Origin of the sequence: Duganella qianjiadongensis (assembly GCF_009857915.1) — a bacterium.
Classification (GTDB): Bacteria; Pseudomonadota; Gammaproteobacteria; order Burkholderiales; family Burkholderiaceae_D; genus Rugamonas; species Rugamonas qianjiadongensis.
This window is the reverse complement of record NZ_WWCM01000006.1, coordinates 1-115,343: the sequence shown is the minus strand read 5'-3', so window position 1 is coordinate 115,343 and position 115,343 is coordinate 1. Positions and strand designations below refer to the sequence as shown.

96 protein-coding genes (1 of these 96 running past the window's edge) are annotated in these 115,343 nt (G+C 61.0%); 41 read left to right on the top strand and 55 right to left on the bottom strand.

Features of this window, described 5'->3' with window-relative positions; genetic code table 11:
- The 3 genes in view from GTP27_RS10575 to GTP27_RS10565 are tightly spaced (each overlapping or abutting the next) and all read right to left on the bottom strand, a layout consistent with a single transcriptional unit that may run on beyond the window.
- Positions 1–246 carry the 5' end (the start) of an SAM-dependent methyltransferase gene (locus GTP27_RS10575; RefSeq protein WP_161039149.1) on the bottom strand. The gene continues 960 nt to the left of window position 1, outside the view, so 246 of the gene's 1,206 nt are visible here — the first part of the coding sequence; the start codon lies at positions 244–246; the stop codon falls past the left edge of the window.
- On the bottom strand, positions 243–1,016 hold the full coding sequence (locus tag GTP27_RS10570; protein WP_161039148.1) for a DUF1365 domain-containing protein: 774 nt from the start codon (positions 1,014–1,016) through the stop codon (positions 243–245). Before GTP27_RS10570 ends, GTP27_RS10575 begins: the two co-directional genes overlap by 4 nt.
- Positions 1,013–2,290, bottom strand: coding sequence for an NAD(P)/FAD-dependent oxidoreductase (locus tag GTP27_RS10565; RefSeq protein ID WP_161039147.1), 1,278 nt, complete (start codon positions 2,288–2,290; stop codon positions 1,013–1,015). Before GTP27_RS10565 ends, GTP27_RS10570 begins: the two co-directional genes overlap by 4 nt.
- A gap of 96 nt (positions 2,291–2,386) precedes the next feature.
- On the opposite strand from GTP27_RS10565, the gene GTP27_RS10560 reads away from it, so the two are divergent.
- The gene (locus GTP27_RS10560) at positions 2,387–2,992 is read left to right on the top strand and encodes a TetR/AcrR family transcriptional regulator (protein ID WP_161039146.1); all 606 of its coding nucleotides are present in this window, start codon (positions 2,387–2,389) and stop codon (positions 2,990–2,992) included.
- A 27-nt stretch (positions 2,993–3,019) separates the two neighbouring features.
- Here the strand turns inward: GTP27_RS10560 and GTP27_RS10555 are convergent, their stop codons facing one another.
- The 3 genes from GTP27_RS10555 to GTP27_RS10545 form a co-directional block, all read right to left on the bottom strand.
- Positions 3,020–3,655, bottom strand: a complete 636-nt coding sequence (locus tag GTP27_RS10555; RefSeq protein WP_161039145.1) for a protein phosphatase CheZ — start codon at positions 3,653–3,655, stop codon at positions 3,020–3,022.
- Between the two features lie 153 nt (positions 3,656–3,808).
- Positions 3,809–5,182: a sensor histidine kinase gene (locus GTP27_RS10550; protein ID WP_161039144.1), complete on the bottom strand. Its 1,374-nt coding sequence runs from the start codon at positions 5,180–5,182 to the stop codon at positions 3,809–3,811.
- Positions 5,179–5,862, bottom strand: a complete 684-nt coding sequence (locus GTP27_RS10545; protein WP_161039143.1) for a response regulator transcription factor — start codon at positions 5,860–5,862, stop codon at positions 5,179–5,181. Before GTP27_RS10545 ends, GTP27_RS10550 begins: the two co-directional genes overlap by 4 nt.
- Positions 5,863–6,028: 166 nt before the next feature.
- On the opposite strand from GTP27_RS10545, the gene GTP27_RS10540 reads away from it, so the two are divergent.
- Genes GTP27_RS10540 through GTP27_RS10525 form a run of 4 tightly spaced genes read left to right on the top strand, consistent with a single transcriptional unit; the run spans position 6,029 to position 11,844 of the window.
- A complete protein-coding gene (locus GTP27_RS10540) occupies positions 6,029–7,183 on the top strand; it encodes an efflux RND transporter periplasmic adaptor subunit (RefSeq protein WP_229633660.1) in 1,155 nt (384 codons plus the stop codon).
- Entirely contained in the window at positions 7,183–10,272 is a 3,090-nt protein-coding gene (locus tag GTP27_RS10535) for an efflux RND transporter permease subunit (protein ID WP_161039141.1), read from the top strand. Before GTP27_RS10540 ends, GTP27_RS10535 begins: the two co-directional genes overlap by 1 nt.
- Positions 10,262–10,582, top strand: coding sequence for a DUF3240 family protein (locus GTP27_RS10530; RefSeq protein ID WP_161039140.1), 321 nt, complete (start codon positions 10,262–10,264; stop codon positions 10,580–10,582). Before GTP27_RS10535 ends, GTP27_RS10530 begins: the two co-directional genes overlap by 11 nt.
- Positions 10,579–11,844 carry a TolC family protein gene (locus tag GTP27_RS10525; RefSeq protein WP_161039139.1) on the top strand — a complete coding sequence of 422 codons (1,266 nt, stop codon included), beginning with the start codon at positions 10,579–10,581 and terminating at the stop codon, positions 11,842–11,844. Before GTP27_RS10530 ends, GTP27_RS10525 begins: the two co-directional genes overlap by 4 nt.
- A 19-nt stretch (positions 11,845–11,863) precedes the next feature.
- Here GTP27_RS10525 and GTP27_RS10520 read toward each other — a convergent pair whose 3' ends face one another.
- From GTP27_RS10520 to GTP27_RS10490, 7 genes are all read right to left on the bottom strand, one after another.
- On the bottom strand, positions 11,864–14,962 hold the full coding sequence (locus GTP27_RS10520) for a response regulator (protein ID WP_161039138.1): 3,099 nt from the start codon (positions 14,960–14,962) through the stop codon (positions 11,864–11,866).
- A gap of 44 nt (positions 14,963–15,006) precedes the next feature.
- The gene (locus GTP27_RS10515) at positions 15,007–16,164 is read right to left on the bottom strand and encodes an FIST signal transduction protein (protein ID WP_161039137.1); all 1,158 of its coding nucleotides are present in this window, start codon (positions 16,162–16,164) and stop codon (positions 15,007–15,009) included.
- 17 nt (positions 16,165–16,181) lie between these two features.
- Positions 16,182–17,261: an HD-GYP domain-containing protein gene (locus GTP27_RS10510; RefSeq protein WP_161039136.1), complete on the bottom strand. Its 1,080-nt coding sequence runs from the start codon at positions 17,259–17,261 to the stop codon at positions 16,182–16,184.
- A 185-nt stretch (positions 17,262–17,446) separates the two neighbouring features.
- Positions 17,447–18,349 carry an FAD:protein FMN transferase gene (locus tag GTP27_RS10505; RefSeq protein ID WP_161039135.1) on the bottom strand — a complete coding sequence of 301 codons (903 nt, stop codon included), beginning with the start codon at positions 18,347–18,349 and terminating at the stop codon, positions 17,447–17,449.
- A gap of 4 nt (positions 18,350–18,353) precedes the next feature.
- On the bottom strand, positions 18,354–19,460 hold the full coding sequence (locus GTP27_RS10500; protein WP_161039134.1) for a DUF3570 domain-containing protein: 1,107 nt from the start codon (positions 19,458–19,460) through the stop codon (positions 18,354–18,356).
- 14 nt (positions 19,461–19,474) lie between these two features.
- On the bottom strand, positions 19,475–19,702 hold the full coding sequence (locus tag GTP27_RS10495) for a DUF4266 domain-containing protein (protein ID WP_161039133.1): 228 nt from the start codon (positions 19,700–19,702) through the stop codon (positions 19,475–19,477).
- Positions 19,699–20,214, bottom strand: a complete 516-nt coding sequence (locus GTP27_RS10490; protein ID WP_308495238.1) for a TlpA family protein disulfide reductase — start codon at positions 20,212–20,214, stop codon at positions 19,699–19,701. The genes GTP27_RS10495 and GTP27_RS10490 overlap by 4 nt, the downstream gene beginning before the upstream one ends.
- Positions 20,215–20,497: 283 nt before the next feature.
- On the opposite strand from GTP27_RS10490, the gene GTP27_RS10485 reads away from it, so the two are divergent.
- The gene (locus GTP27_RS10485; RefSeq protein ID WP_161039132.1) at positions 20,498–21,985 is read left to right on the top strand and encodes a DUF4214 domain-containing protein; all 1,488 of its coding nucleotides are present in this window, start codon (positions 20,498–20,500) and stop codon (positions 21,983–21,985) included.
- A 41-nt stretch (positions 21,986–22,026) separates the two neighbouring features.
- On the opposite strand, the gene GTP27_RS10480 is transcribed toward GTP27_RS10485, so the two are convergent.
- From GTP27_RS10480 to GTP27_RS10465, 4 genes are all read right to left on the bottom strand, one after another.
- The gene (locus GTP27_RS10480; protein WP_161039131.1) at positions 22,027–22,386 is read right to left on the bottom strand and encodes a flagellar protein FlaG; all 360 of its coding nucleotides are present in this window, start codon (positions 22,384–22,386) and stop codon (positions 22,027–22,029) included.
- 188 nt (positions 22,387–22,574) lie between these two features.
- Positions 22,575–23,675, bottom strand: coding sequence for a pyridoxal phosphate-dependent decarboxylase family protein (locus GTP27_RS10475; RefSeq protein ID WP_161039130.1), 1,101 nt, complete (start codon positions 23,673–23,675; stop codon positions 22,575–22,577).
- Between the two features lie 153 nt (positions 23,676–23,828).
- Positions 23,829–24,284, bottom strand: a complete 456-nt coding sequence (locus tag GTP27_RS10470; protein ID WP_202416680.1) for a type 2 periplasmic-binding domain-containing protein — start codon at positions 24,282–24,284, stop codon at positions 23,829–23,831.
- A complete protein-coding gene (locus GTP27_RS10465; RefSeq protein ID WP_161039129.1) occupies positions 24,284–25,381 on the bottom strand; it encodes a putative porin in 1,098 nt (365 codons plus the stop codon). The genes GTP27_RS10470 and GTP27_RS10465 overlap by 1 nt, the downstream gene beginning before the upstream one ends.
- A 61-nt stretch (positions 25,382–25,442) precedes the next feature.
- On the opposite strand from GTP27_RS10465, the gene GTP27_RS10460 reads away from it, so the two are divergent.
- Both GTP27_RS10460 and GTP27_RS10455 read left to right on the top strand, forming a co-directional pair.
- Positions 25,443–27,176 carry a sensor histidine kinase gene (locus tag GTP27_RS10460; protein WP_202416679.1) on the top strand — a complete coding sequence of 578 codons (1,734 nt, stop codon included), beginning with the start codon at positions 25,443–25,445 and terminating at the stop codon, positions 27,174–27,176.
- 13 nt (positions 27,177–27,189) lie between these two features.
- Positions 27,190–28,554, top strand: a complete 1,365-nt coding sequence (locus tag GTP27_RS10455) for a sigma-54-dependent transcriptional regulator (RefSeq protein ID WP_161039127.1) — start codon at positions 27,190–27,192, stop codon at positions 28,552–28,554.
- A gap of 21 nt (positions 28,555–28,575) precedes the next feature.
- On the opposite strand, the gene GTP27_RS10450 is transcribed toward GTP27_RS10455, so the two are convergent.
- Both GTP27_RS10450 and bcaP read right to left on the bottom strand, forming a co-directional pair.
- Complete coding sequence (locus GTP27_RS10450) at positions 28,576–29,652, bottom strand: GNAT family N-acetyltransferase (protein ID WP_161039126.1); 1,077 nt, start codon at positions 29,650–29,652, stop codon at positions 28,576–28,578.
- A gap of 102 nt (positions 29,653–29,754) precedes the next feature.
- Complete coding sequence (gene bcaP / locus GTP27_RS10445; protein WP_161039125.1) at positions 29,755–31,146, bottom strand: branched-chain amino acid transporter BcaP; 1,392 nt, start codon at positions 31,144–31,146, stop codon at positions 29,755–29,757.
- Between the two features lie 268 nt (positions 31,147–31,414).
- Here bcaP and GTP27_RS10440 point away from each other — a divergent pair, with 268 nt between their 5' ends.
- Positions 31,415–32,554: a glycerate kinase gene (locus GTP27_RS10440; protein WP_161039124.1), complete on the top strand. Its 1,140-nt coding sequence runs from the start codon at positions 31,415–31,417 to the stop codon at positions 32,552–32,554.
- A 50-nt stretch (positions 32,555–32,604) separates the two neighbouring features.
- Complete coding sequence (locus tag GTP27_RS10435) at positions 32,605–35,667, top strand: PAS domain-containing hybrid sensor histidine kinase/response regulator family protein (protein WP_229633658.1); 3,063 nt, start codon at positions 32,605–32,607, stop codon at positions 35,665–35,667.
- 23 nt (positions 35,668–35,690) lie between these two features.
- On the opposite strand, the gene GTP27_RS10430 is transcribed toward GTP27_RS10435, so the two are convergent.
- From GTP27_RS10430 to GTP27_RS10410, 5 genes are all read right to left on the bottom strand, one after another.
- Positions 35,691–36,611, bottom strand: a complete 921-nt coding sequence (locus GTP27_RS10430) for a hypothetical protein (RefSeq protein WP_161039123.1) — start codon at positions 36,609–36,611, stop codon at positions 35,691–35,693.
- Between the two features lie 81 nt (positions 36,612–36,692).
- Entirely contained in the window at positions 36,693–38,420 is a 1,728-nt protein-coding gene (locus GTP27_RS24040) for a methyl-accepting chemotaxis protein (protein WP_161039122.1), read from the bottom strand.
- Positions 38,421–38,542: 122 nt separating this feature from the next.
- Positions 38,543–39,724: a hypothetical protein gene (locus GTP27_RS10420; RefSeq protein WP_161039121.1), complete on the bottom strand. Its 1,182-nt coding sequence runs from the start codon at positions 39,722–39,724 to the stop codon at positions 38,543–38,545.
- Positions 39,721–41,082, bottom strand: a complete 1,362-nt coding sequence (locus GTP27_RS10415; RefSeq protein ID WP_161039120.1) for an amino acid permease — start codon at positions 41,080–41,082, stop codon at positions 39,721–39,723. The genes GTP27_RS10420 and GTP27_RS10415 overlap by 4 nt, the downstream gene beginning before the upstream one ends.
- A gap of 66 nt (positions 41,083–41,148) precedes the next feature.
- Entirely contained in the window at positions 41,149–41,646 is a 498-nt protein-coding gene (locus tag GTP27_RS10410; RefSeq protein ID WP_229633646.1) for a RidA family protein, read from the bottom strand.
- Positions 41,647–41,844: 198 nt separating this feature from the next.
- On the opposite strand from GTP27_RS10410, the gene GTP27_RS10405 reads away from it, so the two are divergent.
- A complete protein-coding gene (locus tag GTP27_RS10405; protein ID WP_161039119.1) occupies positions 41,845–43,053 on the top strand; it encodes a cyanophycinase in 1,209 nt (402 codons plus the stop codon).
- Between the two features lie 45 nt (positions 43,054–43,098).
- Here the strand turns inward: GTP27_RS10405 and GTP27_RS10400 are convergent, their stop codons facing one another.
- From GTP27_RS10400 to GTP27_RS10385, 4 genes are all read right to left on the bottom strand, one after another.
- On the bottom strand, positions 43,099–44,466 hold the full coding sequence (locus tag GTP27_RS10400) for a wax ester/triacylglycerol synthase family O-acyltransferase (RefSeq protein ID WP_161039118.1): 1,368 nt from the start codon (positions 44,464–44,466) through the stop codon (positions 43,099–43,101).
- Positions 44,467–44,520: 54 nt separating this feature from the next.
- Positions 44,521–46,089 carry a fatty acyl-CoA reductase gene (locus GTP27_RS10395; protein ID WP_161039117.1) on the bottom strand — a complete coding sequence of 523 codons (1,569 nt, stop codon included), beginning with the start codon at positions 46,087–46,089 and terminating at the stop codon, positions 44,521–44,523.
- Between the two features lie 199 nt (positions 46,090–46,288).
- Entirely contained in the window at positions 46,289–47,272 is a 984-nt protein-coding gene (locus GTP27_RS10390) for a 2-dehydropantoate 2-reductase (RefSeq protein ID WP_161039116.1), read from the bottom strand.
- 108 nt (positions 47,273–47,380) lie between these two features.
- On the bottom strand, positions 47,381–48,733 hold the full coding sequence (locus tag GTP27_RS10385) for an MFS transporter (protein WP_161039115.1): 1,353 nt from the start codon (positions 48,731–48,733) through the stop codon (positions 47,381–47,383).
- Positions 48,734–48,885: 152 nt separating this feature from the next.
- On the opposite strand from GTP27_RS10385, the gene cyoA reads away from it, so the two are divergent.
- The 7 genes from cyoA (at position 48,886) to GTP27_RS10350 (ending at position 55,686) form a co-directional block, all read left to right on the top strand.
- Positions 48,886–49,899 (top strand): ubiquinol oxidase subunit II, encoded by a 1,014-nt coding sequence (gene cyoA / locus GTP27_RS10380; RefSeq protein ID WP_161039114.1) that lies wholly within the window; start codon positions 48,886–48,888, stop codon positions 49,897–49,899.
- 2 nt (positions 49,900–49,901) lie between these two features.
- Entirely contained in the window at positions 49,902–51,905 is a 2,004-nt protein-coding gene (gene cyoB, locus GTP27_RS10375) for a cytochrome o ubiquinol oxidase subunit I (RefSeq protein WP_161039113.1), read from the top strand.
- A complete protein-coding gene (gene cyoC, locus GTP27_RS10370; protein ID WP_161039112.1) occupies positions 51,898–52,512 on the top strand; it encodes a cytochrome o ubiquinol oxidase subunit III in 615 nt (204 codons plus the stop codon). The genes cyoB and cyoC overlap by 8 nt, the downstream gene beginning before the upstream one ends.
- Positions 52,509–52,910, top strand: coding sequence for a cytochrome o ubiquinol oxidase subunit IV (gene cyoD / locus GTP27_RS10365; RefSeq protein WP_161039111.1), 402 nt, complete (start codon positions 52,509–52,511; stop codon positions 52,908–52,910). Before cyoC ends, cyoD begins: the two co-directional genes overlap by 4 nt.
- A gap of 95 nt (positions 52,911–53,005) precedes the next feature.
- Positions 53,006–53,755 (top strand): SURF1 family protein, encoded by a 750-nt coding sequence (locus GTP27_RS10360; RefSeq protein ID WP_229633637.1) that lies wholly within the window; start codon positions 53,006–53,008, stop codon positions 53,753–53,755.
- Positions 53,756–53,771: 16 nt separating this feature from the next.
- Entirely contained in the window at positions 53,772–55,157 is a 1,386-nt protein-coding gene (locus GTP27_RS10355) for an ATP-binding protein (RefSeq protein WP_161039109.1), read from the top strand.
- Positions 55,147–55,686 carry a response regulator transcription factor gene (locus tag GTP27_RS10350; RefSeq protein WP_161039108.1) on the top strand — a complete coding sequence of 180 codons (540 nt, stop codon included), beginning with the start codon at positions 55,147–55,149 and terminating at the stop codon, positions 55,684–55,686. Before GTP27_RS10355 ends, GTP27_RS10350 begins: the two co-directional genes overlap by 11 nt.
- A gap of 20 nt (positions 55,687–55,706) precedes the next feature.
- Here the strand turns inward: GTP27_RS10350 and GTP27_RS10345 are convergent, their stop codons facing one another.
- Genes GTP27_RS10345 through GTP27_RS10330 form a run of 4 tightly spaced genes read right to left on the bottom strand, consistent with a single transcriptional unit; the run spans position 55,707 to position 58,643 of the window.
- A complete protein-coding gene (locus tag GTP27_RS10345; RefSeq protein WP_161039107.1) occupies positions 55,707–56,441 on the bottom strand; it encodes a GGDEF domain-containing protein in 735 nt (244 codons plus the stop codon).
- Positions 56,441–56,830, bottom strand: coding sequence for a DUF1987 domain-containing protein (locus GTP27_RS10340; RefSeq protein WP_161039106.1), 390 nt, complete (start codon positions 56,828–56,830; stop codon positions 56,441–56,443). The genes GTP27_RS10345 and GTP27_RS10340 overlap by 1 nt, the downstream gene beginning before the upstream one ends.
- 18 nt (positions 56,831–56,848) lie before the next feature.
- Positions 56,849–57,406, bottom strand: a complete 558-nt coding sequence (locus tag GTP27_RS10335) for a SiaB family protein kinase (RefSeq protein ID WP_161039105.1) — start codon at positions 57,404–57,406, stop codon at positions 56,849–56,851.
- Between the two features lie 10 nt (positions 57,407–57,416).
- Positions 57,417–58,643 carry a SpoIIE family protein phosphatase gene (locus GTP27_RS10330; protein WP_161039104.1) on the bottom strand — a complete coding sequence of 409 codons (1,227 nt, stop codon included), beginning with the start codon at positions 58,641–58,643 and terminating at the stop codon, positions 57,417–57,419.
- Positions 58,644–58,806: 163 nt separating this feature from the next.
- On the opposite strand from GTP27_RS10330, the gene GTP27_RS10325 reads away from it, so the two are divergent.
- Entirely contained in the window at positions 58,807–60,441 is a 1,635-nt protein-coding gene (locus GTP27_RS10325; protein WP_161039103.1) for a methyl-accepting chemotaxis protein, read from the top strand.
- 14 nt (positions 60,442–60,455) lie between these two features.
- Here the strand turns inward: GTP27_RS10325 and GTP27_RS10320 are convergent, their stop codons facing one another.
- Genes GTP27_RS10320 through GTP27_RS10310 form a run of 3 tightly spaced genes read right to left on the bottom strand, consistent with a single transcriptional unit; the run spans position 60,456 to position 67,702 of the window.
- Positions 60,456–62,609, bottom strand: coding sequence for a TonB-dependent receptor plug domain-containing protein (locus GTP27_RS10320; protein ID WP_161039102.1), 2,154 nt, complete (start codon positions 62,607–62,609; stop codon positions 60,456–60,458).
- 38 nt (positions 62,610–62,647) lie between these two features.
- Positions 62,648–66,745, bottom strand: coding sequence for an EAL domain-containing protein (locus GTP27_RS10315; protein ID WP_161039101.1), 4,098 nt, complete (start codon positions 66,743–66,745; stop codon positions 62,648–62,650).
- A gap of 57 nt (positions 66,746–66,802) precedes the next feature.
- Positions 66,803–67,702 (bottom strand): ABC transporter substrate-binding protein, encoded by a 900-nt coding sequence (locus tag GTP27_RS10310; RefSeq protein WP_229633635.1) that lies wholly within the window; start codon positions 67,700–67,702, stop codon positions 66,803–66,805.
- Positions 67,703–67,871: 169 nt separating this feature from the next.
- On the opposite strand from GTP27_RS10310, the gene GTP27_RS10305 reads away from it, so the two are divergent.
- On the top strand, positions 67,872–69,245 hold the full coding sequence (locus GTP27_RS10305; RefSeq protein WP_229633625.1) for an MATE family efflux transporter: 1,374 nt from the start codon (positions 67,872–67,874) through the stop codon (positions 69,243–69,245).
- A 51-nt stretch (positions 69,246–69,296) separates the two neighbouring features.
- Here GTP27_RS10305 and GTP27_RS10300 read toward each other — a convergent pair whose 3' ends face one another.
- From GTP27_RS10300 to GTP27_RS10265, 8 genes are all read right to left on the bottom strand, one after another.
- On the bottom strand, positions 69,297–69,707 hold the full coding sequence (locus GTP27_RS10300) for a type 2 periplasmic-binding domain-containing protein (RefSeq protein WP_161039099.1): 411 nt from the start codon (positions 69,705–69,707) through the stop codon (positions 69,297–69,299).
- Positions 69,708–69,718: 11 nt separating this feature from the next.
- Entirely contained in the window at positions 69,719–70,921 is a 1,203-nt protein-coding gene (locus GTP27_RS10295; protein WP_202416678.1) for a porin family protein, read from the bottom strand.
- 296 nt (positions 70,922–71,217) lie between these two features.
- Positions 71,218–74,805, bottom strand: a complete 3,588-nt coding sequence (locus GTP27_RS10290; RefSeq protein ID WP_161039098.1) for a CHASE domain-containing protein — start codon at positions 74,803–74,805, stop codon at positions 71,218–71,220.
- Positions 74,806–74,894: 89 nt separating this feature from the next.
- A complete protein-coding gene (gene purT, locus GTP27_RS10285; RefSeq protein WP_161039097.1) occupies positions 74,895–76,106 on the bottom strand; it encodes a formate-dependent phosphoribosylglycinamide formyltransferase in 1,212 nt (403 codons plus the stop codon).
- 23 nt (positions 76,107–76,129) lie between these two features.
- Positions 76,130–76,873, bottom strand: coding sequence for a DUF481 domain-containing protein (locus GTP27_RS10280; RefSeq protein ID WP_161039096.1), 744 nt, complete (start codon positions 76,871–76,873; stop codon positions 76,130–76,132).
- Between the two features lie 72 nt (positions 76,874–76,945).
- On the bottom strand, positions 76,946–77,356 hold the full coding sequence (locus GTP27_RS10275) for a type 2 periplasmic-binding domain-containing protein (RefSeq protein WP_161039095.1): 411 nt from the start codon (positions 77,354–77,356) through the stop codon (positions 76,946–76,948).
- A 46-nt stretch (positions 77,357–77,402) separates the two neighbouring features.
- Positions 77,403–78,557 carry a hypothetical protein gene (locus GTP27_RS10270; RefSeq protein ID WP_161039094.1) on the bottom strand — a complete coding sequence of 385 codons (1,155 nt, stop codon included), beginning with the start codon at positions 78,555–78,557 and terminating at the stop codon, positions 77,403–77,405.
- Between the two features lie 127 nt (positions 78,558–78,684).
- Positions 78,685–79,143: an Lrp/AsnC family transcriptional regulator gene (locus tag GTP27_RS10265; protein WP_161039093.1), complete on the bottom strand. Its 459-nt coding sequence runs from the start codon at positions 79,141–79,143 to the stop codon at positions 78,685–78,687.
- A 126-nt stretch (positions 79,144–79,269) separates the two neighbouring features.
- Between GTP27_RS10265 and GTP27_RS10260 the strand changes: the two genes are divergently transcribed.
- The 6 genes from GTP27_RS10260 (at position 79,270) to GTP27_RS10235 (ending at position 83,571) form a co-directional block, all read left to right on the top strand.
- Positions 79,270–79,608, top strand: a complete 339-nt coding sequence (locus GTP27_RS10260; RefSeq protein WP_202416677.1) for a hypothetical protein — start codon at positions 79,270–79,272, stop codon at positions 79,606–79,608.
- Positions 79,605–80,246, top strand: coding sequence for an FABP family protein (locus GTP27_RS10255; protein WP_161039092.1), 642 nt, complete (start codon positions 79,605–79,607; stop codon positions 80,244–80,246). Before GTP27_RS10260 ends, GTP27_RS10255 begins: the two co-directional genes overlap by 4 nt.
- Positions 80,247–80,316: 70 nt before the next feature.
- A complete protein-coding gene (locus tag GTP27_RS10250) occupies positions 80,317–81,099 on the top strand; it encodes a DNA/RNA non-specific endonuclease (protein ID WP_161039091.1) in 783 nt (260 codons plus the stop codon).
- Entirely contained in the window at positions 81,096–81,362 is a 267-nt protein-coding gene (locus GTP27_RS10245; protein ID WP_161039090.1) for a hypothetical protein, read from the top strand. The genes GTP27_RS10250 and GTP27_RS10245 overlap by 4 nt, the downstream gene beginning before the upstream one ends.
- Complete coding sequence (locus tag GTP27_RS10240) at positions 81,359–81,805, top strand: hypothetical protein (RefSeq protein WP_202416676.1); 447 nt, start codon at positions 81,359–81,361, stop codon at positions 81,803–81,805. The genes GTP27_RS10245 and GTP27_RS10240 overlap by 4 nt, the downstream gene beginning before the upstream one ends.
- Positions 81,806–81,846: 41 nt before the next feature.
- On the top strand, positions 81,847–83,571 hold the full coding sequence (locus GTP27_RS10235; RefSeq protein ID WP_161039089.1) for a DUF4214 domain-containing protein: 1,725 nt from the start codon (positions 81,847–81,849) through the stop codon (positions 83,569–83,571).
- On the opposite strand, the gene GTP27_RS10230 is transcribed toward GTP27_RS10235, so the two are convergent.
- Positions 83,568–84,563 carry a sensor domain-containing diguanylate cyclase gene (locus GTP27_RS10230; RefSeq protein WP_202416675.1) on the bottom strand — a complete coding sequence of 332 codons (996 nt, stop codon included), beginning with the start codon at positions 84,561–84,563 and terminating at the stop codon, positions 83,568–83,570. The genes GTP27_RS10235 and GTP27_RS10230 overlap by 4 nt on opposite strands.
- Positions 84,564–84,705: 142 nt before the next feature.
- On the opposite strand from GTP27_RS10230, the gene queE reads away from it, so the two are divergent.
- The 7 genes from queE to nadC all read left to right on the top strand — a co-directional run bounded on the left by queE (position 84,706) and on the right by nadC (position 91,050).
- Positions 84,706–85,341, top strand: coding sequence for a 7-carboxy-7-deazaguanine synthase (queE, locus tag GTP27_RS10225; RefSeq protein ID WP_161039088.1), 636 nt, complete (start codon positions 84,706–84,708; stop codon positions 85,339–85,341).
- Positions 85,342–85,343: 2 nt separating this feature from the next.
- Positions 85,344–85,790: a 6-carboxytetrahydropterin synthase QueD gene (gene queD, locus GTP27_RS10220; RefSeq protein WP_161039087.1), complete on the top strand. Its 447-nt coding sequence runs from the start codon at positions 85,344–85,346 to the stop codon at positions 85,788–85,790.
- A gap of 4 nt (positions 85,791–85,794) precedes the next feature.
- Positions 85,795–86,319: a tRNA adenosine(34) deaminase TadA gene (tadA, locus tag GTP27_RS10215; RefSeq protein ID WP_202416673.1), complete on the top strand. Its 525-nt coding sequence runs from the start codon at positions 85,795–85,797 to the stop codon at positions 86,317–86,319.
- A 101-nt stretch (positions 86,320–86,420) separates the two neighbouring features.
- Complete coding sequence (gene ldcA / locus GTP27_RS10210; RefSeq protein WP_161039086.1) at positions 86,421–87,347, top strand: muramoyltetrapeptide carboxypeptidase; 927 nt, start codon at positions 86,421–86,423, stop codon at positions 87,345–87,347.
- A 48-nt stretch (positions 87,348–87,395) separates the two neighbouring features.
- Positions 87,396–88,997 carry an ABC-F family ATPase gene (locus tag GTP27_RS10205; protein ID WP_161039085.1) on the top strand — a complete coding sequence of 534 codons (1,602 nt, stop codon included), beginning with the start codon at positions 87,396–87,398 and terminating at the stop codon, positions 88,995–88,997.
- A gap of 44 nt (positions 88,998–89,041) precedes the next feature.
- The gene (gene nadA / locus GTP27_RS10200) at positions 89,042–90,187 is read left to right on the top strand and encodes a quinolinate synthase NadA (RefSeq protein ID WP_161039084.1); all 1,146 of its coding nucleotides are present in this window, start codon (positions 89,042–89,044) and stop codon (positions 90,185–90,187) included.
- Complete coding sequence (gene nadC / locus GTP27_RS10195) at positions 90,184–91,050, top strand: carboxylating nicotinate-nucleotide diphosphorylase (protein WP_161039083.1); 867 nt, start codon at positions 90,184–90,186, stop codon at positions 91,048–91,050. Before nadA ends, nadC begins: the two co-directional genes overlap by 4 nt.
- 6 nt (positions 91,051–91,056) lie before the next feature.
- On the opposite strand, the gene GTP27_RS10190 is transcribed toward nadC, so the two are convergent.
- Both GTP27_RS10190 and nadB read right to left on the bottom strand, forming a co-directional pair.
- Positions 91,057–91,587 carry a GNAT family N-acetyltransferase gene (locus tag GTP27_RS10190; protein WP_161039082.1) on the bottom strand — a complete coding sequence of 177 codons (531 nt, stop codon included), beginning with the start codon at positions 91,585–91,587 and terminating at the stop codon, positions 91,057–91,059.
- A gap of 24 nt (positions 91,588–91,611) precedes the next feature.
- Entirely contained in the window at positions 91,612–93,222 is a 1,611-nt protein-coding gene (gene nadB / locus GTP27_RS10185; protein WP_161039081.1) for an L-aspartate oxidase, read from the bottom strand.
- A gap of 47 nt (positions 93,223–93,269) precedes the next feature.
- On the opposite strand from nadB, the gene GTP27_RS10180 reads away from it, so the two are divergent.
- Positions 93,270–95,375: a TIGR03013 family XrtA/PEP-CTERM system glycosyltransferase gene (locus tag GTP27_RS10180; protein WP_308495245.1), complete on the top strand. Its 2,106-nt coding sequence runs from the start codon at positions 93,270–93,272 to the stop codon at positions 95,373–95,375.
- Entirely contained in the window at positions 95,375–96,430 is a 1,056-nt protein-coding gene (locus GTP27_RS10175) for an SDR family oxidoreductase (protein ID WP_229633623.1), read from the top strand. Before GTP27_RS10180 ends, GTP27_RS10175 begins: the two co-directional genes overlap by 1 nt.
- Positions 96,431–96,448: 18 nt before the next feature.
- Here GTP27_RS10175 and GTP27_RS10170 read toward each other — a convergent pair whose 3' ends face one another.
- The 8 genes from GTP27_RS10170 to GTP27_RS10135 form a co-directional block, all read right to left on the bottom strand.
- On the bottom strand, positions 96,449–96,862 hold the full coding sequence (locus tag GTP27_RS10170) for an SEL1-like repeat protein (RefSeq protein ID WP_161039080.1): 414 nt from the start codon (positions 96,860–96,862) through the stop codon (positions 96,449–96,451).
- Between the two features lie 339 nt (positions 96,863–97,201).
- Complete coding sequence (locus GTP27_RS10165; protein WP_161039079.1) at positions 97,202–97,579, bottom strand: Hpt domain-containing protein; 378 nt, start codon at positions 97,577–97,579, stop codon at positions 97,202–97,204.
- A 64-nt stretch (positions 97,580–97,643) separates the two neighbouring features.
- Positions 97,644–98,519, bottom strand: a complete 876-nt coding sequence (locus tag GTP27_RS10160) for a proteasome-type protease (protein WP_161039078.1) — start codon at positions 98,517–98,519, stop codon at positions 97,644–97,646.
- 42 nt (positions 98,520–98,561) lie between these two features.
- A complete protein-coding gene (locus GTP27_RS10155; protein WP_161039077.1) occupies positions 98,562–99,365 on the bottom strand; it encodes a transglutaminase family protein in 804 nt (267 codons plus the stop codon).
- A gap of 14 nt (positions 99,366–99,379) precedes the next feature.
- Positions 99,380–100,330, bottom strand: coding sequence for an alpha-E domain-containing protein (locus GTP27_RS10150; protein WP_161039076.1), 951 nt, complete (start codon positions 100,328–100,330; stop codon positions 99,380–99,382).
- Positions 100,331–100,339: 9 nt separating this feature from the next.
- Positions 100,340–101,770: a circularly permuted type 2 ATP-grasp protein gene (locus GTP27_RS10145; protein WP_161039075.1), complete on the bottom strand. Its 1,431-nt coding sequence runs from the start codon at positions 101,768–101,770 to the stop codon at positions 100,340–100,342.
- Positions 101,771–101,964: 194 nt separating this feature from the next.
- Positions 101,965–102,486, bottom strand: coding sequence for a PRC-barrel domain-containing protein (locus GTP27_RS10140; protein WP_161039074.1), 522 nt, complete (start codon positions 102,484–102,486; stop codon positions 101,965–101,967).
- A 145-nt stretch (positions 102,487–102,631) separates the two neighbouring features.
- Complete coding sequence (locus tag GTP27_RS10135; RefSeq protein WP_161039073.1) at positions 102,632–103,915, bottom strand: serine hydrolase domain-containing protein; 1,284 nt, start codon at positions 103,913–103,915, stop codon at positions 102,632–102,634.
- 113 nt (positions 103,916–104,028) lie between these two features.
- On the opposite strand from GTP27_RS10135, the gene GTP27_RS10130 reads away from it, so the two are divergent.
- The 4 genes from GTP27_RS10130 (at position 104,029) to GTP27_RS10115 (ending at position 109,223) form a co-directional block, all read left to right on the top strand.
- Positions 104,029–104,871, top strand: a complete 843-nt coding sequence (locus GTP27_RS10130) for a ferritin-like domain-containing protein (protein WP_161039072.1) — start codon at positions 104,029–104,031, stop codon at positions 104,869–104,871.
- A 127-nt stretch (positions 104,872–104,998) separates the two neighbouring features.
- Positions 104,999–107,644, top strand: coding sequence for a PAS domain S-box protein (locus GTP27_RS10125; RefSeq protein WP_161039071.1), 2,646 nt, complete (start codon positions 104,999–105,001; stop codon positions 107,642–107,644).
- Positions 107,644–108,654 carry an HD-GYP domain-containing protein gene (locus GTP27_RS10120; protein ID WP_202416671.1) on the top strand — a complete coding sequence of 337 codons (1,011 nt, stop codon included), beginning with the start codon at positions 107,644–107,646 and terminating at the stop codon, positions 108,652–108,654. Before GTP27_RS10125 ends, GTP27_RS10120 begins: the two co-directional genes overlap by 1 nt.
- Positions 108,655–108,839: 185 nt before the next feature.
- Positions 108,840–109,223 (top strand): translational machinery protein, encoded by a 384-nt coding sequence (locus tag GTP27_RS10115; RefSeq protein WP_161039070.1) that lies wholly within the window; start codon positions 108,840–108,842, stop codon positions 109,221–109,223.
- A gap of 68 nt (positions 109,224–109,291) precedes the next feature.
- Here the strand turns inward: GTP27_RS10115 and GTP27_RS10110 are convergent, their stop codons facing one another.
- The gene (locus GTP27_RS10110) at positions 109,292–111,262 is read right to left on the bottom strand and encodes a peptidase U32 family protein (RefSeq protein WP_161039069.1); all 1,971 of its coding nucleotides are present in this window, start codon (positions 111,260–111,262) and stop codon (positions 109,292–109,294) included.
- Between the two features lie 220 nt (positions 111,263–111,482).
- On the opposite strand from GTP27_RS10110, the gene GTP27_RS10105 reads away from it, so the two are divergent.
- Positions 111,483–113,861, top strand: a complete 2,379-nt coding sequence (locus GTP27_RS10105; RefSeq protein ID WP_161039277.1) for a catalase — start codon at positions 111,483–111,485, stop codon at positions 113,859–113,861.
- Between the two features lie 453 nt (positions 113,862–114,314).
- Positions 114,315–114,974, top strand: a complete 660-nt coding sequence (locus tag GTP27_RS10100) for a hypothetical protein (RefSeq protein ID WP_161039068.1) — start codon at positions 114,315–114,317, stop codon at positions 114,972–114,974.
- Positions 114,975–115,343: the final 369 nt, after the last annotated feature.

Sequence of the window (115,343 nt, the reverse complement as noted above, 5' to 3'; positions counted from 1 at the left end):
GATCCAGCCGGCGCCATAGGCCTCGGCAAAACCGATATCGCCAGCCTGCAGCACCCGCTGGCAGGCACGCCAGTCGTGCACATGCAGTACAGCGTGGATGCCGCTATGCGCGTCGCCGTACAGCAAGCGGGTGCCATCGGGCGTGATCAGTTCCAGGTGGCCGTGGCGCAGTTTGCCTAACAGGCCGAGAAACAGCCGTGCGGAGGCGGGAACAGTGCTGGCGGGATTGGTCAGTATGTGGGTCATTGGGTGATCTCCTGATGCACGGTAGTCGAATGGAGCGGCGCTTGCGGCTGGCGGAAGAAGGGCACGCGCTTGAGCCACAGGCGCAAAGCCTGCCAGTGGATACGGGCGACGATGCCCACGCCCAGCAGGGGAAAGCGCAGCAGCGCTGCCAGCACGGCCCGATCGTCGAGCGGGCGAGGGCGCCCACTGACGGAGGTGCGCAGCAGCAGGCCCTGCGCATCGTAGTAATCGATGCTGGTACTGTGCGCCGGCTGCGCCAGCCGGAAGCGGAAGCGGTAGTGCCCCTCGACTGCGCAGAAAGGCGAAACGTGCATATGCTTGCTGGCCTGTACGCTATGGTGCCGGCCATCTGCCCCGCCCAGCGTGAGCAGGTAGCGGTGAGTCTCGCCGAACGTGCTATTGACTTCTGCCAGTACGGCACGTAGCTGGCCCTGCGCATCATGGCAGTGCCAGAAGCTGACGGGGTTGAACACATAGCCGAACACGCGGGGAAAGGTCTGCAGCCAGATCGCGCCATCGGCTGCCACGCCGTGGCTAGCCAGTAGCTGGCGCATCCACAGGGCGAGGCTGCTGCCGTCGCGCGGCCCGTAATCGCGCGTGCGCACTGACAGCGGGCGCCAGCGGTCGATGCCGAACCAGCGCGTGCCGGCCTGTTCCAGCTGGTCCAGATTGAGGCGCACGTAGCAGACCGGATAGACAAAACGGTGGGCTGTCGGGCGCAGGCGCGCATGCATGACCTGTCCCTGTAGCAGCTGGGCGGCGTGGTTCATGGCAGGCTGGCCCAGGCAGGGGCAAGGTTAAACGCGCGGGCAATGCGCAGGGCCGATTTCAGGCCGTCCTCATGGAAGCCATAACCGGTCCACGCACCGGCAAACCAGACGCGGTCCTTGCCCTGTATCTGTGCCAGTGCCTGTTGGGCGTCGATGGCTGGCTGGTCCATGATGGGATGCTCGTACTGGAAACTGGCCAGCGTGTGCTGAGCGGCGGGCGGCGTGTGCGGGTTGAGCGTGACCATCACCGGTGTGCTGAACGGCAGCTGCTGCAACTGGTTGAGCCAGTAGCTGACGCACACAGGGCGCTGGCCATCCTGCATCGGCGCGGACAGGTAGTTCCAGGCCGACCAGACTTTGCGCAGACGCGGCATCAGCGCCAGATCGGTGTGCAGATAGGCGGTGTTGGGCTGGTAGCGCACGCCGGCCAGCACGGCCCGCTCTGCGCCACTGGCATCGAGCAGGGCCAGCGTGGTGGGCGCGTGGGTGGCGAATATCACGGTGTCGTATTGCTCGCTGCCTTGCGCTGTCGTGACCGTTACGCCCGCGGCATGGCGGCGTACTTGCTGCACCGGGCTATTGAGGCGGCAATCAGGCAGGGTGGCGGCAATCTTGCGCACATAGTTGCGCGCGCCGCCCTGTACTGTGCGCCATTGAGGCCGGTTATTCACCTGCAGCAGCGCATGATTGAGGCAGAAGCGCAGGAAGGTCGTGGCCGGAAACTGCAGGATATCGCTGGGCGAACTGGACCAGATCGCTGCGGCCATAGGCAGCAGATAGGCGTCGCGGAAGCTGGCGCCGTAGCCGTTGTCGGCGAGCAGCTGGCCCAGCGTCATGGGCTGCTGCTGCGCCAGCGCGAGGAAGCGCGCGGCATGACGGTTGAAATGCAGGATGTCGCGCACCATGCGCAGGAACTGCGGCCGCAGCAGGTTGCGGCGCTGGGCAAACACTGTGTCGAGGCTGGTGCCGGCCCATTCCAGCGCACCGTCGGCCATCGAAACAGCGAACGACATATCGCTGGCCGTGCTGGCCACGCCGAGTTCGTCGAACAGGGCTATCAGATTGGGGTAGGTAAGCTCGTTGTACACCAGAAAGCCGGTATCGACCCCATGGGTGTGGCCTTCCAGCGTGACATCGACAGTATTGGTATGCCCGCCCAGATAGCTGCCCGCCTCGTAGAGCACCACCTGATGCTGGCGATGGAGGAAGTAGGCGCTGGCCAGGCCGCTGATGCCCGCGCCGATAATCGCGATGCGTTGTGGTGTCGAAGTCATAGTCTATGGGGATGGTGTAGGCCGTTGCTCTACCGGCGTGCTAATATTACTACTAGCCAAACCAAAATGCTACTGATTAGTAGCTAAATTTTACCAATGAGTATCTTCAATAAATTAAGCTTTAAAAATCAGGCATTTAAGCTGCGCGAGCACGCCATCCTCGATGCGACCACGTCTGTACTCAGTAGCAAAGGCTATGATCTGATGACGATGGACGACGTCGCCGGTGCAGTCGGTATCTCCAAGCCCAGCCTGTATAAGCACTTCAAATCGAAGGAAGAACTGGTGGGCGAGGCGCTGATCCGGCTGCTCGACGGCGCGCTGGACTTTATGGGGGAACTCGATGCGGGCCTGGGGCCGCTGGAGAAGCTGCAAGCTTTGCTGGAGTGGGCTTTACGCGTGCGGCTGGACGGCGGCCTGCCATTTCTGCCATCGACCAGCGCCCATGTGCGCGACATGTTGATGCGCAACGTCAAATACATGCTGAAAGTGCTGAAACTGAACCGCCAGCTGGAAACCCTGGTTAAGCAGGCCCAGCAACAAGGCCTGCTGAATGCGGAACTGCCCAGCGACGTGATTCTGTTCAGCTACTATGCCCGCACCTGCGATCCGGCAGTGGAATATCTGCAGAAGTTCAGCAAGATGTCCACCGATGCTATCGTCAGCAATATGCTGAAAGTGTGCTTTGAAGGACTGAAGTAAGCCCGCGCCAGCGCGGCTGATGGCCGATCAGAAGCCCAGATCAGCCAGCAGGTCGTCCACGTCGTCCTGTTTGAGCGCAATCCCGCCTGCTGCGCCCGGGCCGGCCAGCAGTTCCTCCTTGTTGAGGCGCGATAGCGCGCCGGGCGGCGCCGCATCGATCAGCAGCTTGAGCAGATCGTTTTCCGTGCGCTCCAGTACCGACACTACTTTCTTGATCAGCTGGCCGGTGAGGTCCTGGAAATCTTGCGACAGCATGATATCGGACAGGGCGCCGTGGGTCACGTCGTGCCCCGCGCGCGCCTGCGACAGATAGCTGAGCGTCTGCATCATCAGCTGCTGCATAGGCGGCGGGAGGTCGGCACCGCTAGCGGACAGTGCCAGCCATTGCTGCTGCAATTGCTCCGCATCGCTGGCCAGCGTCTCCTGTATCGGCTGCACCTGCTCGACCTTGTTCAGCACAGTATTGGCAGCCCGTTCCGTCAACTCGCCGATATGCAGCAGCCGCTCGCGCGCCGATGGCAATTCGCATACGGCGTCGGCCAGCGCTTCGTCGGCGCCCAGTTCGCACAGGGCATCGTGCAGATCGCGCACGATCAGACCAAGGCGGGCAAATACGGCGGTCTGGTTGGTCGTGGGTACTGCGGAGGTGGTAATCCCGGTCATGCCAGCATCCTTCTCATCGAGCTTGTTGACGTGGCTTGCACAGCTTGAGGAATTGTCATTGAATACATCAATGTTTTCCAGCAGCAACCACAATGGCTCAATAATGCCCCAATTCAACAAATTATTCAATAAATTTGTTGAATTTAATTTTTTTTATAATTTCAGATGAGGTGGCGGGAAGATAATCCGTATGCACAAGCCGTGGCCGCTTGCAGCATCGCCCAGCGTGATGCTGGCGCCATGCATTTCCACGATCTGGCGCACGATGGACAGGCCCAGGCCACTGCCGGGCTGGCTGGCGCCGGCTAGCCGCACAAAGCGTTCGAATACCCGTTCGCGCATGGCAGACGGAATGCCGGGGCCGGTGTCGCTGATTTCCAGCAGGGCCTGCTGCCCCTGCATGCCGCAGCTTAGCGTGATGCTGCCACCAGCAGGGGTGTAGCGCATGGCGTTCTCCACTAGATTGCGCAGCAGGATCAGCATGGCGTCGGCATTCAGCAGACAGGGCGCGGACGCCAGTTGCGCCTGCAGGCTCAGTTGCTGGCGCGCGGCAGCATCGTGCCAGCCGGGCAGGGCATCGCCGATCAGGCTGGCCAGATCGCGCTGCTCCAGACCGCTACTGCGCTGGTAGAGCGGATCCAGCCGTGACAGCGTCAGCAGCTGGTCCACCAGCCGGCTGGCACGATCGACGCTAACGCCCAGCGCAGCGACAAATTCCTCGCGCTCGCCATCGTTGCGGGCCCGCTGTATCACCTGCAGATTGGTCTTGATCGCGGCAAGCGGCGTGCGCAATTCGTGCGCAGCATCGGCGGTGAAGCGCTGCTCGCGCTCCATGGCGCGCCGTACCCGTTCGAACAGCCGGTTGATGGCCTGCAGCAGGGGCAGCGCTTCGCGCGGCACACCGTTCAGGCTGACATCGGCCAGATCGTTGGGCGTGCGGCTGGCAACTTCGCCCGTGCTCCGCTGCAGCCCGCGAAATAGCCGGCGCACGCTCCACCAGATCGCCAGCGCTGCCAGCGCCACCAGTGCCAGCGCGAAGCCGCTGAGTTTGTAGGCAAATCGGTGCGAAATATCCTTGCGGTGGGTCACCGGCTCGGCGACCTGTATCTGCAACTGGCCGCTATTGCTCCAGCTGGCATACACGCGCTGGCGGCCGTCCGCGCCATCGAGCCAGCGCATGCCGCTATCGGCCTGACGCCAGATCGGCTGGTCGGGCGCACCGGGATTCTTGTAGAGTAGATGGCCCTGCCGGTCCCAGATCTGGTACAGCAGATACTGGCGGTGGTCGCGTTCGGCAGGCATGGCAACAATGATAGGCGAAGCGCTGCCATGTTCGCGCACTTCGTATTCGGCCAGCGACAGCAGCAGGTGGGCGGTTTCCTCCAGCGACTGGTCGAACAGTTCCTGACTCTCGGCATCGGCTTCGACATAGACGATGATGGCGCTGAGCGCCCACAGGGCCAGCGTGAGCCCGATCAGCCAGCGGAACAGGGCGTTGCGTAGGGACCAGGCAGCGGCCCTGCTCATGTGGCGGCACCACTTTCGCTCAGCGGCTTATCGATGCAGTAGCCGATGGCATGCACGGTGCGGATCAGCGCGCGCCCCAGTTTCTTGCGCAGGTGGTGGATGTGCACCTGTATGGCATTGCTTTCCACTTCCTCGCCCCAGCCGTACAGGCTTTCTTCCAGCTGCAAACGGCTGAGGATGCGTCCGCGGTTTTCGATCAGCGTCAGCAGGATGCTGTATTCGCGCAGGGTGAGCGGCACGTCGATGCCGGCTTTGCGCACATGGCGGTCGGCTACGTCGATCACGATATCGCCATGGGTGACGGTAGTGCGGCTACGTCCGCTCGCGCGCCGTGCAGCGCTGCGGATGCGGGCCGTCAGCTCATCCAGATCAAAGGGCTTGATGATGAAGTCGTCCGCACCGCCATCGAGGCCGGCGATACGGCCCGGTATCTGGTCGCGCGCCGTCACGATCAGGATGGCGCCTTCATAAGCGCCGGCGCGCAGGGCGGCCAGTATGCTCATGCCGTCGCGGTCGGGCAGGCCCAGATCCAGCAGCACGCAGCCATACTGGTGCAGGCGGGCGGCAGTCAGCGCACTTTCGCCGCTGTTGACCCAGTCCACTGCATAGCCGCTCTGTTCCAGCCCGATCTGGGTGGCCCGGCCCAGTTGCGGATCGTCTTCTGCCAGCAAAATCCTCACGTTGCACTCCTGATCTGTTCATAGCGCCGATGCTAGTTCCCGCTTGTTAAGAACTTCTTAACAACTGGATTCCACTATGCCGACTATTGTTAAACAGCACTACACTCCCATGAAATCCACTCTATTCTGCCTGTCTTTCCGGCGTAGCAGTATCTCAGCGGCAATTTTGCTCTCTACCGTGCTAGGGGTGCAACTGCCGCTATGCGCTGCACCGCTGGCAGCGCAGCAGATATCCATCAGCGCGGCGGAGCGTAGCCGTAGCGGCATCCAGACAGCCGTCGCAGTGGCCGCCAGTAGCGAGGTCCCGGGCCATGGCGGCGCCAATGATCTGGCACTGGCCGGCACCGTGGTGGCGCCGCCGGCCTTGCTGGCCGTAGCCAGCACACCCTATGCGGGGGTAGTGCAGCAGGTGCATGCCAGCAGCCTGCAGGCGGTGCGTCAGGGGACGGCCCTGCTGACCATGCATAGCCAGGCGTGGCTGGAAGTGCAGCGCGACTATATTCAGGCGGCAACGCAGGCAGCGCTAGCGGAAGCGCGGGCAAAGCGCGATGCTGCGTTGCATGCCGAGGGCATCATTGCCGAAGTAAGGCTGGAGGAAAGCCGCAGCGCCGCCATGCTGGCCCGGCTGAATGCGGACGAACGGGCACAGGCCCTGCGCGCCGGTGGCTGGGACAGCAAAGCTATCCAGAACCTGCTGCGTAGCCGCGCGCTGACGCCCGAGCTGGTGCTGCGGGCACCGCGCGCCGGTACCCTGCTGGAACTGAGTGCCGATGCCGGCGCCCGGCTCGATGCCGGCATGCCGGTAGCGCGCATCAGCCGTAGCGGCCCATTGTGGATAGAGCTGCAGGCCAGCCGCGCTCAGGCCGAACGCCTGCGGGTGGGGGAAGTGCTGCAGGTGCAGGGCTGCGGTAGTGCCCGCGTTATCGCGCTTGGCAGTGCCGTCAGCACGGCCAACCAGAGCGTGGCCGTGCGTGCCGAACAGCTAGCTACGGATGATTGTCTGAAGCTGAACGCTTATGTGGAGGCGCGCATGGCACCGGCCAGCAAGGTCGCTGCCGCACAGGCGCAGGGGGTGCTGGTGCCGGCATCGGCACTGGTGCGGCGCGGTGCCGAAAGCTATGTATTCGTGCAGAATGCGGCGGGTTTCATGGCCACTCCCGTACAGGCGGTGCAGGCCGGCGCAGATCTGGTACGGGTGACGGGCAAGGTCGCTGCCGGCGATGCCGTGGCCGTCAAAGGGCTGGTGGTGCTCAAGGGCAGCTGGGCCGGGCTGGGCAAGGAAGAAGCAGCCAGTGCGCCGGCTAGCGCAGGAGGCAAATAATGCTGGCCCGCCTGATCGCCATGTCGCTGGCGCAGCGGCTGCTGGTACTGGTCCTGACGGTGCTGCTGATGGCGGCCGGTGTGCGCGCCTTCCAGGGTTTGCCCATCGACGCCTTTCCTGATGTGTCTAGCACACAGGTAAAGATCATCATGAAGGCGCCCGGCATGACGCCGGGCGAGGTGGAATCCCGTATCGTCGCGCCTATCGAGCAGGAGCTGCTGGGCATACCGCGCCAGGTGATGCTGCGCTCCCAGTCCAAGTATGCGATCGCCGACATCACGCTGGATTTCGAAGAAGGCACGGACGTGTTCTGGGCCCGCCAGCAGGTGAGCGAACGCCTGTCCGGAGTGATGAAGGATCTGCCGGCAGCCGCCAGTGGCGGGCTGGCACCGATTACCACGCCGCTCGGCGAAATCTATATGTTCACCATCGAAGGGCCGTTAAGCCAGATGGAAAAACGCAGCCTGCTGGACTGGGGGATCCGGCCGCAGTTGCGCAATATTCCCGGCGTGGCCGACGTGAATGCGCTCGGCGGTCTGGCCCGCAGTTTCGAGGTGGTGCCCGATCTGGCAGCGCTGGCGGCACGGCGCATTTCGCTGACGCAGTTGCAGCAGGCGCTGGAAATGAACAACCGCAGCGATGGCGCCGGACGGCTGAGCGACGGCGAAGAAGCGCTGCTGATCCGCAGCGATGGCAGCGTGCGTACGGTGGACGATGTGCGCGCCATCGTCGTGCGCGCCAGCGACGGACAGGTGGTGACGCTGGGGCAGGTGGCCAGTGTGCGGGAAGGCGCGCTGACACGCTATGGCGCCGTCACCCAGAATGGTGCGGGCGAAGCGGTGGAAGGTCTGGTGCTGGCCATGCGCGGCGCCAATGCCCAGCAGGTACTGGCACAGGTGCGCAGCCGGCTGGCCGAACTGGCGCCTACGCTACCGAAAGGCACTACCATCAGCCCGTTCTATGACCGCGGCAATCTGGTGGCACGTGCCGTCAATACCGTGGTCAAGGCACTGGCCGAAGCGACCGTGCTGGTGGTGGTGCTGCTCTACGTTTTCCTCGGCAATGTACGCTCGGCGCTGGTGGTGGCCTGCATACTGCCGCTGGCGGCGCTGGGGACGTTTGTGCTGATGCAGAGTTTCGGCCTGAGTGCCAATCTGATGTCGCTGGGCGGGCTGGCCATTGCGATCGGCATGCTGGTCGATGCGGCCGTGGTAGTGGTCGAGAATATCGAAGCGCATGGTGATGGCAGTGCAAGGGGCATGGCACGCCTGCACGTCATCTACCGCGCCGTGCGCGAAGTGGCGCTGCCGGTGACGGCCGGTATGCTGGTGATCATGATCGTGTTTCTGCCACTGCTGTCGCTGCAAGGGCTGGAAGGCAAGCTGTTTGCACCGGTAGCGCTGACCATCATCTTTGCGCTCGGTGCTTCGCTGCTGTGCTCATTGACCGTGATCCCCGTGCTGGCCTCGCTGCTGATGGGCAGTCATCAGCATCCCACGCCCAGACTGGTGCAGTATCTGGAACAGGTGTACACGCGCTGGCTGCAGCGTGCCATGGCGGCCGAGAAGAAAGTGCTGGCGGGGGCGGGCGCGGCGCTGCTGGTGGCTATCGGGCTGTTCATGGTAGTGGGCAAATCCTTCATGCCGACGCTCGATGAAGGCGACATCATCATGCAGATCGAGAAGCTGCCGTCGGTCAGTCTGGCCGAGTCGGCGCGGCTCGATGGCGAAATCCAGCGCGCCATTCTGGCCGAAGTGCCGGATGTGCTGCGCATCGTAGCGCGCGCGGGCTCGGACGAACTGGGGCTGGACCCCATGGGCTTGAACGAGACCGATACCTTCATGGTGCTCAAGCCGCGCGACCAGTGGCAAAGCCGCAGCAAGGAAGATCTGATGGACGCCTTGCGCAAGGCCACCGCCAGCTTCCCCGGCATTAATCTGAGCTTCACCCAGCCGATCGAGATGCGGACTTCCGAAATGCTGTCCGGCGTGCGTGGCGATGTGGCCATCAAGGTGTATGGCCCCGATACCGCGCAGCTGGACGCGCTCGGTGCCCAGATTGTGCGGCAGGTACAGGCAATTAGCGGTAGCGAAGACGTGCTGACGGTGAAGAACGAAGGCGTGCAGTATCTGCAGGTTGAAGTGGACCGGCTGGCCGCTGGCCGTATGGGTTTGAGCGTGGAGCAGATCCAGTCCGATCTGCGTACCCTGATCGAAGGCCGCATTGCCGGGGTGGTGGTGGAGGGCGGGCGGCGCCTGCCGCTGCAGCTGCGCGGGCAGGAAGGTCTGCGCATGTCGCCGGAGCGTTTCGCCCAGTTGCAGCTGCCGCTGGCCGATGGCAGTGCCATTGCGCTGTCTCAGCTTGCGCAGCTCAAGCAGGTCGATGGACCGGTCAAGGTAGAACGCGAGAATGGCAGCCGCATGGTGGTGGTGCGCGCCAATGTGCACGGCCGCGATCTGGTGGGTTTTGTGGAAGAGGCCAAAGCGCGTATTGCCAACACGGTCAAGCTGCCGTCAGGCTATCGCATGGCCTGGGGCGGTCAGTTCGAGAACCAGCAGCGCGCCGCCGCCCGTCTGGCCGTGGTGGTGCCGGTGGCGCTGGCGCTGATCTTCCTGCTGCTGTTCAGCACTCTGCACAGCGTACGGCAGGCGGCACTGGTGTTCGTGAATATTCCGTTCGCGCTGATCGGCGGCGTAGTTGCGCTGGCTGTCTGCGGCGAGTTCCTGTCGGTGCCGGCATCGGTAGGCTTTATCGCGCTGATGGGCATCGCGGTGCTCAACGGGCTGGTGATGATTACCTGCTTTAACCAGCTGGTGGCGCGTGGCATGGCGCTGGGGCAGGTAGTGCTGCAGGGCGCGCAGCGGCGCTTGCGGCCGGTGCTGATGACGGCAACGATTACTGCACTCGGTCTGGTGCCGCTGCTGCTGGCCACGGGCCCCGGCTCGGAGATCCAGAAGCCGCTGGCGATCGTGGTGATCGGCGGGCTGCTCAGCGCCACGCTGCTCACCCTGATCCTGTTACCGATACTTTACCGGCGTTTTGGCGTTGCGCCCGCTGCCGGTGCTGCTGGAGTTGCTGATGAAGCCTGAACCACGATTTGACGCGCTGCTGACACTGACGCTGCCGGTTGCGCTGGAAGATGATGTGCTGGATTTTCTGCTAGACCATCCGCAATGGGCGGGGGGCTATACCGTCACCGATGCACACGGCATGGGCCGCGGCATGCGCCTAAGCACCACGATGGAACAGGTGCAGGGCCGGCGCCGCAGCAAACAGGTCATGATTGCCGGCGAGCAGGCTATTTTGCGCCAGCTGCTGGCGGCACTGGCGGCACAGATACCGAGTAGCGAAGTGAGTTACTGGATCGTGCCGCTGACAGAATTCGGGAGACTGGCATGACAGTAAAAATGAAACTCACGGCGGCGCTGCTTGCGGCGCTCGGACTGGCTGCAGGTGGCGCGCAGGCAGGTGCCCTGAGCCTGCTGCCCGCCGACGCCGTAGTGCGCCAGACGCTGGCGGAATTGCCGCAGCTGCGCGGCAGTGCGCTGGAAAGCGATCTGGCCCGCGCCGAGCAGAAAAAACTGGCCGCCGGCCAGTACGAATGGACGCTGCGGGCTGGTCACAGCCAGCGCAATATCGTCGGCGGCGAGCGTTATCAGGAACAGGAACTGGGGCTCGAACGTACGCTGCGCTGGTTTGGCAAGCGCAGTAAGGATGAGGTCATCGGGGCGCAGACGGTGGCGCTGGCGGCCACCCAGCGCGCCGATACCTGGCACGAAGCCGGTCGTACTTTGCTGGCCGACTGGTTCGAAGCATTGCGCGAGCAGGTAGCGGTGGCGCGCTGGCAGGAACAGCTGGTGGTGGCGCAGGAACTGCAGCAGATGGTAGCCAAGCGGGTCAAGGCAGGCGATGCTGCGCGGCTCGATCTGCTGCAGGCCGAAGCGGAGCTGGGGCGGGTCCGGGCCCAGTTGCAGCAGGCGCAGCTGCGGCTGGAACAGGTACTCGGCCAGTTGCAGCTGAATTACCGTGCACTGCCCGTGCCTCAGCCGGCACAGGCAGTGCAGCTGCCGCAGCCCGAGTTCGGCGATGCCGCAATCGAAACGCTGCAGGCCCGCATACTCGACGACAATCACGAGGTCGAGCTGGCCGAGGCCGGTGCAGCGCTGGCGCGCCTGAAGGCCCAGCGTCAGGAAAGCGAGCGCATGCCCGATCCGACGCTGGCCATGCGTGCGGTACGCGAGCGCGACGGCCAGGAGCGCCTGTTCGGCGTCACCCTGTCGATACCGCTCGGTGGGGCAGCCCGTTCGGCCGAGCGCGATGCGGCTGTGGCGCGAGCGGGCATGGCTCAGGAAAGGCTGGCACTGGTACAGCGCAAGGTGGCCGCCGATGCGCGCCGCGCGGCGACGGACGGGGTGCGCAGTGTCGCCGTGTGGCGCACGCTGGAACAGGTAGCGCAGCAAACGCAGGAACAGGCGCGCCTGATGCTGCGTGCCTATCAGGCTGGCGAACTGGCACTGGCGGAGGCATTGACGGGGCGCCGGCTGGCACTCGATGCGCTGCTGGCTGCCCAGAGCGCGCAGGTCGATGCCTTACAGGCGGAGGCCCGGGTGCGGCTGGACGCCCACGAAATCTGGTCTATCGACGAGCCCAAACACCGCTGACCTGGGCTGCGTGGCAGCGCTAGTCCAGTGCCAGAGCGCCGCGCAGTGCCTGGGCCAGCAGCATGAACTCTTTTTCCATGGCGGCAATGCGCGGCTCCAGCTGGCTGCCGGCCAGCCCCTGTTCGATCTGGTTGGCCATGTCGGCCAGTGGCTGGGCATAGAAGATGGCTGCATTGCCCTTGATCGAGTGGGCCATGCGCGTGACCGTGGCATGATCGCCTGCGGCCACGGCGGCGCGCAGCGCGGCGAAATCCTGCGGGAAGATCTGCAAGGCCTGTTCGCCCACTATCTCCAGCACTTCCTGTTCGGTCTCGCGCAGAGCGCGGGCGTAGTCGAAACTGGCCGCTTGGTTCGGCCGCGGGTGGTAGAGCTCCAGCACGGCGCGCAACTGATCGCGTTTGAACGGCTTGGTCAGATAGCCGTCCATGCCGGCTGCGAGACAGCGCTCCTTGTCGCCCTGCATGGCGTTGGCCGTCATGGCGATGATAGGCGTACGCGGCCCCTGTTCCTTGGCGCGGAACAGGCGGGTGGCTTCCAGCCCGTCGATCACCGGCATCTGCATGTCCATCAGCACCAGATCGAAGCGCTGGCTGGATAGGCGGTCCAGCGCTTCGCGGCCATCCTGCGCCAGCGTGATGCGATTGCCCCAGCGCTCCAGCAGTGTAATGGCCAGACGCTGGTTGGAGGGATGGTCTTCCACCAGCAGGATGTCGAGCGGCGCCAGCTGGCGTGCTTCGGCGTCGCGCTCGGTCGGCGTGGCAGCCTGCTGCGGCTGCAGGGGCTGGGCACCCACGGCCAGCAGCAGCGCGTTGGCCAGATCGCCCTGCAGTACCGGCTTGGTGATAATGTGGCTGACGCTGACTTCGCGCCAGCGTTCGCTACTCAGGCTGGCGGTGGGCGCCATCACTACCAGCGGCACGCGCTGCTGCGCTGGTAGGGCATTGATGGCGGCCGCCGTTTCGGCACTATGCTGGTCGTGCAGCAGGGCGTCCAGCAGTACACAGGCATAGTGGCCGCCCGGGTGACGCAGCAGCTCCAGCGCAGCGGCGCCACTGCTCACGGAGGTGACGCGCACCTGCCATTGCACCAGCGTGTCGGCCAGTATCTGGCGGCAGCTATCGTTACCCGCTACCAGCAGAATGTGTTGCTCTGCCAGTGCGCCCAGCTGGCTGGACAGGCGTGGCGGCGTATCGCTGCCGGGGCAGCGGAACTGGGCGGTGAAATGGAAGGTGCTACCCACGCCTTCGATGCTCTCGACCCAGATCCGGCCGCCCATCAGCGACACCAGATAGCTGGAGATCGTCAGGCCCAGCCCTGTGCCGCCGTAGTGGCGCGTGGTGGATGTATCGGCCTGCTCGAAGGCTTCGAAGATGGCGGCCTGCTTGGCCGCCGGAATGCCGATGCCGCTATCCTGTACCGAGAAATGCAGCGTGCCGTGATCGTCGTAGCGCTCGGCCAGTTCCACCCTTACGATGACTTCGCCCTGGCGGGTGAACTTGATGGCATTGCCGACCAGATTCATCAGAATCTGGCGCAGGCGGCCGCCGTCCCCCACCACGTAGGCTGGCACTTCGGGTGCGATATAGCAGCCGAATTCCAGCCGCTTGCTGTTCTCCTGCTCGGCCAGTACCTTGAGCGTACTGCCCACCATGTCCTGCAGGTCGAAGCGGGTTTCGTCGATTTTGAGTTTGCCGGCCTCGATCTTGGAAAAGTCGAGGATGTCGTTAATGATGGTCAGCAGCGCTTCCGTCGAGGATTTACTGATGGTCAGGTATTCGCGCTGTTCCGGCGTGAGGCTGGTATCGAGCGCCAGTTCCGTCATGCCGAGGATGCTGTTCATCGGCGTGCGGATTTCATGGCTCATATTGGCCAGGAAGTCGCTTTTGGCGCGCGTGGCCGCTTCCGCTGCTTCCTTGGCCAGCAAGGCTTCGCGCTCCAGATTCTTGCGTTCGGTGATGTCGGCAATGGTGCCCACCAGCCCGGCCACTTCACCGTCAGGCCGCGTCAGCAAGGCTTTCTGGTAGATGCCTTCGCGCTGGCGGCCGTCCGTGGTAGGAATCAGTGCTTCGAAGGTCTGCAGTTCTTCGCCGGCGAACAGGCGGCTGTCGTAGCCATCGTGCATGGCCGCGCCTTCCGGCGTCAGCAGGTCATACACGGTCTTGCCCAGAATGTCGGCGCGCTTGACGTTGAAGAACTGCTCGAAAGCGGGATTGACCTGCTGGTAGCGCCGCTGGGCGTCTTTGACGTAGACCGGCAGCGGTATGGCCTCGAACAGCTCTTCGACGAAGTGCAGCTGTTCCTGCAGGCGTTCCATCAGGGCATGGTGGGCTGTGATATCCGTACGGATCGCCACGTACTGATACGGTTCGCCGTTATCGTCGAGGAAAGGCACGAGGGTAGCGTGCACCCAGTACAGACTGCCATCCTTGGCGCGGTTGCAGACCTGGTTGTCCCACACCCGCCCGGAACGGATAGTTTCCCACATGTTGGTGAAAAACTCCCTGGGGTGGTGGGTCGAATTGATCAGGCGGTGATTGGCGCCTATCAGCTCCTCGCGGCTGTAGCCGGAGACGCTGCAGAAGCGCTCGTTGGCATAGGTGATGTTGCCATCGGGGTCGGTGATACTGATGATGGCATGCTGGTCCATCGCGAACTTCTGGTTCTCCAGTGCGCGCTGGGCCTGGCGCAAAGCCTGTTCGCCGGCGCGGCGCTGCTGTACCAGTTCGTTGATCAGTTCCACCACGTCGTACAGGTCGCCGCTGCGGCCATCGGCGCCATCCGGATCGTCCTGCAAGGCCTGCGCCGTTTCGCGCAGCAGGGCGATGGCGCTTTCGCGCCGCGCCAGCTCCTGCCGCTGGCGGGTATTCGCTTCGGTCAGTTCGCGCGAGCTCAGTTCCAGACTGCGGGTGCGCAGATCGAGATCGCGGTCATACTGCTCGTAGGTGCGCACCACACGTTCGAATAGCTCGCCCATTCCCTGCAGTCCCTGCCGCACACTGGCCGGCAGTCCGGGGTTATCGCCCAGCACCTGCAGCGCGTCCAGAAACGCCTGTAGCTGCTGGCTATCTTCGATGCCGGTAGTGCGCTTTAACTGACGCAGGAATGTCTTATGCTGCAATGTGTGGCTCCCCTTGTGACCGGATCAGCGGATCCGGTCCCGCTTTACTCGGTCTCGCTGATGGTAGTGATGGTCATGGTCTGGTTGTGTACTTCGCAGGCCACGCCCGGCGCAAACGGGGTAATTTCGCCATACGAGTAGAAGCCGGTAGCGCTGGCATGTTTGCCCAGCACGGCGCTCACGGCTTCGATTTCTTCCTCTACCCGGTCGCCCATCACCAGCTTGCGGCCTACGCAGGACACCAGCAGGGCAAGATGATCCGATGCGGGCTGCTGCATGCTGACGGTTTTTTCCGCTGCCACTTCTGCGCCGTCGATCAGCGCGTCGGTTGATGCCTGCATCAGGCGCAGGAAGCCGCCCTGATGGATGGCGCCGGCCAGCAGCAGCGAACCATTGGCTTCGTCCACCCCGAGGATGGTGCGGATCAGACCCACTTCGGACAGATCGTCGCCCAGCATCTCGAACGGGAACAGCAGACCCGACGCGGGCAGGTCGCGCGCATAGTCGCCCAGATAGCGCTTGTACACCTCCAGCGCCGGTTCGTTATCGAGTTCATACAGCAGATTGCCTTCGCAGCGCGTCACGCAGCGGGCCGGGCCGAAAGCGCGCCAGCCGCCGAAGAAGCCGTGACCGATCTTCAGCTGATCGCCCGCCAGCCCCACGGCCACCACGCCGCGCGGCGAAATGCCCTTGCTGCCTATGGTCCAGGTCTGCTGGAAAGCGCCATTGTCGCCCGCCAGTCCGCCCATGATAGGCAAGGAGGAGCCTAGCGCAGCCGTCATGCCGGCCACCAGTGCGCTGCCATTGACGGCCACGCCGGGGGCAAACACCAGCACGCCACGCAGATCGGGACTGGCCAGTGCCTTGCCCACTTTCTGACCCGCTGCATAGGACGCTTCCATGCCGGTCAGTTCGGTCGCAGCAGAAAGCACGCGGGCATGCTTGAAGTGCAGCGCCGTCACCACCGCGGTATCTTCCTGCACGCAGGCGCCGGCAATTTCACCTGCGGTGGAACAGCCCAGCAGCTGCGCGGCGGGGAAGGCTGTCGACAGCTGCGCCGCCAGGCGTTCGGGGCCGCCTTCGGCGCTGAAGAATTGCGGCGCTGCGAACACCAGCACCAGCTGCGGTGCAATGGCGCTCAGAGGGGCGAGGGCGGCGGCAATGTCGTCGCCCGGTTTGAAGCTGGCTTGCTTGATCTGCATGGCGGAGGCTCGCTGGATTAGGTAGGGCTGGTTGCACCCGATTCACTGGTTTCGCAGTGGTCGATGCCGATATGTTCACGGACTTTCAGCACCTCGTCCCATACCTTGAGGAAGGCTGCCACGCAGTCCGGGTCGAAGTGGTTGCCGCTGTTCTCGATCAGGAAGTTGCGCGCGCGGTCGAGTTCCCACGCCCGCTTGTAAGGCCGGGCCGAGGTCAGCGCGTCGAATACATCGGACACGGCGACGATGCGGCTGAACAGCGGTATCTCCTTGCCGCGCAGGCCGCGCGGGTAGCCGCTGCCGTCGAATTTCTCGTGGTGGCATAGCGCGATCTCGGCCGCTGCATCGAGGATGGGCGAAGGGCTGTTGCTGAGGATAGCGTAGCCGATCTCGGCGTGCTGCTTCATGATGAAGAATTCGTCCGGATCGAGCCGGCCCGGTTTCAGCAGAATATTGTCGGGAATGCCGACCTTGCCGATGTCGTGCATGGGCGCCGCTTCCAGCAGCAAAGTCTGATCCGCTACGCTCAGGCCCATTTCTGCGCCTACCAGTTTGGCGATATGGGCCATGCGCAGGATGTGGTTGCCCGTCTCGGGATCACGGTATTCGGCCGCCCGGCTCAGACGCACGATGGTGTCGCGTTCGCGTTCGATGATGGCGCGGGTGGCTTGCGCCACTTCCTCGGACAGCAGCGCGGCGCGGTCGGCCAGCAGGCGCTGGCTGCGCCGCATGGTGGCCATGTTGCGGATGCGGGCGATGAATTCGCTCTTGTCCACGGGTTTGTTGAGGAAGTCGGTCGCGCCCGATTCCAGCGCGGCCACGCGCACCTGCTTCTGGTCGTTCGCGGTAATCATAATCACCGGCACATCGCGCATATGCGGCATGCGGCTGATGCGTTTGACCACTTCGATACCGTCTGGCGCGGGCATCATGTAATCGACGATAACGATATCGGCGCCGTGCTGCTCGCACCAGTTCAACGCCTCGGCCGAGACATTGAAACATAGCGGATCCAGTCCGTCGATGCGCGCAACGAAATTCTTGAACAGGGAGAGATTAATCTCCGAATCATCGACAATGACAACGGAAAGCTTCATAGGTCCAGACAAAAGTGAAAAGACGGCCAAACTACCTTGTTTCACCCCGAATATAGATGGTGGCTTCTAAATAAGCAATGGCTGTAGGAAATATACAGCGGGACTGCGCACCAGTGTTGCGCCCTGGCGTTGCCGGGCAGTGCAGGGCGGCGCGTTGGCTGCCGTGAAGGTGGCCAAATCTTGATCTATGCCGTCTGGTGGCGCACTGCCTGATGCGGCTGTCCAGACTGGTCTATGGCCAGATAGCTGTAGCCCGCGTCAGCCAGATAGGCCAGACCTTCTTGCTGTTTTAGCATGGCGATGGTGCTGACGCCGCCAGCCACTATCGCCAGTGGCGCCAGTACCGTGACCGACCGCCAGTGCCGCACGGGCTGGCCGTCGCGCGGATCGAGGATGTGGCAGTAGCGCTGTCCGTCCAGTTCGAAATAGCGTTCGTAGTCGCCGCTGGTGGTGAGCGCACCCTGGGTGACGGGTATGCTGGCCACTAGCCGGTCGCGCTGGCGCGGGTCCTGTATGCCGATCTGCCACGGCGCGCCGCTGGGCCGCGGGCCGAGGATGCGGAAGTCGCCCGCCAGATTGACGTAACCGTGCGCCACGCCGTGCTGGCGCAGCACATCGGCGGCACGGTCGGCCGCGTATTCCTTGCCGTAGCCGCCAAAGTCCAGCTGCATGCCGGCCTGCGGCAGATACACCTGCGTGCCGCTGCGTTCCACCCGCTGCCAGCCTATCAGTTGCACACACGCTGCCAGCAGCTCGGGATCGGGCAGGCGCGGCTGGCGGAAATCCCATGCCTGCCGCAATACACCCGAGGTGATATCGAATAGTCCCTCGCTGGTCTGGTAAAGCTCGTCGGCAAATTGCAGAAGTGCCAAAGTTTCGTCGTCACAGGCGACGGCGCAAACGCCGGCGGCCTGATTGATCCGCCCCACGATGCTGTCGGCACGGTAGCGTGAATACTTGTGTTCGATGCGGGCCACTTCAGCCATGGCAGCGCCCGCCAGCGCCTGGGCCTGCGCGAGATCAGGTGCAGCCAGCACGATTTCGCACTGGCTGGCCATGGCCGCGAAGGGCAGGCGGAAGATCTCCATGCGCTCAGAACTGGCGGGTCAGCGCGAACTGCAGGATGCGGGCGCGGAATGGTGCCAGATTGCGGCTAGCCGTCGACGACCAGGCCCAGCTGCTGCGCTGTTCGTAGTGCTGGGCGCGCAGATCGATGCTCCATAGCCCCAGTTTCTTGCCCACTGTCAGGCCCAAAGTACGGGCGCCATAGGCCGCCAGCCTCTGCTCTTCCGTGTAATAGGTGGCCGTTGCCGGCGGATTGGTGGGGAAAGGATCGAAACTGCTGTCATGTTCGACATAGAAGTCGGCAGCGCTCTGGCTGTACAGGCGCAGCAGCGGCGTCACGGTCCAGCCGCCGGCCAGCGGCTGCACATATTCGGCCGTCAGCGTATGGGCGTGGATGGCAAAGCTATCCTGATAGTAGCGGTAGCTGAGGCGGCTGGTGCCGCCGCTGGCCTCCAGATGGTGGTTCCAGCGCAGCAGCACGGTGTGATGGTTGCGCGTGCGCGGGCGCTGGTCGAAGATCTTGTAGGGATCACTGAAGTAGCCCTTGCCGCGCGAATGGCCCACCAGCAACTGGGCCAGATCGTGGGTGCCCAGCACCTGCGTCCAGCCCAGCGACAGGTCGAGTACGTTCTTGCGCTCGTTCGTCACGATCTGGTTGCTCGGGTCTATGCTGTCATGCAGGACGTTCAGGCCAGCGTTCCATGTGGTGTTCTTGTCCTCGGTGGACAGGGTACCGGCCAGACTCAGGCCGCGCGAGACATAATCCGATTCGGCCGAATAGCTGGCGCCTACGGTGGCCGTGGTGAGGTCGGTGTAATGGGTGACGCTGAGATCGCTTGCGCGGCGCTGGTCGTGCAGGCGCGTCAGGGCTTCCGTGTGGTTGGCCGGCGAAGCGCCCGTGATGCTGTCGACGATGTGGTTGGCGCTGACCGACCATGCATTGCCGAGCGGCGTCATCAGGCTGACTTCAGGCGCCGTCACGCGCACCCGGTTGGCGCCCGGCTGACTGTCTTGGTAGTCGAGGTATTTAAAGGCCAGCGTGCCGTTTTCAGGCGGTGCTTCGGCCTGTGCCGACAGCAGGGGCAGGCTCAGGGCTGCGGCCATCAGGCCATGGCGGGACATACTCTGGGTCATGGTATGGCTCCCCGTCAGTAGCAGCCGCAGCCGCCGCCGTTGGCACCGCTACCGCCGGAAGCGCCTTCGCGGCTGGAGTAGATGTGCTCGTTAAATTCGTTGCCGATATTGTCGCCGGCAAAAGTCATTTCCGGCTTGGCCAGTAGGCCTTTCTGCCACGGCTGGACCGGGCTGATGCTGCTGCAGGCGTTCAGCAGCAGGCAGGCGGCCAGCATGGCGCCGCTGGTAAAAAGAGCTTTCATGGCGTAACTCCCAGTGCGGTAGTAATCTGGCGCTCCAGTTCGGCGCGGGCGCCCGGATTGAAGCCTGCGTGCACGCTGATGACTTTGCCGTCCGGCCCGATCAGCACACTGCTGGGCATGCCCTTGATACGATACTGCTGGGCTGAAGCGCCGGCCGGATCATAGGCGATGGTAAATTGTGCCGGCACGCTGGCGAGGAAGGTACGGGCGTCTTCGGCCTTGGCATCGAGATTGACGGCGATGACCTGTAAGCCGCGCGCACCGTATTTGGCCTGCATATCATTCATCCACGGGAAGGACTGTTTGCAGGGGCCGCACCATGAAGCCCAGAAATCCAGATAGACGGTCTTGCCCCTGTAGTCGCCGAGCTTGATGTTGCCCTGCGCACCAGGCAGATCGAAAGCGGGCGCCATGCTGCCGGCGTCGATAGACGCGGCACGGGCCAGGGGGAACAGGCTGACGAGCATCAGCAGTCCGAGAGTGCGGCGCAGGCGGTGAGTGTGTTGTGGCATGGCATCAGCTTGGCGTAGTGAAAATGCATCTTTTCAAGCAATTTTGATGCCATAAGGGAAGAAAGGCAAGCGGTGTGTTCTCGTTCACGCAATCTGCTGATAGTCGCGCTAGCGTTAAAGTGAATTACTGCAATAATTACTGACAGAATTTGCAGTGTGCAAAAGTTTGCAGAGGTGGTTACGCAGGAGGAGACCGCATAGTACAGTGCGGGCACGTCACTTGCTTTGTACTGGGACAAGTGATTAAACCGGACGCATGCGTCGTGACTAGCGGAGGTAGTAAATGGCAACAATAACGGGCACAGCCAATAACGATTCCTGGACTGTAGTACAGGCTGGAACGTTCACACTCGATGGTCTGGGTGGGGTGGACACCCTGTATCTGGGCACGTCCAAGCTCACTGACTATGTGCTGGCACAGCAAAGCGATGGCTCGGTGACGGTCGACAGCGTGTCCGGCGCATCGTCGGCGCTGCACGCAAAGCTGTACAACATCGAGAAGCTGGTCTTCAGCAGTGGCCGCACGACCATTGATCTGACAACGTATTTCGGCGATACCATCGCGCCTGCGCTAGTCAGCAGCAGCCCCGCCAACGGCGCCAGCAAGGTGGCGGTCGATGCCAATCTGGTCTTCACTTTCAGCGAAGCTGTCAAGTTCGCCACCGGCAGCATACAGTTGCAGACGGCTGCTGGCGATGTGGTGGAGACCTATGCGGCGGGCAGCAGTGCGGTCACCATCAGCGGCAGCACGCTGACCATCAATCCGACTGCCAATCTGCAGGCAGGCAGCGGCTACAAGCTGGTGATAGGCGCCACGGCGCTCAGCGATAGCGCGGGCAATGCCTACGCCGGGCTGAGCGAAAGCTTTACTACGCTGGCTCCCGACCATGCACCTACCGGCGGCGTCAGCATCAGCGGTACGGCGCAAGCGGGTCAGCAACTGACCGGCAGCAACAACGTGGCCGATGCCGACGGACTGGGTGCCTTCAGCTATCAGTGGCTGGCCAATGGTGTTGCCATCAGCGGCGCAACCGGCAGCACGCTGACGCTAGCAAATGCGCAGGCCGGTACGGCGGTGAGCGTACAGCTTTCCTACACGGATGGCGCCGGCTATCTGGAGAAGCTGAGCAGCACTACTACCGGCCTGGTGGGTGGCGTGTACACGGGCACGGCTGGCAACGATGTGCTGACCAGCAGCGCCGGCAATGACCAGATCGACGGCGGCGCGGGCATAGATAAAGTTGTGGTGCACGGTAACCGTGCCAGCTACACCCTGGCTGCCAGCGCTAGCGGCTATACGCTGAGCGACAAGGCAGGGCTGGACGGCAGTGATACGCTGACGGGTGTGGAACGTATCCAGTTTGCCGATGCCACGCTGGCGCTCGATGTCGGCGGCGTAGGCGGCCAAGCTTATCGTCTGTATCAGGCTGCGTTCAACCGCACGCCCGATAGCGGCGGCCTGGGTTTCTGGATCTACCAGATGGACAAGGGCATGGCGCTCAATGAAGTGGCGGGCTATTTTGTCACCAGTAAGGAATTCACCGATATGTATGGCAGTAATCTGAGCAACGCTGCCTTTATCGACAAGCTGTACCAGAATGTGCTGCACCGCTCGGGCGATGCAGGCGGCGTAGCCTTCTGGCTTAACTATATGGATAACGGCGGCGGCACGCAGGCGCAGGTGCTGGCCTACTTTGGCGAGAGCGCGGAAAACGTCAGCACGCTGGCCACCACCATAGGACAGGGCTTTACCTATACCCCTTACGGCTGAGCATGGGGAAAACTGCCGGTGCCCCCCTGTGCCGGCAGGACTCAGGCCTCGCCCTTGAGCAGCAGGCCGGTCTTGCTCTGTAAATCCTTGCCGATGTCGAGCGCCTGTTGCGACGGGAACTGGCGCAGCACTTTCTTGGTTTCCGTGTCGACCACTTTGATGACGGATGCGCCGCTGCTGTCGTCGATGCTGAACTGCACTTCGCTGTTATCTTTGAGGTAACGGTTAATGGCATCAACCGAATTTTTCAGCTGATTCTTGTCCAGCGTCACGGGCGCGGCACTGGCTGGTGGCGTATTGCCGGCAGAAGCGGCCTGAGTTGCAGCGTGAGATGGCTCGGCTACCTTGACATCGCTCGTCCAGGTCTGACCGTTCGGGCTAGTAATCGGAGTGAGTTTCATCGCTTGCTCTTTCAAAAAATGTGGCCGTGCGGTCTGCTGATGCCGGGTAGGGCTGGCAGCGCTATTTTTTTTACCGCTTCTGTCAGTCATATCGGCGGCAGCCACAGAAATTGAAGGGGCAGACAGGCATACTGCACAGTTTTTTTTTGCGATGCGCAGAGTGGCGAGAAAGAAATATTTAATTAAAATCAAGCTGTTAGCGTGCGGGGGCTGGCGGCCACCCGCTGGCGCCGCTGCTGCTGGCCAGCCGCAAGCAGGGCTGCTACCAGGTGCTCGATCTGTTCCGGCGTCTGGCTGGCATCCTGTACCACCACCCGGATAGCCTGCTGACGCCGCACGCGGCAACTGCTGATGCCGAAACGGCTATTCTGCAGGAGCGCGACGATGGCCTGATTGATGGCATCGGGCTGATCGCCCAGATAGCGCAGGCATACCACGTTGAGCGTCACTGGCAGCAGCAGTTCCAGTGCCGGCTGCTGCTGTACTGCCATGCCCAGTCGGCGTGCCAGCGCGCAGCAGCGCGAGATGTCGCGACCCAGACGGGCGGGGGCGGGGGCCTGCTGCTGCCATTGCACTAGTGCCCGTAGCCCTATAGCGAGCTGTGCGCCAGCGTCGACGCTAGACGGCGCTGCGGCAGATGGCGCGGTGATCTCGCGGCCCAGCAGAATGGCGGTGGCATAGGGCTGCAAACCCCAGCGATACAGGTCGAAGGCCAGCGTGTCGGCCAGTTCCATGCCGGCCAGCAGCGGCGCCAGATCGCCTGCCAGCCGGGCCAGGGCGCCGTAGCTGGCGTCCAGATGCAGCCATAGCCCCTCGTCGCGGGCGATGGCGGCGAGACGGCCCAGAGCATCGATGGTGCCGTTTTCACTATTGCCCGCGGCGGCGCAGATAAGGAAGGGCTCAAGGCCGGCCTCGCGGTCGGCCCGTATGGCCGTCTGCAGCAGGTCGCAGCGCAGCCGTCCGGCACCATCGGTGGCTATCTGGCGCAAGGCGGCACTGTCATAGCCGGCCAGTTCGAATGCCACGGCAACGCTGCCATGCGCCATGTCCGAAGTGTAGGCCACCAGCCGCTGACGGTTGATGGCAGCGCAGCGTGCAATGCGCGCCTGCGCCAGCCCGATGGCGTGCAGGTGGGCTTGCGAGATGGAGGGAAAGTAGTCGGTGCTGCCATGATGGTCAAAGCCGGTCAGCCGGCGCAGGCTCCCGCCTAGCGCCGTCAGGTCGGGCAGGGCGGTGACGACGGCAGCTGGCCAGCGGGGCGTTTCGGCAGACAGGGTTTGGGCAAGCATGACAGGTTCCGGAGAGCGCGGCGCATGCCCGTGCATACGCCTTTCGGAACTAAGTAACGCAAAATCGGTGCCAGCTTTTCAGGTAGAGAATCCGGCAAGCTGGCCACCATGGCTTGCAGCGTACTGCAAATTCTGTCGCCAGAGTTTGCAGTGCTAGTGGCTACAGTTGCTGCTGCCGTCGAGGCGGAACAGCACGCTGACGCGGTGGTCGACGCTGCAGACTGAAATATAGCCTATCGCCCCCGGGGTGCTGGCAACTAGCCGGATCACGGCTTCCTCCGAGCCCAGCACAAAGGGCGGCAGCACACCATGGAAATACTGGTCGCGCCAGTAGTCTTCCAGTTCTTCCGGATTGCGGCCATAGATCTGCTGGGTAAAGCTGCGCCGCAGCGGATGGCTGGCGGGCAGATTGACGGCCTGTATCCGGCTGCCGTCGTCCCAGTAGCGCTTCCTGTGCTTGAAAATCTGGGCGATTTGCTCGCGTCCCAGGCGTGGCGGAGCACTGCCGCTGGCCATGACGACGGCGAGCGCTGGTTCATCCGCTGCCGCCCACGTGGCAGGCGGGCTCAGACAGGCGAGGCCGAGCAGGAGTAGTACAAGCCGCCGCATCAGAACAGCACGCTCGCCGAAGCCAATAGTCCGCTACGCGCGCCGACCGGGCCGCTATCGTGGATGTTTTCCAGCTTGATGGATACTGCACGGCTGTAACGGTAATTCAGTCCGATCACGCTGCGCTGCAGCGACTGTTTCATCATGGGCATGCTGATGTGCTCGAGGCGGCCCACCGCGCTCAGTGGCCCCCATACAGGTACTACGCCTTGTATAAAACTGCCGTGTTCGCTATGGGCGGCACCGGCACTGGACTGGCGCCGCAAGGCTTCGCCGCTGAATTCGTAACCGTGCTTGGCCCACATGAAATCCATGGCCAGCAGGCGTTTGTACTCGCCATGCTTCCAGAACGGGCCCGGCCGGCCCGGGTTCTGCTCGAAGCGGGCCACGGATATGCCCAGTTGCAGCGTATCGCCGAGCGGCATCACGAGGCGGCCGCCGTAAGCATGGTCGAACGGAGTCTGGGTGGGGTCCGGCTGCAGCTGGCTGCCAGCCGAGTGATACAGCATGTATTCGTAGCTGCGCCCGGCGATTTCGGTATTGCCCATGGCCATGACGCCGGTGACGTTATCGGGGAACAGATCGCGGGTGAGCAGGGGACGGGCGGTAGTCCAGACCAGCGGGTCGGCATGAAGCTGATTCCAGCGGCCTATCGGGGTGAGGAATTTTCCTGCCCGCAGCGTCAGATTGTCGCTGAAACTGTAATCGAGATAGAGCCGCTCGACGGACAGAAAGCGGCTGCCCTCGCGTTCGTATTCGTGGTCGTGGTCGGCCGTATGGTTTTCCTGATTATCCCATTCGGTAAAAAATTTCAGGCGCGGGCCGATGTCGGACCACAGAAACAGGCTGAAATGGCTGACCGAGGCAGGGGTCTGCTCGTAGTCCATCTGCTGCCACTGGGCCGAGCCATAGCCGCCTATGCGCACGCCCGTGCGGCCCAGTTCCAGCCCCTCGCCCAGTACATAGCCGGGGCTGGCCGTTTCCTGCTGGGCTAGCGCAGGCAGGGGCGGGATGGCCAGCGTCAGGCCCAGTAATGCCGTCCCCAGCACAGGCGCACCGGGTTTGCGGCAGAATATTTTAATTGCGTGGAACGCCATTTGCTTTCCTTGTTTCATTCAGTCATCGTACACTAGACCAGTGAATATCAGAACGACCTTGTTGCGTGCTTTCCTCCTGCTCGGGCTGGTACCGGCCATGGTGCTGGCTGCGCTGGCCTTTTTCAAAGCGCGCCAGTCCATGCAGGACGAAATCGAACGGGGACTGGTCAATCAGGCCCATGCCGTCGCCGCCGACGTCAACAAGATCCTGTTCGAACGCTTGCAGAACGGCGCAGCCTGGAGCACTTTCGAAGTCATGCAGGATGTGCAGGTGCAGGACGTCGATAAACGTCTAAGCAATTTTCTTGCCAAATTGCAGGTTGGCTATGGCGGCGTGTACCGCCGTCTGGATGTGTTAAATAATCAGCATCAGGTGGTGGCCAGCAGCGATATGTCTGCACTGGGACAGCAATTGCCGGCCGCGCCAGTGTGGAAGCAGGTGCAGCTGGCCGGTTCGCAGCTGGTGCTGGAGCGGCCGGTGGATGCTGGCGGCGCTGCCGTGTTGCGTATCCGCGTGGCCTTGTATAACCAGTATAGCGCCAGCCGGCAGGGCGAACTGGTGCTGGCAGTGGACTGGCAGCCGGTACAGGAGCTGCTCGCTCACGCGGCACAAGGTCACGCTGTGTTGCTGCTCGATAGCGATGGCAGTGCGCTGGCAGCGGCGGGCGCCGTGGGCGAGGCCAGTCTGCAGCCTGGCCTGCAGCTGGCTGACTGGCGGCTTGAGCAGCAGGCCGAAAGCGCATTTCTGCATGCTGGGCCCGGTCCTCAGGCCAGGCCTGTGCTGGCCGGACTGGGCCGCTCGCCTGCCTATGCGGGTTTTGCCGGCGTGGGCCTGAGCGTGCTGGTGCTGCAGGAGCGCGACATGGCGCTGGCGCCGGTGCGCAATATGGCGCTGATCTCGCTGGCGATTCTGGCCTTGCTGGTGCTGGCGACGGTTGCTGCTGCGCGCAAGATCAGCGCCACCATTGCCGGCCCTATCGTGGCGCTGACGGCGTTTACCCGTAGCTATCAGCTGGGGCAGGATGTGCAGATGCAGCCGCCTGCGGCTAAAGGCGAGCTGGGTGAACTGGGCCAGGCATATGCCCAGATGATGCGCGATATCGATCAGGCGCGCGGGCGGCTGGTGAAGACTGCCAAACTGGCCGTGATCGGCGAAATGGCTGCCGTCATCATTCATGAAGTGCGCACGCCGCTAGGCATACTGCGTTCCTCGGCCCAGATGCTGCGGCGTGAAAAAGGCATCAGTGAGCAGGGCAAGGAATTGCTGGGCTTTATAGAAAGCGAGACGGCGCGGCTGAATAATCTGGTGTCGGCCATGCTCGACAGTGCCCGCGCCCGTCCGCTGTACATGGCACGCTGCGATATGCACCAGCTGGTACGGCATGCCGCCAGCCTGCTGGCCAACCAGCTCGAACAGCGCGCCATCGTCATCGAAGAAGAGCTGCGGGCCGATGATCCGTGGCTGGACGGCGACAGCGAACAGCTGACGCAAGTGCTGCTGAATCTGCTGCACAATGCCATGCAGGTGATGGCACAGGGCGGCACCATACGCATCGCGACGCTGCTCGATGGCAGCAGCATGCAGATCGAGATCGAAGACGACGGGCCGGGCATCGCAGCGGCCGACCGTAGCCGCGTGTTCGAAGCATTTTTCTTCCGCCGCGAAGGCGGAGTGGGACTGGGGCTGGCCATAGTCCAGCAGATAGTCCAGGCCCATGCAGGCGAAATCAGCGTGGATGCGGGCCGCTCCGGCGGTGCCCGTTTTATCATCCGGCTGCCGCGTAAATTATCCTGATGAATGGAGTGTGATGCTGCATCAACGTTATGTCCTCGTCGTTGACGACGAACCGAATATGCGCCGTGTGCTGGAGATCATGCTGCGCAACGCCGGCCATGTGGTGTATGGCGCTGCCAACGGGCGCGAAGCGCTGGTGCAGCTGGCCGCCCATCCGGTCGATCTGGTCCTGACCGATATGCGCATGCCCGAGCTGGACGGCATGGGGCTGCTGCGTGCCTTGCGCGAAGAAGGTAATCAGGTACCCGTCATCGTCATCACCGCCCATGGCACGGTGCAGTCGGCGGTAGAAGCCATGCGTTACGGCGCCAGCGACTACATTCTGCGCCCCTTCGATCTGGAAGCACTGGAACTGGCGATCGAACGCACGCTGGGTGAAGCGGCGCTGCAGCGCCAGAACCGCTTCATGCGCGAGGAAATCAACCGTGGCTGGGACGAGTTTGTCGGCACCAGTGCGCCCATGCGCGAGGTGTATGGCCTGATCCAGCAGGTGGCGCCCACCAAGGCTTCGGTGATGATCGCCGGCGAAACCGGTACCGGCAAGGAACTGGCAGCACGTGCGATCCACAATGCTTCGCCGCGGCGCGACAAGCTGTTTGTACCGATTAATTGCGCCGCCATTCCGGCCGACATGCTGGAGGCGGAGCTGTTCGGCTACGATAAGGGCGCTTTCACGGGCGCGCTCAAGGACCGCATCGGTAAATTCGAACTGGCCAATGAAGGCACGGTGTTTCTGGACGAGCTGACGGAAATGCCGATGGCTTTGCAGACCAAACTGCTGCGCTTCCTGCAGGACAATATGATCGAGCGCTTGGGCAGCAACCGCCGCCAGGAGCTCGATCTGCGCATTATCGCGGCCACCAATCGCCGCCCGCTGGACGCTGTGCGTCAGGGTACGCTGCGTGAAGACCTGTACTACCGGCTGAATGTATTTCCGGTGGCGCTGCCGCCGCTGCGCCAGCGCAAGGAAGATATTGCCGCGCTGGCCCGCCATTTCGCCCGCAAGTTCGGCTACCGTGGCGCGCATGAAGAATTGCTTGAAGAGGCGGTACTGCAGGCGTTGCACGACTATGACTGGCCCGGCAATGTGCGCGAATTGCAGAACGTCATGGAGCGCGCGCTGGTGCTGAGCGGCGGGGCAGCACCGCGCGCCAGCCACTTCTCGCTGCAGGCCAGTCCGCCTGCGGCTGGCAGTATCAGTGCAGCGCCGGAGGTGGGACCGCTAGGCCCTGCGGTGGAACAGTTCGAAGCGCGCCTGATCGAGCAGGCCTTGCGCGAAGCTGGTGGCAGCAAGCCCCGTGCAGCCGCTGCGCTCGATATCAGCGAACGCACGCTGTGGTACAAACTGAAAAAATTGTGGCCGCGCGATAATCCCTGAACCGCTGCCTGCGCAGGCAGGCTAGCGCGCCTGCACCTGCCGCTTCAGGCACTGCTGTATGGCTGTCCGCAAGCGGTGCCATAGCCTGTACGCATGATGGGCTGGCGTGCGGCGCAGCAGCAACACATGACTGCGCTGGCAGATCTGGTTGGCCGACTGGTAGCCCTGGGCCGGCTCGCCATAGCCGAATTCCACTTTGCTGAGCTGGGTCTGATCGGCCAGGTAGGCCATTACCATTTGCAGGATGCTGGTGCCAGCCGATAGCGCATGCCATTGCGGCGCCGGCAGTATATTGAACAGGTGATACGAGGTAGTGGCCTGCAGTCCCAGTATCACGCCGCAGCAGCGCGTACCGGCGTCGACCCGAAAGCACAGCAGCAGGCCTTGCTGCGCCAGTGTCTGCATTTCCGTCTCGCTCCACAAATGCCGCAGCCGTTCAGGCGGGCAGCAAGCCTGCAGGCCTTGCTGCAGCACTGGCAGATCCTGTAGTTCGGCAATCACCTGCAAAGCCAGTTCGCTGCCTGCAGCTTGCGCCAGCTGGCGCTGCTGCCGTTTCAGGTTGTAGCGCCGCTTGCTGCCCAGTAGTGCCAGATAGTCGGCATAGCTGCGCGGCAGGATCAGACTATGACAGTTGCGCCAGCCGTGCAGGGGCAGGGCCAGCAATTGTCGGCTGCGCTGCAGATGCCGCCAGATGGCGTGGCTGGCTGGCAGGGCGGGGTAGACCAGCGCCTGTATCTGGGGGAACTCGGCGTAGAGAAAGGCATGCAGTGCGTCGAGCAGGACGGGTTCAGGTTCCAGCAATGGACTGCTGCCCAGCATGATCAGCTGCGCGCCCTTGTGCGGCCAGCGACTGCCAGTGCTGGTCAGCATAAGGGGAACCAGACCCAGACGCTGTCGCGTAGCCGCCTGATAGGCGCCGTACAGATAGAAGCTGTGGCCTTCACTGGCACCGGAGGCGAGAAAATTCGCGAAGGCGGGAGTCTGGTAAATGGCTTCGCTACTGCTGCTGGCAGCGGCCAGTTGGTGCCATTCATGGCGCAAGGCCGTGTCGCTGGCGTGGCCGTCAAGCCGTTGGAACAGGTAGGGAGAGGTGGGCATGGTGGCCAGACATTCGCATATCTGGCCGCTGTGCCGTTTGCGCTAGATCGAAGCGGCGCGCGCTTCGATCGGGCAGCTTGGCCGGAAGTCCGGCCGCGTGGCTTATTTGTTCAGCAGCGAGTGCCTGCGGGCATAGCCGAAATACACAGCCAGACCCAGCAGCAGCCAGATGCCGAAAGCCACCCAGGTGAAGGCGCTCAGGTAGACCATCAGCATGATGCAGAAGGCTACTGCCAGTGCCGGCACCACGGGTACGCCCGGGCAGCGGAAGGCGCGCTTCAGATCAGGACGCTTTTTGCGCATGATGATCACCGCCACCGAGACCAGACTGAAGGCCGCCAGCGTACCGATGTTGATCAGCTCGGTCAGCACGTTCAGCGGCACGACTGCAGCGATCAGGCCGAAGATGATGCCCACCAGCCAGGTAGCGAAGAATGGCGTTTTCAGGCGTGGGTGCACGTTCGACAGACGCTTGGGCAGCAGGCCGTCGCGCGACATGGCGAAGATGATACGGGTCTGGCCGTAAGCCATCACCAGAATCACGGTGGTCATGCCCAGTATGGCGCCCAGATCGACGAAGCCGGCGAACCAGTTTTCCCCGGCATGTTTGAGTGCCAGCGAGACAGGGTGGTCTATGCCGAGGAACTGCTGGTAAGGCACGATGCCGGTCATGATGGCCGACACGATTACATACAGCACGGTACAGGCAGCGAGCGAACCGATAATGCCGATAGGCAGATCGCGTTCAGGGCGTTTGACTTCTTCCGCAGCCGATGTCACCGCGTCGAAACCGATGAAAGCAAAGAATACCAGCGCGGAAGCGGTCAGCATGCCATGGTAGCCGAACGGCATGAATGGCTGCCAGTTAGCCGGTTCCACGTGGCGCGCACCCACCAGTATGAACAGCAGCACCACGCCTATCTTGATGGCCACCATGATATTGTTGAGGCGGGCCGATTCGCGTACGCCCCAGCCCAGCATGGCGGTCAGCACCAGCATGATGCACAGCGCGGGCAGGTTGATATAGGTGGTCACGCCCGGCAGCGCGCCCGGCGCAGCCGTCAGCTCCACCGGCAGGTGCAGGCCGAAACCGGCGATCAGCGACTGGAAGTAGCCGGACCAGCCTACCGATACGGCCGACGTTGCGAGACCGTATTCGAGCAGCAGGTCCCAGCCTATCATCCACGCGGCCAGTTCGCCCAGCGTGGCATAGGTGTAGGTGTAGATGGAGCCAGCCACCGGAACGGTGGAGGCGAATTCCGCATAGCACAATGCCGCAAAGCCACAGGCGATAGCGGCAACGATGAAGGACAGGGTGAGCGCGGGGCCAGCCGTGACAGCGCCGGTACCGGTCAGAACGAAGATGCCGGTGCCGACAATGGCGCCGATACCCATCAGTATCAGGTCGAACGGACCCAGAACTTTTGCCAGACCGCCAGGTTTGCGGCTGTGGGCGATCATCTCATCGAGATTCTTGGTGCGAAATAGGCTCATGTGACTCCAGTCTTATTGTAGTGGTTCCTTACCCGTATCAGCCTTGTGGGCACGGGCAACGGCAGATCATACAGCAGAAAAGCAGGCGTGCCGAGAAATGGCGGCTTTTACAACGATGATATATCGACCAGTGTTGTTGCCCGGCGTAGCAAGTACGCCACAGTCGAGCTCCTTTTGGTACGATAAGCGCTTTAACCGGCACGCACAGTCTGCCTGCGGCGGTTAGTAACACCAGCCCGACTGTCGTTCTTAAGCAACGCTAAAAAATATGAAAATAGTTATTGCGCCTGATTCGTTCAAGGAAAGCCTGTCCGCTCTGGAGGTGGCCAGTGCAATCGAAGCGGGTTTCCGCGAGATCTATCCGGCGGCCGACTACCATAAACTGCCCATGGCCGATGGTGGCGAAGGAACGGTGCAGGCGCTGATCGACGCCAGCGGCGGCCAGCGCATAGAACGCACAGTAGCCGGCCCGCTGGGCCAGCCGGTGCAGGGCTTCTATGGCCTGATGGGCGATGGGTGCACTGCCGTGATCGAAATGGCTGCCGCCAGCGGGCTGGAGCTGCTGGCGCCGCAGCAGCGCGATGCGCTGCACGCCAGCACTTATGGCACCGGCCAGTTGATCCGCGCTGCGCTGGACGCCGGTGCGCGCCACTTCATCCTCGGGGTGGGCGGCAGCGCCACCAATGACGGCGGTGCCGGCATGCTGCAGGCACTGGGTGCGCGGCTGCTGGCCGCGGACGGGCAGGAACTGCCCGGCGGTGGCGCCGCACTGGCGCAGCTGGATCAGATAGAGCTGAGCGGCTTCGATGCGCGGCTGGCGCAAAGCAGCTTCCAGATTGCCTGCGATGTGGATAATCCGCTGGTGGGACCGCATGGCGCTTCGGTCATCTTCGGCCCGCAGAAAGGCGCGACGCCTGAACAGGTGCTGCAGCTCGATAGCGCGCTCCGCCACTATGCAGCGGTGCTGGAGCGCCAGTTCGGCCAGCAGGTGGCCCATCTGCCCGGCGCCGGCGCCGGTGGCGGCATTGGGGCGGCAATGCTGGTGTTCCTGCGCGGTAGTTTGCGGCCCGGTAGCGACATTGTGGCGCAAGCCGTCGGGCTGGCGGAGGCTATCGCCGATGCCGATCTGGTACTGACCGGGGAAGGCCGGGTGGATGGCCAGACCGTGCACGGTAAAACGCCGATCGGGGTGGCGCGCCTGGCACAGCGCTACGGCAAGCCGGTGGTGGTGATAGGCGGCTGTCTGGGTAGCGGCGTCGAACTGGTCTACCAGCACGGCATTGCCGCCAGTGTTGCTGCGGTCAGCCGGCCGTGCACGGTGGCGCAGGCGCTGGCCGAGGCGCAACAGAATGTGCGTCTGGCGGCACGAAATGTTGCGGCGCTGCTCAAGCTGGGGCAGGGCCTGTAGTATGGCGCCGGAGCTTGTGCTAGATTTGTTTATATGAAAATATTTTTGTCATGATGAGCGATTCTGCCAAGCAGCCCCTGCCTACCATACGGGCGCAGATCTATGCGCTGGTGTGGGCCTGCGTGGTACCGGCCTTGATCGGGCTGGCACTACTGGCGAACAATTTCTATGAACGCGAACGCGACCAGATCCAGCTGGAGTCGCTGATCACGGCGCGCGCGCTGGCGCAGGCGGTGGACCGCGATCTGAATACCGGCATCACCATGGCGATGGCGCTGTCGCACGACGTCAGTCTCGACAACGGCGATCTGGCCAGCTTCTATCATCTTGCCAGCAAGGCGCTGCGGCCGGAATTCCCCGGCTTTAATTTTGTGCTCAGCGACAGCCAGTCGGTACAACTGCTCAATACGGCCCGGCCTTTCGGTACACGCCTGCCTGACCCCGGCAGTTTCGAACGTATCAATCAGGTATTCCAGACGGGACGCACGCTGATTTCCGATGTGTTTATCGGTGGCGCCCTGCAGCGGCCGCTGGTGGCGGTGCATGTGCCGGTGATCCGCGAGGGCAAGGTGCTATACGTGTTGTCCGTTGCTTTCCTGCCCGAACGGCTGGGCAAGATACTGAGCGAGCAACATCTGCCCGAAGGCCGCGTGGCCGGCATCTTCGACCGCCACGGGGTGATCGTGGCGCGTTCCCACCAGCCGGAAAAATTTATCGGCAAATACGGTTCGGCCTCGCTGCTGGCGGGCATGAGCGATAAAGGCGAAGCGGCCATCCGCACCACCACGCTGGAAGGCACGCCCGTGTATTCGATGTACAGCCATTCGCAGATGTCGGGCTGGGCGGTGGTCATCGGCGTGCCGCGCAGCACGGTGCTGGCGGAAATGCTCGCGTCGATACGCTGGATTAGTCTGGGAGTGATCGTGCTGCTGTCGCTGGGGATTACGGGCGCATGGTATTTTGCCCGTCGTATCGAGCATTCGGTGCGCGCCCTGTCCGTGGCGGCCAGCGCGCTGGGCAAGAATGGCCAGCTGCAGCAACTGGTGCTGAAACCGCAGTTCCGTGAAGCGGATGAAGCCATGCAGACGCTGCAGTCAGTCGAGGCCGAACTGCAGCATTACCGCCATCAGCTGGAAAGCGCGATCGAAGCACGCACTTCCGAATTGCAGCAGGCCCGGCGCGATGCCATCGACAAGGAAACCCGTACCCGTACCGTAATGGATAACGTGGGCGACGGCATTATTACCATGACGGCGGATGGCCGCATCGCTTCGTTTAACCGGGCCGCCAGCAGCATCTTCGGCTATAGCGCCGAGGAAGTGCTGGGGCAGGAACTCACCTGTCTGATGCCCGAGCCCATGCGCGCTGCGCATCAGGCCGGCGTGGCGCGCTATCTGGCCGGCTTTGTGCCGACGGTGGTGGGGCGTAACAACATCGAGCTGCAGGGTTTGCACAAGAATGGCCACACCTTTTTGCTGGAGCTCTCTATCCGTGCCCTGTTCGTCGAAGGCCAGCACCTGTTCGTCGGCATTCTGCGCGATATCACGGAGCGCAAACGGGCCGAGCGCGATCTGCGTCACGCCATGGAGCAGGCACAGATTGCCAGTGCGGCCAAAGATGTTTTCGTTGCCAATATGAGTCACGAGCTGCGCACGCCGATGAATGCCGTGCTCGGCATGGCGCATCTGCTGGCGACCACAGGCCTGACGCCGGAGCAGCGCCGCTATCTGGAGATGATACGGGCTTCCGGCCAGTCGCTGCTCGGCATCCTGAACGATATTCTGGACTTCTCCAAAATGAGTGCCGGTAAGATCGAGGTGTATCCGGCGCCGTTCGAGCTCGACGATGTGCTGCATGCGCTGGCCAGCATCATGAGCATCAATGTGGGCGAGCGTAATCTGGAACTTTGCCTGGGGGTGGCGCCCGATGTACCGCGCGAACTGATAGGCGATGCCCTGCGTCTGCAGCAGATACTGGTCAATCTCACCGGCAATGCCATCAAATTCACCGAACAGGGCGAAGTGGCCGTACTGGTCGAGCGTACCGAAGCGCTCGGCGGCTCGGTCCAGCTGCGTTTCACCGTACGCGATACCGGCATAGGCATGACGGAGGAGCAGATGGCCCGCTTGTTCTCGCCCTTCGTGCAGGGCGATCTATCGACCACGCGCCGTTATGGCGGTACGGGCCTGGGACTGACGATTTCCAAAGGACTGATCGAATTGCTCGGTGGTGGTGTGTCGGTGCAGAGCCAGCCGGGGCAGGGCAGTACTTTCCAGTTCACCTTGCCGTTCCAGCTGGCGCCCCAGTTAGGCCCGCTGCGTACGGCCCAGCCGCGCCATTTGCTGATCGTCGACGATAACGCCACCAGCCTGTCGTATCTGCAAATGACGCTGCAAGCCTGGGGCTGGACCAGTGTGAGCGTGAATAGCGGTGCCGATGCGCTGGCGCACCTGTGCAGCGGTGCGCGCTTCGACGTGGTGCTGGTCGACTGGCAATTGCCGGATATGACGGGGCCAGCATTGATCAGTGCGGTGCGGCAGGAGTTTGGCGTACCACTGGTCTGCATGGTCAATGCGTTCGGCCGCAGCAAGCTGACGCTGGAGATGAGTGCAGGCGCTGCGCCGGAATTCCTGACCAAGCCAGTTACCGCTTCCAGCCTGTACGATGCGGTGCAGACAGTGCTGGCGTCGCCATCCTTGTCTAGGGACGCAACGGCTACACCGGCGGCGCCGCAACTGCTGGCGGATGCCCGTCTGTTGCTGGCGGAAGACAATCTGATCAATCAGGCAGTGGCCAGAGGCATACTGGAGCAGGCTGGGGCGCAGGTGACCGTTGCTGCCAACGGCGAAGAAGCACTGGCGCTGTTACGCAGCGGCCAGCAGTACGACCTGATCCTGATGGATGTGCAGATGCCGGTGATGGATGGCTACTCGGCCACGCGTGCCATCCGCGCCGAATTGCGGCTAAGTCTGCCCGTGCTGGCCATGACGGCCGGCGTCATGGCGTCGGAACGGGAGCAATGTGTGGCGGCCGGCATGGACGACTTCATCGGCAAGCCGCTAGATGTCGAGCAGATGCTGGCAACCATCGTGCGCCATCTACCGCTGGCCTGAGCGTGCCCGGTTTGTGTACTGCCTTAGAACACGCTCATGGGAATGTCTAGGCCAGCAACGCCTAGTCCCACCACCATCGCGAAATTATCCTTAGTGCGGGCGGCATTGCAGAGGATATTGATATCGATCTGGTCCAGTTCAAGCCCGAATTTTTTCGGACCGCCGCGCGAGGGATGTACGCCGTATATGCCATCTGGCCCTTTGATTTCTAGCAGTTGGGGACCGCCGATTGCCGCAGGTTTGAGCGAACTGCATTTAGTCTTGAAGAATTGGGTAATCTGCGGATTATCCAAGTCGCGCTGTTTCTCGCGCTGTTTCTTGTACCACTTGCGGAACTTGCCAAAATCGTATTTGCTGATTGTGTAGCGTCCGGACTTTGGCGGCAGTATTTCTACCTCCGGGCCGTCTCTGTGCGCGAGGCGTATGCGGCCTTGCGCGAAATAGATGCTACCGATCTTGCCATCTGTTTCCGTTACGTATTGAATTTCTTCCGGTGTGAATTTACTGTCCACCGGCTTGATTAAGTCGAGCAATTGATAGACATTTCCGTAGGCGTTGGCGAGTAACTGGTCCAGCCGTTGCGGGCTCAGACCGGCTTTTGCAAACTGATCCAGATGCTGATCGCTCAGATTGGGATACTTTTCCTTAAGCTGGGTGTTGCTAAGTGCCAGTGTCGGTCTACGGTTCAGCATATTCTCAAAATATTGCGCCCGGCTAGTCAGGATGCTCTCCTGTTTGCGTTCGCAACGGTCCGCCAGAGCGGTCCAGGCCCGCTTGAATAGCGAGCTCGGCATGACCCGTCTCACGCGGAACACACCGGCGGCTTTTGCAACGGCATATTCGCGCCCGAAGATGGTGTGCAGGCTGCTGGAATTATCCGGAATTTTTTCCTGAAGTTTAAGGATGGCGTTATCGGCGTTGTTTCGTATTGAGATAATGGGCATAGTAGAAAATCGGTCAAAAGGTCCTGGGATTGGTAACCAGGCCCCTTCGATCGTTCGCTCAGCCCTGTGGCGCCATGCCGGTTAGAATTCTTCCCACTCGTCGGCCGCGGGTTTGGCCGCAGCGCGGAGCGGTTTGCTCTCTGCCTTTGCCGGAGCAGGCGCCGGAGTCGCCGTGCTGGCCTTGATTCTGGCAGGGCGGGACGGAGCTGCGGGCTGGGGTTCTCTGCGTGGCAGGGTGCGCGGTTTGCCGTGCTGCTGGGAATCGCCAGCGATCTGGAACACGGCTACCATCTGTGCCAGATTGGCCGCCTGTTCCTGCATGGCCTGCGAGGCTGCTGCGGCCTGTTCGACCAGCGCTGCATTCTGCTGGGTTACGTTATCCATTTCGGCCACAGCCTGATTAATCTGTTCGATGCCGATTTCCTGCTCACGCCCGGCTTCGCTGATCTCGCTGATGATGGAGTTCACCCGGCCCACGCTGCTGACGATTTCGTTCATGGTGCTGCCGGTTTCGTTGACCAGCGCGCTGCCGCTGCCCACTTTCTCGACCGAATCCGTGATCAGCGCCTTGATATCCTTGGCCGCAGCGGCCGAACGCTGGGCCAGATTGCGCACTTCGGTGGCGACAACGGCGAAGCCGCGCCCCTGTTCGCCGGCCCGTGCCGCCTCTACCGCCGCATTCAGTGCCAGAATATTGGTCTGGAAAGCGATGCCATCGATCACGCCGATAATGTCGGCAATCTTGTCGGACGACGCCGTAATCGAACCCATGGTATCGACCACGCGGCTCACCAGCGCGCCGCCCTTGATGGCGATTTCCGAGGCTGAACTGGCCAGCGCGCTGGCCTGGCGGGCATTCTCGGAATTCTGCCGCACGGTCGAGGTGAGCTCCTCCAGCGAGGAGGCGGTTTCTTCCAGACTGGCTGCCTGCTGTTCGGTACGGCGCGACAGATCCAGATTACCGGCGGCGATCTCGCTGCTGGCGGTGGCAATGGCATCACTGCCTTCGCGCACGCTGCGCACGGTGCCCGCCAATCTGTCCTGCATGTGCTTCAGGCCTACCATCATGGCACCCATTTCATCGTCCCGGCTGCGCTCGATCTGATTCGATAGATTGCCCTGAGCCATGGCCTCGAAATGGTTGCGGGTTTCTTCCAGCGGCAGCATCACTGCGCGCAACAACATCATGCCCGATATGCCGGCCAGAGCTATGCCTATCGCCACGGCTGCAATGGAGAACATCATGCTGCGCGAGTAGTCGGTCTGGCTTTCCTGATATTGCTGGCCCGTGTGTTCGAGCTGGTAGGCAGTCAGCTTTTCATTCGCTTCAAGGTAAAGGCGGAATAGCCGGGTGATTTCGCTAAGCATCAGGCGGCGGATTTCGGGCTCATTTTTTCCCTCCAGCGCTTTGATTGCTGGCAGCAGGCCGTCCTTGATCAAGGCTTGCCGCTTCGCATCAGCCTGCTCGGCCAGCGCCTTTTCTCCCGGGCCGAAGGGCAGGGACAGATAACGCTTCCAGTATTTGTCGCTGCCGTCGATAAAGCCCTGCGACCGCTTGAGCGGATCCTGCGAGATGGGGTTGTCGGGATCAAGCGCCACCCGGTCCAGTGACAGACGGGCCCGATCTATCTGGATCTGCGATTCGTAAATGGACTGCATCGATACCATGGCGTTGCCATATACATCTTTCAGAATATCGTTGCTTTTTCGCAACTCAAAGATGCCTAGCGCACCGAGAAACAGTATCAGCAGACCCAGTAGTGCAATGGTTCCTGTCAGGCGGGTGCGTATGGTGAGCCGGTCTAACATAGTGATCTCCGTGTTTTATGGGAACGGACGCAATAGACGCGACTACGGCTGGGACGCGACTTGCGTAACACTACTTAGGCTAATGGAGCGCTTACCAAAAGGCAAGAACTGCCCGGCACCATTTAATCGGCGGCGTTTAACATTTCGCCAAGCGCCTGCAGTCTGGCAGGGCGCAACAGGCCGTAGTTATAGAAGGATAGCTGCTGTATGCCCAGTTGAGAAAGATGCCTGATGGCGGTGGCGGTTTGTACACCGTCGCCCAGATCTGGTGACCCGGGGCGCAGAATGGCGCGCAACCTGGCACTGCCGCCGGCTCGGCGTATGCAATCCCATGCGTCGCTGGCGACGGCTTCGGCATCGGGCTCGTAGAACGGCACTTCGATCCAGTCCGCTACCCTGGCTAGGGCGGCCAGATCCATGCCTTCCAGCCAGTTGCTGGCGGTAGGCCGCTGTACCGTTGCAATGACGGCGAGTTCTACCTGCGCCGGTATGGCGGTGCGGATAGCTGCGACCAGATCGGTGACGCGCTGCTGGCGCAGGCGCAGCCATGGCGCAAGATCGGCCATGGCCAGCAGGTCGGCCTGCAGCCATGCTTGCGCCTGTGCCGGCGTGGCATCGACCGGTGCCTGCAGATAGCTCTCGACGGAAGCGGCGATTGTGCTGCGCAAACCGGCCATATCGAGTCCGGCCTGCTTACCGGCGGCCATGCAGGCATCGCAGCAGCATAGGGCCAGCATGCTATCGAGCCAGACATTGCTGCGCAGCTGGGCAAATTCGTGGTGATAGCCATGCGCATACGGTAGCCAGCCCGGAGTTTCCAGTACCAGCGAGCGCACGCCGCGGCTGGCGATGTCGGCGCAGAGCGCGACGGCATAGTCGAATACGGCTGCCTGCATGGGACAGAGACTGTAGATATAGCGGTCACCGAACACATTGCTTGCCGTGTATTCGGGATGCAGGCTGCCGAGGCGGCTGTTATGCAGCAGCACCGTCCAGGCATGAATATCGAGTCTGCCATCGGCCACCAGATCGGGCAGCACGCGGCGCATGGCCGGATCGGAATGGGCCAGCGGCTTCAGTTCGCCATAGCGTTGCAGGTCCGGTTCAAAATACACCACGCCATCTTCAGGGAAGATCACGCGCGGCGCGGCGCCAGCATGGGGGCGCAGGAACTTGCCGGCATGGTAGCTGACAGCCAGTGTGGCGCCGTTCATGCCCAGTTGCTGCAAGCGCTGCACGTGTTGCGCCGCATGGGCCACATCCCACGGATAGCAATACAGGCTGCGCCCCGCAGGCGTGCTCAAGCCCGGGTCTCCTGCTCCGATTTGCCGCGCAGACGGTAGCCGATAGCCAGCGCTGCCAGCCAGAGCGGAATCAGATACACCGAGAGCTGCAGGTCAGGGGTGAGGAACATCACTACCAGTATGCCCAGCAGGAAGGCCAGGCACAGATAATTGGTGTAGGGATGGGCCGGGCTGCGGAAGCCGGTGCTCTGACCTGCCGCCAGCTTGCTGGCACGGAAGCGCAGGTGTATCCAGCTGATCAAGGCCCAGTTGATGATCAGTGCCGACACCACCAGTCCCATCAGGAAGCCGAAGGCTTTGCCCGGCATCAGATAGTTAAGCACGATACAGATGCCGGTGGCCAGCGCCGAGACAGCCAGCGCCATGACAGGCACGCCGCGTCCGTTGACATCGAGCAGTGCGCGCGGGGCATTGCCCTGTTTAGCCAGACCGTACAGCATGCGGGTGTTGGAATACACGCCGCTGTTGTACACGGACAGTGCAGCGGTCAGCACCACCACATTCAGTACGTGCGCCACCAGATTGCTATTGAGCGCATGGAAGATCAGCACGAAGGGACTTCCGCCGCTCACCACTTTCTCCCAGGGATAGAGCGACAGCAGGATACCCAGTGCACCGATGTAGAAGATCAGAATGCGGTAGATGGCCTGATTGGTCGCCTTGGGAATGCTGTGCGCGGGATTGTCCGCTTCCGCTGCCGTGATGCCTATCAGCTCCAGACCACCGAACGAGAACATGATGACGGCCATCGCCATCAGCATGCCGCTCACGCCGTTGGGGAAGAAGCCGCCGTGCTGCCACAGATTGGCGATGCTGGCCTGCTCGCCTGCGCTGCCCGAGATCAGCAGGTAGGCGCCGAATGCGATCATGCCGACGATGGCAACCACCTTGATGATGGCGAACCAGAATTCCATCTCGCCAAACGCTTTCACGTTCGACAGGCTGATGGCATTGATAATCAGGAAGAAGGCCAGTGCCGAAACCCAGGTGGGAATAGCTGGCCACCAGTACTGCACGTAGATGCCGACGGCAGAGAGTTCCGCCATGCTGACCAGTACATACAGCACCCAGTAATTCCAGCCCGACATGAAGCCGGCCCAGTGACCGCAGTATTTATCGGCGAAATAGCTGAACGAGCCTGCCACCGGTTCATCCACCACCATTTCGCCCAGCTGGCGCATGATGAGAAAGGCGATGACACCGGCAATGGCATAGCCGAGCAGAACGGAGGGGCCGGCCATCTGTATGGTCTGGGCGATGCCGAGAAACAGGCCGGTACCGATGGCACCGCCAAGGGCGATAAGCTGGATATGGCGGCTTTTCAGTCCGCGCCGGAGTTGATTCTGCTGTGCTGCCATTGCTGCCCTCGGTTGTTGCGCAAAGTGACGATTCTATAGCAGAAATAGCAAAATCGAGATGGCGAATTACAGACGGCGTGGCAGGTAGGCAATGCATTCGATTTCGACTTCACCGCCCAGTGCGAGTGCGCTTACTCCCATGGCGCTGCGGGCGGGCAGCCGCTCGGGGCGGAAATAGCCGGTGTAGATGCGGTTGAAATCGCCCCACTTGCTCATATCCGTCAGCATCACCGTGCATTTGACCACATCATCCATGTTGAGGTTATGGCCTTTGAGGATGGCGGCGATATTCTCCATGGCCTGCTTGCTTTGCGCTTCGAAACCTTTGACCAGTCCGCCCGGTCCGGTGCCGAGCTGGCCGGAGATGAAAATATAGTCACCGGCCCGTACTGCCAGCGAAAATGGCAGACCCGCTTCGGCGCCTTTGTTATAGAACTGGGTAGCCTGTGCTGCCGGTGCTGCGTACAGGGCCGCCAGCAGAGCGACTGACAGGCAGGGCAGCAGCAGACGGCGCAGCGCCGGATGGCTGATAGGCTGGACTACATGGTGAGGCAATGGCTGCAAGACAGGCTCCTGTGAGAGGTCTTAACCGACAGTAAATTATAGGCAGCGCGGCACGCCGAAGTAAATCATTGCTCAGATTGGTGCAAAATAGCGCTGCCAGATTGTCGCAAATATCAGTATGCTGTAGCCCTTTTCAGGCGCAGGGACGGGTTTTGGCGGGTTTTTCTGTGCAAACAGCATATTTTCCGGAGAAGGTTTATGAAGCGGTGGCTGGGCTGGCTGGTAGCGGGGTTGATCTGGTGCACACAGAGTAGCGCAGCGGACGCAGTGCCGCCGCAGGGTGCGCTGGTGATTATCGGCGGTGCGCTGCGGGCGGATAACGCTGTGATCTGGCAGCGGATCGTCGCACTATCGGGCGGCGCCGGCGCCCGCATCGCCGTGCTGCCTACGGCAGCGGGCAATCCCGAGCGCTCGGGCAGGAATATCGCAGCGCAGCTGAACCGCCATGGCGCTGCGGCGTTTGTCGTGCCGCTGGCCCCGGCTTACAAGCAGCGTGATTACCGCCGCGACGCGGAAGATGAACAGCTGGCGCAGAACATACGGCAGGCGGGCGGCGTGTACTTTGCCGGTGGCGACCAGACCCGCATCACCCGCGCGCTGGTGCGGCCCGACGGCAGCCGGACGGCCGTGCTGCAGGCGATCTGGGAGATGTATGAGCGTGGCGGCGTGATTGCGGGTACCAGCGCCGGCGCCGCCATCATGAGCAGCACCATGTATGACGAGACGCGCAGCGTGATCGATACACTCACGAGCGGCGTCAGCGATGGCGCCGAACTGGCGCCCGGACTGGGCTTCATCGGCAACGACATCTTCGTCGACCAGCACCTGCTGGCGCGCGGGCGCTTTGCGCGCATGCTGCCAGCCATGCTGAAGAAGGGCTACAAACTAGGGCTGGGGATAGACGAAAACACTGCGCTGGTCATACGCGGCCAGCGCGACGTGGAGGTACTCGGCTATCAGGGCGCTTTGTTGCTCGACCTGCAGCAGGCCACGGTCGATGGCGCGCTGGCGCAGTTCAACCTGAGCAATGCCCGTATCAGCTATTACGACCGCGGCGACCGCTTCGAGCTGCCCAGCGGCCGTTACACCCCTTCTGCGGACAAAATCGATGGCAAGGTCGATCCTGCCCATCCGGCCAATCGGCAGCCCGTCTATTCGAGCGATATTCTGGGGCATAACGCTGTGCTGATCCTGATGGAACGTCTGATCGACAATGTGCATACGCAGGCGCTAGGCATCGCCACTGCGGCGCCGGGCGAGCCCCATCCGGAGCTGGGCTACGAGTTCAAATTCAGCCGTGTTGCGGAGAGCGAAGGCTATGAATCGGCCAGCTCGGAAGCCTATACCGTGCTGCGCCTGCGGCTGGATGTGCGGCCCCTGCAGATCAGCCAGCCCTGGTACCGCTAGCCGCCGTCCGGCAAATGATGGCGGCTAGCGGATGCTGGGCGGCATTCAGGAGCCAGTAGCTAGGGCAGTGCCGCCAGCCAGTTCGGCACTGCTCTGTGGCGCCACCGCGCCGGCGGTGGCCAGCTGCAGTTCTTCGAAGGCTTCGTAGGTGAGTGCCATCAGCCGGTCGGGATCAGGCACCAGATCGGTATCGACAAACAGGGCCAGCTGAATCTGGCCGGCGTAGGAAATGAAGGCCAGACCGACGCCCAGCTTGCCCGCCTGTGGTACCCAGCAGATCAGATCCGTCATGCGCGAGCCAGCCAGATAGCGGCGGCTCACCGGCCCTTCGATATTGGTCAGTACCACCGAGCCTTTCGAAGTGAACAGGTTCAGGGCAAAGTGCTGCAATGCCGTAGGCAGGCAGCCGGCGATAGACAGGAAGGCCATGGTGGCGCGCGGCTGGTGCGAGCGCTTGATGGCCGTCATGCGCGCGCTGGCCTGACGTAGGCGCAGGCGCGGGTCGTCCACATTGGTCGGCAGATCGACTGCCACCAGACCGAATTCATTGCCGAGCTGGAAGGCGTTGGCTTTCTCGCGCAGGTTGAAGGTGACCGCAGCGCGCAGGGCACGGCCGTCCGGACGCTGGCCATGTTCATCGAGATATTTGCGCAAGGCGCCCGAAACGGCAGCTACCCACACGTCGTTGAGCGTCACGCCCATGCGCTTGGACATGGCACGGACCCGCTCCATATCCAGCGGCGGCAGCCAGACCAGCTGCTTTTCACCTGTCATCGGCGCTTTGAAGCGGCTATGCGCATCGGGCCACAGTAGCGACAGACGGCTGACGTGGAAGGCGATCTTCAGCCACGAAATCCCGCGCGCCACGGCCGAACAGACGGCGTTATGCGCCACCGTAGCGCGGTGCGGGTGACCCACTGGCGACGGGGTGCGGCCATGCAGGCCGTTGTCGTCGGTCAGGTGGTTCAGCACATGGACCAGACCTAGTCCGTCGGTTATGCAGTGGTGCACGCGGAAGACGATGGCGTGGCCACCGTTGACGCGATCGAGCACCGTCATATGCCACATGGGACGGTCGCGTTCCAGCGGCAGGTGGGCCAGGCGCGTCATATGGCTCTGCAGGTCGGCGCGGCTGACATCCTGTGCCATCTGCTCCAGCTTGATATGACGATTGATGTCGAAGCTGTCGTCCTCCACCCAGTGGGGGCGGCCATGGCGCTGCACGACCTTCTGGGTAAAGCGCGGATAGTTGGGCAGGCGGAGAGCGATGGTCGATACCAGTCGTTCCATATCGACTGCACCCTCGAACAGCAGGATACTGTTGATGACCATCAGATTGCGCGCGGTGTCCATGCGGTGCCATGCATAGTCGCGCCGGGTCATGGCCGCTGGGGCTGCGTTTGCTTTGCTCATGTGCTGCTGTCTCCTCCTGTGGCGCCGCATCTGTGGCGGCGTCCATCTGTTTTTTTATAACGGCGTTGCCGGTGCCGCCTGTTCTACTGCATGCTGGGCAGTCTGCGCTGCCTCGGGTACTGCGGCTGCCGCGGCCTGCGCCTCGGCGGATTTCGGTGCCCGTGGCCGCAGGGCATAGCGGTTCAGCCCCGCCATGTGGATGTGGCACAGGTATTCCCGCCAGTCGATACGCGTACTATCGACATTGAAGCGGGCGCGCTCTTCGCTGCCGAAGCGGCGCGCCAGCGCCATCAGCGAACTATTGTGGAAGGTGTAGCGCGGCGCCGTGTAGAACGAGAACGTCAGCGCCAGTAGCTGGGTGGTGCGCAGGGCTTCCAGTCTGGGCGTATCGCCAGCTCCCAGCAGGCGGCGTATGCCGCTCCAGCCGGTGGCAGCCAGGCGCATGGCACGCAGCAGGAGCAGAAACACAGGGCGGCTGACGACGCGGAAATTATGCTTGGGCTGGCGGTAGAACAGACGTTCGTACTGCTGCCAGTTGCGCTGCGATTCGCCCTGTATCAGTTCGATGACGCCACCCACCGTGATGGGTTGGGAGGAGCCGGTACAAGCCTGATAGATGCGTGTGGCCGGCGCTTCCAGCATGGCTTCGGCAGCGGCCAGCAGCACGCTGTTGGCGACGATATCGGCGGGAACGATGTCGACGATTTCGTCGGCCTTGGCCGGGAAGAAGCTGGTCTTACCGCGCGCGTAGGCAAGAATGATGGCGTCGGCCACTTTGACGCCCTCGATCCAGCCTGGCACCGGTTCCTGCAGCGTGCTTTCGATGATGGAGGGGCGCACGATAGTCAGTGCACGGCCGCGCATGGCGCGCATGGCCAGCTGCTCGCCCATCCATTTGGTGAAGGTGTAGGTGTCGTTCCAGCCGTGGTAGTTAGCTTCGGCGATGCCCAGTTCGGTCAGGCGCCGTTCCAGTTCTGCCGCATCACTGGTGCTGGCGCGCACCTGTGCGATGCGGTGTTCGAGATGCTTCTGCAGCGCATACAGGTCGTAATAGCCGTCGCCATGACGGGGTATCGATGCGCGCGCCGGCGTCACGTTCTGCTCGCGCATATCGCCCCGGTTGTAGCCGTTGACATAGCAGGTCGATACCTGCACCAGCGGCGCATGGTTGGCATGGGTCAGCTCGGCAATATGCTCGACGCTTTGCGCATTGATCGCCAGCGCTTCATCGAGCGCCTCGCGGAAGTTCACGCTGGCCGCAGCATTGATCACCAGATCGACGCGCCGCGCCAGTGCGTGGAACTCTGCCGACGGCAGGCCGAACCACGGCGCCGTGACCTCGCCCGTCACGCACTCGATGCGCTCGGCAAAGAACCGGGCCAGATAGGCAGGCTGCTCGGCACGCAGGCGATCGAAGATGGACGAGGTGGCGATATCGCGTTCAAAGCGCTGGCGCGCGTCGCTGCCGTTGGCGCCAGCGCGGATCAGCAGGATGATGCGGCCGATGTCGGGCACGCTGCGCACCAGCTTTTCCAGCACGACTTTGGCGAGAAAGCCGGTACTTCCGGTAATCAGGACGCGTTTGCCGGACAGCGCCGCGTGCACATTCAAGGCTGGCTTCATAGTGTTCTCGGATACGGTATCAATACTGCAATGAACCGATCTTAGAGCGAAACCACTTTATTTCCGGATGCTATAGACTGGCTTGGGGAGCCAAACACATGGCTGGACGAGTCATGCGGCGCTAGTCACTGGAGAAACTGGTGTGGCCGGTATGGCAACATTGAGGCATTTGCGCAACGTTGCCGGGGCCGCTGTCCCGTCAAGCCTGCGGATACAGACCGTGCACGCGCCCAAACAGGCGGGTCAGACCCAGCACGGCATCGATGAAAGGCGTGGCCACGCCGACCCGCTGGCCGATTTCGCGTACCGCAGTCACCAGCGCATCGAGTTCCAGACTGCGTCCGCCTTCGGCGTCCTGCAACATCGAGCTTTTGAAGGCGCCCAGTTTGCGCGTCACAAGATGGCGCTGTTCCGGCGTTTCCGCGATAGGGCAGCCGATCAGTGCGCCGATCTGCTGCGCCTCGCGCATGGCGGCGCGGCAGAACTCGGCCACCAGCTGGTCATCGAGGATGCGGTCAGCCGTTGCGCCGGTGATGGCGGAAACGGGATTGAGCGTCATATTGCCCCACAGCTTGTACCAGATATCCTGGCGGATATTGGCCGTCACCTTGACCTCGAAACCGGCCGTCCGCAAGAGCTGGCCCAGTGCCTCGGCGCGAGGCGACAGGCTGCCATCCGGCTCGCCGATTATCAGCCCGTTGCCCATCTTATGGCTGACCAGACCTGCTTCCGGTGTGGAAGTGCTGGCATGGACCACGCAGCCCAATACCTGCGTAGCGGGCAGGGTGGCGGCAATCAGGCCGCCAGGATCGACGCTTTGCAGCGCTTCGCTGCCCATGCGGGTGCTGCCCTGACCGAACCACCACGGCACGCCATTCATGGCCGGTAGAATGACCGTTTGCGGGCCCATCATGGGGGTGATCTGCCGCGCCACAGCGGCCAGCGACTGGCCTTTGACCGCGATAATCAGCACATCCTGCACGCCGAGTTTGCTCGCGTCGTCGCTGGCGTGACAGGGGGCTTGCAGCAATTCGTCGCCCATCTGCAGGCGCCAGCCATGCTGGTGCAGCGCAGCCAGGGTTGCGCCACGCGCGTAAGCACTCAGCTGGCACTGGCCTGCGCGTGCCAGCCGTGTGCCGATAAAGCCGCCGATGGCGCCGGCGCCGACGATTGCTACTTTCATGGGACTCCCCTCGTATCAAAAGCTGGCTATTTTGCCATGTTTTCAATGTAAAAACGCCAGCGCCGGAAAATCCGTGCGCTGGCGTCGGGGTGGGGCAGGGTGGACTAATTAGTTACGGATGTCGAGTGCGCGGTTCAGGCTCAGGGCGGCCAGCGAGCAGACAGCACCGGACAGCAGGTACAGGCCGACGTAAGCCAGACCGAACTGCGAGGAGACGCCCAGTGCCACCAGCGGAGCAAAGCCTGCGCCCACCAGCCACGCCAGATCGGAGGTGAAGGCGGCGCCCGTGTAGCGATACTGCGACGGGAAGTTGGCCGTGACGGCACCGGCAGCCTGGCCGTAGGACAGGCCCAGCAGCGCGAAGCCCACCATGATGAAGGTGTTCTGGCCAGCTTCGCCACCATCGAGCATCATCGGCACGAACACGCTGAACACGGCGATCAGCGAAGCCAGCGTACCGAGCGTGCGGCGGCGGCCGATGCGGTCGGCAATGATGCCGGAAGCGACCACGCCGATCGCCATCAGCACCACGCCCAGCATCTGGGTGGCGAGGAAGTCCGTCATGTTACGGGGCGAATAGATGGTGATCCACGACAGCGGGAACACCGTCACCAGGTGGAACAGGGCATAGCTGGCCAGAGCGGCAAGGGCGCCGATGATCAGGTTGCGGCCTTGCGAACGGGCCATTTCGATCACGCTGGTAGGCTGCAGTTCGCGCTCTTCCAGCAAATGGGTGTATTCGTTGGTGGAAATCAGGCGCAGACGGGCAAACAGTGCCACCACGTTAATGGCAAAGGCCACGTAGAAGGGATAACGCCAGCCCCAGTCCATAAAGTCCAGATCCGTGAGGTTGCCAAGCAGGTACCAGAACAGGCCGGCGGCGAGGAAGAAGCCCACCGGTGCGCCCAGCTGGCCCAGCATGGCGTACCAGCCGCGCTTTTCTTCCGGCGCATTCAGCGCCAGCAAGGACGGCAGACCATCCCACGAACCGCCGAGCGCCAGACCTTGTCCTATCCGCAGGATGGACAGAATGATAATGGCATACACCCCGATTTCGGTGTAGGTGGGCAGGAAAGCGATGCCGGCCGTGGTCGAGCCGAGTAGGAATAATGCAACAGTGAGCTTGACTTCGCGCCCGTAGCGCCGCTGGATGGCCATCGAAATGACGGTGCCTATCGGCCTTGCAATGAAAGCAAAAGCAAATATAGTGAATGCGTACAACGTTCCTTCCAGCCGCCCGTCGAACGGGAATAGCATGGACGGGAATACCAGCACTGAGGCAATGGCATAGACAAAGAAGTCAAAGTACTCGGAGGCCCGGCCTATCACCACGCCGACGGCAATTTCACCCGGTGAAATTGCGTGATCGTCTGTGTTGATCCGCCGTGCGTCGTCCGCACTTTGGTGTGGAGGAAAATCGGCAGCGATGCTGCCCCCATGAGGTGTATTCATGTTGGCCATAATCTTTGTCTCACTAGTTGTTTATTTTATAAGTGCTGCGCAACATCAAATTCAGGATGGGCCACAGGGTAGGACAAAGTGTCCAATCCCAATAATTTGGTGTTGTGTGTACAGTGGCACGATCCTCCCACTCTGTACAGCACTTTTATCGCATGATACATAAACTCGCCCAACGCGGGCTGTTCGTTGCCGCACTTATTGCGCTTGCAGGATGCAATACAGTCGTCATGAATCCGTCCGGAGATATTGCCCAGCAACAAAGCCACCTGATCATGGTGTCTACTGCTCTGATGTTGCTGATTATCGTACCCGTCATCGTCCTGACGCTGCTGTTTGCGTGGCGTTACCGCAAAAACAACACTGCGGCCAAGTACGAGCCCGACTGGGATCACTCGACCCGTCTGGAACTGGTGATCTGGGGTGCGCCGCTGCTGATCATCATCGCGCTGGGTCTGCTGACCTGGATCAGCACCCACTTGCTGGACCCTTACCGTCCGCTGACGCGCCTCGATGCCAGCCGTCCCGTTTCGGCCGCCGTCAAGCCGCTGGAAGTGGAAGTGGTGGCGCTGGACTGGAAATGGCTGTTTATCTACCCTGAGCAGGGCGTGGCGACCATTAACGAGCTGTACGCTCCGGTGGATGTGCCCGTACGCTTCAAGATCACGGCGACCGAAGTGATGAACTCGTTCTACATTCCTGCACTGGCCGGCCAGATCTACGCCATGCCGGGCATGGAAACCCAGCTGAACGCTGTCATCAACAAGGCGGGCGTGTACGAAGGCTTCTCCGCCAACTACAGCGGCGCCGGCTTCTCGCACATGCGCTTCAAGTTCTACGGCACCACACAGGCCGATTTCGACAAGTGGGTAGACAGCACCCGCGCCAGCAGCGAAACGCTGGACCGCGCCACCTACACCGAAGTGGCCAAGCCTAGCGAACGCGGGCCGGTACGCCGCTTCGGCAAAGTCGATGCCGATCTGTACGAAGCTATCGTCAACCGCTGTGTCGACCGCAATGCCACCTGCATCCGCGAAATGGTTGCAGAAGATGAAGCCCGCGCTACCCGCGCTGCCACCAGTGTTTCGCTGGCCGCAGAACGCAGCGCCCGCCGCATCGCCCAGGCCAGCATCGATGAAGTTTGCATCACCCCAACCAAGAAGAACTGACCATGCACGAAGAAATGACTCTGACCAAGCTGATCTTGGGCCGGCTAAGCTGGGAAGCGATTCCGTACCATGAGCCTATCCTGATCGGCACCTTTGCTATGGTGGCGCTGGGCGCGCTGGCCGTGCTCGGTGCTATCACCAAATTCAAACTGTGGGGCCCGCTGTGGCGCGACTGGATCACCTCCATCGACCACAAGAAGATCGGTATCATGTACATGATCTTCGGCCTGATCATGCTGCTGCGCGGCTTTGCCGACGCCGTCATGATGCGCGCCCAGCAGGTACTGTCGTTCGGCGACAGCACCGGCTTTTTGCCACCGCACCACTACGATCAAGTGTTCACCGCCCACGGCGTGATCATGATTTTCTTCGTAGCGATGCCGCTGGTAACGGGCTTCATGAACTACGTGGTGCCGCTGCAGATCGGCGCGCGCGACGTGGCTTTCCCGTTCCTGAATAACTTCTCGTTCTGGATGTCCGTGTTCGGCGGCATGCTGACCATGGCTTCGCTGTTCGTCGGCGAATTCGCCCGTACCGGCTGGCTGGCCTATCCGCCCCTGTCCGGCATACTGGCCAGCCCTGACGTGGGGGTGGACTACTACATCTGGTCGCTGCAGATTGCCGGGGTGGGTACACTGCTGTCCGGTGTCAACCTGATCGTTACCATCGTCAAGATGCGCGCACCGGGCATGAGCCTGATGAAAATGCCGGTCTTCACCTGGACCGCACTGTGCACCAACGTGCTGATCGTGGCTGCCTTCCCGGTACTGACCGCCGTTCTGGGCATGCTGTCGATCGACCGCATGTTCGGCACCAACTTCTTCACCAACGACTTCGGCGGCAACGCCATGATGTATGTGAACCTGATCTGGATCTGGGGCCACCCTGAGGTCTACATCCTGGTACTGCCAGTGTTCGGCATCTTCTCGGAAGTGGTGTCCACCTTCTGCAGCAAGCGTCTGTTCGGCTACACCTCGATGGTGTACGCCACTGTCGTGATCACCATCCTGTCGTATCTGGTATGGCTGCACCACTTCTTCACCATGGGTTCCGGCGCCAGCGTCAACTCCTTCTTCGGCATCACCACCATGATCATCTCGATCCCGACCGGTGCCAAGATCTTCAACTGGCTGTTCACCATGTACCACGGCCGTATCCGTTACGAACTGCCGATGATGTGGACCGTGGCCTTCATGGTCACCTTCGTGATCGGCGGTATGACGGGCGTGCTGCTGGCTGTGCCACCGGCCGACTTCGTGCTGCACAACTCGCTGTTCCTGATCGCCCACTTCCACAACGTGATTATCGGTGGCGTGCTGTTCGGTCTGTTCGCCGGCATCAACTTCTGGTTCCCTAAAGCCTTCGGCTACAAGCTCGACGAGTTCTGGGGCAAAGTATCGTTCTGGTGCTGGGTACCGGGCTTCTATCTGGCCTTCATGCCGCTGTACGTGCTGGGCCTGATGGGCGTGACCCGCCGCATGAGCCACTTCGAAGATCCTTCGCTGCGCATCTGGTTCATCATCGCTGCACTGGGCGCTGCCCTGATCGCGGTCGGCGTTGCGGCCATGCTGATCCAGTTCTTCGTCTCCTTCCTGCGCCGCAAGGAACTGCGCGATGTAACGGGCGACCCATGGGGCGGCCGTACGCTGGAATGGTCGACGTCGTCGCCACCGCCAGACTACAACTTCGCCTTTACGCCGCGCGTGCATGACAACGACGCCTGGGCCGACATGAAGAAGGCCGGCTACACCCGTCCGCTGAAAGACTTCCTGGCCATCCACATGCCGAAGAACACTGGTGCCGGTTTCATCATCTCGGCCATCAGCTTCGTGGTCGGCTTCTGCCTGATCTGGCAGATGTGGCTGCCGGCCGTGCTGTCCTTCGTGGCACTGGTGGTGGCTGTCATCGTTCACACCTTTAACTACAAACGCGATTACTACATCCCTGCGGCCGACGTGACCCGCACGGAAGAAGCTCGCACTCGTCTGCTGGAGAGCCATGTCTAATACCACCGCTACCGACGTCAGCTCGCGCTTCTTCGTGCGCGAGCACCATCCAGAGAACGGCACGCTGCTGGGCTTCTGGCTGTACCTGATGAGCGACTGCCTGATCTTCGCCTGTCTGTTTGCGACCTATGCTGTACTGGGCCGTAACTATGCCGGCGGCCCATCGGGCGCCGAACTGTTCGACCTGCCACTGGTGGCGCTGAACACTTCGCTGCTGCTGCTGTCCTCGATTACCTATGGCTTTGCCATGCTGGAAATGCAGAAGAAAAATCTGCGTCTGGTGCTGATCTGGCTGGCCGTGACCGGTCTGCTGGGCTGCGGCTTTATCTACCTCGAACTGTACGAGTTCGTGCACCTGATCCACGAAGGTGCCGGCCCGCAGCGTAGCGGTTTCCTGACCTCGTTCTTCGCACTGGTCGGTACCCACGGTCTGCACGTCAGCTTCGGTATCGTCTGGCTGGTCACGCTGATGTTCCAGTTGAAAAAACACGGTCTGACGCCTGAAAACAAGCGCCGTCTGATGTGCCTGTCGATGTTCTGGCACTTCCTCGACGTGGTCTGGATCGGCGTGTTCACCTTTGTCTACCTGATGGGAGTTCTGCCATGAGCGATCGCAACCACGCACACGGCCACGGCCACGACGATCACCGCCACGGCCACGATCACCATGACGACCACGACCACGGCAGTCTGGGCAGCTACGCCACCGGTTTCATCCTGTCGGTGATCCTGACGGCGATTCCGTTCTGGCTGGTGATGGGCAAGGTCTTCGCCAGCTCCAGTACCGCGGCCTTCGTGCTGCTGGCGCTGGGGGCGGTGCAGATCGTGGTCCACATGGTCTACTTCCTGCACATGAACTCGAAGTCGGAAGGCGGCTGGAATATGCTGGCTCTGCTGTTCACGGTGATGATGGTAGTGATCGCCATGAGCGGTTCGATCTGGGTGATGTACCACCTCAACCACAACATGATGCCTGGCATGACCGAAGCCACGCACGCCATGTAATGATGACGACGCAAAGTCCGGCGCCCCAGCGCAACCGGGCTTTGCGTGTTGTCCTGCTAGCGATTGCAAGCCTGCTCTGTGCAGGCTTTTTCGCTTTGGGCACCTGGCAGGTCTACCGGCTGCAATGGAAGCTGGACCTGATCGAGAGGGTGAACCAGCGGGTCCACGCAGAGCCGGATTTTCCTCCGCCTCCCTCGCACTGGGCGCAGATCAGCGCAGCCAGTGACGAATACCGCCATGTGCTGCTCAATGGCGTGCTGCTGTATGAACTGACCAGCAAGGTGCAGGCTGTTACCTCGCTTGGTAGCGGCTACTGGCTGATGACGCCGCTCTGTCTGGTCGACGGCTCGGTGGTACTGGTCAACCGCGGTTACGTCACGACGGAAGCCGCGCGCGCGCTGCCGGCACCGGCTCATGCCACCGCCGCAGCCTGCAAAAGCGCTGGCGCCGCCGGCCCGGCCGTCGCCATCACCGGCCTGCTGCGTCTGAGCGAGGCGCGCGGCGGCTTCCTGCGCGCTAACGAAGCGGCAGCAGGGCGCTGGTATTCGCGCGATGTGACGGCCATGGCACAGGCGCTGGGCCTGAGCGCAGTTGCGCCGTATTTCGTCGACGCCGATGCTGCACCGGGCCAGCAGCTGCAGAGCGGCAGCGATGCGGAAGCCTTGCGGCCTTCCGACCGGCAGGGGGCGGGGAGTTCGCTAGCCCATCCGGTCGGCGGGCTGACAGTAATTTCCTTCCCCAACAACCATTTGGTTTATGCTGTCACATGGTACGGGCTGGCTCTGATGGTGGCCGGTATCACGTGGTGGATGTCGCGCGATGCGCGGCGCTGGAACAGAGCTTAATGATGAGAAGGCAGCAATGGCGAAACACAGCGGAGAGCACACTGGCGGCAAGCCCGCCAGCCCAGCGCCAGACGCACTAAGCACGCGTGCGACCGGCGCGACGCAGGAGGCCAGCACGATCACCCATGCTGCCGGCCACCAGAACATGCAGCAACTGATACAGCTGCGCTGGATCGCCGTGGTGGGCCAGATCACCACCATCGCGATGGCATCGCTGGTGTACGACGTGGCGCTGCCGATGGCGCTGATGCTCAACGTGCTGGCCTGCCTGATCGCCTTCAACATTGCCAGCACGCTGCGCTGGCAGGAAAATCAGGTGGTGTCGAACGGCGAGCTGCTGCTGGCCTTGCTGGTCGATGTGGCCAGTCTCACCGCCCAGCTCTACCTGAGCGGGGGCGCCACCAATCCGTTTGTGTTCCTGTATCTGTTACAGGTCATACTGGGCGCCGTGCTGCTGGAGCGCTGGTCTACCTGGGTCATCGTGGGCGTGACGGGCGCCTGTATTGCCGGGCTGGCGCTGTTTTCCCAGCCGCTCGCGCTGCCGCTTGATCATGCCAACGGCATCTCCAGCCTGTATGTGCAGGGCATGCTGCTGTGCTTCGTGCTCGACGCTGCACTGCTGGTGGTGTTCATCACCCGCATTACCGATAACGTCCGCGCCAGTTCCGCCAAGCTGGCCGATCTGCGCCAGCGCGCTGCCGAAGAAGAACACATCATCCGCATGGGACTGCTCGCTTCCGGTGCCGCCCACGAACTGGGCACGCCGCTGGCCACGCTGGCCGTGATACTCGGTGACTGGAAGCGTATGCCCGAGTTCAAGAACAATCCCGAGTTGCTGGGCGATGTGGCCGAAATGCAGACCCAGCTCAAACGCTGCAAGAGCATCGTCAGCGGCATCCTGCTGTCGGCCGGCGAAGCGCGCGGAGAATCTTCCGCCGCTACCACCATCAACACTTTCCTCGACGAGACGGTGGCCGAATGGCGCTATGGCCGTCCGGTGGTGCAGTTCATCTTCGATAAGCAGATTGCCGCTGATTTCCCCGTGGTGTCCGATTCCACCCTCAAGCAGATGATCTGCAATGTGCTCGATAATGCGCTGGAGGCGTCGCCCCACTGGCTGCGGCTGGAAGCAGCTTGCGAGCAGGGCATGCTGGTGCTGCAGGTGACCGATGCGGGCCCCGGTTTTCCGCCCAACATACTCGCCCAGTTCGGTAAGCCCTATAATTCCAGTAAGGGACGCCCCGGCGGCGGCCTTGGCCTGTTCCTGGTGGTGAATGTGGCGCGCACGCTGGGTGGCACTGTCACGGCGCACAATCTGCCGCAAGGCGGTGCGGTGGTGCGCTTGACGCTGCCCGTATCGGCGATAGAAATCAAATCGGAAACGCAACAACATGACTATTGAACAACGCGTACTGCTGCTGGTCGAAGACGACGCAGCGTTCGCCCGTACGCTGTGCCGTTCCTTCGAACGGCGCGGCTACAAAGTGCTGCTGGCCGAAAATGTGGACGAAGCCAGCGCGGTACTGGTCGAGCACCATCCCGGCTACGCCGTGGTGGACCTCAAGCTCAAGGGCAATTCGTCGGGACTGGCTTGCGTGCAGATGCTGCACCAGCACGATGCGGCCATGCTGATCGTGGTACTGACGGGTTTCGCCAGCATCAATACGGCAGTGGAAGCCATCAAGCTGGGGGCCTGCCAGTATCTGGCCAAGCCATCCAATACCGACGATATCGAAGCGGCGTTCGAGCACGTGGCCGGCGCTGCGGAGCTGGAACTGACCAATCGCGCCACGTCTGTCAAGACGCTGGAGTGGGAACATATCCATACCGTGCTGGCCGAGACGGATTTCAATATTTCGGAAGCAGCACGCCGGCTCGGCATGCACCGTCGCACGCTGGCGCGCAAGCTGGAAAAGCAGCGCGTCAAATAGCGCGCCGGCCTGGTCTGCCGCTAGGCTACTGCTGCCAGCAGCGGATTGCCTGCGTTATCGGTATGGCTGCGTACGCAGTTACGGCCGGCGCGCTTGGCTGCATACAGCGCTTCATCGGCGTGGCTGTAGATGGTTTCAAAGCTGCTGCCGCGCGGCGCCCAGCTGATGCCCACGCTGGCCGTGATCTGGCGGTCGATCGGGGCGGCGAATACCTGATCGGCAATCGCATCGCAGATGCGCACACCCACCGCCTGCGCTTCGCCCGGTTCGCTGGTAGGCCAGACGACAGAAAATTCTTCCCCGCCCACACGGCCGATGTGGACCTCGGGCCCCAGCAACTGCTGCAGACAGCTTACCACCGTCTGTATCACGGCATCGCCGGCCGGGTGGCCGAAATCGTCGTTAATCCATTTGAAGTGATCGATATCGAGCACGATCAGGGCCAGATCGCCCTGTTCCAGCGCCTGCGTGGCGCAATCGATGATGGCGCCGCGATTCAGCGCCCCCGTCAGCGTGTCGTGCGTTGCGCGGTATTCGAGCTGCTGGGCGAGCTCGCACAGCTGGCGGTTCATCAGATTCATATCGAGTTCGGCGCGGTCGCTGCGGCGGATCAGGCGGCGGCTCTCGCGCATCATGCGCTCGTAATGGGCGATCAGGGTGGCCAGTGCGGCGCGGGCATCGGCCTGCGGGTCTGCACAGGCGGCACGGGCCTGGGCCAGCGCAGCGCTTTCCTGGGCAAACAGATCGGCGTGCATCACTGGCCACTCACGGCATGGGCGCGGAACACCAGCGCGGTGAAATCGTCGCGCAGCTCTTCGCCGAATTCGAGGATGGTGTCGTCTTCCTCGTCGTGGTACCAGTTCAGCTGCACCTCGTTTCCGGCCAGGGCGGCCTGATTCAGCGCGTCGAAGAAGGCGAACAGCATCTTGGTGCTGGAACTGTTGAAGTAGGCCAGCGATACATTAACACTGATCTGCTGCTTATCGCAGGCGTCGAGATAGCTCTGGACCTGCGCGATCAGCGGGCTGTAGAAAGCAGCGGCATTTTCCGGATAGGATTCGCCCTTGATCGACAGGATATGCTGATCGAAGCGGAAGTCGACTTCCGGCGAAGTGGGCGTGGCGCTGAGATAGAGTGCTTGCATAACGGTTCCAGTACTGAATTAGATGATCGCCTTGATGCAGAACACCGTAGTGTCTGGCGCATGGGCTTCCTGCACGAACTCGAATTCCAGTGGTTCGCTGGCGTCGCGCGCCATGGTCAGAAAGCCCAGGCCGGCACCCTTGCTGTCGCTGGGCGCTTCGTCGCGCAAGGCTTTTTTATAGGCGGATTTGATTTCGTCCATGGTCATGCTGTGCAGCGGTTCGAGGCGCTGGCGGATGCGCTCCACGCTGGTGCTGTCGACCGGATTGGCGCACAGCAGAAAGAAGCTGTCGTCCTTCATGCCGATGCAGAACGAGCCGCGCCGCATCTGGCCCGTATGTTCCTGTCCCGGCGTAAGCGTGTCGGACGAGTAGTGCATGATGTTCTGCGACATTTCCACGAACGAGGAGAAGATACGCCGCCGCGTAGGACCGGCGGCGCCGGCGGTATCGAGTCTGGCCTTGATGGTTTCTGCAATGGCCGCCACGACGTGCTGCGAGAAATAGCCCACGTAAAAGAAGATGATGTGGCGCTTGCGTGCCACATCCCAGAAGTCATTGAATTCTTCGTACAGCAAAGCGGTGCTCCTAGGTGCGGAAACAGAAAAAGGTCAGATCGTCGCGGCGCGGCTGCTCGCCTTGCCACACGAGGAAGTCGGCCAGCAGGGCGGCGCCGGCCTGCGCTGCGCTGGCGTGGCGCTGCGCCAGCATGACGTCGCGCATGCGCCGCTTGCCGTAGGCGATTTCGCGGCTGCCGCCGATCTGATCGATGAGCCCGTCGGTGGTGAGCAGCAGCAGACTGCCGGGCGCCAGCGGTATGGCCAGATTGCGCCACTGATAATCGGCCGGGGTATCGGTATAGCCCACGCCCATGCGTTCGCCGTCGATGCTCTGCACTGCCGCCGCATCGGGCGCCAGCAGATACAGCGCCAGACGCGCGCCAGCGTAGTGCAGGGTGCTGCTGGCGCGGTCATACCAGATAAAGCCCGCATCCATGCCATCGTTGGAGCCGCTGGTGACGCCATTGCTATCCTGCTGGCCCAGCATGTTTTTCACGCCGCGGCTTACCTCGGCCAGCAGGGCAGCCGGATCGGCGGGGCCCAGTTGCGCCAGCGCCTGCGACAGTATGGACGAGGTAATCAGCGTCATGAATGCACCCGGTACACCATGTCCCGTGCAGTCGGCGATGGCGCCAAACCAGCCCTGCGGATACTGGGCAAAATGGTAGAAGTCGCCGCCCACCACATCGCGCGGCTGCCATTCCAGATGGGCGTCCGGCACGGCTGCTGCCAGCGCCAGCTCGGAAGGGCGCAGCAACGAGCGCTGGATCACGCTGGCGTAGGCGATCGAATGCATGATCTGGCGGTTTTTTTCCGCCTGCATGTTGGCCACCACGTTCATCAGCTGCAGGCCAAAGCCCACACCGGCCAGTCCGCCCGCGCGGCTGACGATGAAACCATCGGCCAGCGCTTTCTCGCCCGATTCCACCGCGCGGAAGGTGAGCTCTTCGATACTCATGGCGCCGTCAACGATGAGCGGGTCCTTGTCCATGAAAGCGATGCAGCTCTTCTTGCCATACAGCTCGTGGTAATAGGGCTTGGACATCTGCGACAGAAAGATGTTACGGCTGATCAGCCCGATAGGGCGCTGATTTTCCAGTACGGGCAAGCTCATTAGTTCGCGCCGCTCGGTAAACAGTTCCAGCACGCTCAGGTTGGTGGTGTCGGACGCGACCGACACGGTTTCCACGCACAGGTCGGCAGCGGTGGACAGGCGGAAGCGCGGCAAATGGTGACGGGAAGCGTTGAACTCCACGGTGGGGTGTCCGGTAATGGATAGTGGCCGCAATGCTAATAGGAAATTGTTACCAGTTCATTACATGGACATTGTGTACAAAAAGTTTCCACGTGGTAATGATGGCGTCACATTCGGGCGCTACACTGCGGACTGATTCAAACTCCATCACCTAGAAAACGCGATGAATATCCCCCGATTAAATACTGGTTTCCGAGTCACGGCTTCGTTCGGCCTGCTACTGATACTGATGGCATGCATGTCGGCGGTGGCCCTGTGGCGGCTGCATGCAGCCAACGCCACGACGTCCGATCTGGTCAATGACAAGCTGGCAAAACAGCAACTGGGCTCCGAACTGCTGGCCAGCGTGGAGTTGAACAGCCTGCGCACGGTATCGATCGCGCGTGCCGACAGTCTGGAAGTGGCCGATCTGTTCCAGGCCCAGCTCACTGCAGGCGAGAAACAGATGCAGGCGCTGGAACTGCGCCTTGCCAAGTTTGACAATGACGCGCAGGAGACCCGCTTGCTGCAGCAGGTGGCCCAGCGCAAGCAGGCGTATCTGGCGCTGCGTGGCGAGCTGTTCAAATTCAAGGATGGCGGGCGCATACAGGAAGTGGCGGATCTGCTCGACCAGCGCATGCCCGTCGTGGCGGGCGCTTACACGGGCGCGCTGGAACAGTTGCTGAGCTATCAGAAACAGGAAGCGCAACAGCTGGCGGCCAGCTCGGCCAGCCAGTTTGCGCTGAGCCGCGCACTGCTGCTGGGACTGGGTGCGGTAGCGCTGCTGAGCGGCAGCGTGCTGGCAGTGCTGCTGACCCGTAGCGTGGTGCGCCCGCTGGAACAGGCAGTACAGCTAGCCCAGCAGGTGGCCGCTGGCCAGCTGCACGGTAGCATCAACCATCAGCGCCACGACGAGATCGGCAAGCTGCTCGATGCACTGAGCCACATGACGGAGCGGCTAGCCCATACGGTGCGGCAGGTGCGTGATGGCGCCCAGCGCATCGATCATAGTTCGCGCGAAATCACCGCTGGCAATCTGGATCTGTCGCAGCGCACCGAACATCAGGCAGGCGCACTGGAAGAAACCGCATCGGCCATGGTGGAACTCACTCAGGCGGTGCGTGCCAATAGCGGCAACGCACAAGCTGCCAATGCACTGGCAGTCTCCGCTACCGCAGTGGCCGACAAAGGCGGCGCCGTGGTGGCGCAAGTGGTGGCAACCATGCATAACATCGACGAATTCGCCCGCCGCATCGTCGATATCACGGGCGTGATTGATGGTATCGCTTTCCAGACCAATATCCTGGCCCTGAATGCTGCCGTGGAGGCGGCCCGCGCAGGTGAGCAGGGGCGCGGCTTCGCTGTCGTGGCGACGGAAGTGCGCAATCTGGCGCAGCGCTCGGCGGTGGCGGCCAAGGAGATCAAGCAGCTGATTAACGAGTCGGCACAGCAGATTGCCGGCGGCAGTGCGCTGGCTAGCGAAGCGGGCGCCACCATGACCGAGATCGTCACGCAAGTAGGCAAGGTGGCCGATATCATTGCCGCCATCAGTAATGCCAGCACCATGCAGCAACAGGGCATAGAACAGGTAAACAGCGCGATCTGCGAGATGGATGGTGTGACCCAGCAGAATGCGGCACTGGTACAGCAAGCCGCCGCCGCAGCGCAGGCCATGCAGGAGCAGTGCGCCGATATGACCCGGCTGATGGGCGAATTCCGCCTCGAACACGAAACCGGACGCCAGGCGGAGGTACTGGCGCTTGCACCAGCTGGCAGAACGCCAGTGCGGCGCCCGCCGGCGCTGGCGCGCGCGGCCTGAAGCGAAAGACTAGCTTACATCTGGTAGCTGGCCTGTAGCGAAATGGTGCGGCCCGGCATAGGAATATCGCCGGGCAGCGACAGGCCCGGCGCGGGGCTGGGTTCGCGCACATTCGCATTGAAGGCATTGCGTAGCGCCAGCGTGTAGTTCCAGTGCTGGCGGCCATAGCGGGTGGCCAGAGTGAAATCGGTGCTGGTGTAATCGGCCAGCGCTGCACGTGCATCGCCAGCGGCGCGACGTCGGCCGGCGACATGGTTGATCTGGGCGCCTAGCTGGTAATCCTCGGCAAAACTCCAGTCGGCACGGCCCAGCAGATGCTGACGCGGTGCGCCACCAGCATCGGTGCCGGTGCGCTGATCGATCGAGCGCTGCCACGCGTAGTTGCCGCTGAACTGCAGGGCGGGGCTGAGCATCCATTTGCCTTCCAGTTCGGCGCCATCGCCATGCTGGTCGCCCGTGTTGGCATAGGTGGCGCCCGTGCCGGCGACAGGATTCGGCACGGTACGGATAATGTCGTGCATCATGTAGTGATACAGCGAGAGGTTGACGCTGGCATTGGTGCTGAGCTGCCATGCCAGGGCCAGTTCCGTCGTGGCGTTACGCTCGGGCTTGAGCAGAGGATTGCCCAGTGCAACAGGGTTGCTGATGCCGTAACTCTCCACAAAAGCCGGTGCACGGAAGGCGCGCCCATACAGCAGCTTGGCGGTCAAATCATAGCTGGCATCCCACACCAGCGCGAGGCGCGGATTGGTGGTGCTGCCAAAATCGGAATAGCGGTCATGGCGCAGACCTGCCGTCAGGTTCCAGTCGGCCGCCAGATTCCATTCATCCTGCAGGTACAGATAGTTGATATGGCGCCGCTGTGGCCGGATAAACGGCGTGCTGCTGCTGGTTTCTATCACCTGCGGCAGCGGAATCGGCATGCCGTTGCTGGCGTAATTGAAATTGCGGTACTCCCGCGTGCGGTACATATCGATATCGTCGTGACCCAGTCCCAGCCGGATGCGGTGCAGCTGCCAGCCGCTGTAATCGGCGTAGGCGCTGGCGCGCACGGTGCGCTCCCAGGTTTCCGGCGCGGCGATCATGCCGTTGGGGAAGGCGCCGGTAGGGTAGACCAGACCAGCCGGCATCAGGTGATACCAGGTCGGGATCTCCTGCGCATACTGCTGGCTGCTGAGGGTGGCGCCGGCACCCCAGTCGCGCGCCAGCTGGGCGTCGGCCCATGACAGGCTGCCTGTAAGCCGTTCGCTTTGCTGGCGGCTGTCAGGGTCTAGTGCCGAGGCGATGCCCAGGCCGCTACCCATGTCGTAGCGCCGCTTATAACCGAAGCGTGCGCGCCAGGCGCCGGCCTGGGCATCGAGATTGGCGTCGACCGCCTTGACCTGATTATTGGTATAGCCGGGTGCAAGACTGGCACTGGTATTGAACAGTTTGTCGTTGCGGGTCTGGGCATCGACTTCGACCAGACTATGGTTGCCGTCGGTCTGGCCATAGCGCAAATAGGTGGCCAGTGCGACGGGGCCGATCTTGCCGCCATGCTGGAACCACAGGTCGCCGCTGCTGTAGCCGGCAGCACGCAGACCGAGCTCGGTGCCGCCCACCTCGGCAGCGCTTTTGGTAATGATGTTGATCACGCCGGCGTAGGCGTCGGAACCGTACAGGGCAGAACCCGGGCCGCGCAGTATTTCGATACGGGCGATATGCTCGACCGGATAGCCGCCCCAGAGATTGCCCTTGTTGCCGATGTAGGCAGTCGTAATCGGTATGCCATTCTGCAGCATCAGCACCTGCGGATTAAAGGCGCTGACAATGCCGCGGATGACGTAGATGGGCGAATTACTGTTGGGCGTACGGTTGACGTGTATGCCCGGCACCGTCTCGAGTATCTGGTCGAGATCCGTTGCCCCCATGGCGACGATGTCGGCGGCGGTGATAACGCTGGCCACGGCGGGCGCACGACGCAGCGTCTGCGGGCTGCCTGTGGCGATGCTGACATTGAGTGCTTCGCTATAGGACATGGCCAGTTCGTCGTCATCGCCAACGGGGCTGGCATACGCGCCGGGTCCAATCAGGCACAATGGCAGCGCAGTGGCCAGAGCTAGCTGCAGACGGCGCAGGCGCGGCCGTGCGGTGGGGGCGACGCGGGGGGCAGTGTGATGGGGGGGCATGGTGTGCGTCATGATGTGAGCAATAATTTCGCAGGTGTTTAATTCTGTGCTGTCAGTACGACGCCGTTCTGGGGCCGGTGGGCGCGTATCAGATCGGCGCACTGCTGGGCAGGCAGCGCCGGACTGAGGAAATAGCCTTGCAGCAGATCGCAGTCGCGCGCGCGCAGGAAGGCTAGCTGGGCTTCCGTTTCTACGCCTTCGGCGACCACTTCCAGTCGCAGGCTGTGGGCCAGCGCGATGATGGCGCTGACGATCGCCATGTCGTCGCCATCCTGCGGCACATCGAGCACGAAGGAGCGGTCGATTTTCAGGATGTCGACAGGGAAGCGCTTGAGATAGGACAGCGAAGAATAGCCGGTACCGAAGTCGTCGATCGACAGGCGCACGCCCAGCGCATGCAGACTATGCAGCGTCGCCAGCGTATCCTGGGCGTTTTCCATCAGCGTGCTTTCAGTGATTTCAAGCTCCAGCAAGGCGGCCGGCAGGCCAGTTTCGTTGAGGATGCGGGCCACGGTGTTACTGAAATCCTTCTGCAGCAGCTGGCGTACCGACAGGTTGACAGCGACACGCAGGTCCGCCATGCCCTCGTCGCGCCAGCTTTGCAGCTGGCTGCAGGCACTGCGCAGCACCCATTCGCCGATAGGGATGATCAGTCCCGTTTCTTCAGCTAGGGGAATGAACTGGTCGGGAGCAATCAGGCCGCGCAGCGGATGGTGCCAGCGCAGCAGTGCTTCCATTCCCAGTATGCTGCCGTCGTCGAGGCGGGCCTGCGGCTGGTAATACACTTCCAGCTGGTGGCCCTGCAGCATGGCGTGGCGCAGATCGCTTTCCAGCCGCACGTGTTCGGAAATCGATAGCTCCATCGACGCTTCATAGAACTGGAAGCCGCTGTTGGTGCGCTTGGCGCGGTACATGGCGCTGTCGGCATGCTTGACCAGTGTGGCCACATCGCGTCCGTCGTGCGGGTACATGGCGATGCCCACGCTGGCGGTGACGAAGATATCGTTGCCGTCGATAGGGAAGGGCGCGCTCAGCGCCCGCACGATGTTCTGCGCCGCTGCGGCCGCCGCGGCCGGATTGTCAAGCTGGTCCAGCACCACGGTGAACTCGTCGCCGCCCAGCCGTGCCACGGTGTCGTCGTCGCGCACGGTCTGGCGCACCCGCTGGGCGACTGCTTGCAGCAGACGGTCGCCGATATGGTGGCCCAGATTGTCGTTGACGTATTTGAATCGGTCCAGATCCATGAACAGCACACCCAGTTGCTGCTGCTGATCCTCGGCACGGCTGATGCGCTGGGCCAGCAGGTCGAAGAACAGGGTACGGTTAGGCAGGTTGGTCAGGACGTCGTTGTAGGCCAGATGGCGGATGCGCTTTTCCGCCCGATTACCCTCGATGATGCGGCGCACCCGCTGCGACAGCACGGCGTAGTGGATAGGCTTGGGAATGTAGTCGCTGGCACCGGCGGCAAAAGCTTTTTCGACCGAGGCGTTATCCTGCAGGGCGGTGATCATCAGTACGGGAATCTCGGCACCCTGCGGCAGTTGCTGCATGCGGGCGCAGGCGGTGAAGCCGTCCATCACCGGCATCATCGCGTCCATCAGGATCACGTCCGGCTGGTACGTCGCCAGCATGGCCAGTGCCTGTGCGCCATCGCCAGCTTCTTCCACGTGGAAGCCGTCACGCTGCAGCGTATGGCGTAGCGTGCTGCGGGTACTGCGATCATCGTCGACGATCAGCACTTGCGCCAGACTGTCTTCGCGCTGTTCGGACATGGGTGTCATGACGCTGAGCTGGGCGCGCAGGAACTCGGCCAGTGCCGCATATTCGCTGCGCAGAGGCGCGAGGAGCGGCTGCAGCTGGTCGCCTTCGCCGCGCGCTGCATGGTCTTCCACCTGCATGGCCAGTTGCGCCAGTAACTCGGCGCCCAGATTGGCCGACGCGCCTTTGAGCGTGTGGGCGCGCTCGCGGGCCAGCGCGTAGTCGCCGCTGGCCACCGCCTGCTCGATCTCGTCGATACCGCGCGGGGCATCTTCCAGATAGGGTTCGATGGCTTGCGGCAGGCTCTCGCCCAGCACCTGACATAGCTGTTCGTAGACTGCGCGGTTGACCGGGCAGGGCGCAGCAGCGCTGATGGTGGCGTCATGTGTGGCCTCTACGCTAACCTGCAGAGGCAGCCATTTTTCCAGTTTGCGGCGCAGTTCCACCAGCGTGATCGGCTTGGCCAGATAGTCGTCCATGCCGGCGGCAAGACATTTTTCGGCATCGCCGGACTGGGTATTCGCCGTCATGGCCAGCAGCGGGGTGCGGCGGCCGCTGGCCAGTTCGGCCAGGCGGATATGGGCGGTCGCTTCGTAGCCATCCATTTCCGGCATGCTGCAATCCATCAGGATCAGATCGAACTGTTCGCGCGCGGCAGCCCGCACTGCTTCGGCACCATCGCCGGCAAATACGCAGCTGCAGTCATTCAGTGCCAGCATGCCTGCTGCCACCATCTGGTTGGTCCGGTTGTCCTCCGCCACCAGCACGCGGAAGCGGGGGGCGTCGCCGGCCAAAGGCGGCCGCGTCGCGCCGCCCGCCATGGCTGGCGCTGCCGCCGCTGCAAGGGCAGGGGCAGCGGGGGCAGCGGCTGTGGCAGGTGCGCTGGCGGGCTGGCAAGCGATGTCGAAACTGAAGCTGCTGCCCTGGCCGGGGGTGCTCTGGACGCTGATCTGGCCACCCAGCAGCTCTACCAGCTGCTTGCTGATGGCCAGCCCCAGCCCGGTGCCGCCGTAGCGGCGGGTGGTGCCGGTTTCCGGCTGTACGTAGGCGTGGAACAGACGCTGGCAGACCTCGGCGCTCATGCCGATCCCGGTATCGCGCACGCTGCAGTGCAGGCGCAGGGGCTGCGAGTCGCTGCTGACGCCCAGGCTGACGGCAACCTCGCCACGTTCGGTAAATTTGATGGCATTGCCGATCAGGTTGAGCAGAATCTGGCGCAGGCGCAGTGCGTCGCCGGTCAGATAGCGCGGCAGATCGGCAGCGCCTTGCCAGCCCAGTTGCAAGCCCTTCTGGCTGGCCTGAGGCTGCAACAGTTCGATTACCTGATCGAGCAGGGCGGGCAGGTCGAAGGTATTGGGTTCCAGCGTCAGCCTGCCTGCTTCCAGCTTGGAGAAATCGAGAATATTGTTGATCAGTTCGATCAGGGTATTGGATGAGTTCCACGCCACATCGAGCAGCTCCTGCTGGCGCATGGAGAGACGGGTTTCGCGCAGCATGTCCAGCATGCCGACTACGCCGTTGAGCGGGGTGCGCACTTCATGGCTGACGGTGGCGGCAAACTGGGCCTTGAGCTGGGCAAGATTGATGGCGGCGTCGCGCGATTCCATGAGCTCGCTCTCGCGCTGCTCCAGCACTGTCATCATCTGGTTGAAAGCATGGGCCATGTCGATCAGGTCGCGCGGGCCGGAAGGGCGCGCGCGCATGCCCGACTCGCCCGCTTCGGCGCGGCGCATCAGTTCCGACAGCGCATTCAGCGGACGGATCATGTGGCGCGTCAGCAGGCGTCCCACACCCAGCACTAGCACGGCAAATGATAGCGTCAGCACCAGATTGCCCAGCAGCAGAGAGGCGGTCAGGCTATTGAGCGTGCTCTTGGCGATCTGCACCTGCACATAGCCCTGTATCTGCGGGCGGATGTCCTGCGGGTCCAGCGGCGATGTCTCGGCCTGCCCGCCGAACACGGGAGCAGCAAACAGCCAGCTATGGCTATCTTCGCTCATCAGAGCAGCATGACTGGGGAGGTTTTTTCCCGGTGGGGCCAGCACCGCCTGGCCGGCGCTGGCCTGATTGAGCAGTACGCGCTGCTGCGCATCGATGATCTGGACTGCACTGACATCAGGGAAAGCCAGCGTGGTGCTGACGACCTCGCGGGCATTCTCCTGCGCATGGAACAACAGCGCAAGCGTACTCTGACGGGCAAGATTTTCGGCGATGCGCTGTCCTTGCCCGACGAAATAGTCGCGCATGCGTACATTGGCTTCGCGCGCATTCATCAGGGCCGAGAACACGGCGAGGCCAAGGATAGAGATCGAAGCGATCAGCATCAGCTGACGCTGGAAGCCGGTACGGCGCAGGAATTGGCGCAGCAGCGTGATCATGGTTTCTGCTCCCCTTGCAGCCCGGGGCAGAACTTAGCCGGAGCCACTGTGCGGGCCTTATAGTTCAGGGAAAATCGCATCGAATTGCCTTAGTTGTACAGTGCCCAGATGCAGCCCGAGGTGGCTGGCGGTACGGGAGTTGAGCGCGCTGCTCAGTGCGCGCAGGGGCATCAGCCCGCGTCTGACGTTTTCGCCATTCTGCAATGCGCTTGCCAGCTGGGCCAGATCGTGACCGAGCTGCACATGATTCGGATACATGCCGAACAACACGCCTTTTTTTACATGCAGCACACTGCTGGAGAACACCGGCAGGCTGCGGCTCCATGACTCTTTCAGGATCATGGGCAGTATCGTGGTTTCCTCGACTGTGGTGGGGTCCTGCAGCAGCCACAGCGCATCGCGCCGGCTATCGGATGTACTGAGCAATGCTTCATAGGCGCGTGCTGCGCCGGCCAGATCGCTGGCTTCCAGTGCCGAAAAATCCAGTCCCTGAGCGCGCGCTGCTTCGCGTGCCAGCCGGATCTGGGCTTCGCTGGTCTGGGGGTGGTACACCGCCATTACGCGGCGCACCGAAGGCAGCAGATTTCTCAGCAGGGTGAACAGCAAGGCCGGATCAGGCATCATGCTGATGCCGTTTAACTGCTCGCTGTCGGCACCGGGATTGACGCCGCCTATCACCACAGGAACGGCGGAATCGAGCGTGTTCGCCAGTTTCAGACTCTGGCGGCCCAGTGCGATGACGGCCTTGCTGTTTTTCAGATTGTTGCGCAGTTCGACCGCATCCGTAGCCGGGCCGAATACCACTATGCGCGGATGGCTGTGGATCTGCTCTTCCACCCCTTGCAGAATTTCGCTCACCACGCTGCGGTAGGGACCATTGAGTTCCGGATGCAGTACCGCCAGTCCTTGCGCGTACGCCTGCCGGAGCGGCAGCAACAGCAGCAGAAGGTAGAGCAAGCGGGAAACAGCGGCAGGCGTCAAGGCAGAATGCGCAACAGATAAGTGGGTGCAGCAAGAGTGTACACTTTGCCAATGACAAAGCGGCAATAGATATATTCTATGATATTTATGAAAGCGCTTCCAGTTGCGTTACACTAGCGTGCCTGCAACAAACTCATCGACGCTTATGTCCACCTCCCGCTTACCGCCGCGCATGCGCGGCCTGGTCTGGCCATTACTGGCGGAACTAGGCCTGGCCATGGCTATCGGCGTAGCCGGCACGGCACTCGCCGCACGCCATTCCGACGCCGCCGGGGCGGCTTTCGCCATCGCTAGCCAGGTGACGGCGATGCTGTTCCTGCTATTCCGGATTATCGGCGCGGGCGTTAGCGTGGTGGTGACACAGAAACTAGGCGCAACACAACTTGATGCAGCGCAACGTGTGGCGCGGGCGGTGGTCGGTGCCAGCAGCTGGCTCGGCGGCGTCACCGCGCTGGCGGGCTGGCTGGCCGCCGGCCCCTTGCTGACGCTATTGAATACGCCGCCCGAAGTCATGCCGCTGGCCTTGCCGCTGCTGAAAACACTGGCCCTCGCCACCCTGTTCGATGCCTGGAATGCTGCCATGGCCAGTGTGATGCGGGCGCACCTGCGCACCCGCGACACTTTGCTGGTGCTGCTAGCCATGCATGTATGCCATATGGCACTGGCGATACCGCTGATGTTCGGCTGGGGGCCGATCGCGCCGCTCGGTTTGCCCGGCTATGCGCTGGCGCTGATGCTGAGCCGCATGCTGGGGCTAGGCCTGCATCTGACGCTGTGGCGCTATCAGCTGGGCATCCGGCTGGCGCCGGCCGACTGGTGGCGCCTGCCGCGGCCGGAACTGTCGGCCGTGCTGCATATCGGTTTGCCCGGCGCTGCCGAAAACATCGCGTGGCGGCTGGCCTTCATGGTCAGTGTGGCTGCTGCGGCCCAGTTGGGCGCGACGGCGCTGGCCACCCAGGCCTATGTGCTGCAGGTCATGACGGGGGTGATGATGTTCAGCATCGCCAGTGGCCTGACCGTTGAAATCATCGTCGGCTATCTGATCGGCGCCGGCCATTTGCGCGCCGCGCACCAGATCGTGCGGCGTACCCTGCTGCGCGGCGTGCTGGTGGCGCTGCTGATTGCGGCGCTAGCAGCGCTGGCCGGCAGAGCTTTGCTGGGCTGGTTTAGCAACGATCCGCAGATTATCGTGGGCGGTTCGCTGCTGCTCTGGCTGACCGTGTTGCTGGAACCGGGCCGCACGTTCAATCTGGTGGTGATCAATGCGCTGAGGGCAGCCGGCGATGCCCGTTTTCCCGTCATGGCCGGCGCCTTGTCCATGCTGCTGGTACTGGCGGGCGGCAGCTGGCTGCTTGGTGTCGTACTGGGCTGGGGCTTGCCCGGCGTATGGCTGGCGTATGCTGCGGACGAATGGATACGCGGACTGATCATGTGGCGCCGCTGGCAGGCGCTGGCCTGGGTGCCGCATGCACGCCGGGCCCGCAAACAACTGGTGCCACTGGTGGTGGTGGAAGGCTGAGAAGAGCAACGCCCGGCAGGACCGGGCGTCGGGTGTGCGGCAGGGCACTGCTTACTGTACCGTCAGAATGACTTTAACCGTGTCATCGACTTGCGATTTTTCGATGTAGCCGATGGCGCTGACATCGGCTGCGACGGCTTTCTTCACCTCGGCACTGGAACCGTATTCTTTCGGGGCGGTGGCCTTACCGGTAAATACCAGCTTGGACCAGATCGCTTTCACCTGCGTGGCGTCCTTGTCCAGCACCTTTTTGTAGAACTCGTTGCGCAGCGCGCCATCCGTGTGTTCGACCGGCGTGAACAGGGTGGACTTGCCGAGGAAGAACTGGCCTGCCTGTTCGCTGAACATGCGGGTAGCCGGATTCTTGGGATTCACGATGACGACGATCTCCGCCGCAAACAGCGGCGCTGCCGCCATGCCGAGACCTGCTGCGAGCATCAGTTTTGCAATGGCCGTTTTCATAGAGGCTCTCCTTAGAAGACGAAATCGATGCCGGCGGCATACACGTTTACGCTCTTGCCTGCCAGCGCAGGTTTGGCATTGACGAAGTAGCCGGTGCCATCACGGGTGCTGATGTGATCGATCTGGAACTTGAACGCTGCCGATTTGTAGAAGTCCCAGCGCACGCCGATCGCCGTGGTCGATTGCAGGCCAGCCTGGATAGCGCCGTTGGCAGCGGCCGTAAGGCCGGCCAGCGGACCGCTGGTAGGCAGGCTGGCAAAGCTGCGGATGCTGTCCTGCTTGACGTCGCCGTACATCAGGTAGGGCAGGAATTTGCCCATGCGATAGCCACCCATCAGGTAATAGGAGCTGGTGTCCTGAATGGCGCGGGTATCGGTCTTGCGCTTGGCGTACTCGCCCTGCAGCACAATGTTGTTGTAGTCCATGGAGATACCGGCAGACGTGAAAGTGCCGTCGATATCGGACAGCGGCAGCTGTGCGCTCACGGACGTCAGGCCGTATTTGTTCAGCGCGCCCAGCAGCGCATTCAGATTGGCGTTGTCGTATAAATTGACTTTGGCCTTGGCATGGCCCAGCCGGTAGGTGAAGGGGCCGTTTTCCAGCACCACCTGTGCCGAGACGGCCGGTTTGAATTCCACGTCGTAGTTGCCGGCGGCGTGGAAGCGCGTGCGGCCTACGGCCAGCTGGCCGGTAAGCGTGGTGTCGCCGAAGTTGTGCTGATACAGAATATCGGCGCCATCGATGTTGTCGGCGGTCACCTGGCGATACACTTCGTTCGGTGCGCGCAGCATGATGTTGGCATAGCCTACATTGCGCACATCGGAAATCATGTAGACGGGCAGACCGATGCGGCCGACGCGGATGGCGATTTCATCGCTCACCTTGTATTTGGCGAAAGCCCAAGCCATTTCGCCAGCGTACTGGTCGCTAGGGCCGTTCTTGCGTACCAGCCCCTGCGCCGTCAGCGACAGGTTCTCGCTCAGCTTGGCCGTCATCTGCAGACCCAGATTCGAATCCACGCCGGTACGCGCGCTCTTGCCCGCGCCGCCTACCTGATTGGTGCGGTTGAACAGGCCATCATTGGTGTCTGTCATGGTCAGCGCGCCGGTGCCGAAGCCGCTAATGGTAATCGGCAAAGCGTCGTCTGCATGGGCCTGCGTAGCCAGAGCGCCAAGTACGGCAAGCACTGTCAGGGCCAGTTTCGGTTGTTTCATCGTGTATTCCTCCCGTTGATCTCGTAATGTTGTTATGTTTTGTCTAGGACGCTGATCTAGTTTGGACTTGGTTGGTGAGTTTGTGTGAGATTTGCCCAAAAAATGTGACATTTTTGTTGTTTTAAGGCAACAATAGCCAGTGGTTTAAGGGGCAATCTGTGGCTAAGTTCGCGGTTCACGAAGATAAACAGCAGCCTATGCATGCAATTCTTGATCTTGCGCACATTTCGCTGATATAGCGAAGATGTAACAATTGATCATTTCATAATGCAAGCTGCAAAATAAGCCGCTACAACTCAGGCAGGACGGCGGGAGGGCAGGTTACGCCGTATGGTGCGCAGCATCTGGTCGATATCGACCGGTTTGGCGATGAAATCATTCATGCCGGAGGCGATACATTGCTGCCGCTCCGATTGCATCACGCCTGCAGTCATGGCAAGCACAGGGAGTGACAGCTTGAGCTCGGAACGGATGCGCATGGTGGCTTCGAAACCATCCATTTCCGGCATCTGTACATCCATCAGCACCAGATCGAAACGCTGGCTATCGGTACGCAGCAGATCGAGGGCGGCGCGGCCGTTGTCGACCGTTTCCAGGCTGGCACCGGCATAACTGAGCATGCTCTGGGCCACCAGCTGGTTGAGCGGATTGTCCTCCACCAGCAGCAGCCGCACGCCGTCGATGCGCAGGGCCGCAACGGCGCCCAGATCGGCACTGGCGGCGGTGGTCGGGGTGTGGCGCAGGGTGCTGCGCAATGCGTCGTACAGCCGGGCCGGCGTGACCGGCTTGAGCAGGGTAGCATTGGCCAGTTCCGCTTCACGATGCTGCAGCAGCTGGCCCTGGCCATAGGCGCTGGTCAGCAGCACGATGGCAGGACAGTCGACCGGACGTGCAGCGCGTATGGCCTGCATGGTTGCCAGCCCGTCCATGCCGGGCAGATTCCACGCCAGCAGAATGGCGTCTATGCGGGCCTGCCCGCTGCCCAGTATCTGCAGCGCCTGTTCGCCGCTGCTGGCATGGCTGCACTGCCAGTTCAGGCTGGTGATATTGCGCTGCAGGTAGTTGGCCGCCTGCGCATCCGCCTCGATCAGCAGCAAGTGCTGGACCGGCAGTGGCGCCTCGTCGCCCGCCGGCGGAATACCGTAGCGTAGCGGAATACAGACAGTGAACACGCTGCCGACGCCCGGCGTACTGTCGACTTCGATTTCACCGCCCATCAGTGCGGCGATCCGGCGCGAGATGGCGAGACCGAGGCCGGTACCGCCGAAGCGCCGCGTCATCGAGGCGTCAGCCTGCGAAAACGGCGCAAACAGCAGACTGCGCTGCTCCTGCGGAATGCCGATGCCGCTGTCGCTGACACTGAAGCGCAGGGTCACGGCTTCGCTGCTGGCACCGGCCCGTTCCACCAGCAGGGCAACATAGCCTTTCTCGGTGAATTTGATGGCATTGCCGACCAGATTGACCAGAATCTGCTGCAGGCGGTGGCTGTCGCCGCACAGGGCCTGCGGCACACCGGGATCGACGCCTATCGATAGTTCCAGATTTTTCTCGCTGGCGTTGACCGTCATGATGGTGGCCACTGCATCGAGCACGCTTTGCAGGCTGAACTGCACCGGCGCCAGCTCCATCCGTCCCGCCTCGATCTTGGACAGGTCGAGCACATCGTTCAGGATATTCAGCAGGGCGGTGCCGGAGCTGCCTATCATATCCAGATATTTCTGCTGTTCGGCCGACAGCGTGGTGTTGTTAAGTAGCTGGGTCATGCCCAGCACAGCATTGAGCGGCGTCCGGATTTCATGGCTCATATTGGCCACGAATTCGGACTTGGCGCGGCTGGCCGCCTCGGCCAGATCGCGCGCCACGATCAGCGAAGCTTCCGATTCGCGCAGGGCGGCGGTTTTTTCTTCCGCCAGTGCGCTGGCATAGGCCTGCCGTGCGGTCAGTGCGCGTACCACGCCGAAGAACAGCAGGCTGATAATGGCGCCGGCCAGCAGCACGATGTGCGACTTCTGCCGGTCGATATTATTCTCGAAAGCCGGCAGGGCAGTCAGGCGCAGCGTCCAGCGGTGACGCAGCAGATCGAGCGGCAACAGGCGCTGGTAGGGGTTGGGGTATTGCTCCAGCTCGGCCTGCTGGCGCCCTTCGCTGGCGTAGAGCAGATTGGCGCTAGCCGTACTATCGCCATCGTACACTTCCAGTTGCAGGCCATTGTCGGCGGGCCCCAGCAGGCCGGTCAGCATTTCCTCGGCGCGGATAGGGCTGTAGGAAAAGCCGTTCAGCGCGGCCATGCGCAGGGCGGCGGCAGAACGCCCGCGGGGGAACTGGGCCTGCTGGTGGTAGATGGGAAAATACATCAGAAAACCGGGCTGACCCTGACCGGGGCCTTCCTGCACCAGTACCACGCGCCCCGTCAGCACCGGTTCGCCCAGCCGTGCCGCTTCCAGCATGGCTTGCCGCCGTATCGGTTCCGACATCATGTCGTAGCCGAAGGCACGCAGGTTGGCGCCGCTGGCCGGTTCCAGATACAGCACGACCCCGGCGGCCGGGCCGGGAGTGGCACCGGGCAGACTCCAGATGTGGAAGTCGCTACGGTCATGCTGGCGGATCTGGGCTTCGACCAGATCGCGCTGGGCGTGAGGAATCAGGGCAGCATAGCCCAGTCCCAGCATGCCGGGCATGCTGTTGCGGATATCCAGTGCTTGCGTGAAGGCATGCCATTGCTCGCGGGTAGGCTCGGCTTCCACCCGGAACAGGGCGCGCGCACCGCGCAGGCCCGATGCATAGAGATCCATGCGCCGGCTGATGCGTTCGGCAATATCGGTGGCGCGGGCATCGAACTGGTCGCGTGCACGCCGTTCGGTGCTCAGTGCCACCAGCTGCCATACCACGACCGTCAGCGCGATGCCTGCCAGCAGGGTGGCCCAGTGCGCCGCATTCTGGCTGCGCATCGGGCCTTGCAGGCGGTGGCGCTCGTAATCATCGGCGCTGAGCACCATGCCGATCACGCTGCACAGCACAACATAGCTGGCCAGCGCGATCAGGGCATCATTCAGGGTGCCGACGGCAAACGGGCCCAGTCCGCGCACGGTCGCCAGCACCGCACCGATGGCGATCAGCACGCAGCACAGGCTGGCGCCACGCTGGGCATAGCGCTGGGCCGACCACGCCACGCAGAGGATCAGCAGATAGGGCAGCCAGCCATCGCCGTCGCCGGCGTTGTACTGGCGCGCAAAGATGGCGGCGATCATGCCCAGCAGAACCAGCACGGACAATACGCCACGCCAGCCCGGCTGGTAGCCGCCCTGCGCCGGACGCCAGACCAGCAGGGCGGGCGTCACCAGCAGCACGCCTGCCACGTCGCCTACCCACCACGTCAGGGTGACGGTGGGCAGGGCGGACCAACTGACCAGACCACCCAGATACAACACGCCGCTGCCCAGTACGGCGGCAAGCACGCACATGATCAGGCCGATCAGGGCAAATTTGTAGACGTCCTGTAACTGGGAAAATGGCTGATGGGCGCAGCCGTAGTGGCGCGCTAGCCAGACGCCGGCCGCCGCCTCCAGCGTATTGCCGCTGCCTATCAGCACGGAAATGAGATTGGTGCCCAGATCAGGCGCCAGCCCGTTGCCGACGAAAGTGGCCAGATTGGCAAAGGTGGCGCCGATCAGGATGGCCGGCCAGATGCGGTAACCGTAGAGCAGCATGGCCGCAAAAGCGATGCCCGAGGGGGGCCAGACGGGTGTGGCGTTGCTATGGGCAAAGGCCAGCAGCAGGCTGGCGCGGGCAAACAGGAAATAGCATGCTGTCAGCGCCATCACCAGCGCCAGATTGGGTAATCTGTAGCTCGCGGAGGAATGCGGTGCGTCGGGCATGGGAGTCATTGCGCTATCTCGTTAGCAAGCACTATAACCTGTTCGGGGGTAACCGTCAGTGGTCAGCAGGCGGCAGCCTGCCGCCCCTGAGCCGGGCGCTAGCTGGCGCGGCGCGGTGTAACCGTCGCCGCTGCCTGCTTGGCGTGCTGGCGTGCAGTGTCGATATCGGCCGCGCTGGCCAGCGCCACCCCCATGCGGCGGCGTGCAAACGACTCCGGCTTGCCGAACAGGCGGATATCCGTGCCGGGCACCGCGAGCGCTGCGGCCACGCCTTCGAAGACGATGCCGGCTGCTTCATGCTGGCCATAGATCACCGCCGAAGCGCCCGGCGTGCGCAATGCCACATTGACCGGCAGGCCCAGTATGGCCTTGGCATGCAGTTCGAATTCGCTCTGCACCTGGGTGGCCATGGTGACCATGCCGGTGTCGTGCGGGCGCGGGCTGACTTCGGAGAACCAGACCATATCGCCTTTGACGAACAGTTCCACGCCAAACAGGCCGAGACCGCCCAGATCGCCTGTGACTTTGGCGGCGATTTCGCGCGCGCGTTCCAGTGCCAGTGGCTGCATGGCGCAGGGCTGCCATGATTCGACGTAATCGCCCTGTACCTGTACGTGGCCGATCGGCTCGCAGAACTGGGTCTCGATCTGGCCATCGGCACCGACCGAGCGCACGGTGAGCAGCGTGATTTCGTAATCGAAATCGATAAAGCCTTCGACGATGACGCGGCCCGCATCGACGCGGCTACCGGCGGCGGCATAGTCCCAAGCCGCGCCAACTTCAGCGGCGCTATCGACTTTCGACTGGCCTTTGCCGGACGAGGACATGACGGGCTTGATGACGCAGGGGAAGCCGATTTCTGCAGTCGCCGCCTGCAGTTCGGCCAGACTGCTGGCAAACCGGTAGGGCGATGTGGCCAGGCCCAGCGTTTCGGCCGCCAGCCGGCGTATGCCTTCGCGGTTCATGGTCAGCTGGGCGGCGCGGGCGGTGGGAATGCAGGTGATCTTGCCGGCCTGTTCCAGCGCTGCCAGCGTAGCGGTGGCGATGGCTTCGATTTCCGGCACCACCAGATCGGGCTGCTCCTGTTCGATCAGCGCCGCCAGTGCAGCGCCATCGGCCATGTTGATGACATGCGCGCGGTGGGCCACCTGATGGCCCGGTGCGTTCGGGTAGCGGTCGACGGCGATCACCTCGACGCCCAGTCGCTGCAGGGCGATGATGACTTCTTTGCCCAGTTCACCTGAACCTAGCAGCATGACTTTGGTAGCGTTGGCCGAGAGTGGGGTGCCGAAAATGCGGGGAGTATTCATAGGGACGGACTGGAAGTAGGTAATCAGAACGAATAGACCAGCGTCACCGAAGTCTGGGTGTCGGTATTGCGCTTGTCTGCGGGCACGTTGGTGTCATTGCGGATGCTGTAGGCCGCTTTCATCTGCATGGTGCCGTTAATCTTGGTGCGCAGCGCCGTCTCGGCCTGCGAGTGGACATTCGATGTGCCGCGCTCGATGATGACGTTCTGCGAAAGCTGGGCCGTGTCGCTGACTTTCCACTTGAGATTGCCCGCGCCGCGGATGGTCATGCCCGTCTCGGTGATGCCGTTGGAGCGGGTGCCCTTGAAGTAGCCCGGACCGATTTCTACGTCCATATTGCTGCTATCGGTGGCATAGGCCTGCGTGCCATAACCGACGCCCAGCGTGGAGTAGCGGGTGTAGGCACCGAAGCGGTCGTCCACATAGGTGGCCAGTGCGAACAGCTTGTTATGGTCTTCTAGCAACTTGAAAGCGGCTTTGCCCGACAGCGAGTAGCGCTGCGCCGAGCGCTGGCGTATCCGTTCGCCACTGGCCTGCTTGACTTCTTCATCCTTGAAATAGCCGGCCAGGATGTATTCATTGCTCCAGTTACGCAGTTCCTGATGAGCGTCCAGCTTGCCCGTGACAGAATTACCGACCGTATTGCCGGAGGTAGAGATGGCGCCCAGTTCGGCCGAATTATTCCAGCCTAGAGGCGGCGCATTGTCTGCCTTAGCGGTGCAGGCAGCGCCAAGCAGCAGCAGGGGGAGAATATTTTTTGCGTTCATGCCACCATTGTAACCGAGACAAGCGGAGTGGCGTGGCGGCTGTTTGCACGCGGCAAGCAGCCGCCAGTTCGGTCAGGGCAGGGTGAGTATGACCTTGACGCTATCGTCGACTGCCGACTTTTCAATATAGCCGATAGCGTTGATGTCGTTGGCAATGGCTTTCTTGACTTCTGCCGTTGAATGTAACTCGGCCGGCATCACGCCTTTCCCCGTGAAGATGATCTTGGCCCAGGCGGCTTTAACCTGGGAAATGTCCTTGCCGGCCAGGCGCTGGTAGAAATCGGCGCGGATTTGCGATTTTTCCGCCTGATCCAGTGGTACGAACATGGTGGACTTGCCTAGGAAAAACTGCGAGGCCTGCTCGGAAAACATGCGGGTGGCCGGATTCTTCGGATTGACCACGACCACGATTTCAGCGGCAGAGGCAAAGCCTGCCAGCAGGCAAGTACTGGCGAGCGCCAGCCCGATGATGAATTTCTGCATAAATGCACTCCCTTATTGTCTGTTTATTTATTTTTATAGAACCGGATCAGAACACCATTTGCCACGATGCCGACAGCAGATTGGCGTCGCCCGTGAACTGGAATTTCGATTTGTCCCTGATTTTGTCGAACTGCACTTTCAGCGCTTGCGAAGTAGCGAAGTCCCAGCGATAAGTCAGCGAAGTGGTGTTGTGTTTTTCCGTGCCGTTAGGCCAGTAATCGGAATGTTCGGCAAATTGCGACCACGACAACATGATGGAATGCTGGTCGAATTTATAACCGCCGGAATAAGACTGGGCGGTAAAAGTATTTTTAACGGAAGGCCGGTCGATATAATTGATTTCGCTGCGCATCAGCCAGTTTTTATAATCGACATTGAAAGAAATGCCATAAAACGCCTGGCCGACGTTATTAATAAGCTGGTCGTTTGCACCGGTCATGATAGGGCTGCTGACCCCGTTGATAACCGAATAGCGTTCGACCACAGTGTGCATATACACGCCGCGCACACTGAATATATCGTTGCTGGCATCGATATAAGCGCCCAGCATCTTGTTCCAGGACTCGTCGATGCGGTTGGGATAATACAGATTGCCGAGCAGTTCGTTGTCCTTGCTCTTGCGCTTGCCAACCCAGATATTGCCGGTATAGGTCCAGTCACCGACATTGTTGGTGTAGAGTAGATTGGCGCCATCGTAGGAATAGATCTGCCAGGCGTACAGATCCTGTGAAGGGCGCAGCCAAGGGTAGGCGTAGCCGACGTACATATAGTCGGAGTAGTAGTACAGGGGCAGACGCTTGCGGCCTGCCTGCAGCGTCAGGTTCTCGTTGATGCGGTAGCTGCCGTAGGCCCAGTCCGCATTGACGGAACTGTCGGCGTCTCTGGCCACTACCTGCACGGTGGCGGACAGATCAGGGGTGAATTTGAAATTGCCCTGGAGTCCGGCCAGCGATTCTGGCTGTAGCTGGGTCTTATGGTATTCGTACACGCCGACATACTCGTAGTTGCCGGTGAAGCATGGGCACTTGTAGCTGTAGCCCGGTTGCGCACTGATCGGGTACGGGATGCTGCTATCCGATCCGCCGCTCAGTACCCGCCCCACAGTCAGCTGGGCGAATCCGCTGAAGCTGCTTTCTACCGCCATGGCGGCGGATGAAATAATCGATAAGGTTGTTAATGCCGCAATCTGATTAATTCGCATTGTATTCCCCTTTTGTTAAATATTCTGTTTTTCAATCTACTATTGAAAAAAAGCAGGGGCAAGCAGAATGGAAAAAGTGTGGCTTTTAGGTATTACGCAGATATCAATGTTTATTAAATTCACCGTTCTATGGTTCAACAGAAACACTGTGTTTTAAACAACGCAAAACAAATGTCGAACGGCTATGTTTTAAACCCGGCAGCTTATATAGTTTGCGCCGCAGGAATTCTTCGTAGCCTGCCGTGCCTGCCACTGCCACCTTGATCAGATAGTCATATTCTCCCGTCAGCAAATAGGCTTCTATCACTTCGGGTAACTCGGCCAGCGCCTGACCGAATTTCTCGAAGATGTCGTCGTCGTGCCGGTCCAGCGTCACTTCAATGATGACGGTATCCGGATAGCCGAGGGCTTTCTGGCTGAGCAGGGCGGTATAGCCTTCTATCAACCCGGCTTCCTCCAGCGCCCGCACGCGGTTCCAGCAGGGCGTAGTCGAGAGCCCCACTATGTCGGCCAGACGAGTGTTGCTCAGCCGGCCATCACGGCGTAATGCACGCAGTATCTTGCGGTCTATTTCGTCAATTTGCATGGCGATTCCCTGAAAAAGATAAATCTTCCAAATATTCTACATTAAATAGCGGTTTATTCTTTCGATAACGGCCTATTGGGTAAAATTCGGGAGCCTATTTCGTTGGGTTGCAGATATTCTGACTGCATGAAAAATACTCAGGCCAATTTCCGTTTCTGCATCGAGGATGATGCCCCTATCGCCACACTGGAAGCCGTACTGGCCATCGTGCGGCGGCTCGATCTGGAACTGCGCAGTCTGCGCACACATGCCATCAGTGCCGGACTGGAAGTGCAGTTGCGGCTCGCTGCTGCAGACCAGGATGGCCTGACGCTATGCCGTATGCGCCTGAATAACCTCGTCGGCATTCTGGCTGTGCGGGTATTGCCGGTTGCTGCGGCTGGAGCAGCCGCCACTGCGCCCAGTGCCTATATTTCAATTCCGCCATACAATAGCGCTCATCAGCACAGACAGGATGCCGTATGAGCGAATTTTCCAACGATATTTACACCGAACCCGATGGTTACGACCGCAATACTCTGAACAATCTGGGACCGCTGGCACGTATGGCCGGCGTCTGGACGGGCGAGCGCGGGCTGGACATCAAGCCCAAGGCCGACGGCCCGCGCAAACAGGCTTACGTTGAACGCATCGAGCTGCAGCCGATCGATCCCGTCACCAACGGGCCGCAACTGTTTTATGGCTTGCGCTACCTGATCATTGTCAATAAGCCGGATCAGCCCAAGACCTACCACGAGCAGGTGGGCTATTGGCTGTGGGAGCCCGCCACCAGCACGGTAATCCAGACGCTGGCCATCCCGCGCGGCCAGATCGCCATGGCGGCAGGCGTAGTGGCTGCCGACGCCAGCGAATTCGAACTGGTGGCGTTGCGCGAGTCGGAGACCTACGGCATACGCTCCAACCCTTTCCTCGAGCACGGCTTCAAGACGGTGGAATACCGCATCAAGGTCAGCTTCCATGATGACGGCAGCTGGTCCTATGAAGAGGATACGGTGATGCTGATCCGCGGTCAGGAACAGCCCTTCCATCACCTTGATCGAAATCACTTGCACAAAGTGGCCGAACCTACCCCCAACCCGCAGGTGACGGGGCGGGCTGCTTAAGTGTGTACCGCCCTGTGCTGGCGGCAATCTGTCCGTTAGAATGCCTGTTTAACATTTCTACGGATAAACGATGGGTTTGATTCAACGCAGTTTGCTGGCGGTGATGCTGGCAGCGGGCGTGTGTACCAGTGCGGCGGCGGGCAATTGCCCGCTGCATTATGTCGATGGGCGCATGCCGGAAATCCAGAATTCGCGCATGCAGGCGGCCACTACCGAGCTGTGCTATGACGTGTTCGGCGTTATGCACTCCGGCATTACCCGCACTCCGCTGTGGTCGGCAGAACACCTGACTGCCGATCATCTTGAATCGGCCAAAACACTGTCGCGCGAGAATTCCTTCCATCCCGAAACCCGGCTGCCGGCCAGTTCCCGCGCCGAGCTGTCCGATTATGCCCGCAGCGGCTACGACCGCGGCCACATGGCACCAAACGGCGATATGCCGGACCGCAATAGCCAGCACCAGAGCTTTACGCTGGCGAATATGGTGCCGCAGGACGGTGAGAATAACCGTCATCTGTGGGCCGGCATCGAAGCCGTGGTGCGCAAGCAGGCCAGCAAGGAGGGCGAACTGTATGTGCTGACCGGCCCCGCGTTTCTGGGCAGTGATCTGCGCAAAATCGGCAACGTGCTGGTGCCCAGCCACCTGTATAAAGTCGTGTACAGCCCGCGCCAGCGCGCTGGCGTCGCGTTCTTTGTGGAAAACCGCGCGACGAGCGACTATGCGCTGCTGAGTATTGCGCAACTGGAAGCGAAAATAGGGATTAATCTCATGCCTAGCCTGAGCGCTGCGCAAAAGGAGACAGTTCTGCGCTTACCGAACGTAAAGCTGCGTAAATCGAAAGGTGGAAAATGAAACAAAGCAAACCATTCCAGCCCTATGCCAACGAATCCGATGTGCGCAATATCGGCCGTCTGTGCATAGAAAACCGGCTAGACCGCATTACCCTCAGCGGGGATCTGGACCTGACTGCCGACCAGCAAGGTCTGGCCGACGCCCGCGCCCTGCAGCAGTTACTGAACGCGGTAGTGGTGGCGCTGGAAGGGCAGAACCTGCCTGAGCATCTGCCGCCTGCAGCGCGCACCACCGTTGCCAATCCCTTCGGAGATCCGGCATGAGCAGCTATCAGGGGGCGTTAATGAGCGAAGGGCAGATACAGGCCATAGGCCAGGGCTTGCTCGATTGCAGTTTGCCCAAGCAGCAATGGACCCACGCCGCCCATCTGGCTGCGGCATTGTGGTTGCTGGTAGCGCGGCCGGACATCGACGCGCCGGTTGCGCTGCCCGGCATTATCCGGGCCTACAATCTGGCTTGCGGCGTAGCCAATTCGGACACGGGCGGCTACCATGAAACCATTACCCAGGCTTCGCTGCGTGCCGTGGCCGATTACGTGCGCCAGCAGCCGGCCGGCACGGGGCTGGCAGCGCTGTGCACGGGCCTGCTGGCTTCGCCGCTGGGTGACAAGCAATGGCCGCTGAACTACTGGAGTCCGGACTGCCTGTTTTCCACCCAGGCACGGCGCAAGTGGGTCGAGCCCGATCTGCAGGATCTGCCTTTCTGATGTTAGGATGGTGGCAATTTAATTGTATTCGATAATCAGCTATGGCCTTTTTTGTAACAGGTAACAATTCCATCGATGCGCTGGTGTATAGCAGCTGGGCCAAACGGCCAGGTACGGCTGTCACGCTCACCTACAGCTTCATGACGGTGGCGCCGAGTGACGGCAGCGTCGACGATGTGAAAGGCTTCGCGCCGATGACGGCGCAGCAGCAGGCCGCCGTGCGGGCCGAGCTGGCGGTATGGGCGGCTGTTGCCAACGTCAAGTTCAGCGAGGTGGCATCTGGCGGCAATATCCAGCTGGGCACCAATGATCAGGGCAACGCCAGCAGTGGCTATGCCTATCTGCCTAACGGCGGCGATCCGACTTACCTGTTCCTGAACAACACGGATTCGTCCAATTCGCGCTATTCGGATGGATCGTTCGGCACTTCAGTGCTGATTCATGAACTCGGCCATACGCTCGGGCTCAAGCATCCCGGCAACTACGATTCCACCGGCGGCTCTATCGACGGGCCGTTCTTGCCAGCAGCGACGGACAATATCGATTACACCCAGATGTCATATAACAATGGTGCGGGCTTCAGCCTCAACCATAAGTACGGCATTACGCCCATGCTGTACGACATACAGGCTATCCAGTATCTGTATGGCGCCAACATGAGTTACCACGCCGCGGCCGATACCTATGCCTTCAGCACCGATGCGGCGATGCAGTGCATCTGGGATGCCGGTGGCAGCGATACGTTGGATTTTTCGGCCTGTGCGGACGCGGTGGTCATCAATCTGAATGCGGGCACCTTCAGTTCGACTGCGCCCGGCTACAACAACATTTCGATCGCCTATAACGTCACCATCGAGAAAGCTGTGGCTGGCTCGGGAGGCTCGACCATTTACGCCAATAACGCCGGCAATGTGCTGGTGGGCGGCGCTGGCGCCGACACCTTTTACGAGGGCAGCGGTAACGACACGATTACTGGCGGTGGCGGCATCGATACCGTGGTATTCGGCAATACCCTCAACAAGTACATGCTGTCTGGCGCCATCGCCAGTCTGCAGATAGCAGGCGATGGCACGGATATGTTGAGCGGGGTTGAAATGCTCAAGTTCTCCGACATCACCATCGATCTGGCCAAGGTCAACCGTATTGTCAACGGCACCGCCAGCGGCGATAAGCTGGTGCTGGGCAGTGATAGCGAACTGGTCAACGGTGGCGCTGGCTTCGACACTGCCACTCTGTCGAATGCGCGCAGCGGCTACTCGGTAACGGCCAGCGGTAGCGAGTTTCTGGTGACGGATAGCGGCAGCGGCAGTCAGGATATTCTGAGCAATGTGGAGCGGCTATTCTTCGCCAGCGGCAATGCGGTGGCGCTCGATATCGGCGACCACCAGATCGGCGGCGAGGCCTATCGCCTGTATCAGGCGGCCTTCAATCGTGCTCCCGATCTGGGCGGTCTGGGTTTCTGGATACGTGCGCTCGATAATGGCTATACGCTGACGCAGGTGGCCAACTATCTGATGACCAGCAGCGAATTCACCAAAGCATATGGCAGCAATCTGAGCAACCACGACTTTGTCTACCAGATCTACCAGAACGTCTTGCACCGGACACCGGACGCCGGTGGCGCCGCGTTCTACGAGACCAATCTGAACAACAGCGCTGCCACCCGTGCCGAAGTGCTGGCCTCGATTTCGGAATCGGCCGAGAATCAGGCCGGTGTCATAGGCGCCATTAGCAACGGCTTCGACTATATCGTCTACACGGGCTAGGCGGCGTCCGGCCCCGGCAAGCTGATCCGGTTGCGCCCCATGTGCTTGGCGCGGTAGAGCGCGGAATCGGCGGTGGCCACCAGCAAGCCGGGATCGCTGCCGGGCGCCGCGAATGCCGTGGCCGCGCCTATGCTGACCGTCACCACATGCTGCAGGCTGCCGAGGTTGGGCAGGTGTAGCTGCTCGACACGGCAGCGTATGCGTTCAGCGACTATGGCTGCGCCTTTCAGGGACTGGTTGGGCAGTATGACGGCGAATTCTTCGCCGCCGTAGCGGGCCACCAGATCATTGGTGCGCATTTCGCAGGCTACCGCGCCGGCAATGCGCTGCAGGCATTCGTCGCCGCCAAGGTGACCATAGGCGTCGTTGTACTGCTTGAAATTGTCCACGTCCACCATCAGTAGCGACAGCGGCTGGTTCTGGCGCAGGGCACGGGCCCATTCGGCGGCCAGGGTGTCGTCGAAACAGCGGCGGTTGGCCAGTCCTGTCAGGCCGTCGCGGGTGGCCAGCTGTTCCAGTGCCGCCTGCGCCCGCTTTTCGTCGGTCACATCGCGCAGGGTTTCGGCCACCGCCACCAGCTGGCCATTGCTGTCATGGATGGGGCTGGCGTCGGCCACCAGATAGCGCCGCCGGCCCAGCCGCGGCATGTCGCACCAGTTTTCCGCACACAGGCCGCTATCGCTGTCCCCACGCCTGATCTGCGGGCTCTGTTCCAGTGCGGTGACGGTATTGCGGTGCTCTACCACGAGGTCGGCCAGGGTAGGGCGCTGTTCATGGTAAAAGCTTTTCCAGTGGTCGCGCGTGCCCAGCACTTCCCATGCTTCAACGCCCGTCAGGCGTTCGCAGGCGCGATTCCAGATGATGACCTTGCCTTGCAGATCCAGTACAAAGGTAGGCACTACGAGCAATTCCATCAGTTTCAGGGCGAAGCCATGCTGGGCATCGGCGGCGGGGTACTCCATCACATGGTGGATTTTGGGCGGCGTGGACATGATTGCGTCTTCCTTGTTAGTGCATGTCACCAACATAGCGTGATTGCCCCGTAGCAGTATTGTGGAAAGTCAACTATTTCCCCGCCTTGGGCATGGCGGGGCGGATGCGATATAATTGAGGGTTGTCCTTTCAGGAACTGCCGTGACTTACAGCATCAAAGAGATTTTTTATACACTGCAAGGCGAGGGTGCGCACGCGGGCCGGCCTGCGGTGTTCTGCCGCTTCTCCGGCTGCAATCTGTGGACCGGGCGCGAACAGGATCGCGCCCAGGCCATCTGCCAGTTTTGCGATACCGAATTTGTCGGCACCGATGGCGAAGGGGGCGGCAAATTCGCTACGCCGGCCGAACTGGCTGCGACGATTAATGCGCTCTGGCCAGAAAGCTATACCGCCAGCAAATATGTCGTGTTCACTGGCGGCGAGCCGCTGCTGCAACTTGATACGGCGTTGATCGATGCCATGCATGCACAAGGCTTTACCATCGCCATCGAAACCAATGGCACGCTGCCCGTGCCGGCCGGGGTGGACTGGATCTGCGTCAGCCCGAAGATGGGGTCTACGCTGGCCGTGAGCAAAGGCAATGAAATCAAGGTGGTGATCCCGCAGACCGGACAGGACCTGAGCGTCTATGAAGGACTGGACTTCGAGCACTACTTTGTCCAGGCCATGGATGGCCCGCTGGCTGCATTTAACACCCGTCTCGCCATCGAGACCTGCAAACGCAACCCGAAATGGAAGCTGAGTTTGCAAACCCATAAACTTTTACAGATACCCTAATCATGCTGACCATTACCCGCAAACTGGAATTCGATGCCGGTCACCGTATTCCCGACCACAAAAGCCAGTGCCGCAATCTGCACGGTCACCGCTACACGCTGGAAATCACGCTGACGGGCGAGATTATCAGCGCCGAAGGCAATTCCGATAACGGCATGATTATGGACTTCTCCGATATCAAGGCGCTGGCCAAAGAACATCTGGTCGACGTGTGGGACCATGCTTTCATCGTCTACGAAAAAGATGCCGCCGTGCGCGATTTCCTCGCCACGCTGCCGGGACACAAGACTGTGGTGATCGACCGCATTCCTACGGTAGAAAATCTGGCCCATGTCGCCTTCGCCATTCTGAAAGCCGCCTACAAGGACCGCTTCGGCACCGGCTTGCACCTGCACAAGCTGGTGCTGCACGAAACGCCGAACTGCTGGGCCGAAATTACGGAGGCCTGATTTCATGTCCGACGCCATGGCAGATCAGGATTTTATGCGGCTGGCGCTGGCACAGGCGCAGCACGCATGGGATCTCGGCGAGGTACCGGTAGGTGCCGTGGTGGTCAAGGATGGCGAGGTGATCGCTTGCGGCTACAACCAGCCGATAGGCAAGCATGATCCCAGCGCCCACGCGGAAATCGTGGCGCTGCGCGCTGCGGCTGAAAAACTGGGCAATTACAGGCTGCCCGGCTGCGTGCTGTATGTCACGCTGGAGCCTTGCCTGATGTGTTCAGGCGCCATGATGCATGCGCGGCTGGCCCGCGTCGTATTCGGCGCCAGCGACCCCAAGACCGGGGTATGCGGTTCGCTGATGAATCTGTTCGAACATACCCAGCTGAACCACCACACCAGTGTCACAGGCGGGGTGCTGGGCGATGACTGTGGCGAGATGCTCAAAGGCTTTTTTGCTGCCCGTCGGGCTGCCGCGTCGGCTGCGCGCCGCGCTGCCAGCACGCAGGCTGGCGCAGCGGATCATTCCGACGCCTAGCGCTGTACGGAAAGTGGCGCTGAGCTTGCCCGCATAGGGGCTGCGCGGTAAGATGGTCGCGCTTTTGCTAACGCTCATCCCCTTCCTGCGGCAGACTTAATTTGACTACGACTCCCTTCGGCATGGCTATTGCCGCCACCGGTGGCTATGCACCGGACTATCCCGCTGTCGAGGCGGGTATCGAACGCCTGCGTCAGCAGGGCTATCTGATCCACAACTACTACCAGCACGAGCAGCGGCACCAGCGTTTTGCCGCTACCGATCAAGCCCGTCTGGCCCAGCTGTATGCGGCGGCCGAGGATCCCGAGGTCGAGGTAGTGCTGGCTCTGCGCGGCTCCTACGGCATGAGCCGGCTGCTGCCCCATATCGATTTCGACCGGCTGGCGGCCAGCGGCAAGCTATTCGTCGGCTACAGCGATTTCACCGCCTTCCAGATGGCGTACATGAAGCAGACGGGATGCATCAGCTTTGCCGGTCCCATGTTCTGCGGCGACTATGCGCGCGCAACACTGGTCGGCTACACCATGCAGCAGTTCCATAATTGCCTGCGCGGACCGCTGCATCAGGTCATCGGCGAGGTGGCAGAAGAGGGCAGCGATAACCCCGTGGTCGACGTGCGCGGCCAGCTGTGGGGCGGCAATCTGGCCATGCTGGTCAGTTTGCTGGGTACGCCGTATTTCGCTGCCCAGCCCGGCGGCATTCTGTTCCTTGAAGACATCAGCGAGCACCCTTACCGGATTGAACGCATGGTGCTGCAACTGTTCTACGCGGGCGCGCTGGCAGGCCAGCAGGCGCTGCTGCTGGGCGATTTTTCCGGCTACAAGCTCAGTCCTTACGACAACGGCTACGATTTCGAAGCCATGCTGGCCTATCTGCGCTCGGTGCTGCCGCTGCCGGTGCTCACCGGCCTGCCTTTCGGCCACATCGAACGGCGTGCTACCTTGCCCTATGGCGCCATGGCGCACCTGCGCTCGCAGGCACGCACGGTAGAACTGACGCTGAGCGAGTACCCGACCTTGCGTGGCTAATGGTAAAATGCCCGGTTAATTCTATTCACCGCTTTAGAGGTCTTCTTCGTGCTATCCACAGCCAACATTACTATGCAATTCGGCGCCAAGCCGCTGTTCGAAAACATTTCCGTTAAATTCGGCGATGGCAACCGCTACGGTCTGATCGGCGCGAACGGCTGCGGCAAGTCCACCTTCATGAAAATTCTGGGTGGCGATCTGGAACCGTCGTCCGGCAATGTGATGCTGGATGTGAATGAGCGCCTGGGTAAGCTGCGTCAGGACCAGTTTGCCTACGAAGAAATGCGCGTGCTCGATGTGGTCATGATGGGCCACACGGAAATGTGGGCGGCCATGGCCGAACGCGATGCGATCTACGCCAATCCCGAGGCCACCGACGACGACTACATGAAAGCGGCCGAACTGGAAGGCAAAGTGTCGGAATACGACGGTTACACGGCGGAAGCCCGGGCCGGCGAACTGCTGCTGGGGGTAGGCATTGCCATCGATCTGCATCAGGGCCCGATGAGCAATGTATCGCCGGGCTGGAAACTGCGCGTGCTGCTGGCCCAGGCGCTGTTCTCGAATCCCGACATCCTGCTGCTCGACGAGCCGACCAATAACCTCGACATTAACACCATCCGCTGGCTGGAAGATGTGCTGAACGAGCGCAACTCCACCATGATCATCATTTCCCACGATCGTCACTTCCTCAATCAGGTCTGCACCCACGTGGCCGACATGGATTACGGCACCCTGAAGATCTATCCGGGCAACTACGACGACTACATGCTGGCATCGACCCAGGCACGTAACCAGCAGCTGGCCAACAATGCCAAGGCCAAAGAGAAAGTGGCCGAACTGCAGGACTTCGTGCGCCGCTTCTCGGCCAACAAGTCGAAAGCCCGTCAGGCTACTTCGCGCGCCAAGATGATAGACAAGATCAAGGTGGAAGACATCAAGCCGTCGTCGCGTGCCTATCCCTTCGTGCGCTTCGAAGGCGAGAAAAAACTGCACCGTCTGGCCGTGGAAGTGGAAGGCATTGCCAAGAAATACGACCGCCAACTGTTCAATAACTTCAGCATCATGGTCGAAGCAGGCGAGCGTATCGCCATTATCGGTGCCAACGGCGCCGGTAAAACCACCATGCTGCGCTGTATCGGCGGTCAGGACATCGCCGGTCTGCAGGCCGACCATGGTCTGGTGAAGTGGGCCGAGAACGCCAACGTCGGCTATATGCCGCAAGATCCGACGGAAGATTTCGCCACCGATATCAACCTGACCGACTGGATGGGCAAGTGGACCAAGGAAGGCGACGACGATCAGGCCGTGCGCTCGATACTTGGCCGTCTGCTGTTCGGCGGCGACGAGGTGAAAAAGTCGGTCAAAGTCCTGTCCGGTGGTGAAAAGGGCCGCATGATGTACGGTAAGCTGATGCTGGGCCGTCACAATGTGCTGCTGCTGGACGAACCGACCAACCACATGGACATGGAATCGATCGAATCGCTCAACATCGCGCTGGAAAAATACGCCGGCACCCTGATCTTCGTATCGCACGACCGCGAATTCGTGTCCTCGCTGGCGAACCGGATTATCGAAATCAAGGACAATGAAGTGATCGACTTCCGCGGCAATTACGAAGAGTACCTGAGCAGCCAGGGCATCAACTAAGTCCGGCTGCCGGTTTAACGTTACCCCCGTTTCAAGCGAGTAGCATGCATACCATCGAAATCAAGCCCGTCGAGTACGAGCACCCGCAGGACGGCGCCAGCTGCACCGCCCATGCGTGGGCGCGTACGCCGGCTCCGCTCACGGCGGACCAGCGTAGCACCCTGAAACAGCGCATCAAGCAACTGCTGAAGGAAAAGCAGGCCGTGCTGGTGTCGCACTACTATGTGGATGCCGATCTGCAGGATCTGGCGGAAGAGACGGGCGGCTGTGTGTCCGACTCGCTGGAAATGGCCCGCTTTGGCCGCGACCACAGCGCCCAGACGCTGATCGTGGCTGGCGTGCGCTTCATGGGCGAAACGGCGAAAATCCTCAGCCCGGAAAAGCGTATCCTGATGCCGGATCTGGACGCCACCTGTTCGCTCGATCTGGGCTGCCCGGCGGACGAATTCACTGCCTTCTGCGATGCCCATCCGGACCGCGCGGTGGTGGTGTATGCCAACACCAGTGCCGCCGTCAAAGCACGGGCCGACTGGATGGTGACTTCGTCCATCGGCCTCGATATCGTGGCCCACCTGCACGCGCAGGGCAAAAAGATACTGTGGGCGCCGGACAAGCATCTGGGTTCCTACATCCAGCAGAAAACCGGCGCCGACATGCTGCTGTGGCAGGGTTCCTGCCTCGTGCATGACGAATTCAAAGGCGTCGAACTGGAACTGCTGAAGGCGCAATATCCGCAAGCGAAAATACTGGTGCATCCGGAATCGCCGGCCAATGTGGTGGCGCTGGCTGATGTGGTGGGCTCCACCACCCAGATCATCGATGCGGCCGTCAATTCGCCGGCGGACACCTTCATCGTCGCCACCGATAACGGCATACTGCACAAGATGCGTGCTGCCGCGCCGGGCAAGCGCTTCATCGAAGCGCCAACCGCCGGCAATAGCGCTACCTGCAAGAGCTGTGCGCACTGCCCGTGGATGGCGATGAACGGTCTGCAGAATCTGGTTGATCTGCTGGAGAATATGGAGCATAGCAGCGCCAACGAAATTCACGTCGATCCGGCCATAGGCCAGCAAGCGGTGACCTCGATTACCCGCATGCTGGACTTCGCCGCCGCCAAGAAGGCGCGTGTGCAGGCCGGTGCCGATCTGGCCAAGGAAGGCCAGCTGTTTTCAGGAATAGGTCCGGCATGAGTACGCTGATCAACCATTTTGCGCCGTTTGACGAGGCGCTTAAATCTGCCTTTGAAGCCAATCTGCTGTCGGCCTTGCTGGAAGATGTAGGCACGGGCGATCTGACTGGCCTGCTGGTGCCGGAAGGTGGCCGCGCGACCGCCCGCGTGACCGTACGCGAACAGGCGGTGCTGTGCGGCGCGCCGTGGTTCGAAGGGGTGATGAACTGCATGCAGGCCGGCATCGAGATCGAATGGCACTATGCCGAAGGTGATCTGATGCAGGCCGATACGCCGGTCTGCACACTGCATGGCCCCGCGCGTGCTTTGCTGACCGGAGAGCGGGCAGCGCTGAATTTCCTGCAACTGCTGTCCGGCGTCGCCAGCGTGACGCGCAAGTACGTCGAAGTGATCGCCGGTACCCGTGCCGCCATCCTCGATACCCGCAAAACGCTGCCCGGCATGCGTCTGGCGCAGAAGTATGCGGTGCGCGTCGGTGGCGGCCAGAATCAGCGGCTGGCTCTGTACGACGGTATCCTGATCAAGGAAAACCATATCGCGGCGGCTGGCGGCATTACGCCGGCAGTGCATGCGGCGCAGGCGCTGAACAAGGGCGTGTCGATACAGGTGGAAGTGGAGTCTATCGCCGAACTGGAAGAAGCGCTGGCGGCGGGTGCCGTGTCTATTCTGCTCGATAACTTCAGTCTCGATATGATGCGCGATGCGGTACAGCGCAATGCTGGCCGCGCGCTGCTGGAAGCTTCCGGCGGCATCAATTTCGCTACCGTACGGGCGATAGCCGAGACGGGGGTGGACCGGATTTCCATCGGCAGCCTGACCAAAGACGTACGCGCAACCGACTATTCGCTGCGCATCATCGGCTAATTCCCGCTAGATGTCCTTGCCCATTCTGACCAGCCCGACTTTGATCGGGCCGGGCAGGGGAATTTCGAACGCTTCGATTTCGCTGAAACCGCAGGCCCGGTAGAGCGGCACGCCGGGCAGGGTGGCGGCCAGCTCCAGCCGGTGAAAACCGCCTGCCGCTGCCGCATTACTGCAATGTTCGAGCAACTGGCGGCCCAGACCGCGCCGCGCGGCCTGAGGATGGACGAAAAATGCCCGTATGCGTGCCGGCTGGGTGGCCGGATCGAGCAGGGGATCCGCCCCTTGTTTGGTGCGGTCGGCGCCGAACAGCGTGGCGCGCTTGCTCCAGCCGCCACAGGCCAGCAGCTCGCCGGCCTGTTCGATCACAAAATAGGTATGGTCCGCCACCAGCTGGGTATCGACCCCGAACACGTGGCGGGTGATGGCCTGCGCCTGCTCGGGCGTGTAGTAGCCCTCGCTTAGTTCTATGCCTGAGCGGGCAATCAGCGCTTCCATTGCAGGAATGTCGGTTGCAAGGGCAGTACGCAAGGCGATCATGCTCATACCTTATATTGGCGCCGCCTATTTGCGGCGGTGGGGCGTCAGGATGCTGGGCAGCGCCTTGGGCAGGGTTTCCGGATAGTCGCGGCTGAAGTGCAGGCCACGGCTTTCGTGCCGCTGCAAGGCGCTATTGACGATCAGGCCGGCCACATCGACCAGATTGCGCAACTCCAGCAGATCATGGGTAATGCGGAAGTTCTGGTAGTACTCGTCGATTTCTTCCTTGAGCAAGGCAATCCGGTGCTGGGCCCGTTCCAGCCGTTTGGTGGTGCGGACGATACCGACATAATTCCACATGAAACGGCGCAGTTCATCCCAGTTGTGGGCGATGACCACTTCTTCATCGGCATCGGTCACGCGGCTCTCGTCCCAGTCCGGCAGGTAGGGCACTTCGCCTTTTTCCTTGCTGGCGATGTCGGTAGCGCAGGCACGCCCGATGACCACGCATTCGAGCAGCGAGTTACTGGCCAGACGATTGGCACCATGCAGGCCGGTGCAGGCGGTCTCGCCCACGGCGTACAGGCCGGGCAGGTCGGTGCGGCCATACAGATCGGTGACCACGCCGCCGCAGGTGTAGTGCGCGGCCGGCACGATAGGAATCGGCTCCTTGGTGATGTCGATGCCCAGCTCCAGGCAGCGCGCGTAAATCGTCGGGAAATGCTCGATCAGGAAATCGGCCGGTTTGTGGCTGATGTCGAGGTGGACATAGTCCAGACCGCGCTTCTTGATTTCGAAGTCGATGGCACGGGCCACCACATCGCGCGGCGCCAGCTCGGCCCGTTCGTCATGGGCCAGCATGAAGCGCTTGCCGGCCGAAGCGCCAGCCTCCGGCGGCAGCTTGAGCAGCCCGCCTTCGCCCCGTATGGCTTCCGTAATCAGGAAGGATTTGGCATAAGGGTGATACAGACAGGTCGGATGGAACTGGATGAATTCCATGTTCGATACGCGGCAACCGGCACGCCAGGCCATGGCGATACCATCGCCGCTGGCCGTATCGGGGTTGGTGGTGTACAGATAGACTTTGCCGGCGCCGCCCGTTGCCATCACAGTATGTTCGGCGGCAAAGGTCAGTACCTGACCGGACTTTTCATCCTGTACGTACAGGCCTACACACTTGGGCTGGCTGTTTTTCTTGACGGGATTGAGCTTATCCGAGGTGATCAGGTCAATTGCGCAATGGTGCTCGAACAGGGTGATGTTCGGATGGGCGCGCACTTTTTCTTCCAGCGTTACCTGCACGGCATGGCCGGTGGCATCGGCGGCATGGATGATGCGGCGCTGGCTGTGGCCACCTTCGCGGGTCAGGTGGAAGCCCAGCTCGGCCGTATCGTCGCGGGTGAAAGGCACGCCCTGTTCGATCAGCCACTCGATGGCTTCGCGTCCATGCTCGACGATAAAGCGGGTAGCTCCTTCGTCACACAGGCCGCCACCGGCAATCAGGGTGTCATCGATGTGCTGCTTGTGGCTATCGCCAGAATCTAGCACGGCAGCAATGCCGCCCTGTGCCCAGTTACTGGCCCCGTCCTTCAGGGCGCGCTTGGAAATGATCGCGACAGTGCGCGTTTCCGCCAGATGCAAGGCGACTGACAGGCCGGCCAATCCACTGCCGACAATTGCAACATCAAATTTCATGATTCCGCTTGAATACAGTAAAGACCCATGACTATAGACCATTTGTCATGCGGCTGTCATATCTGAGCCCAAACTTGTCCCGATTTCGTTCAACCGCAGAGCCCATTGTGGCCGCTCAAGGTCTGAAAATGCGACGCGCTCATCATCGACAGCATCGTCTGGCCCGTTACAGGGAGGGCATCGTGATCCGCATCTTTCACCATTACGTATCAAAAATTGCCTTTCTGTTACTGCTGCTGGAACTGATGGCATTGCTTCTGGTCGCCGTCCTCAGTTCGCCGTGGTGGCTGGCCGGAAAGTATTTCCTGCCACAACAGGTATATGGAACCGGACTAGGCTATGCTCTGGCGATGGTGGCGAGCATGGGTACGCTAGGGATGTATCAGCCTAGCCAGACCCGCGCTGATATGCGCAGCACCTTGATCCGCATACTGCCTGCGCTGGCTCTGGCGTTCTGCCTGCAGAATCTGCTTGCCACCATATTGCCTGGCCATCATCTCGGTCATGTCAGTGCAGCGGTCTTTCTGCTGGGCGGGCTGGCGGTGCTGGGTACGCGTCTATTGGTTTTCACCTCAGTTCAGTCGCGTTTGCTTGAGCAGCGCTTGATTGTCATCGGACAGGGCACAACAGCACGTGAATGTCTGGCACTGGCCGCTGCCGGTGGTGGCTTCCATCCCTTTAAAGTGCTGGGTTTCGTAGCTGTACAGGGGGAAGATATCTGCGTGCCCCGTTCCATGCTGCTGCCTGCCGAGCCATCACTGCTTGCACTGGCACGCCGCCACAGCGCCGATGAGATCATAGTCTCGGTAGGGGATAGGCGTGGCGGCGGGCTTCCCGTACACCAGCTGCTTGATTGTGCGCTGGGCGGCGTTGCGATCACTGACGCGGCAACTTTCTTCGAACGCGAAGCCTGCCAGATCCGGCTTGATGCACTGCAGCCCAGCTATCTGATCTTTGGTGGCGGCTTCAAGCAGAATCTGCTCAGAGCCGGTGTGAAGCGCGCCGTCGACCTACTGGCCAGCGCTCTGATTGGTCTGCTCGCGGCTCCCATCATGCTGATCGCTGCGCTGGCTATCTGGCTGGAAGATGGCGGCCAGGTGTTTTATCAGCAGGAGCGCATCGGCCGTAACAACCGGCCGTTCCGCGTGCTGAAGTTCCGCAGCATGCGTGCCGACGCCGAGCGCGATGGCCAACCGCGCTGGGCGCTGGAAAACGACCCCCGTATCACCCGGGTGGGCTACTGGCTGCGCCGCCTCAGGATAGACGAACTGCCTCAGATGCTCAACGTACTGCGGGGCGAAATGAGCTTTGTCGGTCCCAGGCCGGAGCGTGCCTACTTCGTTAGCCGCCTGAGCGACCAGACTGCATATTACAACGTGCGGCACAGCATCAAGCCCGGCATTACCGGATTGGCACAGGTGCGCTACCGCTACGGTGCCAGCATGGAAGACGGCTTGTCCATGGTAGCCGAGGCTGCAAAGGTAATCGAGAACACGCAGCGTGACCTGAATATCGCACTCATGAACGAGCTTGCGATCATCTTTGACCGGTTACAGATAGATACGCATGAGGTACTCAAGGCTGCCGCTTCAAAATGGAACTTCCTGCCGTTCCAGCCCGGACTAGTTGGCGGGCACTGCATTGGAGTAGATCCGTATTATCTGATCCATAAAGCGCAGAAGCTGGGCTACCATCCGGACGTCATTCTGGCAGGCCGCAAGATCAACGACAGCATGGCAAAATTTGTCGCAGAACGCACCATCAAGCTGATGGTGCAAGCCAATCTACGCATCAAGGGCGCTACGGTCATCGTGCTGGGTCTGACGTTCAAGGAAAATTGCCCAGACCTGCGCAATTCGAAGGTGGCGGATCTTATTACAGAACTGCAATCGTTCGGGGTGGAAGTTCTCGTGCATGACCCCGTCGCCGATCCGGAAGAGGCGGTTCATGAATACGGCGTGCAATTACAGCGCTGGCAGGAACTCCCCGTAGCGGATGCCATGATCTGCGCAGTGCCGCATAGAACATTGCTGCAACGCCCCATCAGCGAACTATGTAGCCGGCTGCGTAACGACGGCTGTCTGATAGACCTGAAAGGTCAATTCGATATGCCCGCCATGCTGGCTACTGGCCGGCACGTGTGGAGATTGTGATGGCGGCCGACATGATCGAGGACAATCACTATCAACGCGTACGCGAGCAGCTGCAGGCGCGCCCGGAACGCTGGCTGATAACGGGAGCTGCCGGGTTCATCGGATCGAATCTGGTACTGGCTTTACTCCAGCTCGGGCAGTCTGTCACCGGCATCGATAACTTTCTGACCGGCCGGCGGGAAAATCTGACACAGGTAGCGGCACTGGCCGGGGCGGAAAACTGGCGCAATTTCCGCCTGCTGGAAGGGGATATCCGCATACCATCGTTCTGCCTCGCAGCATGCCGCGACGCCGACTATGTGCTGCATCAGGCAGCGCTGGGTAGCGTGACACGCTCGCTGCATGAGCCACAGACCTGTTTCCAGATCAATGTTTCGGGCTTTATCAACATGCTGGAAGCCATCCGGCAGACGCAAGTAAAGAAATTAGTCTACGCCAGTTCCAGCGCCACCTATGGTGACCATGCCGAACTACCCAAGCGGGAAACCGCAAGCGGCAATGCCTTGTCACCGTATGCGCTGAGCAAACAGATCGACGAACAGTACGCCCGCCTTTACCAGCGCTGCTATGGGCTGCGAAGTATAGGTTTGCGCTACTTCAATGTATATGGTCCTCGCCAGGATCCTTCGGGAGCGTATGCCGCTGTAATTCCATGTTTTATCGAAGCGCTGCGACAGGGGCAAGCCCCCATCATTTTTGGCGATGGCGAGACCAGCCGGGACTTCTGTTTTGTCGAGAACGTTGTACAGGCTAATCTGTTGGCGGCCGTATGCGAGCGCGCCGACGCCTGCGATCAGATATATAACATTGCGGTGGGGCAGAGAACCCCTCTGCGCGAATTGCACAGCTTACTGGCAGAATTGCTGGCTTCTCACACAGCTAGGGCCATCCCGCTGCAGGCGCAATTCCGTGACTTTCGCGCCGGCGATGTAAAACACTCCCACGCGGACATCAGCAAGGCGGCACAACTGCTGGGCTACCAGCCCACGCATGACTTGCGGCGCGGCCTACAGCAAACTGTGAACTGGTATCTGTCCAACCGCCAAGCGGCGTGATACGGGAGGCTGGTCTGCTTAATGCGGCAGATAGCTGGCGTTGCTAACTTCTTTCAGAGCACGACCACCAGCGATGGCCGAACTGGAAGAGGGCAGAGCGGAAGTCTGATACAGGCCGGCAAGATTAATCACAGCTTGGGCATCGCCGGCACCGGCTGCGCGCTCGAATAGCTGGCGCGCTTCGTTGCGCTTGGAAGGGATGCTCACATATCGGAGAGCCAATTCGCGCTGTGCTACAGGCGAACCGAGATCGGCCCACTCCTGCAACCGCCGCTCGGCAGCGCGGTGGCCTTGCGTACCCAGTTGCATAGCCGCTGCTTCAATAACTGTCGAAGGCGGAATTGCATCTTCCTTGGCCTGACAGGCAATCAAAGCGCCCACCAGCACCAGCAGAGATGAAATCAGCACACCTGACTTATTGAATAATTCCATAGAGTTTCAACCTGTGATTAACACTGGGATTAGGGGTCATCACGACGCACTGCACCATTATACTTGCGCCAAAGCAAATTGCCTACTGAACAATGCTTGTCCACATACGATATTCTTTTACCGGGAAAGATGCAGCGAGCGTTCAAGACCTCGCCCAGAGGGCGCTGCATCAGTCGAGAAGCATGTTAGCACGAAGCCACCTTCTGTCCGGTTGATACAGTCGTAATGGGAGTAACAATTGTAACGATTCGTTAATGTGCAAAACGCCAGCCTGTAGCAAGGCCTACGCCGCGACGCAGCATACACAAATTAACAAAAATATTGAGCAATAAGCAATGATTAGCCGAGCAAACCGGAAGCATTCTGGCGCAACCAGTGCTCCGCCGCGTGCAATACCAGACGGTATTCCGCTTCCACATTAGCAAACAGCATAGGGACTTGATCCGGGTTCTGGCCTAGCAAAGCCTGCTCGAGAGCAAGCGAGGCCGAGACCAGCCGCTTTGCGCCCAGCGTACCGATGGCGCCGCGCAAGGTATGAAGGATCTTCCCCGCTTCGGCAAAGCGTCCCTCGCGGATGGCCGTACCCGCCAGAAGCAGCGGTTCCATTCCGGGAGCGCAGGCATCGGCCACAATCTTGCCCACCATCGCGCGCGCCTTGTCATCATTGCCCATATATTTGAGCAAGGAATCAACCGAGAAAATACTTACTTCCGACATGCAATACTCCAGGACGAATAGGAACTTATGCTAATAATAGCCCTTGCTCCCTATCCTAGGCGGATTATTGCTGTCCGTCGTGAAACTGCTGAGTCAGGGTCTGGATCGGCGCGCGCTGTGCGGCGGGGAGGGCAACACCGGCCGGTGGCGTAACGCGTACCGGCCGGCTGGCCGTCGTGGCGCTATGCAGTACATGGGCAGTGCTTTCGGGTGCTGCATCCCAGACTGGATACTCCAGCCCCTCGAACACGCGCTTGAGCTGATGCCCCCAGGTATTGCGGATCATCTGGAAATACTGATTGCGTTCGTCTATCGTGACAAAATGGGTCACCGCCAGTTTCCCGCTTTCATACACCAGCAGGTCCAGCGGCAAGCCCACCGAAACATTGGAACGCAGCGTAGAATCCATCGAGATCAGGGCACACTTGGCCGCATCGTCCAGGCTGGTTGTAGGCGCCACCACGCGATCGATAATCGGCTTGCCATACTTGGCTTCACCGATCTGGAAATAGGTATTCTCGTCGTGCGCTTCGATAAAGTTACCTGCCGCATATATCTGGAACAGGCGGCAACGCTCGTCGCCGATCTGGCCGCCGAAGATAATGCTGACATTGAAATCGATGCCGAACTCTGCCAGCGCCTTGGCTTCGCGCGCATGCACCTGCCGCACCGCATCGCCGACCATCCTGGCCGCTTCATGCATGTTCGCGACATTCCAGATGCTACGCCCGTCCTCGCCGTGACTTTCAGAAATGAGCTGGCGTATCGACTGCGAAATCGACAGATTCCCCGCCGTCATCATCACCATCATGCGCTCGCCCGGAATCTCGAACACACTCATTTTGCGGAAAGTACCCACCTGATCCACCCCCGCGTTGGTGCGTGAATCCGAAAGAAAAACCAGCCCGGCGTTCAGGCGCATACCGACACAATACGTCATCGTGACCAACCATCTGTTTAAAGAACCATCATTCTACCGCGTCTACTGCGGCACAATCTCAACCTGCACACGCATCGATTCCGTGCCGCCACCCCGGCGCACGCCGCGGATAGGCGCAGCGCCTTCGTAGTCGCGCCCCACCGCCAGCCGGCAATACGCATCCGTCATCAGCCGTGCGTGCGTCACGTCGATACTCACCCAGCCCGTGTAATCGCCATCTTCCACCCAGCCGTCCACCCACGCATGGCTGGCCGCATGCCCGGTGTTCTCGGGATCGATATAGCCGGAAACGTAGCGTGCCGGTATGCCTGCCGCATGACAGCACGCGATGAACACGTGGGCATGATCCTGACACACCCCCTGGCCCAGCTGCAGTGCCTGCGTTGCCGTACTGCCTACTTCGGTAGCGCCCGTCTGATAGCGCACCCCATGCAGGATGTGTTCGCTCAAGCGCAGCAAGCGGCCCGTCGTGGCTGGCGCCTTGCCCAGACAGCTAGCAGACAGCTGCTGCACCTCCGTTCCCGCTTCGGTGAGACGGGTCGGCACGGTAAACACCAGCGGCGACAACGATTCGTTGGTACTGATACGCCCCTGCGGCGGCAAACTGGTTTCCACCACGCCGCCGGCGATGATCTGCAACTGCGTGTGTGGCGTTGCCAGCGTCATCATATGCGACGGGTTGGCATAGGCGTCGGTATAGGCATGCACTGAGCCCGGCAGGCTCAATTCCCATGCAAGCACGCGTTGCTGGGGGTCGCTGCGCGGCGTCAGGTGCAGTTGCTGGATGGTGTATGCCAGCGGCGAACTATAGCTGTACACAGTCTCATGCCGTATCGTCAGGTGCATATTCAGCCTCCCGCTCAAGCCGCCAGCGGCACGAGGAAGTCGCGGCTGATGCGGTTACCCAGTTCATTGATATCGGCGAGGAAGGCGGTCAGCGTATCGTGCAGACCCTCGGCTAGCAGATCATCGATCTTACCAAACTGCAACTGAGCATGCAGGCGGCCCGCATAGCGCTCCGTATCTGCCGAAACCTCGTTATGCACCGCGCGCAGATTGAGTAGTACTTCATCCATGCAGGCCAGCAGCGAACGCGGCATATCGCTGCGCAGCATCAGCAATTCGGCTATCCTGGCCGGCGTGATCACATCGCGATATACCTTGCGGTAGATTTCGAAGCCCGATACGGACCGTAGCAGCGCGCCCCAGTAGTAGAAGTCGCGCTGCGTCATGGCATCGCCAGCCGGTTCCGCAGCGCCGCCGTGAAACTTCACATCCAGGATGCGCGCAGTATTGTCGGCCCGTTCAAGGAAAGTGCCAAGGCGGATAAAGTGCACAGCCTCGTCACGCAGCATGGTGCCGACGGTGACTCCGCGTGACAGGTGAGAGCGGTATTTCACCCACTCGAAGAATTTGCTGGGGTCGCTTTCCAGCAGTTCGCCTTTCAGATGCTGCTGCATATCCAGCCAGGTCTGGTTCTGGATTTCCCACACTTCGGTGGTGAGCGTACCGCGCACGGCCCGGGCATTTTCGCGCGCTTCCGTCAAACATGCCACGATGGAGGAAGGATTGGCCGGATCACGCACCATGAAATCGATTACGGCACGTCCTTCCAGCGTACGGTACTTCTGATCAAAAGCATGCTGTAGCTCGGAAATGCCCAGCATGGCGCGCCAGCCCTGGGCAGTTTCTGCTTCCGATTGGGGCAGCATCGAGGTCTGCACATTCACATCGAGCATGCGGGCAGTATTTTCGGCGCGCTCCGTGTAGCGGGCCATCCAGAACAAATGATCGGCGGTGCGGCTCAGCATAGTATCTCCTTAACGTTCCAGTACCCAGGTGTCTTTGGTGCCGCCACCCTGCGAAGAATTGACGACGAGCGACCCTTCCTGCAAGGCGACGCGGGTAAGACCACCCGGCACCATGGCGATGGTTTTCCCCGACAGCACGAATGGCCGCAGATCGATGTGGCGCGGCGCGATGCCTTCGTCGACGTAGGTAGGGCAGGCCGACAGCGCCAGCGTGGGCTGGGCAATATAGCCGTCAGGCCGCGCCAGCAGACGCTGGCGGAAATCTTCGATCTGCTGCTTGCTCGAAGCAGGGCCCACCAGCATGCCGTAGCCGCCTGCGCCATGCACTTCCTTGACCACCAGTTCCGGCAGATGGGCCAGCGTATAGGCCAGATCTTCCGGCTTACGGCACTGGTAGGTCGGCACGTTGTTCAGGATAGGCGCTTCGGACAGATAGAACTTGATCATGTCCGGCACATAAGGGTAGATGGACTTATCATCGGCTACACCGGTGCCGATGGCGTTGGCCAGCGTCACCCGGCCCGCCCGGTACACCGACAGCAGACCCGGCACGCCCAGCGAAGAATCCGGCCGGAAGGCGAGGGGATCAAGGAAGTCGTCGTCCAGCCGGCGGTAGATCACATCTACCCGTTTGGGTCCGCGCGTGGTGCGCATAAACACGGTGTTGTCGCTGACAAACAGGTCTTTGCCTTCCACCAGTTCCACGCCCATCTGCTGGGCGAGGAAAGCGTGTTCGAAGTAGGCCGAGTTGTACATGCCCGGCGTCATGACCACCACCGTAGGATCGTTAATGCCCATGGGCGCGACCGAACGCAGATTATCCAGCAGCAAGTCAGGGTAGTGATCCACCGGTGCAATCCGGTTGCGGGCAAACAGTTCGGGGAATAGCCGCATCATCATCTTGCGGTCTTCCAGCATGTACGACACGCCGGAAGGCACGCGCAGATTATCCTCAAGCACATAGAATTCCCCCTGACCGGCACGCACGATGTCCACCCCGGCGATATGGGCGTAGATGTCGGAAGCCACATTAATACCCTGCATTTCAGGGCGATACTGGGCGTTCTGATAGATCTGTTCGGCGGGAATGATGCCGGCGCGGATAATGTTCTGCTCATGATAGATGTCATGAATGAACATATTCAGTGCCTGCACACGCTGCACTAGTCCGGCCTGTAACTGCTGCCATTCGTGGGCGGGGATAATGCGGGGAATGGTATCGAACGGAATCAGGCGCTCGGTGCCCGCATCATCGCCATAAACAGCGAACGTAATGCCGACGCGGCGGAACGTCAGGTCAGCTTCGGCCCGCTTCCGTTCTATGGTTTCACGCGACTGGCGCTGAAGCCAGCCGCAGAATTCACGATAGTGCTCCCTAAGCTCGGCGCTGGCGTCATGCGCGAGACCGTCTGCAGTCATTTCATTGAAGAATTTTGGCATATCGAACATCCCAGATGAGTACGCTTCTCTAGTATCAAGAAGCGTGCCAGTGGGAATGCCCGATTTTGGTGCGACGCCATCACGCCATCACCAAACCGAATACACCAGATGGTGAAGCCTATCCGTAAAAACGAAGTTTGCAGCGCGGCACTGCCTCATCATGGTGCAGTGCCGCCAGCGCCAACGATGCCGTTTTATAGATTGCCGCCGCGGCCGGAGCCAGTTTCGACCTTGCCGCTATAGCCGGGATCGCTCTGCAGGCTGGTACTGCCGCTACCCATGACGCTTCCGCTAGCGGTACGCGCACCGCCAACATTCTGCTGGGTGTGGTAGAAGCTGTGGATCTCCGTGCCGAACTCCGTGCTTGCCATGTCCGGCCAGTGATCCTTGTCGAGGCCTGGTGCATTTTTCAGGTGCTCCTTGGAAACGTCGAGCAGAAAGCGTCGGTTTGCCGTATCCAGTTGCAGGGCTTCCCATGGCACGGCGAACAGCTTGTCGCCCATACCCAGCCAGCCGCCAAAGGACAGCACAGCGTAGGCCACCCGGCCCTGCTGCATGTCGAGCATGATTTCCTTGATATCGCCCAGGTCCTCATCCTGACGGTTGTACACGTCTTCGCCGATCAGGGTATCTGCACCCATCAGCCGCGGGCCGGGGCCGCTGTCGTCTGCATTATCGTTATAAATGCCATAGGTATCGCGGTCGAGATAGCTCATGATAGTCTCCATGTAGTTACAGTGGCCCGTTCAGCAGGTGACGGGATACGACTCATCATGAAGCAAGCCTAGGCGCACAGGTATCAGTGCGCCGCCCACGTGCTTGTAGGATTGGGATGAGTTACCGGAGAACCTAGCATCGCCTTCATGGCTGCGTTGGCCGCGTGATATGGCGGTAGAGCGCAGTCAGGATACGTTCCTCGCTACAGGTCAGTGCAGAATAGCGCCCCGGATGCAGCGCGGGATCGCGTCCCACGCCGCCGATCAGCACTACCATGCCGTTGCCGCGTTCCAGGTCGACCGCAAAGGTGGAGAGCAGGCCATAGGCCTCGCCCAGATGGCCCACGGCGTGGAAAGCGCTGTCCTCCACAAGACGGTCGCGGCCATTCTCGAGCATGCCGAAACGCTGCCCGCCCAGCCCCCAGCTGCCGTATTGCCCTTGCTCGGTATCGCCATTGCGGCCATCAGACAGCCATTGCTGACTGAACATCAGCCGTATGCTGGCCGGCTCGAGTATGGTGCGCCCCTGGTATTGTCCGCGCTGGATCAGCATCAGCATCAGCTGGCCGAGGCCGTGCGCGGAAATGCGCAAGCCGCCCGTGGGGCTGAACAGCGTCGCATTCTGGCCCGGCTGATAGCTGGCAGGAACACTGGCCGCACTGCGCAACGCTACGCCGGGTTCATCCGCCTGTGCTAGCCACGCTCCGGCGCTATCCCACACCTCCGTATCCGTGGTGCGTTTGCGGTACAGCGTCGCCAGATTCGCCAGCTCGGCATCGCTGAAGCGGGCAGGGTAGTAGCCACCGCTAATGCCCATCGGTTGCAGCAGCAGCCGCTGCATGAGCAGATCGAAACGCTCGCCCGTCACCTGTTCCATGATGGTGCCGATGATGCCCCAGTTCAGATTCGCGTAGGTGAAATACTGGCCCGGCGCCGCCATGCTGCTCCACATGGCGGGCGTAGCGCGTGTCACGACGCTACGCAAAGTCGTGCTGCCAGCCCAGTAATAGCCGGCACCGTCGCGCAGGCTGGAAGTATGGCTGAGCAACATGCGCAAAGTAATGGCCAGGTCGGGAAACGCCGGATTGCGCAGGGAATAGCCCAAATAGCGCGAAATATCGCTATCCAGATCAAGTTTGCCCTGTTCGATCAGCTTCATCACGCCCATGGCTGTCACCATCTTGGACACCGAGGCTATGCGGTACAGCGTGTGCGCATCTACCGCCCCAGCGCCCGCCCCCATCTGGCGCGCGCCCGACTGATAACTGAAGTCGAGCTGGCCGGACCGTATGGCTAGCACAGACAGGCTGGACAGTGGCATGGCCGTATCGTGTACCACGGCCTCCAGTTCGTGCTCCAGTGCTCCCGTCCGGGCCTGCGCCAGCGACATCCAGAACACGGCCAACAGGCCACTCAGCACTCGCGCCATCGTCAGTCCTCAAGGGTTCAAAGGCCTTAGCATACTGTGACAGGGCAGCGGCTGCCAAGAAAACCACCGCTGCAGATGGTACACTGCCGCCTTTTGCCGTCCCGCTTCCCGCCATGCCAGCCCGCCCCGATACGCCTAGCCATCCCACCGAATTGCGCCAGTATGCGCTGGCCTGCCTGCTGCTAAATGATCCGGCGGCAAAGGTAGCGGCAGTGCACGCCATGCATGGTGCATGGCTGGCGGGCGACTTGCAGCTGGACGAACAGGCCGAGCTAGCCACGCAAGGCAGCATTCCGGGCCGTCCGGAACGGCCGGAACTGGTGCCTCCGCTGGCGGTGGGACGGCGCTCCATGGCGACCAGCGTCGGGCGTGGCATGCTGATCCATGCACTCAGTCACATCGAATTCAACGCCATCAATCTGGCACTCGATGCGCTCTGGCGCTTTGCGGCCATGCCGGCCGAATACTATGTTGACTGGCTGCGCGTTGCCAATGAAGAGGCCAGTCATTTCCACCTGCTGGCCAGCCATCTGCAGCAACTGGGCTACGCCTACGGCGACTTCCCTGCCCATGACAGCCTATGGGAGATGGTTGATCGCACGCGCGGCGATGTGATGGCGCGCATGGCACTGGTGCCACGCACGCTGGAAGCACGCGGACTCGACGCTATCCCGCCTTTGCGCGCCAAACTTGCGCAGGCGGGTGATCAGGCCGCAGCAGCCATCCTCGACATTATCCTGCGCGACGAAGTGGGGCACGTCGAAATTGGCAACCGCTGGTTTTCCCATCTCTGTCTGCAGCGCGGACTGGAACTGCGGCCAACATACGCCGAACTGGCCCAGCGCCATCGCGCCCCCACACCACGCGGCCCTTTCAATATCGAGGCACGTCTGCGCGCCGGTTTCACGCAGGAAGAGCTACAAGCCCTGACGGCCGGTAACCCGCACCAGACATAGGGCAGTGAAGTAAATGCCGTTTTCCGCACTATCGACCTGTGCTTTACGCAATTGTGACAATTGGTGATAATTTCGGCATACAAAAAAGGTAGAGTTAGTAGATAAGCTATTGTTCTACATCTACTTTATGCCCGTATCCCGCTCGCGTGTTCAACCGGAGCAAGCCGAACTCTCGGCGCACAGCCGCGAATTGCTGGCCGCTCTGGTCGCATCTTCCAGCGACGCCATCATCACCAAGACGCTGGAAGGTACTGTCACAAGCTGGAATCCTGCTGCCGAACACATCTTCGGCTATCGCGCCGACGAGATGATCGGCCAGTCTATCCAGCTGCTGCTGCCACCCGATAGAATCAGCGAAGAACAGTCCATCCTCAGCCAGATCAGGCAGGGCGCGCGGGTCGAGCATTTCGAAACCATGCGCGTCTGTAAAAGCGGCATCCGGATCGCTGTCTCCGTCACCGTCTCGCCCATACTGGATGGGCAGGGCAAAGTGATCGGTGCCTCGAAGATTGCGCGCGACATCACCGAAAAGCATCGCGCCGAAGAGGAATTGCGGGCCTATCGTAATCAGCTCCAGCGCCAGATCAGCGCCACGACGGGCGAACTGTCGGCCATTGTGCAGACCGCCGCCAACGCGATCATCACCACGGATGGGGAAGGGCGCATCGATGTGTTCAATCCGGCTGCAGAAGAGATGTTTGGCTGGAGTTACGCCGAAATACATGGCAACAGCGTTGCCTGCCTGCTGCCGGAGGGGGAAGGACAAGCTCACCAGAAATATTTCCGCATGACGGATGCAGCGCTACGCTATCGCTCCATCGGCATCAAACGCGAAGTCAGGGCACGGCGCCGCAATGGCGAAACCTTTCCTGTCTCTATAGCACTAGGCAACACCAAGCTGGGGCCGGACCAGCCGTATTTCGTCGCGTTTATCACCGACATCACGGCCCAGCGCACCATCGAGGAAGATCTGCGCCGCGCCAAAGAACAGGCGGAAGCTGCGGCGCGCGCCAAAGCCAGTTTTCTAGCCAATATGAGCCACGAAATCCGCACGCCCATGAACGCCATTATCGGCTTTTCCGAACTGGTGCTGGCCGATGGCAGCGTGGCCGGCGCCGCACGCGAGCATGTGCAGACCGTGCACCAGTCGGCACGCGACCTGCTCCTTGTCATCAACGATATTCTCGATTACTCCAAGATCGAAGGCGGCAAGACCGATCTGGAACGGCTGCCATTCAGCCTGACACGGCTGCTGCGCGATGTACTGAAGCTGCTCGATCAGGATGCCCGCCGCAAGCAACTGGCCGTGCATGTGGACCTTGCCCCGAATGTCCCTGCGGTCTGTCTCGGCGACCCCACCCGCATACGCCAGATACTGCTTAATCTGGTGGGCAATGCGATCAAATTCACCCATGCGGGCGGCATCACGTTGCAGCTGAAGGCACTCGATGACGGCCAGATCCACTTCGCCGTGCGCGACACCGGCATAGGCATGACGCCAGAACAGCTGGATAAGGTGTTCGAATCGTTCACCCAGGCCGATGTGAGCACCACGCGGCGCTTTGGCGGCACCGGCCTGGGCACCACCATTTGCCGCCATCTGGTGGAGCTCATGCACGGCAAAATCTGGGCCGACAGCACATACGGGCAGGGTTCAACTTTCCACTTCACCTTGCCATTGCCTGCGATACACAGCACTAGCGCAGAAGTGCTACTGCCCACCGATGAAAACGACCTCAGCGCAAGCGCACCGCGCGCCTTCCGCATCTTGCTGGCCGAAGATGTGGCCGCCAATGCCCGACTGTTGATGCTTCGCCTCGCTCAGATCGGCCATCAGGTAGTCTGGCAGGACAGTGGCCATAGAGCCGTTGACGCCTGTATCCGGGAAGATTTCGACGTAGTACTGATGGACGTCATGATGCCCGATATGGATGGCATGGAAGCCACGCGCGCCATCCGCATGATGCGCGCAACCCAAGCTCCGCACTTGCCCATCATCGCGCTCACCGCCAGCGTGCTGCCCGAAGATCGCCGCCGCTGTCTGGAAGCAGGCATGGATATTGTTCTGGGCAAACCTATCGATCTGGGCGAAATACTGCAGCAGATGGAGCGGCTGGTACCGGTCGGGCGCGGGCATTTCAATGCCACCGTCGCATCCGACACCAGCGTGGAACTACCTGCCACCTTGGCACCGCTAGCGCAGTTCGCCAATCTTCCACGCGCACTGCGGCTATGGGGCGATGCAGAGGTCTATCGGCTGGCTCTGGTAGAGTTCTGTACTGCCCACGGCAAGGATGGTGGGCGCATTGCGGCACAGCTCGAACCGTCGCCCGAGCTGGCCCGGCGCATGGCACACACACTGAAAGGCGTAGCGGCCAATCTGCAATTAGGCGAACTGGCCCAGCTAGCGGCCTATGTCGACCGTGCGGTCAAAAGCGGTGATCTGGCCGAAGCACGCCTGCAGGCGCAGCAGCTACAGCATGAATTCGACCGGCTGCTGGCACTGGTAGCCAGCACGCACAGCGCTCCTGCTAGCAGTGAACCCGCCCTGACGGCACCGTCACAACAGGAGATTCCGCAATTGCTACAGGCTTTGCGTGACGGGCTGGCCACCTATAACCCCGACAACGTATCCGGCTTGCTGCCCCAGCTAGCCTTGCTGCTGGGTTCAGAACAGGTGCAGGCCATCTTCATCGCCGTCCAGCACTTCGATTTCGACCTCGCCTTGTCCCTCGTGGACAGCCTGATACTCCACACGCAGAACCGACACTGATGCAGAAAATCATACTCGCCATTGACGACGAACCGAATAACCTCAACCTGTTGCTGCAGGTGATGCGTGACAAATACCGCCTGGTGTTCGCCAACAATGGCGCCAAGGGGCTGGAACTGGCCAGCCGCATCCAGCCGGATCTGATCCTGCTCGACATTATGATGCCCGGACTAGACGGATACGAGGTCTGCCGCCGCCTCAAGGCCGATGCACGCGTCAGCCATATCCCCGTTATTTTTCTGACCGCCATGACCGCCACCGAAGACGAAGCCCGCGGCTTCGACGCCGGCGCCGTGGACTATGTGCAGAAGCCGATTTCGGTACCCATCCTGCTGCGCCGGGTCGCTACCCATCTTTCGCTGGTGCATCTCAACGACGTCACACGCGCACGGCGCGAGGCCGTGTACATGCTGGGCGAAGCAGGGCATTACAACGATAACGATACGGGTGCCCACATCTGGCGTATGGCCGCCTATGCCTGCACGCTGGCACGCGCACTCGGCTGGTCGCAAGAGCGCATCGACCAGCTCGAACTGGCGGCGCCGCTGCACGACACGGGCAAGATCGGCGTGCCCAGTGCTATCCTGAAAGCGCCACGGGCGCTCACGCCGGACGAATGGGTGCTGATGAAACGGCATACCGAAATTGGCGCCCAGATCCTACAGAGCGGCAACGGGGAAATCTTTGCCATGGCGCGCGACGTGGCCCTGAGCCACCACGAACGCTGGGATGGTGGCGGCTATCCGCACGGACTAGCGGGCGAGGATATACCGGAAGCCGCACGGCTGGTCGCAGTAGCCGATGTATTCGATGCCCTGACCATGCAGCGGCCATATAAAAAGCCTTGGAGCCTGGCGGACACCTGCGACTACATACGGGCAGGAAAGGGACAGCATTTCGATCCGAATATGATCCTAGCTTTCGAACAATCCTTACCCGAACTAATGCGGATACGGGCCGACTGGAGCGCGCAACAGGCGCAGGAAGAAACTGCGCAAAGCCGGCATTGAAGGCGTGTTTCGGCGGAAAAATGGCCTGGCTATGCAAGCAGAACTGTCACGCGACTGATTGATATACATCAAAGATTCTGCGGAATAACTTCACTAGACTCTAATCGTTGCCACAAGAAAAAATCAAAACGCAGGTGCTTTGCGGCGACTTACAGGCACCACGTTTATCTACTATGGAGTCGTTTATGTCTTTCAATCATGTTGTCGCGTGGATCGATCATACCGAAGCACACGTTATCCATTTCAATGCTGAAGCCGCCGACAGCGAAGTCATCAAAACTCACTCGAAGCACCCGCATCTGCACGGTAAATCGGGCTCCACCGGCGTGGGCCGCGCACCGGAAAACAAGCAGTATTTTGATGATGTGGCTAAAGCCCTGAGCGGTAGCACCGAGATTCTGATCGTCGGTCCCGGCCATGAAAAACTGGAACTGATGAAATACATGCTGCGCCAGCATCCGGCTGTTGCCGAGTGCGTCATGAGCGTGGAAAGCGCCGACCATCCTAGCGATGGCCAGCTGCTCAAATATGCCCGCAAGTACTTCGTCAAAGCCGACATGATGCGTTAATCACTGCGGCATATTCGGGGCACTATGCCCGGACAGAAAAAAACGGCACCGCGGTGCCGTTTTTCATATCAGCCAGCCGGACGCTGACGATGGAAGGTAATCGGGCTATACGGAATATTCGACGGCGGCGCCGACTTCAGTATGCCAGGCTTCATGGCACCGACCACATGCATCTCACATGATTTGCAATCGAACCGCAGCGTATAGGTTTCGTCGCCGCTCACCAGTGTCATCGGCTCGGCGCGGACCTGACCCTGCACACCTTGTACGCCCTTGGCCTGTTTAGGGCAAAGATTGAACGAAAAACGCAGGCAGTGCTTGGTGATCATCAGCGGCACTTCGCCGGCTTCTTCATGGGACTCGTACGCCGCAGCGATCAGCTGAACACCGTGTTTGTGATAGAAGGCGCGGGCTTTCTCATTGTAGACATTGGCCAGATAGCTGAGCTGGGTGTCCGGATACACTGCAGGCGGTTCGGCTGCTGCCTTGCGCTGCGGGCGGTCCCACGCAGCCAGTCGCAAGGCTTCATGCGCCTCGATCGCTTCGCGCCGCAAGGCGTTGATCGCTGCAGATGGCACAAACCACGGCTGCGACAGTTGCAGTTCGATGCTCTGCGCTGCAAACATGGTGTTCCCGAGCTTGCCAAGGCTAGCGCGCAGCGATGCGTCGGCCTGTTCCCCATTCTGCGCCGGCTGCAGTTCGAGCTGGGCCGCAGTCGCACTGCACAGGCCATCTTCATCCCGCAACGCCAGCGTCAGTCCGCCGGCCTGCTCGCTTAGCGTCAGATGCAGGCCCACTTTACGTTCAGACGACTTCTTGTTCAGTGCCGCTTCCCACTGGTGGTCACGGTTACGGTTGATCGACAAGCCTACCTTGAGACCGGGCAGGGCGCTGATCGCCTCGTTGGTGTAGACGCGCCACAATTGACCGTCGTCGTTCTCGCCCAGCTTCTTCACCACATTGGCCTGTATGCCCAGGGTCTCGCGCTTGTGCATATAGTTCAGACCATCGCCATTGGCCATCGCCGCATTGCTCAGCATATCGAAATGATCGGTACCCAGCTTGGTTACCGTGCCCAGTTCCACGCCGACGTATTTCGGTGTATCGAAGGCGCCGATATCATCCTGCCTGCCATTGGCGAAATAGTCCGTATGGCCACGGTGGAAATTCTTATCGATATCGGGCGTGAACAGAATCTCGGTATGGCCGCTGGCGGCACGGCTGAACTCGGGACGGCGCTCCAGCAACTCGTCGAGCAGCAAACGGTAGTTGGCTGTGATGTTTTTCACATAGCCCATGTCCTTGTAGCGGCCTTCGATCTTGAAAGAGCGGATGCCGGCATCGACCAGTGCCTCCAGATTGCGGCTCTGATCATTATCCTTCATCGACAGCAGGTGCTTTTCGTAGGCCACCACGCGGCCCTTGCTGTCACTCAGCGTGTAGGGCAGGCGGCAGGCCTGCGAACAGTCGCCGCGATTGGCGCTACGGCCCGTATCGGCATGCGAGATATAGCACTGGCCCGAGAAGGCCACGCACAGTGCGCCGTGGACAAAATATTCAAGCGGGGTATCGACTGCCGCATGGATCTGGCGGATCTGCTCGACCGTCAGCTCGCGTGCCAGCACCAGCTGGGAAAAGCCCACGTCGCCAAGGAATTTCGCCTTTTCCACGGTGCGGATATCGCACTGCGTGCTGGCATGCAGCTGGATAGGCGGCAGGTCCATCTCCAGCAGGCCCATATCCTGCACGATCAGCGCGTCTACACCCGCTTCGTACAGTTGCCAGATCTGTTTGCGTGCAGCTTCCAGTTCGGCGTCATGCAGAATGGTATTGAGCGTGACAAAAATGCGCGAACGGTAGCGGTGAGCAAACTGCACCAGCGCCGAAATTTCCTCGATAGTATTGCTGGCATTATGGCGCGCGCCAAATGCCGGACCACCGATGTAGACCGCATCCGCACCGTGCAGAATGGCTTCGCGGCCTATTTCGGCGGTTTTGGCGGGTGACAAAAGTTCGAGCTGATGGGCCAGTAGAGACATGGCGAGGTTCCTTCCTAGGTAAGGGCGGAATTATAACGAAATCAAGGACTTCCGTCAGCGCTGCAGCGTGGCTGCACTACCGGCGGCCTGCAGGCCTACACTTTTCATGCCTGCCGTCCTATTTCATGCAGCGGCCACACCCAGCAAGATACGTCTGCTGCACAGGCGCACACTATTAAAGAAAAATCATTCTTCAGCCAGATCTGCGCAGGGAGAGACTATGACTACTACGAGTGACAATTCCGTAGGCGCCGGTACTGCGTTAAGCAGCATTTCCGGCCCATCCACCGGCGAACTGCCAGAACATAGCGGAAACGCCAGTCCGCAGGAACAATTGCTTTTGCGGAAAGTCTCGGCTAGCCAGACTCTGGCTGCCCAGCGCCCGGCAAATAGCAACAAACCGGGCGAATATGGCGAGGCGGGCCGGCATCCGCAGACCGGTGAAATGCACATACCTGACGAGGTGCTGGCCACCGCCAGCAGCGCCACCGAGCCGGCGACGTCGACCAAACTGGGCGCCACACCGGCAAACGGGATCAATCGCAACAACGCGCCGCTAGACCGCGTGCGGTCGGATAGCGCCGAACAGCGGCTAAGCAGCAATCAGGGCGTGCCCATAGGCGACAACCAGAATAGCCTGAAAGCGGGCATCCGTGGCCCCACACTGCTGGAAGATTTTTTGCTACGCGAGAAAATCACCCATTTCGACCATGAGCGCATCCCCGAACGCGTAGTGCATGCCCGCGGCTCGGCAGCTCACGGATTTTTCGAAGCGTACGATGACCTGAGCGAATTTACTATCGCCGCTCCGTTCCGCAGTGCAGGCAAGATTACCCCCGTATTTGCCCGCTTTTCCACTGTGGCCGGCGAGCGCGGTTCGGCCGATACCGCGCGCGACGTACGCGGCTTCGCCGTCAAGTTCTACACCGATGATGGCAACTGGGACCTGGTCGGCAACAATATGCCGGTGTTCTTCATTCAGGACGCGATCAAATTTCCCGATCTGGTGCACGCGCTCAAGCCCGAGCCGCATCACGCCATGCCTCAGGCATCGAGCGCACATGACACCTACTGGGATTTCGTTTCCCTGATGCCCGAATCAACCCACATGCTGCTCTGGCAGATGTCGGATCGCGCCATCCCGCGCAGCTACCGCACCATGCAAGGCTTCGGCGTGCACACCTTCCGCCTGATTAACCGTGCGGGTGATGCGATGTTCTGCAAATTTCACTGGAATCCCATGGCCGGCACCCACTCGCTGGTCTGGGATGAAGCGGCAAAGCTGATGGGAGCGGACCCCGACTTTCATCGGCGCGATTTATGGGAAGCCATAGAGCAGGGCGCTTATCCCCAATGGGAGCTGGGCCTGCAACTGTTCACCGAAGCGCAGGCCGAAAGCTGGGGCTTCGACGTGCTCGACGCAACCAAGCTGATACCGGAGGAGATGGTGCCTGTACGCCCGGTCGGCCGCATGACACTGCATAGAAACCCGGACAATTTTTTCGCAGAAACGGAACAGGTGGCCTTCTGCGCAGCGCATATCATTCCCGGCATCGATTTCAGTAACGATCCTTTGCTGCAAGGACGCATACATTCTTACATCGATACGCAGATATCGCGTTTGGGCGGGCCCAATTTCCACGAGATTCCCATTAACAGCCCGGTCAGTCAGGTGCATAACAACCAGCGTGACGGTATGCACCGGCAGGCCATCCATCGGGGACGGGTCAGCTACGAGCCGAACTCGCTGGGCGGTGGCTGTCCATATCAGGCGGGTCATCAGGGCTATGCATCGTTTGCCGAGAACGTCAGTGGCGACAAGTTGCGTAGCAAACCCGAACAGTTTGCAGAACACTATGCGCAGGCCAGACTGTTTTACGATAGCCAGACTGCGGACGAGCAACGCCACATCATCGACGCTTTCCGCTTCGAATTGAGCAAAGTGCAGATACCAGCCGTACGCACTCGCGTGCTGGCCAATCTATCCAATGTAGATCCAGCGCTGGCTGCGGCGATCGCAGATGGACTGGGTATGGCTGTGCCACCGCCATCGCCCGTAGCTGGCTTAACGGAAACACCAGTCTATCCGGCTTCACCGGCTTTGTCGCTGACGGCAAGACCAGGAAGCAGCGGGGTGCTGGCGCGTAAAGTCGCCATACTCATAGGCAATGGCGTGGATAGCGAGGCAGTTGCATTGGCGTATGGCCGACTGCGGGCAGAAGGCGCCAATCCGCGGCTGGTAGCAGTGCGGCTGGGGCGCTACCTGGGCGCCCAAGGGCAGCCGCTGGATGCCGAGATTTCCTTTGAAGCGGGGCCAGCGGTCTATTTCGACGGCGTCATTCTGCCGGATGGCCTGCAGCCGGATATTCGCGACAATTTGGGGAAACTGTTCGAGTTTATGCAAGATCAGTATAGGCACTGCAAGCCGATTTACGCTGCCGGCAGTGCGCGGGCCGTTCTTCAAACGCTCAGTTTTTCCACTGCAAATCAGCTTGCACCAAGAGATATGGTGCTTGCCGAGGCTGATGCGTTCGAAGAGGGGCTTTCCACATTTATTAGCTTACTGGCCAGCCCGCGTATTTACATTCGAGAACAATGAAGGGAAAAGGAGCGTCTAAAGGCAAATGTTTAGACGTATACCAGAACCCGAGTCATAACGCTTTCACTCTGAAACTGTCATTTCCATGGAACGACTGTCGTATGTTTTACCTTGATTCGAAATCAGACGTCCAGAGGAGTATGCCTCATAAATTAGGACCCTTGCGGTAAGAACGCATATTCAAACTAAAGCTTTAGACACAGCAGGGTGATGTCTATCGTAAGCAACACTTCCAGCTTGTAGAGTACCCCTAAATTTAAAAACCACTTTAAAGCTCGTTTGTGCCTGCTAAATTAAGGTGATAGGGGGAAGCAGATATTTACAGAAGTACATTACGTAATGCTGTTTTTCCCATCTACAGAAATAGGGCGCGGTGGCGAGATTATTACGAAATCGCAAACTCCTCGGCACACGAGAGCACACTAAGGAATTAATGAGCTTGAAGGAGGATGTATGCAACGAGTTCGGGCATTTGAATCCGTTGAGGGGGCGACGCCATCTCCACTCGCTATACGAGAGCTTGTTGGGAAGAAGGTGGATCTCTGGTACATGCGATCGCCGAAGAATAATTGCAGATTCGTCTTATCGGGTGAGCCCTTATATTTGCTGGCGATAACACTTGAGGCGAACCAGCAAGTTCGATCCTACTCGCCCTGTGGTACCGATGAGAATCCCGACAATCTAGATACGTTAGTACCACAACTCTGTTCCGAAGACCTCGCCGGAGCGATCACAAAATACTATACGGTCAGACTGCGCGGTTCCAAACCTCGTCGATCTAAGTTTCAAGATGTTGCTGAAAAAGACGGCATAAGAATTATTACTGATGAGTGGCTCTACGACCAGCGCATTCTCATTGATAACTGGATCTTCTTATGTGCAGCGATTAACCGAGTCCGAAATTCACATTTATTTGGCGAAGTAGATGTGCTCGCTGCCGCAGTATCGAGGTCGCGCAGTTGGTCCCTGGGGGAACTTTTAGCACTGCCAGATATCGACAAAGCGAAGATACTCGGTCTAGTCGCATCAATGCTGCAAAGCGGCACGGCATTTTTCAATACTGCTAGCGAGCCACTTACACGTAATAGTGTGATCCGTTTTGGAGAGCAATAATGGCCCGGTCCCGATTTGCTAAGCGAGATTCAATCGTACCTATCGCTGAGTGGCCCGCGGTGGATGTGGAGTGCTTTACAGGTGAAGACAAGGTACTGGTTACCAATCGTATTCAGGCTATTAGAATGTATCTCGCTGGTCAGCCACATGCACAAATCGCTGCAATTAGCGGAATCATTCGATGCGAAGTGCATCGTTTGCTAAAGCGTTGCTGCGAGGTTGCTGAGCCTGTCAGAATTTTTGTGTGAATCCGGGGTCATGAAATAATACCGAAAGGGATTTTCCATGACCGACGTAATGACCACTAAGAAGCCAAAAACCAAGAAGCAGTACCCGTTTCCCGTTGAACTGATCGACCAGTTGCTGGCT

What these genes read in the sequence shown, in the direction of transcription:
- GTP27_RS10570 (WP_161039148.1), bottom strand. Translation starts at nt 1,016, where the DNA reads ATGAACCACGCCGCCCAGCTGCTACAGGGACAGGTCATGCATGCGCGC.
- GTP27_RS10565 (WP_161039147.1), bottom strand. Translation starts at nt 2,290, where the DNA reads ATGACTTCGACACCACAACGCATCGCGATTATCGGCGCGGGCATCAGC.
- GTP27_RS10560 (WP_161039146.1), top strand. Translation starts at nt 2,387, where the DNA reads ATGAGTATCTTCAATAAATTAAGCTTTAAAAATCAGGCATTTAAGCTG.
- GTP27_RS10555 (WP_161039145.1), bottom strand. Translation starts at nt 3,655, where the DNA reads ATGACCGGGATTACCACCTCCGCAGTACCCACGACCAACCAGACCGCC.
- GTP27_RS10550 (WP_161039144.1), bottom strand. Translation starts at nt 5,182, where the DNA reads ATGAGCAGGGCCGCTGCCTGGTCCCTACGCAACGCCCTGTTCCGCTGG.
- GTP27_RS10535 (WP_161039141.1), top strand. Translation starts at nt 7,183, where the DNA reads ATGCTGGCCCGCCTGATCGCCATGTCGCTGGCGCAGCGGCTGCTGGTA.
- GTP27_RS10530 (WP_161039140.1), top strand. Translation starts at nt 10,262, where the DNA reads ATGAAGCCTGAACCACGATTTGACGCGCTGCTGACACTGACGCTGCCG.
- GTP27_RS10525 (WP_161039139.1), top strand. Translation starts at nt 10,579, where the DNA reads ATGACAGTAAAAATGAAACTCACGGCGGCGCTGCTTGCGGCGCTCGGA.
- GTP27_RS10515 (WP_161039137.1), bottom strand. Translation starts at nt 16,164, where the DNA reads ATGCAGATCAAGCAAGCCAGCTTCAAACCGGGCGACGACATTGCCGCC.
- GTP27_RS10510 (WP_161039136.1), bottom strand. Translation starts at nt 17,261, where the DNA reads ATGAAGCTTTCCGTTGTCATTGTCGATGATTCGGAGATTAATCTCTCC.
- GTP27_RS10505 (WP_161039135.1), bottom strand. Translation starts at nt 18,349, where the DNA reads ATGGAGATCTTCCGCCTGCCCTTCGCGGCCATGGCCAGCCAGTGCGAA.
- GTP27_RS10500 (WP_161039134.1), bottom strand. Translation starts at nt 19,460, where the DNA reads ATGACCCAGAGTATGTCCCGCCATGGCCTGATGGCCGCAGCCCTGAGC.
- GTP27_RS10495 (WP_161039133.1), bottom strand. Translation starts at nt 19,702, where the DNA reads ATGAAAGCTCTTTTTACCAGCGGCGCCATGCTGGCCGCCTGCCTGCTG.
- GTP27_RS10490 (WP_308495238.1), bottom strand. Translation starts at nt 20,214, where the DNA reads ATGCCACAACACACTCACCGCCTGCGCCGCACTCTCGGACTGCTGATG.
- GTP27_RS10485 (WP_161039132.1), top strand. Translation starts at nt 20,498, where the DNA reads ATGGCAACAATAACGGGCACAGCCAATAACGATTCCTGGACTGTAGTA.
- GTP27_RS10480 (WP_161039131.1), bottom strand. Translation starts at nt 22,386, where the DNA reads ATGAAACTCACTCCGATTACTAGCCCGAACGGTCAGACCTGGACGAGC.
- GTP27_RS10475 (WP_161039130.1), bottom strand. Translation starts at nt 23,675, where the DNA reads ATGCTTGCCCAAACCCTGTCTGCCGAAACGCCCCGCTGGCCAGCTGCC.
- GTP27_RS10470 (WP_202416680.1), bottom strand. Translation starts at nt 24,284, where the DNA reads ATGCGGCGGCTTGTACTACTCCTGCTCGGCCTCGCCTGTCTGAGCCCG.
- GTP27_RS10465 (WP_161039129.1), bottom strand. Translation starts at nt 25,381, where the DNA reads ATGGCGTTCCACGCAATTAAAATATTCTGCCGCAAACCCGGTGCGCCT.
- GTP27_RS10455 (WP_161039127.1), top strand. Translation starts at nt 27,190, where the DNA reads ATGCTGCATCAACGTTATGTCCTCGTCGTTGACGACGAACCGAATATG.
- GTP27_RS10450 (WP_161039126.1), bottom strand. Translation starts at nt 29,652, where the DNA reads ATGCCCACCTCTCCCTACCTGTTCCAACGGCTTGACGGCCACGCCAGC.
- bcaP (WP_161039125.1), bottom strand. Translation starts at nt 31,146, where the DNA reads ATGAGCCTATTTCGCACCAAGAATCTCGATGAGATGATCGCCCACAGC.
- GTP27_RS10440 (WP_161039124.1), top strand. Translation starts at nt 31,415, where the DNA reads ATGAAAATAGTTATTGCGCCTGATTCGTTCAAGGAAAGCCTGTCCGCT.
- GTP27_RS10435 (WP_229633658.1), top strand. Translation starts at nt 32,605, where the DNA reads ATGATGAGCGATTCTGCCAAGCAGCCCCTGCCTACCATACGGGCGCAG.
- GTP27_RS10430 (WP_161039123.1), bottom strand. Translation starts at nt 36,611, where the DNA reads ATGCCCATTATCTCAATACGAAACAACGCCGATAACGCCATCCTTAAA.
- GTP27_RS24040 (WP_161039122.1), bottom strand. Translation starts at nt 38,420, where the DNA reads ATGTTAGACCGGCTCACCATACGCACCCGCCTGACAGGAACCATTGCA.
- GTP27_RS10415 (WP_161039120.1), bottom strand. Translation starts at nt 41,082, where the DNA reads ATGGCAGCACAGCAGAATCAACTCCGGCGCGGACTGAAAAGCCGCCAT.
- GTP27_RS10405 (WP_161039119.1), top strand. Translation starts at nt 41,845, where the DNA reads ATGAAGCGGTGGCTGGGCTGGCTGGTAGCGGGGTTGATCTGGTGCACA.
- GTP27_RS10400 (WP_161039118.1), bottom strand. Translation starts at nt 44,466, where the DNA reads ATGAGCAAAGCAAACGCAGCCCCAGCGGCCATGACCCGGCGCGACTAT.
- GTP27_RS10395 (WP_161039117.1), bottom strand. Translation starts at nt 46,089, where the DNA reads ATGAAGCCAGCCTTGAATGTGCACGCGGCGCTGTCCGGCAAACGCGTC.
- GTP27_RS10390 (WP_161039116.1), bottom strand. Translation starts at nt 47,272, where the DNA reads ATGAAAGTAGCAATCGTCGGCGCCGGCGCCATCGGCGGCTTTATCGGC.
- GTP27_RS10385 (WP_161039115.1), bottom strand. Translation starts at nt 48,733, where the DNA reads ATGGCCAACATGAATACACCTCATGGGGGCAGCATCGCTGCCGATTTT.
- cyoA (WP_161039114.1), top strand. Translation starts at nt 48,886, where the DNA reads ATGATACATAAACTCGCCCAACGCGGGCTGTTCGTTGCCGCACTTATT.
- cyoB (WP_161039113.1), top strand. Translation starts at nt 49,902, where the DNA reads ATGCACGAAGAAATGACTCTGACCAAGCTGATCTTGGGCCGGCTAAGC.
- cyoC (WP_161039112.1), top strand. Translation starts at nt 51,898, where the DNA reads ATGTCTAATACCACCGCTACCGACGTCAGCTCGCGCTTCTTCGTGCGC.
- cyoD (WP_161039111.1), top strand. Translation starts at nt 52,509, where the DNA reads ATGAGCGATCGCAACCACGCACACGGCCACGGCCACGACGATCACCGC.
- GTP27_RS10355 (WP_161039109.1), top strand. Translation starts at nt 53,772, where the DNA reads ATGGCGAAACACAGCGGAGAGCACACTGGCGGCAAGCCCGCCAGCCCA.
- GTP27_RS10350 (WP_161039108.1), top strand. Translation starts at nt 55,147, where the DNA reads ATGACTATTGAACAACGCGTACTGCTGCTGGTCGAAGACGACGCAGCG.
- GTP27_RS10345 (WP_161039107.1), bottom strand. Translation starts at nt 56,441, where the DNA reads ATGCACGCCGATCTGTTTGCCCAGGAAAGCGCTGCGCTGGCCCAGGCC.
- GTP27_RS10340 (WP_161039106.1), bottom strand. Translation starts at nt 56,830, where the DNA reads ATGCAAGCACTCTATCTCAGCGCCACGCCCACTTCGCCGGAAGTCGAC.
- GTP27_RS10325 (WP_161039103.1), top strand. Translation starts at nt 58,807, where the DNA reads ATGAATATCCCCCGATTAAATACTGGTTTCCGAGTCACGGCTTCGTTC.
- GTP27_RS10320 (WP_161039102.1), bottom strand. Translation starts at nt 62,609, where the DNA reads ATGCCCCCCCATCACACTGCCCCCCGCGTCGCCCCCACCGCACGGCCG.
- GTP27_RS10315 (WP_161039101.1), bottom strand. Translation starts at nt 66,745, where the DNA reads ATGATCACGCTGCTGCGCCAATTCCTGCGCCGTACCGGCTTCCAGCGT.
- GTP27_RS10305 (WP_229633625.1), top strand. Translation starts at nt 67,872, where the DNA reads ATGTCCACCTCCCGCTTACCGCCGCGCATGCGCGGCCTGGTCTGGCCA.
- GTP27_RS10300 (WP_161039099.1), bottom strand. Translation starts at nt 69,707, where the DNA reads ATGAAAACGGCCATTGCAAAACTGATGCTCGCAGCAGGTCTCGGCATG.
- GTP27_RS10295 (WP_202416678.1), bottom strand. Translation starts at nt 70,921, where the DNA reads ATGAAACAACCGAAACTGGCCCTGACAGTGCTTGCCGTACTTGGCGCT.
- GTP27_RS10290 (WP_161039098.1), bottom strand. Translation starts at nt 74,805, where the DNA reads ATGACTCCCATGCCCGACGCACCGCATTCCTCCGCGAGCTACAGATTA.
- purT (WP_161039097.1), bottom strand. Translation starts at nt 76,106, where the DNA reads ATGAATACTCCCCGCATTTTCGGCACCCCACTCTCGGCCAACGCTACC.
- GTP27_RS10280 (WP_161039096.1), bottom strand. Translation starts at nt 76,873, where the DNA reads ATGAACGCAAAAAATATTCTCCCCCTGCTGCTGCTTGGCGCTGCCTGC.
- GTP27_RS10275 (WP_161039095.1), bottom strand. Translation starts at nt 77,356, where the DNA reads ATGCAGAAATTCATCATCGGGCTGGCGCTCGCCAGTACTTGCCTGCTG.
- GTP27_RS10270 (WP_161039094.1), bottom strand. Translation starts at nt 78,557, where the DNA reads ATGCGAATTAATCAGATTGCGGCATTAACAACCTTATCGATTATTTCA.
- GTP27_RS10265 (WP_161039093.1), bottom strand. Translation starts at nt 79,143, where the DNA reads ATGCAAATTGACGAAATAGACCGCAAGATACTGCGTGCATTACGCCGT.
- GTP27_RS10260 (WP_202416677.1), top strand. Translation starts at nt 79,270, where the DNA reads ATGAAAAATACTCAGGCCAATTTCCGTTTCTGCATCGAGGATGATGCC.
- GTP27_RS10255 (WP_161039092.1), top strand. Translation starts at nt 79,605, where the DNA reads ATGAGCGAATTTTCCAACGATATTTACACCGAACCCGATGGTTACGAC.
- GTP27_RS10250 (WP_161039091.1), top strand. Translation starts at nt 80,317, where the DNA reads ATGGGTTTGATTCAACGCAGTTTGCTGGCGGTGATGCTGGCAGCGGGC.
- GTP27_RS10245 (WP_161039090.1), top strand. Translation starts at nt 81,096, where the DNA reads ATGAAACAAAGCAAACCATTCCAGCCCTATGCCAACGAATCCGATGTG.
- GTP27_RS10240 (WP_202416676.1), top strand. Translation starts at nt 81,359, where the DNA reads ATGAGCAGCTATCAGGGGGCGTTAATGAGCGAAGGGCAGATACAGGCC.
- GTP27_RS10235 (WP_161039089.1), top strand. Translation starts at nt 81,847, where the DNA reads ATGGCCTTTTTTGTAACAGGTAACAATTCCATCGATGCGCTGGTGTAT.
- GTP27_RS10230 (WP_202416675.1), bottom strand. Translation starts at nt 84,563, where the DNA reads ATGTCCACGCCGCCCAAAATCCACCATGTGATGGAGTACCCCGCCGCC.
- queD (WP_161039087.1), top strand. Translation starts at nt 85,344, where the DNA reads ATGCTGACCATTACCCGCAAACTGGAATTCGATGCCGGTCACCGTATT.
- tadA (WP_202416673.1), top strand. Translation starts at nt 85,795, where the DNA reads ATGTCCGACGCCATGGCAGATCAGGATTTTATGCGGCTGGCGCTGGCA.
- nadA (WP_161039084.1), top strand. Translation starts at nt 89,042, where the DNA reads ATGCATACCATCGAAATCAAGCCCGTCGAGTACGAGCACCCGCAGGAC.
- nadC (WP_161039083.1), top strand. Translation starts at nt 90,184, where the DNA reads ATGAGTACGCTGATCAACCATTTTGCGCCGTTTGACGAGGCGCTTAAA.
- GTP27_RS10190 (WP_161039082.1), bottom strand. Translation starts at nt 91,587, where the DNA reads ATGATCGCCTTGCGTACTGCCCTTGCAACCGACATTCCTGCAATGGAA.
- nadB (WP_161039081.1), bottom strand. Translation starts at nt 93,222, where the DNA reads ATGAAATTTGATGTTGCAATTGTCGGCAGTGGATTGGCCGGCCTGTCA.
- GTP27_RS10180 (WP_308495245.1), top strand. Translation starts at nt 93,270, where the DNA reads ATGCGGCTGTCATATCTGAGCCCAAACTTGTCCCGATTTCGTTCAACC.
- GTP27_RS10175 (WP_229633623.1), top strand. Translation starts at nt 95,375, where the DNA reads ATGGCGGCCGACATGATCGAGGACAATCACTATCAACGCGTACGCGAG.
- GTP27_RS10170 (WP_161039080.1), bottom strand. Translation starts at nt 96,862, where the DNA reads ATGGAATTATTCAATAAGTCAGGTGTGCTGATTTCATCTCTGCTGGTG.
- GTP27_RS10165 (WP_161039079.1), bottom strand. Translation starts at nt 97,579, where the DNA reads ATGTCGGAAGTAAGTATTTTCTCGGTTGATTCCTTGCTCAAATATATG.
- GTP27_RS10160 (WP_161039078.1), bottom strand. Translation starts at nt 98,519, where the DNA reads ATGACGTATTGTGTCGGTATGCGCCTGAACGCCGGGCTGGTTTTTCTT.
- GTP27_RS10155 (WP_161039077.1), bottom strand. Translation starts at nt 99,365, where the DNA reads ATGCACCTGACGATACGGCATGAGACTGTGTACAGCTATAGTTCGCCG.
- GTP27_RS10150 (WP_161039076.1), bottom strand. Translation starts at nt 100,330, where the DNA reads ATGCTGAGCCGCACCGCCGATCATTTGTTCTGGATGGCCCGCTACACG.
- GTP27_RS10145 (WP_161039075.1), bottom strand. Translation starts at nt 101,770, where the DNA reads ATGCCAAAATTCTTCAATGAAATGACTGCAGACGGTCTCGCGCATGAC.
- GTP27_RS10140 (WP_161039074.1), bottom strand. Translation starts at nt 102,486, where the DNA reads ATGAGCTATCTCGACCGCGATACCTATGGCATTTATAACGATAATGCA.
- GTP27_RS10135 (WP_161039073.1), bottom strand. Translation starts at nt 103,915, where the DNA reads ATGGCGCGAGTGCTGAGTGGCCTGTTGGCCGTGTTCTGGATGTCGCTG.
- GTP27_RS10130 (WP_161039072.1), top strand. Translation starts at nt 104,029, where the DNA reads ATGCCAGCCCGCCCCGATACGCCTAGCCATCCCACCGAATTGCGCCAG.
- GTP27_RS10125 (WP_161039071.1), top strand. Translation starts at nt 104,999, where the DNA reads ATGCCCGTATCCCGCTCGCGTGTTCAACCGGAGCAAGCCGAACTCTCG.
- GTP27_RS10120 (WP_202416671.1), top strand. Translation starts at nt 107,644, where the DNA reads ATGCAGAAAATCATACTCGCCATTGACGACGAACCGAATAACCTCAAC.
- GTP27_RS10115 (WP_161039070.1), top strand. Translation starts at nt 108,840, where the DNA reads ATGTCTTTCAATCATGTTGTCGCGTGGATCGATCATACCGAAGCACAC.
- GTP27_RS10110 (WP_161039069.1), bottom strand. Translation starts at nt 111,262, where the DNA reads ATGTCTCTACTGGCCCATCAGCTCGAACTTTTGTCACCCGCCAAAACC.
- GTP27_RS10105 (WP_161039277.1), top strand. Translation starts at nt 111,483, where the DNA reads ATGACTACTACGAGTGACAATTCCGTAGGCGCCGGTACTGCGTTAAGC.
- GTP27_RS10100 (WP_161039068.1), top strand. Translation starts at nt 114,315, where the DNA reads ATGCAACGAGTTCGGGCATTTGAATCCGTTGAGGGGGCGACGCCATCT.